This window comes from Acinetobacter sp. YH12231, from assembly GCF_013417755.1.
Taxonomy (GTDB): domain Bacteria; phylum Pseudomonadota; class Gammaproteobacteria; order Pseudomonadales; family Moraxellaceae; genus Acinetobacter; species Acinetobacter amyesii.
Map to the genome: position 1 here is coordinate 57,672 of NZ_VPDJ01000008.1, position 102,654 is coordinate 160,325.

A 102,654-nucleotide genomic window follows, 5' to 3' on the forward strand; every position below is an offset into this window, starting at 1 on the left:
AAGTGTCAAGCTATGACGCGACCCACTATTACTTTAGTCACAAGTTTGGCATCATAGTTTTTAGTAAATAACTGAATAATGATAAATGACTCAAATGCGTTGGCTTGAACTGCTTTCTACAGTTCGTATTGGTAGTAATAAACATAGCTCTGAACAGGCACGTAGCCCCTTCCACAAAGACTACGACCGCATTATTTTTTCTCAAAGCTTTCGACAATTAAACCGCAAGACCCAAGTCCATCCCCTCACCCAACATGATGGCATTCATACTCGCCTGACTCACTCTTTAGAAGTGTCTTGTATTGGACGTTCATTGGGGATGCTCGCGGCTGAAAAAATTAAAGATGAACTCCCGATGTGGATTTCACCTGCCGATGTTGGTGCAATTATTCAAGCTGCGTGCTTGGCACACGATATTGGCAATCCACCTTTTGGACATGCAGGCGAATATGCCATTCGAGAATGGTTTGATGATGCATCGCATACCAACTTTTTACAGGACTTAAGCCCTGAAGAAGAAGCCGATGTGCGTCAGTTCGAAGGCAATGCCCAAGGTTTACGTTTACTGACTAAAATTGATTATCATCCGAATGATGGTGGTATGCGTTTAACCTATGCAACTTTAGGTGCATATTTAAAATACCCGTGGCTTTCAAAAACCATTGCATCGCAAGGCAATAAACCTGCAAGCCAACGGGCTAAATTTGGCTGCTATCAGGCAGAAAAAGAAATCTTGCAGCAAATTGCAGAGCAACTCGGTTTAATTCAACTGGGCGAATATCACTACTGTCGTCATCCGTTGACCTATTTGCTTGAAGCCGCAGATGACATTTGTTATGCCTTAATTGACCTTGAAGATGGCATTATCCTCAACATGTTGAACTATAACGAAGTTGAGCCAATTTTCCTTGATCTGGTCGGTGACTATGGCATACCTGCCGAATTGGCGATGACTGATACCACTTGGCAACAAAAAATAGCTGCATTACGTGGTCGTGTGATGAAACGTCTAGTCGAAGAAGTCACGACAGCCTTCGCCCGCCATCATCATGAAATTTTGTCAGGTCAACTTAAAGGCAGTTTATTGCAATATTGCAGTGAAGATATTGAGCGTGGAATTAACCGAGCAAAAGAATTAGCCCGCGATAAAATTTTTGAACATCCACAAAAAGCAGGCTTAGAGATTATTGCGCATCAAAGTCTACAAAATATTTTAGATGCCTTTATTCCTCTAACTACGCCAAATAAAACTTTGAGTTTTAAAGAACAACGACTGATGTCCATTCTTCACCGTTCGGGGGCACATTTTGGGCCGTTGCATTATGAAAACATCATGCAAGTATTGGATATTATCTCTAAATTTTCAGACCATCAGGCTTATAACCTTGCACAAGAACTTCAAGGCAATAAAGTTGGTTTCTTTTAAACCTGAAAAAATGTGAAGGCTAGTAATTCGCTGGCCTTCACGCTAATCTCGCAACAAATTGAAATTGAGCAAATGGCTCAGACTAAACTGAAATAAAGTGAATAAATGACATGATCGGATGTTTAATTGGCGAAGTGCTGGCATTGGAAGCACCAACAGTATTACTCAATGTAAATGGTGTGGGCTATGAGATTGACACCCCACTTTCTACATTTTGCCAACTACAAAAAGGTCAAAAAATTACCCTGTGGACACATCTGGCTGTTCGTGAAGATGCACAACTGCTGTATGGATTTAGCAATGCTCAAGAAAAACTGATTTTTCGCACACTGTTAAAAGTTAACGGCGTAGGCCCTAAAATGGCACTGGGCATTTTGTCGACCTTAAGTGTTGAAATGCTAATTCATACGGTTGAACATGAAGATGTAAACACTTTAGTCAAAGTTCCAGGTGTAGGCAAAAAGACCGCTGAACGCCTCATGATTGAGTTACGTGATCGCTTTAAAGCCATGGCTTCAGGCACTGCACCAACGAATTCAACTGTTGAACAAATTCAATTTACGGGCAACTCTGCCGTAGCCGAAGCTGAGGCGGCATTGCAATCATTAGGTTACAAACCAATTGAAGCACAAAAATTAGTGAATGCTGCCAAAGGTGACTTTACTGAAGCCAGCGACATTATCCGTGCTGCATTAAAGTCGATGAATAAATAATTTTTAGTTTCTAATGAGCACTGCATCCTTTGCCTTTTAGAGCTATAGACAGTATGTGAATCACGCAGGCGACAAGGATGTCGCCGTTAAACTGTGCTACAAGGACGTAGCATCAGTTTAACAAATGGGTTTTGTCACTTTTGCCCAGTCAAAAGTGAGAATCGCCTATACAATGGCATTTAAAGTTCAATCGCTTTTTGAGGCTGTGATTCTTCCACAACGATATAGAGATTAGTTAAATAATTATGCAAGACCGTCTTATCAGTGGTTCAGAAAAACCCGAAGACCACTTCGACCGCGCCATTCGTCCAACTTCCCTCGATGACTACATCGGGCAGCCTGTCGTCCGTGAACAAATGGAAATCTTTATCGGTGCTGCACGTGGCCGTGAAGAAGCACTCGATCACACCTTAATTTTTGGCCCACCGGGTTTAGGTAAAACCACACTGGCCAATATTATTGCCCGTGAAATGGGTGGTAACTTAAAATCGACATCAGGCCCTGTCCTTGAGCGTGCAGGCGATTTGGCTGCAATGCTAACCAACCTCGAAGAAGGTGATGTTTTATTTATTGATGAGATCCATCGTCTTTCACCGGTCATCGAGGAAATTCTCTATCCAGCGATGGAGGATTACCAACTCGACATCATGATTGGTGAAGGCCCTGCTGCCCGTTCGATCAAACTGGATTTACCACCCTTCACTCTTGTTGCAGCGACGACTCGTGCAGGCCTACTGACCTCTCCTTTACGTGACCGTTTTGGTATCGTACAACGCTTAGAGTTTTATTCTGTCAAAGACTTAACGCATATTGTGACTCGATCTGCAAACTTGATGGATGTACCCATGACTGCCGAAGGCGCACAGGAAGTTGCACGCCGTGCTCGTGGGACACCTCGTATTGCAAACCGTTTATTACGCCGAGTCCGTGATTATGCGCAAGTTAAAGGTACGGGTGAAGTAACCCAAGAGATGGCTCAACGTGCTTTGGACATGCTGAATGTCGATAAAGATGGTTTAGACACACTAGACCGTCGTTATTTATCAATGCTGCTTGAGCGTTTTGATGGTGGCCCTGCAGGTGTAGAAGCTCTAGCTGCTGCTATGGCAGAAGACTCAGGGACGCTTGAAGATGTGATCGAACCCTACCTCATTCAGCAAGGTTATGTCATGCGTACTGCACGTGGACGTATTGCCACCAATATGGCTTATTTACAGTTTGGGATGACGCCACCAGAGCCGAAAGATAAGTGAGTGATAAGGGAGGTTCACTCTCCCTTTACTTTTTTAACTTCATTTAAAAGATATTGATGCAATAGGGCTGATATATCATTACATGCTAATGAAAAATATGTTATTTTTTCTCCAACCCTACTTTCGCCATTTTCAAATTCTTTGCGTACACCCCAAAGTGTACTAAGAAGATATGTTTGTGTCTTCTTAATGTTTTTTTGATATTCATCATTTTCAAAATCCAAAAATAATTCAATCTGTTGGTGATAATTTGCAACTCTAAGATTGTATTTTACAACTTCCTTGATTAACTCTTCACGATCTAATTCTTTAATATTCATAGTAATAGATATATTAAAATCTATTAGACATGATAAATATTCTGCAACTATTTTTCGTAATTTTTCTAGTTCTTTAACTTTATAACTATAGTGAAGCTCGTTACTTTGAAGTATTGACTGTTGCTCAAATAATTTAGCGTTTATATCTAATGCGGATTGTTGAGATGCTTTAATTTCTTCCACTACTGTTTTAAAGGACATGTCCGTTAATTGAAAACTTTTCCGCCCATACCAATAGGCCAACCATGTAGCTAAGCCACCTAGAATCAATGCAACTATCACTGACAAAGCAAAGGATGAAATCGCAGTCTTATCTGTAGAAGCATTTAGTTCCATATGCGTTTTAGCAGGCTGTTGAATAACTAACGTTTGTACATTTTGCTGCTGCGGTACTGTCCAAGGTAGTTGAATCACAATATCCTGCTTAAATTTTTCTTGTTCCACATCAACCCCTAAAATTTCAAATAAATTATAATATTATCTTACATTTTATTATGAATAACGCTTCGTTCTAAAGGAATAGAAAAACTAAATTTCAAATCACGTATCAACTAACTTTAAATCTAATTAAGTAAGTCCAATTTTGAAAAACTCATAAAAGGTGAAATTAAACTACTTTGATTTGAAACCTTGTGCCATTGGACTGATGACTCACGGTGCTAAACTGCCCGTCATTGAAGCACTTGACGAATCATTGAATTATCGCCATTTTTAAATGCTCTAATTCTTTGCTGAAGTGCAGACCAATATTTTTCAGATTTTATAAAGACGGAATACTCTCATGGCGAATAAATTCGAATTCAACATTCGTGTATATATTGAAGATACAGATGCAGGTGGCATTGTTTACCACGCAAATCATATTCGCTTTATGGAACGTACCCGCACAGAATGGCTACGCGCTTCAGGTGTAGACCATTATTGGCATCAAAAAGATTACAACTTTGTCGTTCATAAAATTAATGTGAAATATTCACGTCCTATATTAATGGATGACCTGATTACTGTTACAGCAAGTGTAGTTTCGTGTAAGGCTACGTCATTTGTGTTGCAACAAAATATTTATCGTGGTGATATTATGCTGGCATCAGGTGAGGTAGAATTGGCATGTATCAGTGCAGAGATGAAACCCCGTCGCCTTCCTGATGAAATACGTGAACTGATTCTGAAAGAATTGGAACAAGATTAAAAAAATTATTTGGCACATGTAGTAACTATGGCAACTCAACTAGAATCAACACTCAAAGTTTCAGACCTCATCTTACAAGCAAGTCCTGTCGTACAACTGGTAATGCTCCTGCTGCTCTTAGCTTCGTTATTCAGTTGGTATCTGATTGCCAAGTTACACATGAGTTATAAAAAAGCGCAGGCTGACGATGAACATTTCCAAAAAATATTTTGGTCTGGCGCCGAACTCAATACTTTATACAACAATGCTCAGCTCAACTCGAAACGTGTTGGCCTTGAAGATGTTTTCTATCAAGGTTTAGGCGAGTTTTTCAAACTTAAAAAACGTAATGCCAGCGCAGAACAATCAATTGAAGGTACAGAACGTATTCTTCGTGTGGGTTTAAGCCGTGACCAAGGACATTTAGAAAATGGTTTAGGCGCGCTTGCGAGTATTGGCTCGGTTGCACCCTATGTCGGTTTATTCGGTACCGTTTGGGGCATTATGAACGCCTTTATTGGTTTAGCAGATGTTGACCAAGTCACCCTTGCTACGGTTGCTCCTGGTATTGCAGAGGCATTGATTGCAACGGCCATTGGTCTTTTTGCGGCAATTCCTGCTGTACTAGCATTTAACCATTTTACAGCCAAAGGTGAAGCCGTTTATAACGATCGTGCTCTTTTTGCCGAAGAAATGGTTGCGTTATTACAACGCCAGTCTGTAGGTTCAACTCAGGACAATGACTAATGGCTATTCAACGTTCTGGACGCTTTGAGCGCATCAAAAAACCATTAAAAAGTGACATGAACGTCGTACCATATATTGATGTCATGTTAGTTCTATTGGTGATTTTCATGGTCACTGCACCTATGATCACCACAGGTGTCAAAGTCGACTTACCACAGGCAAATGGCACGCCTATGCAAGCGGAAGATAGTAGAGCGATTGTTACACTGAAAGCAGATGGCACGATCACTCTCGAAGATAAAAATCATCAAAATGATGTACTCACACTCGATGAACTAAAATCTGTTTTAACGGCTTCGCAAAATGAAGCGAACGAACAGAAAAAGCAAATGAGTGTCCTGATTAACGGCAGTGAATCTCGTCCTTATGGTGAAGTCATGAAACTCATGTCTGCCCTTCAAGATGCAGGTTTAACACAAGTAGGTTTACTGACTGAGCCATTAAAATAATTTATGAAAGATTTCAAAAAGCCGCCTTTTAAACAAAAAGCCGTTGCGATTGGTTTCACACTGGGTGTGCATATCGTCGCTGTGGTTGGCTTACTTTATCTTGGCATGAGTAAACCACCTGAGCCTCCTAAAAAAATAACCACAGTTTTGGTAAAACCGGAAGATTTAAAACCTGTAACACGTGAAGTCACTGAGTTTGATGAAACCGCACATGAAAATGTAGCTGAACAAATCACGCAAACAGCAGAACCTAGCGTTGAACCAGCACCCGAGATTCCAACGGCTGCACCACCTAATCCAGCAGAACCACCTAAGGCAGATCCACAGGTTGCTGCTCAACAGGCACTCGCTGCGGCAAAAGCACAGCAGCTTGCTGAACAAAAAGCTGCGGACAATGCAAAGCGTGCTCAAGAACAAGCTAAAGCGGCTGAAGCTGCAAAACTAAAAGCACAACAAGAAGCTAAAGCGGATGCGGCTAAGGCAAAAGCAGATGCTACGGCGAAAGCCAATGCTGAAGCAGCAAAACGTAAAGCAGATGCAGACGCGAAAGCTAAAGCCAATGCGGAAGCTGCAAAACGTAAAGCAGATGCTGATGCCAAAGCCAAGGCCAATGCAGAAGCTGCAAAACGTAAAGCAGATTCTGATGCAAAAGCTAAGGCCAATGCAGAAGCTGCAAAACGTAAAGCAGACGCCGATGCAAAAGCTAAAGCCAATGCGGAAGCTGCAAAACGTAAAGCAGATGCTGATGCCAAAGCTAAGGCCAATGCGGAAGCTGCAAAACGTAAAGCAGATGCTGATGCGAAAGCCAAGGCCAATGCAGAAGCTGCAAAACGTAAAGCAGATGCCGATGCAAAAGCCAAGGCAGATGCAAAGGCTAAAGCCGATGCCGAAGCACGCGAACGTGCAGCCGAAGAAGCCAAAGCTTCATCAGCTAAAAAAGCAGCTGAAGAAGCCGCACAGAAAAAGGCTGAAGCGAAGAAGATTGCATCTACTGCAAAGAAAGATTTTGAAAATAAAATCCGTCGTGCATGGGACACACCTTCTGACTCTGCGGGTAAAACGGCGACTGCTCGCGTTACCCTTACGGAAAGTGGTTCAGTTCGGTCAGTGATTGTGAACTCTAGTGATCCTGATATGAAAGCCAGTATTGAGGCTGCTGTTCGAGCTGCTGCACCATACCCAATGCCGAGTGACCCAGATGCAAAACGTGAAGCTCAAAGTTTTACGTCCACCTTCAAGTCATCACGTTAATTTTTAAATCCCTGCAAACCTTGTGGGGATTTTTCATTTACTTATATACTGAATTATATAACATGAAAACATTATTATTATTTTCGACACTAACACTCCTAGGCTCTCAATCATTCGCCGAAAATCGTTCAATTTACATCCCATCTTCGACCATGCCTGACCATATTCCACCTGAACAATTTAATGCTTTGCTGATGGATCATGCTAAAACAACTCAACCTGAGAAATCAGTACAGGACGTAAAAAAGCCTCTTAAACCCATTTCACATGCTCTAAATGAAGAAGATGCAAAGAAAAAAGCGGAAGCCAAGAAAATCGCTTCAACAGCTAAACGTGATTTTGAACATAAAATCAAACGTGCTTGGGATACACCACCTGGCTCTAGCGGTAAAACGGCCATTGCTCGCGTGATTTTATCTAAAACAGGTGCTGTCCAAGCAGTCATCGTAAGCTCCAGTGATCCTGATATGAAAGCCAGTATTGAGGCTGCAGTTCGTGCTGCTGCACCATATCCGATGCCTAGCGACCCAGATGCTAGACGTGAAGCACAAAGTTTTACCTCTACATTTAGATCTTCAAATTAAGTTTGATAAATCCGTGCATTGCTTGCGGGGATTTTTTTGTGGTTAAGCAATGAATCACCCCATACCCATTTTTTCTTATCTTCAATAGATCAAGTTTCATCGCTGGTATGATGTTTATTTTTAAGCTTCTACATCCATCCCCCCAGTTCCCCCCCTTTCCTAAAATGAATACTCAATCGATTGTACCTGTGTGTTTCAATACTTGAGCTTTTATAAAGCTCTAGCCCCGACTAATTGATCCATTCTTGTCTTCGTTCTATATAACGCCGTGTATGTGGGACTCAGCAACATCAAGTATTACTAAAATTTTCTAAACACTTGATTCAAAAATAGAATGTTATAACTAAAGAATTATCATTTTCATTCCAAAATGTGATGTTGTGTTCATGATTTTTAAGCTAGACTTGACGAAACTCGGATAAAATCTCTGCATTTTTCACAGTGTTATAACAGTTCAGTCATATTTTCATGCTTTTAATATCCCAAAATCATGCCATTATGTGACACAACCAAATACAGACAATAACTCACATTTTTAGAGTAATTAGCGAATGATGGAAATGACGCGTAAACATCTTCTTTGCTTAGCCGTATTGACTGCTTTGAGCCCAGTTTTAGTGACTCAAACGCATGCGCAGCTTCACCTCGAAATCACTAAAGCTCCTGAAGAAGCACCTAAAATTGCGATCGTGCCTTTTAGTAATGACTCAAATATTTATCCAGTGGTTGAAAATGACTTGAACCGCTCAGGTAAATTTACCAGTGCCTCTAAAAACTTACCTGCAACTGCAACAATAAATTCACCTAATGCAGAAGCATGGAAAGCTGCGGGCGTACCCTATGTCGTGACAGGCACATCAAAAACAACGGCTGATGGCTCTTATGAAATTCACTACCAACTGTATGATGTTGAAAAAAAACAATACCTGTTAAATGAACTACTCACTGTACCTGCTTCACGTTATCGTCAAGCAGCGCATATGATCAGTGATGCAATCTATCAAGCTTTAACTGGCATTCCAGGTGACTTCAGCGGCCGTATTGCCTATGTATTGCGTAATGCAGCAACACCAGATCAGCGCTATACCCTACAAATTGCAGATACGGATGGTGAACAACCCCGTACCATTTTGACTTCACGTGATCCAATCTTGTCCCCTGCATGGACGCCTGATGCGAAAAAGCTAGCCTATGTTTCATTTGAAACCAAACGCCCTGCGATTTACATCCAAGATTTAGCAAGTGGTAACCGTGAAAAAGTAGCAAGTTTCCGTGGCCTGAATGGTGCACCAAGCTTCTCACCTGATGGTAAATCAATGTTATTTACCGCATCGATGCATGGCAATCCTGAAATCTATCAAATGGATTTACAGACTCGCCAATTAAAACGCATGACCAATGACACAGCGATTGATACAGAAGCACGTTATGCACCTGACGGTAAATCATTTATTTTTACCTCTGACCGTGGTGGCTCTCCACAAATTTACACCTACAACTTAAGTGCTGAAAGTGTCAAACGCTTGACTTTCCGTGGCGCTTTCAATGCACGTGGTACGTTAAGTGCGGACGGTAAAAAATTAGCTTTGGTACATCGTCCTAGCGGTAGTAACTATAAAGTTGCGGTTCAAGACATTGGTTCTGGTGTAACCAATATTTTAACACCAACAAGTTTAGATGAATCCCCAAGCTTCTCACCAAATGGTCAAATGGTGGTGTATGCAACCCGTGAAGCAAACCGTGGTTTGCTCTCGATCATGTCTTTAGATGGCCGTTTCCGCATGAACTTACCAAGTGAACAAGGTGAAGTTCGTGAGCCAGCTTGGGCACCGAAATAAACACTGCATGATTTATTCAACAATAACTTTTTAATGAAACATCATAAATAACCGTCATGGAGATCAATATGAAAGCAATGAAACTGATTGCACTACCTGTTTTAGCTACAGCATTAGTAATGACTGGTTGTGCCAGCCGTAAACCTGCAGCAGACGTACAAGCAGGACAAAACCCAAATGGCTCAACCACTGTAAACACTTCAGGTTTAAGTGAAGATGCAGCACTCAATGCACAAAACCTTGCGGGTGCATCATCGAAAGGTGTAACTGAAGCGAATAAAGCATTTTTAGCGAAGCGCGTAGTACACTTTGACTACGACAGTACCGAGCTTAGCAATGAAGATTTACAAACCCTTCAAGCTCACGCTCAGTTCCTTGTTGCTAATGCAAACTCACGCGTGGCATTAACAGGTCACACCGATGAACGTGGTACTCGTGAATACAATATGGCGCTTGGTGAGCGTCGTGCAAAAGCTGTTGAAAGCTTCCTGATTACAACAGGTGTAAGCCCTAACCAGCTTGAAGCAGTCAGCTATGGTAAAGAAATGCCAATCAATGCGGGTCATGATGAAAATGCATGGAAAGAAAACCGCCGCGTAGAAATTAACTACGAAGCTGTACCTCCGCTACTTAAATAAGACTTGAAAAAGTCTGAGCTAAAAAAAAGCACTCATTAATGAGTGCTTTTTTGATTTAACCCGTATCATTTAATTTATATCGTTTCATTTTCATCGTTCTGTTGCAGCGTTCTTTGCTTTAACTCAATTTAGCCCTTTAACTCAGGATAAATTCGATTAGCGGCTTTAGAACTTTAAGAAAATATCCAATTAAAAATGCAAATGAACGACTTTTAAAACGAGATCTTTAGCTTTACCAACTAGAAAATTAGCTTAACAATCCAAATCATTACGCTTCTGCTTCTGGATGTTCAGCATTTTCTTTTTCTGTTTGCATCGACTCAATGAGGTCATGTTTATTGAACTTTTTATACTCTGCTTTTGCTTCGTAACTGCTCCATGCAGCTTTTACGGTATCCGCAGAAATATCGTCTAAATTCAATCCCTCAGTTGCAGTCGGAGTCGCATCAAATTTTTGTGTGGTCATTGTTGTGCTCCCTGTCTTTCGATTTATACATTAGATTCAACATAGCATGTTATTCAGGACTTGCAAGGGTAAAATCACGACAAATAGTCTAGTTTAATTTTTCTTTTCCTTCGTTCTCATCTAAAATGTTGCACAATCACATTTTTATCATTTTTGATAAATTAATATTTGGAGTTTTCCGGTTATGTCAAATCTCACCCTTTCCCAATTTCTACAACAACAAAGTGGTAATCTTACTCCTGCATTAGCACAAGTTATTGAAACAATTGGTAATACATGCAAAGACATTGACCTTCTATTACAAAAAGGTGCTTTGGCTGGTGTATTGGGTAGCGCGCAACACGAAAACGTTCAAGGTGAAGAACAAAAGAAACTTGATGTCATTTCAAATGATTACCTCATCGATGCATTGAAAATTCATCCACATGTCGGTGGTTTGGCTTCTGAAGAATTAGATGAATTCACTCCAGCTCAAGAAAATGGCGATTATCTTGTCTTGTTTGACCCATTAGATGGTTCAAGCAACATCGATATCAATATGTGTGTGGGCACAATTTTCTCAATTCTTCCTGCAAAAAATGCGGTAACGCAAGCTGAAGATTTCATGCAAGCGGGTGTTAACCAAGCGGCTGCAGGTTATGTATTGTATGGCCCATCAACAATGATGGCTCTAACTGTCGGTGCTGGCGTAGTCTTTTTTACTTTTGATCCAGAAAGCAAAGAATTCTTATTAACTAAAGATGCGATTGCGGTTGCAGCAGATACTAAAGAATATGCAATTAATGCATCGAACCAGCGTCACTGGGAAGAACCTGTAAAACGTTATATCGACGAACTTCTTGCAGGTAAAACTGGCCCGCGTGAAAAAGACTTCAATATGCGTTGGGTCGCATGCATGGTGGGTGATATTCATCGTATTCTTTGCCGTAGCGGTATCTTCATGTACCCATACGACTTCAAAGATCCGAAAAAAGCAGGTCGTCTACGTTTAATGTACGAAGCAAACCCAATGAGTATGTTGATGGAACAAGCTGGCGGTGCTTCTACAACAGGCCGTGTCCGCATTCTAGACATCCAACCAACAGAACTTCATCAACGTGTTCCTGTGATTATTGGTTCTAAAAACGAAGTTGACCTAGTTACTTCATACCATAATTAATTTCTAATAACGAAAGTCAGTATTTTTGCTGACTTTCGTGGATATCTCCCTCATGGCTCTGATTTATCTCGAATCAAAAGACAACCCGAAAATTAAGCACCTCCGTGGCTTAATCGAACAAAATGCCTACCGTAAAAAACAAGGTCAAACTGTTTTGGAAGGCACACACTTGGTGTTGTCATGGTTAGACTCAAAACGTCCAATCAAATCGATTTTCACCACTGAACAAGCAATTAACCATGCTGATTTCGATCGCATTGCGGAACAATATCAAGGTGCGGTGTTCATTCTAAGTGAATCTTTATACAAAGATATCAGTACACTTGGAACATCTATTGCTTGCTTAGCGATTGTGGATTTACCAAGTTCAAGTGAAGCGCTTAACTTCAGTGAAGACACCTTAATTTTAGACAACATTCAAGACCCTGGTAATGTAGGTACCCTACTCCGTTCTGCTGCCGCAGCGGGTATTGAGCAAGTCGTTTGTACCAAAGGCTCTGCATCACTCTGGTCACCGCGTGTATTACGCGCAGGTATGGGCGCACATTTTTCATTAAATACCTTTGAAAATATGGCCCTTGAAGATATTTTGACGAAATTCAAAATTCCAGTGTATGCAACAAGCTCACATCAGTCTGAAAACCTATATAGCAAAAATTTGCGCAAACAATGTGTGTGGATTTTAGGCAATGAAGGTCAAGGTGTTTCTGAGTATGCATTACAACATGCCGAAGCCGTTGCGATTCCTCAACCGGGTGGTCAAGAATCACTAAACGTAGCCATTGCTGGCTCGATCTGTTTTTTTGAAATGGTACGTCAGCGTCAGTAAAATCGTTATTTTATTGTATTTAGCGCTTAAGCCTGAAAAAAATAGACTACACTAGAAAAAATAATAATTCTTTTTGTCAACCTAACCGTTATTTCCATCGTTATTTGTAAATGAATATGGAAATAATGGTGGGTATCCGATGACAGGATTTTCCATCTCTATGGATTTAGCACCCAAAAAGTCCGAGACGCAAGACAGCAGTGTTTTAAAAAGCACGGCTGAGTCTCGCCTGAAAAACTTCATGAATGAAGTGACGGGGCGTGCTTTAGTAATGATGGAAAGTGCAACGCACGGTCAACATGGCATTGCCATGGACTTGGTGCAAGAAGCCTTTATTTCCTTACATAAAGCTTATGCTGAAAAGTCCACAGAGGAATGGTATCCCCTGTTTTACACCATTTTAAATAACAAGCTGCAAGACTGGCGTCGAAAAGAAGCACGTCGTTCGCAGCCGTTTTCCTTATTTAGAAAAGTCAGCCTAGATGACGACGATGTCGAGATACAGGATGTGGTAGATGAATCTACACCAAACCCCTTCGACTTTCTGGATCAGGCTGTCACTGCAGAGGAAATACAAGATGCTATCGCAGAACTTCCAGTCCGCCAGCAACAAGCATTTATGTTGCGAGCTTGGGAAGGCTTTGATACGCATACAACTGCAGAAATTATGAATTGTTCCGAAGGCAGTGTGAAAACACATTACCACCGTGCCATTCAAGGTTTACGTACCGCTTTGGCACATTTGAATCCACATATGGGAGGATCATCCGAATGAAACAAGATGATTTCTTAAAGCAAGTAACTTCCAAACTTGATGGACTCGCACAGCACCATAAAGACAAAGCAACTGTCATGAATAACGTGCTTGAAGATATTCATCAGCGCGAAACTTCACGTTATGGTTTCTGGAAAATGTCTGGCTTTGCACTTGCAGCAGCAATTGCAGGTTTTGTCATTTTACCGAATGCGACTGTACTGGATGACAAACCACAAAATCAGGTGATTTCAACCCCTAAGCTCTCCCCTCAAATGGTAGAAGATCTTGAAATGTTGATGGTTCTGGGTGAGGACAAAGTTCCACATGGCAGCTAAAAAATTAGCAATTGCATTCTGTGCTTTTAGTTTTTTGCAAACCAGTTTTGCTGGCTTTGATCGCTTTTGGATATTTTCAAAAGATGCAGATACTCAAGTCAATGAAACTTGGGATTCGCTATCTGAAGCAGAACAACAGGCTTTAATTAAAAAGTATCAGGCACTCAAAGAGATTCCTGCAGATCAACGTGTCAGCTTGCAACAGCGCATGGATTGGTTCACTCAACTTCCAGATAGTGAAAAGCAACGTATGCGCGAAACTTGGCAAAAAATGAGTACTTTAGAACGTAAAGAACTCGCGACACGTATGCAAAAAGCTAGTCCTGATGAACGACCTGCTATTCGCGATGAGTATATCAACAAATATTTACAGCCTATCGCTGTCGCTCACTAATCTAAAACAGCAGCATGTTGCGAAAATCAAATCAATTAAATTAGTTAAGCCATGAAAAGCCTCTTATCGAGGCTTTTTTATTGTATTACTTGCTCAACCGACGTTGACGATACATACCTAAACCAATCAGTGTCAACAGCCCAAATAATCCCATCGAACCACCGCCGCTAGAAGAAGAGTTGGTGTTTTTCGCGGTATTCTTAAGAGTCAGAATTGCATTGCTTGATGCAATGCCATCACTATCGACAACGCTATATTCAACAGGATAGTCAAACTGACTAAAGCCATTTTTTACAGAGAAGGTAATCTTGCCACCGTAGCAAGTTTCCTTTAAATAACTTGCTGGGCAACTGCCACTATACTCAGCTTCAAAGTTTAAACCTGCTGGGATTTTCGTAAAACGAATTGGGATAATTTGACCTTCTTCATTTTTATGCCATACCGATTTGCCCGCTGGCATAGATGTAACTGGACCATCACCATCATCATTAGCATTTTCTAATAAATTATTGACGGTAACAGACAAATTATTTGACGGACTAATTGTATATTGAGCAGCTTTGGCCACTGGGGTCATATTTTTAAATGCCACACGGACCACACCAGAGGATTCCGCCTGACTCCCTGTCTTTTGTTTTAGCGTATATTTACAAAAACCGTATTCGGTAGGCGCTGTTGTTGCCCCACTTGTGCGATATATAACGATTTGTTTTATTCCAGCATCCCAATCACAGTGCAGGTCATGTGGTGGATTACCCACAATACTTGCTTCGCCTGTACTAGACACCGTAATTTCACTACCAATGCCGATTGGTGAAGTCGTCACGGTATAGTTGTCAGCATTTAAGGCAATTTGTCGTGTTTCAGCACTTCCGTTCACAGACTCTTCTTGAGGTAATGATGCTGGGAATGGATCAAAATAAACTGCACGATATTTGAGGTTATTTTTTAATGCACTTAATACCGCTTCGTATTTTGTTAAATCATCCTGATTGGCAACTTTGTATTCTGCATAATCTGGATCGTCGATATCCTTTTTCAAAGCATCAATTGTATTTTGATACTTATCTTGCAGAGCTGTTAAAGACTCATTGGTAATATCTGCCATATCTGCTGCGGTTAAATTCATTAACTCAACCGAGCCAATATCACATGTGTTTCTTTGCGTAGGTGATAACTGTAAAGTACCATCTGTGATCCGCAAAATGCCCCGTTGATCCGCATCACTACAGCCGTCTAAGCCCAGATTGATCAAGTCAAAACCACTGCCGATTGCTTTCGGGTAATACAAAGGTAAATACAAATTATAAGCAGATTTTGTTTGTAGGGCGCTTAATAAAGTCCCCATAGCATAGCTACTTACATCATGGTTTTGCAGAAAGCTTTCCGTACTATTCAGTACACTTTCGGGTAAATCACACTGTGCGGCTGCCAGTTCAAATGCATTATTACTTGCCACAAATTTTTGACCATTATCAGGTACTGCATTATTCAGATAACGACAAGATTTTCCACCAGTATTGTAGGCCAATACATTGAAATACCAAGCCTTTGTACCATTGTTATCATAATAATAGGTACTCGCCGCATTGTTCTCGACTATTGTATTACTGGTTAAAACGAAGCTAGAAAAAGCACTTAAACGATCCGTTCCCTGAGAAATGGCACGGATAATACTACCCGTACTTGGATTTGCTTGGTTTTTTGCAATCGTATTTGCTGTCAGTTCAACCTTGGCATTTCCACAGAAGTCCATCACACTATTGCTCGTCGATGAACCATTTTGAATAATACTGCTTTGCTGGAACACAATTTCAGGCTGGGTATCCCCCAAGTTCCCGATACAATCCATAGCGACAACACTACCTTTAGGTGCGATGTTGCCCTGAACTAAACTGCTCACCAATAATGTTTTTTTCGACATATTATGCGCAACGGAGTAGATTGCACCGCCAGCAACTTTGGCTTGAGAGTTTTCAATTGCACCATTATTTAATGTAAATGCTCCCCCTAAATACAAGGCACCACCACGGTCTTCTGCCATCCCGCCAGTAAGGCGTACATTATTGACAACAAAGTTGGCTTCTGAGCGTGAAGTATTAAAAATACGCGATTTGCCTTGGGCATTAATCGTCGTTCTAATATCCTCATAGGCAGGAAATTTCTGCGTCAGTAAATTTTTTGAATCATAGTTAAAGCGACTTTTCCCCTCTATCACGATCTGATTGAGCGGAACTAACTCACCTTTGGTCAGAAGATATTCACCTGCTTCAAGTTGAATATAATCGGTCTGCCCATTATTTGGATTACCGACATTACATCCACCAAAAGATTTGTTTTTACGTGCAGTTTCAATCGCTTCACGTAAAGAACATTGATTGAGATTTTCACCATTTTCATCATCAAAGGTCGTAACTTTGATGATGTTACTTGTCGCTGCCATAGATGACATAGCCGCAAGGACCATGACCGCCAGCAATCCTTTTTTATAATTTTTCATGTGCTGTCCTTAATTCTATCCAGACTATTTTTTAAAGCGACGAAATCCAACTAAGCCAAGCAGCGCAAAAATACTCGCCCAGCCTAGAGCACCACCCGAAGTTTTAACGGTTTTACTTTCCATTTCATTGTTTGGTTCTTGGAAAATACGCACTTCTGCAGCTAAATAATTTTTTGCCGAAGTATTAAAACGGGTTGAAGACGTCACCACACGCAATTCAAAAATATCTGCGCCATGCCAATTTCCATTTGGCGTGTATTCAAAATCACCATTCAAATTCAGTGTAAATTTACCTTTTGATTCGGTGCTTTGTACAACTATTGGACAACCATCTTGCCATGGCTCACCTGTTGGATTTGCCATACCCATCACTTTTGTACATTCTTCTTTTGGAATTAAATCACTGTCACCTAAAGCATCTAAGATATTAAACTTCGCCACTTCACCTGTACGTATGTCTTTACCTAAGCGAGGCATGCTCACAGGAACCACAATTTCGATAGCCCCACGATCACACCAAACATCATCCAAATTACGATTTTTTCCACGCTGATCAGAAGACTCACAATACACATGATGCTCATTGCCATCTGCTGTGGTCTTCCCCTTATTTAATATCGGGCTTGAGAAAATCGTTTCGTAATCTAATAAAATACGAGGACGTAAATAACCAATAAATGCGTTATTTGCTGTGGTAAATGGACAGAAAAGTGCATTACGATCTTCTGTTAAGGTTTTACAGCTACCTTCATCTTCACCCGCAATTAAACTCGTCCCAGACCATACATCATTTAAATTTGCAGCAGGCCCAACAGGACAACTCGCAGCCACTAAGTTGTTATAAAAAACAGATTGGTCTGTTCCTGAGTTCACGACTTTACAATCTTGAGCGGTACCACTGAGCGCATTACCAATCACCACACTATTGGCTAAATAAGCATGCTCAGAGGTACTATTTAGTTCGATACCGCCACTGTTCTTCAGTACTGTAATATTATTGAGTGCTAAACCATCACGTAAGTTGACAGCAAAACCTTTGTTTTTGAAAAAGGTGCTATTGGCAATGATATTTTGAGGGTTACTGAACACCAACTTACTGATGTCTGCGAGCCCATTTTGATTGTAAACAATCGCTCGACCAGAAGTGCTTTCATTATTTTTGAACAAAGATGTATAGATTTCATAAGCCGGTGCTTCTGAGTAAATTGCACCACCATCTACCGCTTTGTTGTTTTGAAAAATTGTGGTTCGCATATACAGACGGCTTGCTACAGCTGCGCCATCTTCTGAGAATCCAACATTGTAGATTGCACCACCAAGTCGTGCATTACCATCTTCAAACTTTACATTTTCAAGTGTGAGTTTTTCATTATTAAAAAGGATGCCGCCTTTATCAGCGCACTGATCTTGCTTACATCCTTTAAATGAAATTTCTTTAAAATTGATCGCAATTAGTTCTTTTTCGCCGTCATTAATATTAAAAATTTGATCCTTACCGGTCATTTCAATGACGGCATTATTAAGACCGAGTACGACATCTTCATTGACGTTACTGTCATACGCCGTTTTCAGATTCAGTTCTGCTTTAATATCAATTTTTTTAGTGAGTTTATAAACTTCATTTTTTTTCAGAGAAATTGAGGCATAGGCGTCTTTCCCCCCGCAACCATTATATCCGGCTTCTGGCATACCATTATTGATATATTCTATGGCTTCACGAAGTGAACATTCCTTGTCATCCTTTACAACATCTTCAGTGGTTGTAACGGTAATTTCTGCGCTAAATGCATGACCTGCCATGAGAAGCATGCCAATGCCTATGCTCTGTTTGAGCATATCCATCTCCTTAAATATTTTTTATCTTTTTATTCTTAAGTTGCACAATCCTTGCAACATTAAAATATTTTTATGTACTTTGTCACAGCTTGAGTAATTACTCAAGAATTTTTATTGCTTACCGATATTCATCAATTAGGGCAAAAATTTGTCTTAAATTGGCATGACTCAATTTGACTTTTTCACCTTTTAACATCTGAATCAGTTGTTCTAAAGAGCGAAGTAAAATAGACGCCTGATGCGGCCCATGTGCCAACAAATAATCTACAATTTGTTGATCCATATGGATGCCACGTCGCGCCAAAACAGAGTTTACGAGTGCTTGTCGGTCTGCGTATAAACTACCATTTGGTACTTTTACACTGACAGCCTGAGTTAATCGAGACTGTAAATCTGGCAGTTCAAGTTTGAGTTCAATGGGCGCCAGCCGAGATGAAAAGACCAATTGACCACCTTCTTCGTTATTATAATTAATCAGGTGAAAAACAGCTTTTTGCCAATGTGGAACTCCGCTAATCGCTTCAATATCGTCTAAAGCCACCAAGTCATAGCGATCGAGCGAAGTAATCGCTTCAGTGGGAGCATCGAGCAATTCAAGCAATGAAACTTGAATTGCTGATTTACCAATTTCTAAATAGGAGTCACATATTGCAGACAGTAAATGGCTTTTTCCTGTGCCAGCTCCACCATAGATATAGAAACGATTCATTAAACCAGCATGTAACTGACGAACACCATCGATTACATGCCCCCAACTCGGCCCAGAAAAATCACTAATTCGAGCATCGAGTTGTGGTTCTATATCTAGCTGCAATTGACGCATATCTATATTTTGGCCTTATCAATCTTTATGTTCTGATCGTTCAATGTTACTCGAAATTTCAGGATCTTGCAGCGAATTTGCAGACTGATTTTTGAGCTCAATATCGACAGCAACTTGATTGGTTTCTACGTTTAAAGTGCCACTTGCAGCATCATTTACGACAAGTACATCATTTCGGTATAAATTACTTTTCTCGTAATTTTCGCGTGCATGACGTAATAAGACCACAATAATCGCTGCAACGGGTAGTGCAATGAGCATTCCGAGGAGTCCTGCCAATTGCGCGCCTGCAAGGACTGCAAATACCACTGCCACAGGAGACAAACCAATTTTGTCGCCTAATAAGAAAGGCTGTAAAATATAACCTTCTATTGCCTGCCCTACCATGAATACCACCAGTACTAAGGCCAAATGCACCCAATCCAAACCGAATTGGAACAGGCAAGCCACAATTGCCGAAATAATACCAACCGCAAAACCCAAATACGGAATAATACTGGCTAGACCCGCAATCATCCCGATGATGATGCCGACCTCAATACCGACTAATTGGAGTCCAACCGCATAAACAACGCCCAATAAGAACATTACCAAGAATTGGCCTTTTACAAATGCACCTAAAACTTCATGACATTCGCCCACGATTGTGAGCGTGCTTTTTTCATATTTACGTGGAATAAGTCGACGCATGTTTTCTAACATTCGTTCCCAATCTAATAAGAAATAGAAAGCTATGATTGGAATTAAGACAATCGTGCCACCAATCTGTATGAAATTCAGACCCGATTGTGCCACTTTTAACAACATGGCTTGGATACTGTCTGCACTATAGTTGGTTTGAATATACTCCATGATCGCTGCTGACATTTGCTCTGTATCAATTTCCATCGGTACAAGATTAAATGTCTCTGATAACCACGGCAGGAATGTATAGTTGACCCAATGAATATTGTTTGGAATATTGTTTTTCGCATACATCAACTGTTCCCATACCAGTGGTACGAGGAACCACATTGCAAGGAATATAGCGACACCAATTCCAATAAAGACCAAACTGATAGATAACCAGCGCGGCAAGCCAATATTATGTAATTTATCGACTAAAGGGCTAAATAAATATGCAATTAGAAATGCGCCGATAAAAGGAACAACTACAGGCTTTAATAAGTATAAAACCCATATGATCAATGCTATCCCAGCAAGAATAAATATTCGGCGCAAGGTGCGATCACCCATATAAAGTCACCTTTTTTCAATGTAATCGTTATAGAAAGGAAAATATTTTAATAAAGATAACATTTTAGTGCGAAATAGCATAAGAGTTTTGCATATTCAGGTTATAATCCCCGCGCGAATGCGGAGACTTCATTATGAGCAACTCAACTTCTACCCCAAACACTGGTTTAAGCTACAAAGATGCAGGTGTCGACATTGAAGCGGGCGACGCGTTAGTCGATCGTATCAAATCTGTCGCGAAACGTACTGCACGTCCTGAAGTAATGGGCGGCCTAGGCGGCTTCGGCGCTCTTTGTAAAATTCCTAAAGGTTATGAAGAACCTGTTCTCGTATCTGGCACAGATGGTGTTGGTACAAAATTACGTTTAGCATTGAATTTGAACCGTCATGACACAATTGGTCAAGACTTGGTTGCAATGTGCGTAAACGATCTTCTTGTATGTGGTGCTGAACCACTGTTCTTCCTTGACTACTATGCAACTGGCCACCTCAACGTTGACGTTGCAGCAAATGTTGTAACTGGTATCGGTGCGGGTTGTGAACTTGCAGGCTGTGCATTGGTTGGCGGTGAAACTGCTGAAATGCCAGGTATGTATGAAGGCGAAGACTATGACCTTGCAGGTTTCTGCGTAGGTGTAGTTGAGCAAAGCAAAATTATTGATGGCTCTAAAGTTAAAGCGGGTGACGTTTTAGTTGGTGTTGCATCTTCTGGCGCACACTCAAACGGTTACTCACTTCTTCGTAAAATTTTAGATGTGAAAAACGTTGACCTTACTCAAATCGTTGATGGTCGTCCACTTGCAGATACAGCAATGGAACCAACACGTATTTATGTAAAACCAATTCTTCAGTTATTGAAAGAAGTGGATGTACACGCTATGGCGCACATCACAGGCGGCGGTTTACCGGGTAACTTACCTCGCGTACTGCCAAATGGTGCTCAAGCGGTAGTCAATGAAGCATCTTGGGAATGGCCAGAATTATTCAAACTACTTCAAAAAGAAGGTGGTGTTGAACAATTTGAAATGTACCGCACATTTAACTGTGGCGTAGGTATGGTTCTCGTGGTTGATGCAGCCGATGCTGACAAAACTGTTGAATTACTCAATAGCCTTGGCGAAAAAGCATTCACAATGGGTCACATTGCAGATAATGCTGAATCTGTTGAAGGCGCTGACGAAAAAATCCGTGTAGTTTTCGCATAAGCAACGTTCATGATTAAAATTGCTGTACTTGTTTCAGGCAGCGGATCTAACCTGCAAGCCCTGATCGATGCCAATCTATCAGGTCAAATCGTTGGGGTGATTTCCAATAGACCTGACGCTTTTGCACTGCAACGTGCAGAAAAAGCAAAGATTGCAACTGCAGTCATTGAACATAAACAATATCCAAGTCGTGAAGCTTTTGATGATGTGATGCATCAACAACTGCTCGACTGGGATGTTGATTTGGTCATTTTAGCAGGCTTTATGCGCATTTTAAGCGCAAAATTTGTCAAAGCATGGGAAGGAAAAATGATTAACATCCACCCTTCTCTGCTGCCAAATTATAAAGGCATGCATACTCATCAACGTGTTTTAAACACCGGTGATGTCTTCCATGGCTGTACAGTTCACTATGTGACTGCAGAGCTGGATGCTGGTCAAGCGCTTGCTCAAGGCGTACTTAAAGTCAATGTGCATGATCATGCTGAAAGTCTGGCAGATCGGGTTCACGTGCTTGAGCATGTGATTTACCCTCAAGTGGCAGAATGGATTTGTAATGGCACCATTCAACACACTGAAAACGGTGTTTTATATCGTGGCGAGCCTTTGCAACAACCTGTTCAATTCTGTAAGTTCTAAGCAACTGTATAATTTAACAATCAACGCATCTTAGGGTGCGTTTTGTTTTTCAGTGCCAAATAAAACTCTATTTATTACTAAAATCTAAAATCTAAAATCTAAAATCTAAAATCTAAAATCTAAAATCTAAAATCTAAAATCCATTTTTGCAGAATGTTCAACTTTATGATCAATATGTAGTTTTTAGTTAAATTAAAGCTTTTAGCATCATTAAAATAATAAGCTTATATTGCAATTAGTAAACCTTATAAATCTAGAAATATTACATCCTTCAAAAAAAGTGGAGAAAATCACATGTTAAAATCCATCACACTGGCGACTTGTGCATGTATAACACTGGGTATGATTGGTTGTGCTACGACATCAAATCCGGCTACTGATCGTAATTTAGATAAATTACAAAACAAAAATTGGGTTGCGAGTGAAATTCAAGGCGTTAAGCTTGAAGCTGACCCTAACAATTCGAACGTACCCACCATCACTTTCGACGATACTCGTGTAAGTGGTTCTGATGGTTGTAATCGATTCATGGGCGGTTACGCTGTGCAAAACACAAAAATCCAATTTTCAAACCTTGCTACAACACAAAGAGCGTGTTTGACTGCGACAAATATTCCTCAACATTTTTCGCAGGCATTGAGCCAAGTTACTCATTATGATGCCTCTAAAGATCATTTGAAATTTTTAGATGCCAACAACAAAGTTGTTTTACAATTTGAAAATGCGAAATAAATCTCAAAAGTAGAATGTTTCATTCATAAAAAAAGCACTCTATAGAGTGCTTTTTTTTGTGTTGTCGTTTTTAAGCTTTAATGATGACGCTTAGGCAATTTAAGTAAATCTTTGATCAATTCAACAGTTTCCACAGGATGTTCCAATGGGAACATATGACTCCCCGCAACAACTTTAAATGGAATCCCAAATTTTTTCTCAACCTTTTGTGGAAAGTGCCGAGCTAAAAATGGCCCCTGCTCTGCAATTAACTGCTGCACAGGCACTTGTGGTTGAGTCTGAGGTAACCACCACAGTGAAGGATTGGTTCGAAAAATATGAACCTCATCATCACGTGAAATCGTCAACTCCACCCCACCACGCAGTTTATCGTCCATCAAGGCATAATCAATATAAGCTTGATAACAGTCTGGATCGAAATCTTTATAAAAACCTTTCGGCCTTAAAAGCTCCGCTGCTTGTTCACGACTGTCCCAATGATCACGACGACGTTTCGACAAGCCTGCGGGCGACATTTTATCGACAACTTTGAGTTTGAGGAGTTTTGCAATGTGCAAAGCAAAAGACTCTTTACCCATGATCATAGGCGGATCAATCATTAACACTTGTTCAAACAATTCTGGGCGTTGTAACGCAGCCTGAAATGTTAAAACCGAACCTAATGAGTGACCTAATCCAATCACCTTACGACCATTGGCCTGACGTACAATACTATCAATGACTTGCTGTGTTAAGCTCTTCCAATGGTTATCGATTGGGTAACGCTTATCTGGCCCAAGTAGCGGCACATAGATCACATCATATTCATCACTCAATAAATCAAACAATTTTTGATAAACCAGTGATGGCACGCCATTGGCGTGCGCAAAATGAATTAACGGTTTCATTGTAACTTCGTGCTGTTTTCAGATTGAACCTGTTGTGACAATGCGCTTGCCAAACCTTGACCAAATGAACTTCCCATACGACCAAGTACAGAATCAAATGGACTATTTTCAATGGTGTAGTTCACAGCTTTTTCAGTTTTCAACTCACGTTTCAGGCTATTTAAACTACCTGTACGGTCAGCAATACCCAGCTTCACAGCCTGATCACCTGTCCAAAATAAACCTGAGAAAATAGCCGGATCATTCGATTTTAATTTCTTACCGCGACCTTCTTTCACGGCATTAATAAAATGCGCATGAACGTTATCGAGTACACCTTGAACATGTGCTTTTTGTGCAGCATCGACAGGTTGAGTCATGGATAAAATCGCTTTGTTCTCACCCGAAGTCATGGTGCGATCTTCTACACCAAACTTTTGCATCAAACCACTAACGCCATAGTTCGGCATGATCACGCCAATTGAACCCACTAAACTTGAAGGATTGACAATAATTTCATCTGCGGCAGAAGCAATATAGTACGCACCTGAAGCGCCTGTATCACCAATAATGGCATACAGTTTTTTATCGGTATGGGCTTTTTTCAAGTACTGAATTTCTTGCCAGATTTCATCAGACTGAACAGGTGAACCACCCGGTGAATTAATATTTAAAACAACCGCTTTGCTTTGTTTATTTTCATAAGCTTTTTTCAAAGCTTTGATGGTATTTGCGCTGTTTACACTTTGCTTGTCCGCTGCAATGGTCCCAATGATATCAACCACGGCAATATGTGAACCCGCTGTTGCTGCAGGATCTGATGATGACATGCTGCAACTTTTCGCCATCGCAATGATAATAAATAGCAAATAAGCAAAGGTTAAAAATTTAAAAAATATACCCCATCTACGTGCTCTACGTTGTTCCTCAACGGAAGAAAGCACGGCTTTTTCTAATATTTTCCATTCATTTCCAGTTGGCTGCTGGATATTGTTTGAAGAACTTTGCTGTTTTTCTTCAGGTTTTGGTGGCCATTCGGACATAAAAAAACCCATTTGATCGTTAATTTGTAGTCATTATATACACGCTAATCGCTATAACTGTCTAATCAATTCATTTTCCCCTATAATTATTTTAAATTTTCTTTCATTTCTTTCAGACTTAAATAAGATGACCGACCAAAATTCACAGGACACCACATATCACCTGTTAAAATTTATCAGCCGTCAACCTATTCAAATTTCTAGATTAATTGCAAAAGGTTTGGCTGGGTTAGTCAATGTTTTAAAAATCTCTAAAACCTACTCTACGATTCAACGCAATCTTAAAATTGCATTGCCTGAATTATCAGAGTCAGCTCGCATTCAACTCACTAAACAAGCGATTCGAAACGAACTTTGTTCTTATTTTGAATTTTTTAACATTTGGGGTGCAAGTACAGAAAAAAATATTCAACGAATTCATCACGTACATGGCGCTGAATATTTACATGAAGCGCTCGCCCTACAAAAAGGCGTTGTACTCGTGGTACCACATTTTGGTACTTGGGAAATCATGAATGCATGGGTTGCGCAGTACACTCAAATGACCATCATGTACAAGCCGGTAAAAAGTGAATCTGCCAACAATTTTGTCCGTGCTGCTCGAAGCCGTGAGCAAGCAATATTGGTTCCTACGGATGAATCAGGTGTACGTCAAATTTTCAAAGCCTTAAAACAAGGTGGGACGACGGTGATTTTGCCAGACCATACCCCCAATGCCGGCGGTGAAATGATTCCATACTTTGGTATTCCACTAAAAACCAGCAACTTAAGTGCAAAACTAATTCAAAAAACCAAAGCACGTGCGCTCTTACTGTACGCCATTCGTAATGATAATCATGGTTTTGATATGCATATCGAACCTATCGATGACAATATTTATCAAGGCAATGCAGATGATGGCTCAATGGTTATTTTTAAAGCAGTGGAAGATTTAATTCATCGTTATCCAGAACATTATCACTGGAGCTATAAACGCTTTAAAGCCAATCCAAAATTGAGAAATCTATACAATATTAGTGATGAGGAAGCCGCTCAACGCATTCGTGATATTCGTGAGGAATATCAAAGACAGCAAAAAATTAAAAATGTGACAGAATGACATTTTCAAGCAATACACTTGAAGCAGTTTTCTATTCAGATTCTTTAGATAGCCTGCGATATAGATCGAGCCATTTATACTTTGTACGCTCTTCAATTAGTTCAATTTGTTGTTTATTTTGCTTGAAATGAATACTTCCACTTTGTGCAGTTTGCAAGAGTGGAATGTCTAATTGTTTGAGACGTGTTTGGGTCATCTTTGCAGGATGTCCATAACGATTAAAGCGACCTGCGGAAGCAATCGCCAACTTGGGCTTAAAATGGTTTAAAAACGCATAGGATGAACTGTGCCGACTACCATGGTGTCCAAGCACCAAGACATCGACTTTTAGGTCTGGATAATCACTTAACATTTGATATTCCGTCTCCCAACCCGCATCCCCCATCAATAGAAAATGTCGTGGGCCATTGACGCCTTTGACCGTGACATATAGAACACAAGAACGTTCATTGGCATTCCATTGAGCATTTGTCAGATCTTCAGGCTTTGGCGAGAGTATTTCAAAATATACTTGCTGATCCCAATTCCACTGCTGACCACGCTGACATAAGCGCTGTGGAGCTTGGTTTATGGTTTGTACCCGCTCATTACTTGAAAGCTGTCCAATATCAAGCTGTTGCTCCAATGAGAAAAAGCCACCACTATGGTCTTGATCTAAATGAGTCAATAACACCCGATCTAGTCGATGGACACCTTGCACACTCAAAAATGGCCGGATGATATTTTGCCCAACACTAAATTTATTTTCATCATAGTTTCCACCGAAGTCCACCATCATATGATGATCTACAGATCGGATGTAGATCGCCTGCCCTTGCCCCACATCTAAAATTGAAAGCTGAAAATTTGCTGAATTTCTCCATGGGATAAACAGAGCAAAAAAGGCAATGACCGCCCAATATTTTGGCAAGATTCCTTCAGGTAAAAATAAGATTACTATAACGAGTATCAACAGTACGATCTGAGTTGACGTCAATGCGACATCTTGCATTTGTGGTGCAAAGAGTCGATCTAAGCCATAGAGAAATACATGCAACACTTCTAAACACAGATCATTGAATAAAAAGACCAAATGCGCCAAAGGTGTAGAAATATAAGAAAGTGCCCCTCCGATGATATCTAAAGGAACCACCACAGCCCCTAACCACGGGATGGCGAATAAATTACTTAATGGGCTAATCCAAGTCACTTGCTTGAAAAAAATCACCATCAATGGAAATAAGGCGACAAAGATTTTCCATTGTGATTCCACCATCAACCACATTGAATGCTTTAACTTTTGCCAAAAACTGACTTCCGCTTGAGCCAGTAAATGCATCCTTAAGGTTTGATATATCCGCAGTAAAATAAAGCATGCGCCATAAGACAACCAAAATGCCGCGGATAAAATACTAAAGGGATCCACGAGCAATAAAATTGCGGCACTAAAAACCAGCAGTTGAAAAGGCTGAATGGTTTGCCGTAACAAAAGCATGCTACTTGCGACAAGGCAGATCGTCAGCGTTCTTAGTGCTGGTATTTCAAAACCGGTAAATGCACAATATAAAAGGACACAGAAGATAAAGGGCACGACCAATACATATTGTTTAGGCCATTTGAGATAAATTTTGGGACAATATTTACGGATACCCAACTGCATCGCCCAACAGAGCATGCTGGCAAAAACCAGTACATGCGGACCAGAGATCGCTAGTAAATGACTCATGCCAAAGCGTTGAAATAATTCACTGGTGCCTTCAGTGAGTAAACTTTTATCACCAGTAAGCAGTGCTAGCAGCAAGCCATGATTTCGTAGTGGTTGTTGATATATAAACGCTCTTAAATATAAACGCTGCTGTTCGACTTTTATTTTGAACTGATGCAACACACCTTGATGTCGTTGATACTGATGACCATAGCCCATTGCAGTCATATGTTGGGGTGGTATCAATTCGACTGACTTCACCTTTAAACTGGCATGTATATTTTGCTGTATGCTCCACCGTTCTTGATCAAATGCACCTTCGGTCACATAACTCTGTGTAGGCCGTAACTCACCATACATGCGATAGTATTGCCCGGGAACTAGCTGGATCGTCTGGTCATTATTTTGCAAAATCGAATTGGGTAAATACGCCATAAAATATTGAATCTGCTGATTCACATTTAGCACTTCGACTTTTTGATGTATCGCTTGGTCTTTGAGTTGGCTAATTTGTGGGATATACACAATAAACTCGCCTTGTCTGCTCTGATGCTCAACCAATGCCAAACGCTGATCAAGTTGAGTATTGGCGAAACTGAAGCCGAGAATTGCACCCATGCATAGATTTGTACTGAGCTGTAAGATTTTCGAAAAAATACTTTTTAGTTTTGATGAAATACCAAGCTGTAAACCTAGCCAAATCAGGACAATAAAAAGCAACTGAGCTGTCGAGAGTTGTGGATTCCAAAACCTGAAACCCATAAAAGAAATGCCTAAAATCCAGCCAATACAAAAGCTTTGCAACATGAGTCATCATTATTTTTATTATGTGCTGGCAATAATAAAGCCCACCGAGGTGAGCTTCAATCAAACAATCTTAATCCACTAATTTTTGCGAAATCAATTTAGCGCTTAGTCATCAACCCATAAACCATCTTGCATATGCAAAATCGCATCAGCAGATTGAGCTAAATATTCATCATGGGTCACGATTAACATGGCCATGTTAAATTCTTTACGCAACTCAGATAGCAACTCAAAAATCTTCACTGCGGTTTTTCGGTCTAAGTTCCCTGTTGGCTCATCAGCCATCATCAACTTAGGTCTTGCTACCAATGCACGGGCCAAAGCCACACGTTGACGTTCACCGCCTGAAAGTTCGCCGGGTTTGTGCGTCATGCGGTGGGAAAGTCCAACACGTTCCAACAGGTATTCAGCTTGCTGCTTGACTTCTTTGAAGTTACTCGACTTCCGTAACATTAATGGCATCGCCACATTTTCAAAGGCGGTAAATTCAGGTAGTAAGTGATGGAATTGATATACAAAACCTAAATGCTCATTACGAATATATCCACGCTCTGCTTCACCTAAAGTGTCAAAGCGTTGACCATTAATCAACACTTGACCCGATGTTGGACGATCTAAGCCACCCAATACATGCAACAACGTACTTTTACCAGAACCACTTGACCCCACAATCGAAACAAACTCACCCGCTTTGACTTGTAATGAAAGTCCACGAATCACATCGACTGTAGACTTCCCATCGGTAAAAGATTTGGTAATGTTTTGGGCATCTAAAACTAAATTACTCATAGCGTAGAGCCTCTGCAGGTTGAACTTTAGCTGCACGTAAAGCCGGATAAATAGTCGCGATAAAGCTAAGACCCAATGATAAGGACACAATCACCACAACATCTTGCCATCTTAAATAAGACGGTAAATAGTTAATGAAGTAAGCATCAAACATATTTAAGCCCAGTGTTGTATTCAACCAACCAACTAAATTACTAATACTAGATGCAGCGATAATCCCTAAAATTGCCCCAGACACCGTACCAATCACCCCAATCACTGTACCTTGCACCATAAAGATCCGCGTGATTGTAGCCGGTGAAGCGCCTAGTGTACGCAAAATGGCAATATCGGATTTTTTATCAGTGACCACCATCACCAATGAAGACACGATATTAAATGCTGCAACCAATACAATCAGGAACAGCAATAAACTTACCATTGCCTTTTCCATTTGAATCGCACTGAACAGGTTGCCGTGTGTATAAGTCCAATCTGAAGCATAGAAGTTTGCTGGTAGATCACGCACAATTTCTTGAGAGACTTGTGGTGCTGCAAAAATATCATCCAACTTCATACGGATGCCTTGTGCACCATCTGGCAGTTTTAATAAAGTCGACGCATCGTTCAGAGCTACATAGCCCATCATCGAATCAACTTCCGCACCAATACTGAAAATACCCACAATTTTAAATCGTTTAAAACGCGGAACGACCCCAGCCGGAGAAGGTGTTGCTTCAGGAAGAACTAAGGTCACACTGTCATTCAAGCCTAAACCTAAGGCATCTGTCATTTGCTTGCCAAGGACAATACCAAACTCACCTTTTTTCAGGTTATCGATACTACCTTCCACCATATGGTCTTGGATAATTGATACCTTTTTTTCATACTGCGGTTCAATCCCACTGACCATAATGCCAGACACTTGACCTTGTGCCGTCAACATTCCCTGTAATTGGGTGAATGGTGCGACACCTTGAACATGCTCATGCTGCTCAATTTTTTTTGCAAGTTCAGGCCAATTTGTTAAAATTTGTGTTGAAGAAACAGTGGCTTGAGGTATCATTCCTAAGACACGAGTTTTCAGCTCACGATCGAAACCATTCATCACAGATAAAACTGTAATAAGGACTGCCACACCAAGCGTGAGGCCGATCATGGATACCAGAGCAATAAAAGAAATAAAGTGGTTACTGCGCCGAGCGCGAGTGTATCTCAACCCTATATACAGCGAGATTGGTTTAAACATAACCATCTAGTCCGAGGTAATATATATTATGGAAAACTTACAGCATCAAAGCGTTCAAACTGAACGCCGTGTAATGTCGCGTATCGATGCTGCTTTGCGCATCAACTATCAGATTATCTCTGATGATGTTGCACTGAATGATCCTTACGATCCTAATTTTGTATTGCCGCGCTATTTTCTACTACTTGCTGAATTAGATCAATTTGATCATGCACTCAACTACGAATTAGAACAATTAGCTGAGAAAGATCAACAAATTGCTCGAATCTTATCCTTATTTAACCAAAAGTTAAACCTTATTACGGGTTCTTTATACGACGCAATTGTACAAAGCATGTTACCAGTGCCTGAGCATGTGAATTTTTCAGAGACTGGTTTGAGCTTTTTTAGCGAACGCGCGATTAAAGAAGGTACTTATATCCATGTGACCTTAAGCCACCCTGAAAATTTCTTCCATATTGCGGCAACTGCGCAAGTGGTTTATAGCCGTGAAGAAGAAAGCAACTTATACCGTACGGGTGCCTATTTTATCACACTGCTCCCTCAAGACCGCGTCAAACTTGCAGAGTGTATCGCACTGACCCAAAACAAAGAGTGATTTTTAATCAATGTTTTAATTTGTGGGCGAGCTCTCTGTTCGCCCGAAAATCTTTATAAAAATAAACAAACAAGCCTGATAATAGAATCACGGCACCAAGTAAAACCATCAATGATAATTTTTCATCATTCAGTAAAGCACCAAAGAGCATAGCAAGCATGGGTGTGAGTACCGTTGTTAAAGACAAAGTTGTCGCCTTGATGTTTTGTACCAGTTTGAAATAACAAAACATTGCAATCAATGAAGCCATAATCACTGCATAAAATAAGCCAATGAGTGCTTTGGTCGAAGGCATCTGTGTAGGTGTATACTGCCAAATAAACGGTAGCATTGCAGCAGAAAATAGTGCTGAGATAAGAATCGAACCCGTGGCTTGAGACATGGGCTGCAATGGCGCATTGACTTTTTTCACCCAAAAAATCGACATACAGTAGACGAATACGCTCATTAACATTAAGACGATGCCAACAGGCTGTACGTGCTGATCACTGCCGCCTAAGCAAATAATGGCTAAACCACAGACGGCAATCAACATCCCAATCCATTGCAAGCGATGCAGATAGGTATGAAAGAAGAAACGACCGATCAGACCCGTCATAATTGGCGCTAAACCAAACATCAGGGCAATAATGCCTGAGCTGAGATAGGCAGTTGCCATATAGGTAAAAATCTGAGAACCAATAAAACTAAACGCCCCCGCCAAATAACTGTGCAGCGAGGTTTTATCCATCGGCAGTTTATGTTTAAAAATAAACAATAATGCGACAGCCAAGGGTAATGCGATAAAAAAGCGTAATGTCAGTGCCCAAAACGCATTGATATCACTGACACTCCAAACGATGGCAAGTGGCGTGGTCGACCAAATAAAGACCAACAACGCATAGGTGGTCGCTAGATTTGTTTTAGATGGCATGGTTTTTACTTCTGCGCCGTTTTTCGTTTTTGCTTTTGAATGGTTTGATCTAAGCTACTGGAAAATTCGCGCTTATCACGTTCAGAAATCGGGGCTGGACCACCAGTTTGTACACCTGCGCCCCGTAAAGTATCCATAAAGTCGCGTAAATGTAGACGAGCCTTGACATTTGCTGTGGTATAAATCTCACCGCGTGGATGTATCGCTATACCGCCCCGTTCAATCACTTCAGCAGCAAGTGGAATATCCTGTGTCATCACGATGTCGTGCTCTTTCATGCGCTGAATAATTTCTTTATCCGCGGCATCCGCCCCGCTCATGACTTGAATCGAGTTAATCCGCACCGAAGGCGTTATCCCAACATTTTGATTGGCGACAAAAGTGACTTCTAACTGGTAACGATCAGAAGCCCGAATAATTACATCACGTAAAATGCGTGGTAACGCATCTGCATCCACCCATAATTTAAATGGCAGCACTGATTTTCCATTCACTTTTAAACATGACTCATAGTAACAAATCTACATGACAATTTGGGGATCTGCATCCGCTGAATGGATCTACATTTCTCTAATCATGAGAATCGAAAAGCTGCAAATTGACTCCAACTTGGGCTTATTTTCCAATGCTTTTACATTTAAATCCTACTGAAAACATTTTTTATGCATGATTTCATGATAAATATGACGTCGGTGACTTGAAAATTTCAAATAACCCTCGATTTATTAATTATGAAACCAACCCAATATCAATTGTGCATATGAAAAAACAAAATAGCCCTGAAATTATCACTATTGAAGATCAAACTTTTGGTAGTCATGTTGAACATTGGAATTTGCTTACAGGCAACCCGACAACGGATGTACCAGTTTGGCTGGGTCAGGCATTGGATGCACCCATTATGCCGATGGGCTTATGCGCACAAGAATCTGATATGGATCAAAGTACCTGGCTGATTCAAGGTCCATCACAAGCGTCGATTCAACTGTGCCAAGTGATTGCGGTAGAAAATAATAAACCTAAAGCCGTTAAAACTGCATTTCCAAGTTTTGATAGCCCATATAAAACCAAAGCCACCATTGAACGTATTATTACCTGTAAATCCAATACGCAAGCTGTGCTTTGCCTCGACTTAGGCGCAAATACCAGTGTGTATGCTTTTGATAGTTTATATAGCGTCAATCACGACCAATATGAAAAAGATGCAAGCTACAGTGTGCAACTCAATGCTTGGGCCTATGAACTTGAAGCTGTCGCTGAACATGAACAGCTCGTCGTTGACGATCCTGCATCGATAAAACATCATCGTGCTTTAAACGATATCTTGACAGCAAATAATGGTGTTGCCCCTGCAGACTTACACGAACAGATTAAAGCGTGGCAACCGAAGTCTGAAGATGACAAAGCACCAGTCACCGTCGATTTTTCTAAAATGGTTGCATACCTATATGGTGAAAATCTTGGCCAAGAAGACGAAGCTTGGTTCCAAGGGCATATTGTTGGCAAAACTGCCATGCAATTTAAAGAGCAAGACTATACGCTGTATGATGTGACCTTAATCCACGAAGAAAACCAAGAAGCGGTGATTGTTCGTGTTGCAACACGAAATCCGGCGCATAAAGATTTCAATGTTGGGCAATATATTCGTGGCAATCTGTGGATACAAGCCAATATTTACGCGAAATCTGCCTAATTGGAATTCAAATCTAAGAAGAAAAAAACCACCAAAATATGGTGGTTTTTTTATTACTTAAATTAGTATTTAACGTCAAACACTAAACTTCTTTCATAAATCAATACTTAATTCACAAAAATATTCCCTCTCCTTTTCAAGGATGAGCATAATTACGCGCAAGAAGGAGAGGATTTATATGAAAAATTTCCCTCATCTTAGAGGAAGAAGGGCTTTCAGTATTAATCTTGCTACGAATTAATGATCATTTTTTTGACTTATGAAAGCTATCTACTAGCGTGGACTAATTTCATCGAGTACACGCATGATTTCAGCTTTGGTTTTAAAGAAGCGACTAAATAAACTCGAAACTGAACCAATCATCGTGATGTGCCCAACACGTGGGATTTGAATCAACTGACTGTGGTTGCCTGAGGCTTTTAATCGACGATCTAAATCTTCACTATTGCTATAGCCAACGATATTGTCTTTATCCGCAGTAAATAGATAATGCTTCACTTGATTGTGCTCAACAAAATAATACGGCATCACTTGTTGATACGGTACATTTTGATCAAAGGCATCTGCACAAATCGGATCACCTTTATAATCAAAATGATATGGCCCTGCCAATCCCACAATTGCACGAATATTCTCTTTCACTTGTAGCTGATAAGGCGTCGGATGATACAGTGCAGACATGACATTAAATGCCCCTGCCGAATGTCCCATTAACACCACATTTTCCACTTCAATCTGCAACTTATGCTGAGACTGCGTCAAATAGTTTAATGCAAGGCTAAGATCATCAATTGAAGCCGGAAAAATATACTCAGGTGCGAGATGGTAATTGATGACAGCAACATCGAAGCCTTCTTTTGCAAAAGCCTCACCAATGAATCCATAGTCCTTTTTGTCACCATGCATCCACGCACCACCATGTACAAAAACGATGAGTGGACGTTGCGGACGAGGTGCTGACGTGCGATACAAATCTAGGCGATGGCGCGCTTTAAGACCATAAGGGATATTGTTTTGAACATGATATCCTTGTTTGGGTGTCAGTCGATTTAAAGCATAACTGCCAAAATCATATAACCGAAAATTTCGGTATAAAGATTTAGCCAAATCCATTTTTTGCTGAAGCCGCAGAGACCATTGATTCATATTTTACAGCATCATTTCCGACATTTTATTGAGCATTTGGATCGACAGCATCCGGATCTATCGCTACAGGCGTTTGTACTTCAGGTTGCACATTGCCTACAGCAGGTGTGGTGTAACTTGAGTTAATTGAACGTGCCTGTGGATTTGGGTTCTGATCAATATTATCGATTAAAGTGACAATTCGCGTTACATTACCCACTTGTTGCAAGATTTGATTTAAGTCTGTGATTTCCGCACTGTTTAAACGGCCCATCACATAAAGAACAGCATCTTCAGTATGAATGTGTACTTTGCTGTCAGATACCACAGGCGCTTTCATAATCAAACCACGGGTATTCGCAGTAACCGCAGTATCTTGCATGATGGTGCTATAGCTGATCTGATTACCCACTGTAATATAGTTATGTACAGTTTTGACATCACTCATTGAACGGACATTTTCTTCTGCCAATTCTTTTAAATGATTATCTGGCACTTGCCCAGTCAATAAGACATTGCCATGAAAACTTTCAATATTGACACGTGACTGTTTAAAACGAGTATCTAATTTATATAAGTTAATTTTTGCTGTTCGAACAATGGAAGAGTCAATAAAAACTTGTCCCAATGAGCGTGCGCCGCTTTCAGTTCCTACAGGTGCTGATCCTGTTCCATTCGAAATAAAACTCGCACAGCCAGATAAACTTGCGACACAAAGCATCGTTATTCCAATACGCTTAACCACTCAGCACGACTCCTCAAATTTCCACACGTATTTTTCTATGCGTTTACACAGTTTGTTTTATCAAAGATTAATCAACTCTTGATCAAAAGTAAAAGCATTTTCAATCCATTGCTGATGATACGGGTATTTAGAAAAGTCTTGCTGTAGTGTTTTTGCAAAGTGCTGATAAAAATCAAAACAAATTGCATCAAAGCGACAATAATAATTTTGAAAATGTGACTGTTCATTTAAAAAATGCAACGCAGTCGTCATCATCTTACGTTGTTTGTGAATAGAAATGCTTTCAACGGCTTGAGCATAACGGGTATTCGAACGGGCTTTAACTTCGATAAACACCAATTCTTGACCACGTGTGACGATCAAATCAATTTCACCATAACGACTATGATAATTCTGTTGCACCTGTACATAGCCTTGCTGCTCAACCAAACGCAGCGCTTGCCGTTCTGCCCACTGCCCCAGATTCATCTGTCCCAAATTCATCTGCTCTAAGTTTAGCTGCATCGTTTCATCCCTAAAGTGAGATCGCCACGATGCCTTTTTTACTTCGCTCATAGCAGTGAGGAACACGCTGAATATTATTTTGACTAATTTTGATTAGCCCTGTTCGCCCCTGAAACTCAATGCTTTTTAATTTCGGTTCTTGCAAATATTGTTTTGCGATATGCCATGTGTCTCCGCCAAAAGCTAAAAGACGTTGATATGGCATATCTACTGGGTTTTCCTCATAAGCTCGGATCAGGTCAGGCCAACGCGCGTCATGCAATGCAGGTGCATCACAAAATTTCAGCCCTACAGGAATGGGCTTTGTGGCTTCAATCGCATTGGCGACGCTATATAGTTTCGTTTTAGGTAGTTTTTTTTGACTGTTTAACCATTCATTATTGCCTAGCAACAGCACCCCTTGATTTTTGTCCAGCTTCGTTGGGAGCTGTTCAACCACTTGAATCGGCACTGAACTTTGGCTGATTAAGGACATGAGCAGTAATTCATGTTCTGCCTCTGTTGCAGGCTGACGTAACACTAACACTTGCGCTAATTTGTCTTTTTCGAAGACTTTTTGGAGTGCTAAGGCATCATCACGTTTCGATAAACTGTACTGCCAGACATTGGGAATTTGGCTGGTCGTTTCATTTAAAGCCAACACGCGGACTTTCGGCTTGGCTTTTACAAGTGCTTCAACATCTTGGCGTGCTAATGGACCAATCACCAATTGAGTTTTTTTATTTACCTGTTGCTTCAATATCGCCGCAATTTGCTTTTGATTTGAATCCACAAACTTAATGGGTACTTTGTAATCTGATGATTGATATGCGCTATTGAAACCTTGCTTAATACTGGATGCGGCTCGCGCCATAGGGCCAGATTCAGGTAGAATGACCAAGACGTCTGCCTGTGCAGCAGTAAACAGACTGCTTAAAAGGCAAAGACCCAAAATTTTGTTCTTATTATCCAACATGGAGAAACCTATGAGTGCTCAGTTATTTGTTGTTGCAACTCCAATCGGGCACTTAGATGATATTAGTTATCGTGCAATTGAGGTATTGAAGTCGGTTAAAATTATTGCCGCCGAGGATACACGAACTTCAGCACAATTACTTAAACATTTTAGTATCAATACGCCTTTAACCGCCTGCCACGACCATAACGAAAGCAACAAAATAGACCAGCTCATTGAACGCCTCGAAAAGGGTGAAAATATGGCGCTGATTAGTGATGCAGGCACGCCATTGATCAGTGACCCCGGCTTTAAACTGGTTCGTGCTGCACAAGAAAAAAATATTCGTGTCATTCCTGTACCGGGTGCCTGTGCTGCCATTGCAGCTCTCAGTGCTGTCGGCCTACCCAGTGACCGTTTTAGTTTTGAAGGCTTTTTACCTTCTAAACAGTCACAACGTCTTTTAGCACTGGAAAAATTGAAAGACGAAACTCAAACCATGATTATTTATGAAGCGCCGCACCGTATTGTGGACTGCCTAAAAGATATGTCGAATGTCTTTGGTGCAGATCGTCCTGTGGGCTTTGCACGTGAAATTACCAAAACATTTGAAACCATTAAAAAAATGTCTTTGGGTGAATTGGTTCATTTTGTCGAATCTGATCACAATCAGCAAAAAGGCGAAATCGTTTTAGTGATTGGTGGTGCGACCGAAGAAAAAGACCTAGAGCAAGAAAAGTTAGACAAATTGCTGACACGTTTACTTCAAGATTTGTCCGTGAAAGCTGCCTCTCAGTTGGCTGCAGATTTAACTGGGATTAAAAAGAAAGTGGCCTATCAACGTGCTTTAGAGTTAACCCAAGCGAACGATTAAGCTTAATTTTTTTTATTTTTAATTTGAACCGCTTATGGGACCTACGGGTTCCATAAGCTATCCCATACAATAATTTAAATAGAATGAAAAAAGTTGCTTATAACATGTCCATAAATCTGTCTGTCAACAAACCGCTGGTGTTCATTCTCTTTAATCTGGTTTGGCTCACGGCCCTTGCACATATTATTTATACTGGCATTCAACCCTATCCGCACTATATTAGTGGCGAGCAAATGACGGCCGATCATAGCGCGATTGCGATGGTCTGTGGATATTGTTCCCTCTATTTTGTAGTCGGTAATGTACTGAAACTGAGCCAATTTTGGGATAGACATCGCTATTGGGCTTATGTCGTTTTGAGTGCAGTATTACTTTTTCAATCTTTTGTCGCTGCTGTGGCGGCCATGCATGCACCACCGTATATTGCTGCATTTATTATCAATTGTATGTTTCTGCTTTTACTGCATTTTGTGTTCTATCCTATTTACGCGATCAGTCGTAAATATATGAAGCCAAAGACGGCTTAAAATAAATTCACAACGTCATAACTAAACATGCTTAGTTTAAAAATGAATGACCTTCAGCCTCGCACAAGCGAATGAAGCAAAAAAAACACCACATGACGTGGTGTTTTTTCATTTTTAATCTTTTGCCGATTCGTCTGGAGGGACTTCGGTAATACGACCACCACGCGCTAAGAACGCAGCAACTTCATCTTCAAGCGCCTGACGTTGTTTTAGTTTTGCAGTCACTGTTAATGTTTCAGCTTCAGAGGTGTCACCATCAGAGGCAGAATCAGCTGCGTCACCTGCACCTTTTTCAGCTGCTTGTGCTTCATCTTCATCAACTACTGAATCTTCTGGATCATCATAATCGTTCATATCAGTCATTGTGTTCTCCCCGCGAATGACTTCTGTTTGCCAGCGAATGGCTGGTTTTAAATTAACAGAAATTTAGCAATCTCTGAGCATTTCGACTAGTACCCACAATCAAAAAATCGTATCTTTTTTAATCAAAATCGTAACCTTGTTTATACGACTGTCTAAAAAATATCTGACTTTGACCTAAGCTGCGTAGATTGTATCTTTTAAAATACTCAGACCATTGGCTTGAGCCATAAATGCATCTTTAAGAACAGTCTGATTTTCCACTTGTTTTAAACCAAAGTTTCGCGCCCACACCACAGGAGAAAAAGTTGTAGTTTCTAACCAACCAATTGCGGACATACTATGCATCATGGCATCGTTTTGCCCTTTACGGCGGTGCTCATAGCGCTTCAAACTTTGTTCATGTGCCCACACACCCCGTTTTTTATCGGTCAAAAGCACATCGCAAAGTACTGCTGCATCTAAACAGCCAATATTCACGCCTTGTCCTGCAAGCGGATGAATCACATGGGCCGCATCTCCAATCAGCGCCAGACCATCATGAACGTATTGCTGTGCAGCTCGTGCCTTCAATGGAAATTTAGCACGTGGCGTTGCTTCTAAGACCTCGCCGAGCATGTGATGGCTTTCTCGAGTGAGCAACGCAGTAAATTCCACATCGGATAAAGCGACATATTCATCGGCATAATCATCTGGTAAGGTCCACACAATGGATTGCCAATAACCGCTTTCTTCTTTTTTCAGACTCGCCATCGGCAAAAATGCCAAAGGCCCAGTTTCTAAGAAAATTTGACGCGCTACATGCTGATGCGGTTGGGCGGTTTTAATTGCACAGCTCACACCCGCCTGTTTATAGTCCAAGACATCTAGATCGATGAAAGCTTGTTCTCGGACAAATGAGTTTGCACCATCTGCTCCAACCACCAGTTTTGTTTTGAGCTGGGTACCATCTGCGAGGTGAATGATCCATACACCAACGCCACGCTCAACTCGACTTACCTTGACTTGGGTTCGGTAGTCTTCGAGTTGTTCTAGCATTTTTTCTTGAATAGCTAAATTCAAAACACTTGGTTCAACCATTGAACCTAAAGCTTGCTCAACTGATGGCGTTTGCTCTGTAGCATGGCCAAAATTGATTTCGCCATAGCCATTTTTATTCCACACCTGCATGCCTGTATAAGGCTGCTGACGAGCAAGCTTTTCCCAAACACCCACGGTCTTGAGTAAATGAATAGTGGCTTGACTGAGCGCCAAAACTCGAGGATTCGCAATACTTTTGGTTTTTTCTGCATCCAATATAGGTGCCGCATCCAATACCGTAGCCTGCACACCGCCCTGCGCCAATAACAATGCCGTTAAACCACCGACCAAGCCACCGCCGACAATCACAGCATCCAGTACATCTGTTTGATTGAAACTCATGCTTTTAGCCCCATTGCATAATTCGCGACCAAAGGCTTGATCCCCGGAATGGTGTCAAAGGCAACTAATCCTGTATTGCGAATGAGTTTTAAAATTGGATTCTGGTTGCTAAAACCACGTACAACTGAATCACAGAATTTAATCACCCGCTGCTGATCGGTCAGGCGCGATTTTTCATAATCCAGCAACATAGCTGCATCACCCAAATCTGCACCTTGGGTACTTTGCTCTGTTAAATAACGGTGCAGTACATAGGCATCACGCATACATAAGTTAAAACCCTGACCCGCCACTGGATGAATGGTATGTGCAGCATTGCCCATCAGCACTACACGGCCGACAGCTTGTTTTTCTGCAAGCACTTGGGATAATGGGAAGCTGAAACGTTTACCCGTTTTTTGGAATTTACCTGCACGGTCGCCATAGGTTTCTTGTAAGGCATCTAAGAAGTGCTGATCATTTTCATCACCCATCCACTCGCCTTCAGTTCCTTTAGGAACAGGCCAAACCACTGAGCGGCGGTATTCACCCGGAAGTGGCAATAGCGCTAACGGGCCAAGTGGACTAAAGCGCTCGAAACCGACATGAGCATGCGGTTTAGAGGTTTGCACCGTAGTGACAATCGCCACTTGGTCATAGTCATGTTCTGATGCGCCAACGCCTAGGGCTTTGCGGCAGAATGAATCACGGCCATCTGCGGCAATCACGATTTTAGATTGTAGTTTGAGCTGTTCTTCAGCACGCTGTGCTTCTATATATGCAAAGTCTGCATCTTGCGTCAGTGAAGTCACTTGTACGCCATCAATTAATTCGATTAATGGTTGTTTTTTGACTTCTGTGAGCAACACACGACCGAGCCATGCATTTTCAATGACTTGTCCAAAGCTTTCGACTTTTTCTTGTTCTGCTTTTAGTCGTGCCTTACCAAAACTGCCTTGCTCTGTAATATTCACCTCTAAAATAGGCGTGGCATGTTCTTGCAAAGCATCCCACAGACCAAGTTCTTGATAAATCTGCACCGTACGGCGTGACAAGGCGCTGTTTCGCGCATCAAAACTAGAGTGATAAGGCGCAAGGTTTGCATCATCATAATTTGGGTATTTAATGGCTTCTAAAAGTTTTACGCCAATTTTGGCTTTGGCCAACATGAGTGCCAGACTTAAACCGACCATACCACCACCGACAATGATGACTTCTTGCTGCATGCTTACTTCCTTTTTTATCAAGTATTCGAATTTAGGAAATTCACTCGAAATACATATAATCTGTAATGGATTTTATCTTACATCAAGGGCATGATTTTTTATAATGAAATACAAATTTGTTGCGGGTATTTGCACTGAATAAATACAAAATAAATCATCTCTCGCCGTAAATATTCATCTCAAAAAATAGCGAATCACTTAAAATCACAATAAAAATGACTGAGCCGATTAAATTTCCGGCTCAACCACAGATCATTTTAATTTCAAGCATCAGCTTCCTCATTCAAATGATTCACATCGCCCTTCATAAAAAGTGCCTTGTTATTCTGCCTAACTGATGTTACGCAGTAACATCAGTAATTTAAATAAGGTGCTTAGGAAGTTAAGCATTAAAATACTGGATTAATTTCTGTAATCGAATTTCTGCATCTTGATTAAAAGCATTCGCCGCTTGGTGATACCAGCGCTTTGCTATCTTTAAGTCTAGATTTACACCATTACCCAGCTCATACATTAAACCAATTTTATAGGGGGCAATTGCACAGCCTTGTTTTGCCGATTGCTTGTACAAGTTCATAGCTAGATTATAATCTTGATCAAGAATTTCGCCCTTTTCATATATTTCAGCAAGGGCCGTTCTTGCGTTTATATTTCCCTTTTCCACTGACTGATTCAGTAGAGCTAAAGCGATATGAACCTCTGTTTTACATGGTTTTTTGAACAACAGCGCTGCTAACTTCAGCATCGCCGCATCATCCCCTTGATCAACCGCTTTTTGATACCATCCTTGTGCTGTTAAATCATTTTTTTCGACGCCGCATCCCATTTCATACATTTCACCCAATTTAATTTGGGCAGCAATATCCCCTCTTGATGCTAAACTTAAATAATCATCATAAGTACGCTGATTGTTATACTTAAACTTTATTTTCTTTACTGGATTATAATCACTATCAAAGATTTCAAAACCGACATAGATTTTAAAGAGTTCAATCAATAACAGCCGAACCAATTGAGTATGATAAATTAAATGATCCTTTTCGCTAAAATAATAATATTGATAATAGCTTTCCAAATCTTCATTGATCTCTTCTTTTAAACTGTTTAAATCAGTCATCCATTTTTTTTGAATTTTGCCATTTTCAACATATTCGTATAAATATCTTGTTGAAAAGTTTAACCATTCTTTTTCAAAATCTTGTATTTGCCCATCCATGTAAAGTTCATCTTCTTCCGCTTGAATGACACATCTAATTTCTGCACCCTCTTTATAAAGCGCATAGCTATAGCTTGAATTTGTGTCTGCAAAATCAAAGAATATCATCCATTTAATCGGTAACCCACTGCTCAGCAAGCTGCTCCATTTTTCAGGTTCAGTAAAAGCAAAATGCGCTAATCCGGCACTATTGATACAAACAACATGATCCGTCAGCCACTCTATATCTAATGCAGATTTTGAGTTTTCTTCAAAATAAACCAGCCAATCATTTACCAGTCTTTCTATATCCTGTTGATTGCCATTAAAGGGAATAACCACCCCAGCTTTTCTAACGCCCATAATTATGATTAAAATAAAAAATTTATACGATTAATTTTAAAAGACTTATATCTAATTTTTGTAAAAACTTAACATCAGAAAATCAACTACATTGCTAATTAACATTGTCTGTATGATTAGTATTTATATGACTGCTTGTAGATAAAAAAAGCCGATCATCTGACCGGCTTTTTTAATTACTATATTAACTTAAGCGGCTTTCGCTTTCGCCATCAGCGCTTCAATCTCTTCTACAGATTTCACCACTGCAGCGGTTAAAACACGTGGACCATTTTGAGTTGCTACAACATCATCTTCAATACGGATGCCAATCCCACGCCATTTTTCATCCACTGTTTCATCATCTGGCGCAATATAAAGACCTGGCTCAACAGTCACAACCATACCTTCTTCATAGGCACGCCATTCACCGTCTTGTTTGTAAGAACCGACGTCATGCACGTCCATACCGAGCCAGTGACCTGTTCCATGCATATAGAACTGGCGGTAACTTTCTTTTGCGATGATTTCGTTAATATCGCCCTGCATGATGCCAAGATCCAGCAAGCCTTGAACTAAAATACGCACTGCAACGTTATGCGGTTCTTTATAAGAGTTGCCGATACGCACAGCATCAATCGCCGCAATTTGCGAATCGAGGACAACATTATAAAGTGCTTTTTGTTCAGGGCTGAATTTACCGTTGACTGGGAAAGTACGGGTAATATCTGAGGCATATAGCTGATATTCACATGCGGCATCAATCAGTACCAAATCACCATCTTTTAATTCTTTATCATTTTCCACATAGTGCAGAATACAGCCATTTTCACCACCACCAACGATGCTGTTATAGGACGGTACACAACCATTTTGACCAAAGACATAATTCAGTTCTGCTTCTAGTGCATATTCCATCATGCCCGGTTTAACCGTTTGCATGGCGCGGGTATGCGCTTCTGCTGAAATATCCGAAGCAATCTGCATCAGTTCGAGTTCATCATCAGACTTATGCAAACGCATTTCATCGATAATGCGATCCAATTGAATGACTTGTGCAGGCGCACTTGCACCCTTACGTGATTCACCGCTTGCAGCTGCAATCCACTGCGCCACACGAGCATCAAAATTTGCTTGCTGCCCGATACGGTAAAATAATTTATCTTTATTTTGTAATTTTTCTAAAATTTCTTCGTCTAATAAATCGATAGCAAAGGCTTCATCCGCGTCATAGTCATCAATCGCGCCATCAATACCCGCACGGTAACCATTCCAAATTTCCATTTCACGGTCACGTTCACGGCAGAACAAACTATAGCTATAACCTTCTTCTTCGCTATCAAAGGTTTCAATCACTGCAACCGCTTCAGGTTCAGCAAAACCTGTTAAATAAAAGAAACTACTATCAGCACGGAATTTATAGTCGGCATCACGGTTTCGCATGGCTTCTTTGCTCGTGGCAATAATTGCGATGCTGCGTAAGCCCATTTCACCTGCAAGGATGTCACGACGTTCCTGAAAATCTGCTTGAGTTAATTTCTTCATGGATATGCTTCTTATACGTTTGGACTATGATTGATTTAATAGGATGATGAACTCCTTAGATAGAGTCCATCATCTATTAATTATTAATGCAAAAAGAATGCCTTAACTTGGACGGTGTGGAGTGAACATTTCAACCACATTGCCCGCTTGAGCCGATGAATTTTTAGCACTCAGTTGTAGCAACGGTGTTTCTGAAACATCTACTTTGGTACGTCCCATAGATAGGCTTACTGGGATTAAACGAACAAATTCGTATAATTCCTGATAGCTTTCTTCACCTTCTTCATCATCATCTGAATCTTCAAATTCTACTGAAGCGACATCTTGTAAATGCTCAATCAATTCTTGTTCATTGGTACGCAGATGTCCTGCCGCCAAACCAAAACCAAGAACCACACCTGCACACCAGTCTGCCAAGGCTTGCACACGCTCACCAAGTAAGTGATCATCATCTGGTAATAAAGGAAGATAGTCGAGTTCATCATCTGAAAGAGAATGAGCTACATCTTCTGCTTCTTCAGTTAACAATGCCAATGCATCTTCATCTAATTCAGCAACATCAAGCGTTGCTAAAATTTGTTGCCACTCTTCACGACTCGGTGGTTGTGACACACAAACTATACCTGTGAGTAAACCATGTAACTCACTTGGGCTTGAAATTTCTTCAATTTTAGAAAAATTGTGGGACCAATCTGACCAACCTGAAATATCGTCTTGCATTCGCTTATCCAATCTCTATACTTCGTATATATTACCTTTGTTTGCAAGACTGTGCGACTACGTTATGTTAGAAGAATTACAGCGTCTCCAAGCGCATATTAGCGTTTTAAAAACGCGACTGGCGCAATTTGAAAGCGAAAATGGTGCCTTACAAGATGAGAAAAACTCATCTAATGAGCAGCATCATGCTCAAATTGTACATAAGAACGGCATTATCACCTCGAAACAAGAAGAAATTGAAACACTGAATGAGCAATTAACTGATTCACGTGCTCAACTTCAACAGCTCAATACTGATGCAACTGCTTTGGCTGACCGATACAGCCGCCTCGAAAAAAGCTGTACTGATCTAAAAAATCGTTTTCAGGAAATTTTGGCAGAGCGTAATGAGTTACGTATCGTCAAAGAAAAAATGCAAAATGAACAACGTCATGCTCAGCAAGAAATTCAAGGTTTAAAGCAAGAACGTGAACGTCTGCTTCAAAAAAATGAACATGCCAAAGCCAAAGTTGAAGCGATTATTCAACGTTTAGCCATTTTAGGTACAGCTCAAGATCAACATGCACAAGAAATTCAACAATTGGCGCATCCGACTGAAAGCAATGAGGAAGTTTGATCATGAGTGAACAAATTGCAGTTGATTTAAAAGTTCTAGGTCATAGTTTCCGTTTAGCAACGACCTCTGACCAACAAGCAGATTTAGAACGTGCAGCGCAGCTGCTGAATGACAAATACGATGAATTTCGTCGTAAAGCGCCACGTATGGAACCAAGCAAGTTGGTCATTATGGTCGCACTTGAGTTAATGCAAGAAGTCCTGTCGATGAATAAGAGTTTGCAAGAATATGCAAACTGCGAACTTTTGTTGCAAAATATTTTGGAACAAGTGGAAGAATTGACTGATTAATCGGTGGTTTAGTGATTATACTTTGCCCGATTGCTTCATTTTAAACACTTTGTCAGCGTTTGGTGATTTGCCAATAACGCTGAATTCGTTATACTGAGTACATCTCTGAGGTGTTCGCCAGCTAGGTCTAATCCCCTGCCGATACTTAAACTTATGGATGTGTTCTGTATATTCTGAGCGTATGCCCTCCTCGTGTGGGAAACCCAGCGAGTGTACGTCGCGTCCACCTTGAACTCATCGGGTTCAGGGTCACGACATTTGCAGCGGCATCTTCGGAGTGTTTATCTTCCAAGTCATTAAATGAATTTTCAGCATTCAACTCAATTCAAAAATATTCTAAAAAATTCACTATTCTATTTCTGCGCTATTCGACTCCTGTTCTTTTCTTAAAAACTGATGTTACGCACATAAAAGTAATTTCGCATTTTTAAAATAATTTTAAGCCTATTCGACGGAGTCTTACATCTAAGGATTAAATAAAGAGATTAGCCTTCGGCTGGAGATACTTTTGTTTCGGCAAAAGTACCCAAAACCATTGTCATCCGCAAAACTCGTTCACTACCGCCAAATTATTCAAAGCATCACAAAAACATTTTTGATTAGAAGTAGTCCTGTCTTAAACACTTGCGGATGACGTTACCGCGTATCGTTGTTTTATTTGAAGCAAATTGCGCTTTGATGTTACTGCGTAACATCAGTTAAAAATTTTTATTCAAGTTTGTTCACCTTCAAAAGCTGATTTAATCCGCCTTATTCAATTTTTGAGTTGTTCCAATTTAGCTTGCTGCCCATCTAAAAATCGATCCATTTCGGGAAGTATTTGGCGTAAATATTGAATAGATGAAATAGCTTCATCCACGTTCACGACGCCTTTTTCAACCAATCTGTATTGCTGCTCGAGTAAAGCGAGTACTTGATTTTGATTCGGCTGCTGTCCCTGACTCATCTGTGTGTTTATTTGCTGAAATTGTTGATATACCTGTTCACGTTGCTGTAATAGCTCAGAGTGCGTTTCTCTGTCGAGTATTGATTGTTTGGAATTAGAACTTGAATGCTGCAATACATTTTCTGTAGTTCGCTCAGAACGTGTTTCAGACACTTTTTGTTGATCTAACGGTAGCTGTTCATGAACCTCCTGCTGCTTTGGTTTTAATAACTGAATCATCAACAATAAAATCAAGCCAACCACTAACCCAATAACAATCCATTTCTTATACATGATTCAATCTCTAAATGTTTTTCAATTAAAAATTCAGAGCCGATTTGACTCTGATTTTTCCATTTTCTTTTGATTTAAACTGTTTTACTGACTGCCCCATCCTGCTGGTGCATAACCTAAACGAACACGCTGTGGGTGATTGCCAACTGGAACTGTGATGACTTTTTCACCTGTTGCAAAATCAATCACGGTTACTGCATCTGTGGCACTTTCAGAAATGACACAACGCTTACCATCTGGACTTTGCGTTGCCCAATACGGTTTGCCTGCAGCAATCAATTTCGCCGCGGTCAAAGTTTTACGATCGACGATGGTGGCATAATCATCCATCGTTCCTGCAACACATAGTTTTTCACCATCTCCACTGATTGAAAGCCCATGATGACGTGAGTCATTTACCCATTTCGTGCGATCAGAGGGAATAGTTGTACTTCCCGGAAGCTGTGCAATGCGCGTGACTTTGTCTTGATTGAGATCATATTCGACCAGACCATTAAAAAATGAGACCTGAGCATAGATTTTGGATTCATCTTTACTAAATACAATCGGTCGAACTGAGTTAGACAGGTCTTTACGGCCAAAGGCATCCAATGCAGGTCGAAAATCAATTTTTTTCAAGACTTTAAAATTATTAGCATCGGCAATGGTGATATAGCGTTTGCCTTTAGTGAAATCCTGCCACGCTGCATCCATTGAGGTTTCCACATTACCTATGGCTGAGTTAAGAATTTTTGTGCCACCATCAAAGTAAATATTTTCATGTGGCTTATCTCCTGTGGCAAAGCGCCCGAGCTCCTTGCCTGTGTTGATATCGAGTATATGTACGACATTTCCTGAAGACGCTGATACTGCAACCTGTTGCCCATCAGGGGATACTGCCATATGGTCTGCTCGAAATCCCTCAACGGGTGTGCGCCAATTAATTTTCCCTGTTGCTATGTTAATCGAGACTACATCTGCAAAACTTGGGCGTGATGCAACTACCGATTTGCCATCTGGTGTGGAATACATGTCATCGACCAATTGATCATTTCCCTCTCCTGCCGTATTACGAATATAGCTATAAGCGATTAATTTTACTGGGTTGAGGTAAATTTCAGTGAGGCGTTGTTTTTTGTCGGGCACCATATTGATGACACCAACTTTCTGATAGTTTTTTGCAGGATTGATCACTGTAACCGTACCATCCCAATTATTGCCGACAAAAAAGACTTGCTGGCTATTGGGTGGAACGGGTGCAGTGGTTGTCGCTGCGAAAATAAGTGGCGACACCGTAACTGTCATACAAAGAAGTGTCCTGATCCAGAGATTTTTTTCCATTTTTATTGTCCATTCATTTGTTTTTATGCATACCTTTTGACCAAAGCCATCAGATAAGTGTCGCTTTTTTAGCGCAAAGAAAGCTTATTAAATATACAAGTGTAGATATAGCGTATTTGTTTTAATTCCGATGAGTTGTTGATTAAAGGCGCACAAACCTGCCACTAAAGGCTTCTTCAATAATGTAATACTCTATCTCTGCTCCATTCCACCACTTTTCTTTGCTTCAAATATTTCATTCAAATCTTTTCAATTTCAAAAGCTTATTTAAGAGTTGTCCCAGTTTGGCTTGCTATCTATCCAAAAAAACAATCCAGAATACATTTGCAAGACTCAAGCAGAACTATGAAAAATCAGTTGCCTTAGCTTACATATTTATTTGGCTGTCATTATGAAATATCAACAGAACCTAAATTCAACACGATTTTAAGGCCATAAAAAAACCCAGCTTTCGCTGGGCTTTTTTTCGAATCAGTTCAATGCTTAGTGAGCAGCGAATTGGTTCATTGTGTTTTTCGCATCGTCACCCGCTTTAAGCGCGTTGTCACCAGCGAAGATTTCTTTGTGGTCGTCACCGATGTCAGAACCAGCCATTGCTTGGTGTTTAACACAAGAAATCGTACCGCGGATTTCTTTACGTTGAACGCCAGCTACATAAGCAAGCATACCTTGGTCGCCGAAGTAACCTTGAGCAAGCTCGTGAGTAGAAAGAGCAGCTGTATGGTAAGTCGGAAGTGTGATCAAGTGATGGAACACGCCCGCTTCACGAGAAGCATCAGCTTGGAACGTACGAACTTTTTCGTCAGCTTCAGCAGCTAATTCAGAGTTATCGTATTCAGCGCTCATTAGTTTAGCACGGTCGTAAGCAGAAACGTCTTTACCTTCAGCAACCCAACGGTCGTAAGCTTGTTGACGGAAGTTTAAAGTCCAGTTGAATGAAGGCGAGTTGTTATAAACAAGTTTCGCATTTGGAACTGTTTCTTTAACACGGTTAACCATGTGAGCGATTTCTTCAACGTTTGGAGTCGCAGTTTCGATCCAAAGAAGGTCAGCACCATTTTGAAGGCTAGATACACAGTCAAGTACAACGCGGTCAATTTGCGTGTCTGGACGGAACTGGTACAAGCCAGAAGCAAGACGTTTTGGACGGTGAAGTTTACCGTTACGCTTGATTAGGATTTCGTCTTCTTGAGCTTCTGAAATGTCAATTTCAGTTGTGTCTAAGTAGCTGATGTATTGAGAAGCGATGTCGCCTGGCTCTTTAACCACTGGGATTTTTTGAGTCAAGTCAGCGCCTTCAGAGTCAGTACGAGCAACGATGATACCGTCATCAAGACCCATTTCTAAGAATGCATAGCGAAGAGCGTGGATTTTCGCGATGAAGTCTTCGTGTGGAACTGTAACTTTACCAGCTTGGTGACCACATTGTTTAGCGTCAGATACTTGGTTTTCGATTTGAAGTGCACAAGCACCCGCTTCGATCATTTTCTTAGCTAGTAAGTAAGTCGCTTCTTCGTTACCGAAACCAGCGTCGATGTCAGCAATAATTGGCACAACGTGAGTTTGGAAACCGTCGATTTGAGCAGTGATTTCAGCAGCTTTAGCAGTATCACCAGCTTCGTTTGCTTTTTTAAGCGCACGGAACAAGTCGTTTAATTCTTTCGCGTCAGCTTGACGTAGGAAAGTGTAGATTTCTTCGATCAATGCAGGTACTGAAGTTTTTTCGTGCATAGATTGGTCAGGAAGTGGACCGAATTCTGAACGAAGAGCTGCAACCATCCAACCTGAAAGGTAGATATAGCGACGTTCAGTTGTACCGAAGTATTTTTTGTTCGCAATCATTTTTTGTTGTGCGATGAAACCGTGCCAGCAACCTAATGATTGAGTGTATTTGCTAGAATCAGCATCATAAGCAGCCATATCACGACGCATAATAGCAGCTGTATATTTCGCAATGTCTAAACCAGTTTTGAAACGGTTTTGCATTTGCATACGTGCAGCATCTTCTGGGCTAATATCGCGCCAAGTGCTTCCGAATTTTGCTTTTAATTCACGGATTGCATCAATCGCTGTTAAGTATGTAGACATGATATGTTCCTGTAATAATATTAGGATTTTTCTGCAACGTAAGGCTAAAATCATACCCTCGAATGATTGTTCAGATTTAGAACATTTCGTTGCGATAGACACAGAGTAGATTGACTAAAAAAATTAATCCAATATTCTGCATTAATTTTCAGTATTTATTTAAAAAATATGTAGATTAAAGTCGTATTATAATAATTAACCAATATTTTTAAGTATTTGTATTTAAATTATTTTATTAATAAATTTGGCTGATTTTTTGTCTATTTTACAAACACTCTGATGAATTATTCTTCATTAGACTTAAGTCGACTGAGCATTCACTTTTAAAAAAAACAGCATTTTTTACGCCTTTTTTGCCCAAACTTACCAAACTAAATGCATGATTATTCCGTCCTCAAATGATCATGTAAATGAGATATTTCATCTTACTTTTGAGTTTTATGAACATCACTTCGCATAATCAAAATTGCTCCGTATTTTTATATATTTATTTAAAAATATCATTCTAAACAGGTAATAAGTGTTTAAGAAATATGTGCTGTCGCTTCAGCAAATTTGTCTTAAAACTGCCGAATTTTAGTACAATAGTACACGTCATTTTTTCATCCATTTTTTACACAAGCCTTAGTAGTTATGGCATAATCAGATAAATTTCATGATTTTATTGTCGGTATTTATTTTATGAATCTGGAGCGGGTCGATCTCAATCTATTAATTTATCTTGATGTACTACTTCGTGAAAAAAATGTGACTCGTGCTGCCGAGCAACTGGGTGTAACTCAGCCTGCGATGAGTAATATTTTACGTCGTTTACGCAACTTATTTAATGATCCACTTCTTATTCGTTCTTCAGAAGGTATGACACCTACAGAACGTGCGCTTGAATTACAGCCACGTATCCGTGATGCTCTCTCTGACCTTTCGATGATTTTGGAACCCCGTACCGAGTTCCGACCTTACACTTCAAATCGTGTCTTCCGCATCATGACGTCAGATTATGCTGAAGCAACACTAGTGCCGCGCCTAGTAAAAGCTTTGCGCTCAGAAGCACCCAATGTGGTTCTGGATTTTTTAACGCCTAGTGATGTGTCTTATCGAGATATGGAACAAGGTAAAGTCGACTTGGCGATTAACCGCTTTAATGAAATTCCGCAAAGTTTCCACCAAGTTTTGGTCTGGCGTGACAGTTTTTCATGCCTTTTAAATGCCAAGCACCCTGCTGCAAATAATTTAAACCTGAAAAGCTATCTAGATGCACAACACATTTGGGTATCTAAAACAGGTATGGGTGTCGGTTTTGGTGTCAATCCTGAAAAACAAGCGGGTCTAGGTTGGATTGATCAAGCCTTAGAACGTATTGGCCAAAAACGTAAAATTTCAGTTTTCACCCGTCATTATCAAATGCCAGGCTTATTGGCCTCGAATGTTGACTTGGTTGCGACTCTGCCAAGCCGTATTGCTCGCCTTCAAGCCAAAAGTCAAAACCTGTTACTTCGCGATCCACCATTCTATATTCCTGAATTTGAATTAAAAATGGCGTGGTGTCCTTTACTTCATCATCACCCTGCTCATCGCTGGTTGCGTCAACTTATTTTGTATGTTGCACGTCAAATGATTGAAGAAGAAAACCGCGAATACTTAATGAATAACTCTCAGTTTTCACAGTATCAGTAATTAGTTCTTTAATTCCTTATTAATTCAAACGTATACTGTCACTATATAGGTAGTAGTTAAGACTACTACCTTGCCCATTTTTGTGTTAGAAATACAGAAAAATAGAATGAATCACAAACAGGTGTATTCGTGAGCCTTTTCCAAAATATTGTCATTATTATTCTCCTGATCGTCGGTGCGGGTTTTCTATCCTTAACAGAAATTGCCCTTGCGGGTGCACGAAAAGTAAAGCTTAAAATTTTGGCTGAATCTGGAGATTCACGTGCACAACGTGTGCTTGACTTACAAGCCAACTCAGCAGACTTTTTCGCCGCATCACAAATTGGCTTAAATGCCGTGGCAATTCTTGGCGGTATTTTGGGTGAAGGTGCATTTCGTCCTTATTTCATAACCTTAGTGACCCGTTTTTATCAGGGCCCGTGGACTGAAACCATAGGATTCACCCTGTCGTTTACTTTAGTCACCTCCTTATTCATTCTATTTGCTGATTTGATGCCAAAACGTTTGGCGATGATCGCACCTGAAAAAATCGCCGTTGCTGTTGTAGACCCGATTCAAATCTTCATTAAAGTGTGTAAACCAATGGCATGGGTGATTAATGCCATTGCCAATTTGTTGTTTCGTTTATTCAAAGTGAATACAACACGTGATGACAATATTACCTTTGACGATATTTCAGCCGTGATGGATGCCGGTGCTCAAGCTGGTGTACTACAAAAGCAAGAACACCACTTTATTGAAAACGTATTTGAACTGGAAGAACGTAATGTCCCTTCAAGTATGACTACACGTGAAAATGTGGTGTACTTTACCCTAAAAGAATCAGAAGCCAGTATTCGTCAAAAACTCGCAGAATTTCCGTATTCGAAGTTTTTGGTCTGTAGTGAAAATATTGATGACGTGATTGGTTATGTAGATGCCAAAGATATTTTGGTTCGTATCTTGAACAATCAGTCACTTTTACAACTCAACGAAAATACCATTCGTAATGTCCTCACGATTCCAGATACTTTAACACTGTCCGAATTACTCGATCGTTTCCGTTCAACCAAAGAAAAATTTGCCGTAGTAATTAACGAATATGCGTTGGTTGTCGGCGTTATTACCCTCTCCGACATTATGATTACCGTGATGGGCGACTGGGTAACACCGATTGAAGCAGAACAACAAATTATTAAACGTGATGCGGATTCTTGGCTTATCGATGGCAGTACACCAATCGAAGATTTAAAGCATGCCCTCGCTTTAGATGAAATGCCCGATGAAGAAAACTATGAAACCCTTGCGGGCTTTATGATGTTTAAACTGCGTAAAATTCCACGTCCAGCGGACTTTGTCACCTATCATGGCTACAAATTTGAAGTTGTGGATGTAGACCACTTTAAAATTGACCAATTATTAGTGACCCGCTTACAACAGGCTGAAACTGAACTAGATACACCAGAAGAATCGGATTAATTCGATTCTTTTTTTTCTAAAACAATAAAATATAAATACGATGGAATACGAAGATGTCTTTTTCACTTAAAGCGATTTTGACTTGCTTTAGTTTTTATACTGGGGCTTATCTGATCTATTATTTTTTTAAAGCTCATCCACAACCTTTATTTCTATTGCTCGGTGTTACACTGATCGCCACTGCGTGGTTTTTAACGCCTTATCCTTATGAACGTGGCAGACAACAATATGACGAAACCATGCGTTTTGGTCTGTTTTTTTATAATCCCTTAATATTTTGGTTCCGATTTTTTAGTTGGCCGATTCGGACGCTACTGTCTATTTTTGCATAAGCGTACTTGTTGTGATCAAACTGTATCTGCACAGCACTTACAGTTCTCTACTGATGTTGAATATATGTAAACAGACCACATTTTTTGAATAAAAATTAAAATAAATCGAAAAATCTCCCTTCCTTAATACCTTCATTATTAATGACTATTTTTCATTAAAATAGTGATGTATTTCACATTTTCTCACCTTTGTTTTGACTGATGAAATTTATCTTTATGCTCTGCCCTTGGATTTAAAAACAGCTTTATATTTCAAAGGAATGAACCATGTTAAACGTACTCGGTTTGGGCATGATCTTGTGCTTTATGTATTTGATCATGTCGAAACGCTTAAGCCCACTTGTTGCACTGACTTTAATTCCCCTACTTTTTGCCTTGATTGCGTGGTTACTTGGTTTTTATTTTGACAGCTTGTCACACATACAAATAAATGAAATTGGCGACATGATGATTGAAGGTGTAAAAAACTTGCACCGACTGGCATCATGCTGCTTTTTGCGATTCTGTATTTTGCCATCATGATTGATACAGGTTTGTTCGACCCTTAGGTGAAATTTATTTTAAAAATGGTCAAAGGTGATCCCTTAAAAGTCGTTCTTGGAACCATTACCCTGACGTTAATTGTCTCTTTGGATGGAGATGGTTCTACAACATATATGATCTGTGTTGCTGCCATGCTGCCACTCTATAAGCGCTTAGGTATGAGCCCATTGATTATGGCATGTTTGATTATGCTCTCTAGCGGCATTATGAACCTTACGCCATGGGGTGGGCCTACAGCCCGCGCCGCCAGCGCACTTCATGTCGACCCAAGTGATGTATTTGTCCCGATGGTTTTACCGATGTTATTTGCCATCGGCTGGTTGTACTTCTTAGGAACGATGTATGGTCGCATGGAAAGAAAGCGTCTAGGAATTGTCCAATTGGATATCAGCCATGGTGAAAACATTCAAATCTCAGATAATCCAGAAGCCAACCGCGCAGATCTACGTTGGTTTAATGCACTGTTAACCGTCGTTCTGATGATTTGTCTGGTTTTTAGTATTTTACCTATGCCTATTTTATTCATGGTGGCTTTATGTATTGCGCTAGTCGTCAACTACAAAAATGTCGACTTGCAGAAAAAGTTAATCGCACATCATGCAGGTAGTGCTTTAAACGTGGTCGGCATCATTTTTGCTGCAGGTATTTTTACCGGAATTTTAGCTGGAACAGGCATGGTAGAAGCCATGTCCAAACAACTTGTGGCAATTATCCCTGAAAGTATGGGTCCCTATTTAGCACCGATTACCGCTGTCATCAGTATGCCGATGACTTTCTTTATGTCGAATGATGCTTTCTATTTTGGGGTTTTGCCAATTCTTTCAGATGCAGCAGCTCATTATGGAATTGCACCTGTAGAAATGGCACGTGCCTCCATCGTAGGGCAACCTGTACACCTACTCTCTCCACTTGTCCCTTCGACCTATTTACTCTGTGGACTTGCGGGTATCGAGTTTGGACAACATCAGAAATTTACCATTATCTGGGCTGTAATCACGTGTTTTGTCATGTTAGCAGCAGGTCTGATCTTTGGAATGTTTCCCTTTTATTCGAGCTTAACTTAAAATTTTAAAGATAAAAAAGCACCATCAGGTGCTTTTTTATGCTTAACAATACTGAACTAGCCAGTGTTTTACACTCACAGGTTCATTTGTAGTGATTAATGCTTTGAAATTAATGCTTCTAGAACTGCTTCATAATGAATACGAATGTCATCTTCTAAAATTTTATAAACATTGTCGAATTGAACCATTGGCCAGCCTTCTTTCCAAAATGGAAAAATGTTATGGAGGTCATGAGTCACCGTTGCGTCTTCACGTACAATCGCTTGTGCAACTTGCGACAATACTTGTGCAGTTTCAGCACCATCAATCGCTAAATAATCGATACCACGAACTTTCAAAATACGGATACGGTCTTTTTTGTAGCGGATTTTTTTACTTTGGCCTTCATTTAAGCCTAAAGCTAAAGTCACAGCTTCAACAAATTTATCTTCAAATGCTTGATTTAATTTTACCAAAGCTTGTTTGTGTGCTTCTTGACGACCAGCTTTTCCCCCACTACGAATCACTTCATTTGCTTCAGTATTTAAAACATCTGATTTCATCGACTGAAGAATGTCTAGAATTTCGATATCGCTTAATGTTTCAGGAGAATGATCAGTCATAAACTGCCTATAAAAACTTAATATTCAATAAATATGTATTTTCGCATAAAAGAAGGATGAAAACTGCGACCTTCACTATAGAAATTGTGATTTCTCTTATAATGTTCAGATATACAACATGATTTAGAAAAAAATTCTGTCAAAAATATCGAAATCAACTATATTACTTTCACGCTTTAATACTAACGTCACAATATGGCTCAAAAGAAACAGGCTGCGCTTTACCTTCAACAACTGAAACAGCAATATCCAGCAGCCTTTAAACATAATTATTTATTTTATAGCCAACTGAAAACTCAAGGCATTTTAGACGAACTCAAAGAACTTATTCCTTGGGTTTTGGCGGCGATGATTTTTATTTCTTTGAGCATGAGTATTGGACATGCAGTGCAACTGTATTTTCCAGAAATGAGTGAGTTTCGCGCTCATGGTATTGCTGTACTAAGTATTATGCTGTTTTTCATGCTGGTTGTGCCCTTAGTCATCAAGCAAATCAAGCACAGTTCAATGTCCCTGTATCAAAGTTTGAAAAATACGCCGTTCAGACTTGCGATCGTGATTTTATTACAATTACTCAATATCGCCTTTTTACAAAGCACCTTTGTTCAATCTGTATTGTTCTTTTTCGCCATGAGTTTCGGCTTTGTGCGTTTTTATAAAGAAAATCTTTTCAAAGGCGGAAGTAACACCCAAGAATACTATTTTCTGCAAGAGACACGTCGTATTGCATATTGGTCGTATAAACAAATGCTTAAAGCAAAATTACGTTTGTCGCTCAGTAATCCGAATCAGGCAAATCATAAACAGTTATCTGAGCGCTTTACCCTGTTCCAAAATTTGCACATACAAATGCTGCATCAGGAAAATCAGCTATGTAAAAAGCTAAAGCACCAAAATGTTGAACATTATCTTGATGAGTTAATGAAATAAGCTGGCATTGATATAGTGCAAAAAACTTTAAATCACTGCTCAAAAAGTCATTCAATACATCGCTATTTTTGAATATTTTCAACTTATATGCATGAATTGATTGATTTTAAAACAAACACCATCAAATACTCTTGCCAAGCTTCATTTCGTCCTCTATTATTGCGCACATGCCCGAGTGGTGAAATCGGTAGACACAGGGGATTTAAAATCCCCCGCCCACAAAGCGTGCCAGTTCGAGTCTGGCCTCGGGCACCATTCTTATACTTCTAAGATTGGTGCAATAAAAGATCCAGCAATTTGCTGGTTTTTTTATGCCTAAAATTTAGAAATCTATTATTATTCGATGCCGACACCTTCAGATTTTAATCTCCCCGCACTACAACTCAAGCATCCCGATGCCTTTTATCAACGGCTGCTGTTTGCACATTTTAAAATTATCAATCTCACACCCACTGCACCTGTTTTAATCTTTAGCTTTTGCCTGATACTTTCTATCCCCCTTAGCAGCGCTGTACTTGGTCATATGCTTTCAACGGCACTTTCAATACACGACCCCAAAATGGCGTTTAATCTTGGTATATTGATTATTCTTCCTTTGATCTATTGCTATGTCTGGTATGCACATTATCAAGCACGTTTTAGCAGCAAGTCCGCAGTTCAACGCCTGCAAATACAACTATATCTCCTTGGCGGATTAACACTTCTCCTTGCTATAAACTTTAAGTATCTACAAACAGATGTATTAAACCTCATCAGTCTCAGTGGACTTTTTTTCAGTCTGTTTTTATGTGTATTTACTGAATTACTTTATAAACCTGAAAGCAGCGCCATTGAACGAGTAAAACTACAAAAGCTTCGCCAACTGGCATTTTGGTCTTATCAACAATCTTTAAAACAAAAAGAACATCAATCGTATTTCTACGCCCTACACTTACAAGCCATGCAAGAAGAACAAAAATTATCAGCATCGATCAAATCATCCTTTAAAGATTTTTTAGACAATGCTCAATGACTTTTTTAAATCCCTAAACACAAAAAAGCCCTGTCACTACAGGGCTTTTTTTAAAGTTCAATTACCATTCTCGATTAGCAACCAACTCTTCCATTTCAATATCCATATGGCCTTCATCTTGCAGCACCATCATCATGGCTTCTGCAATATAATCTGTAGCCGTATCATCCAAAGACGAATCTAAATCTTCAAATTGAGGTTTCATCTTATTGAGCTGTGCAACCGTTTCATTGGCAAAATGGTAGATATCAGTTGAACTTAAATCTGCTTTTGCAATTTTCTTCGCAAATTGAACAACCAATAACTTCACCTCTGCAACCAACACATCTGGGTAATATTCATCATCAAACATGGGTAGCAGTAAATCTGCAAACATACGAAACTCTATCACAAAATATTCAGGGCGCTTATATAACACAAATACTACAATTCACCAAATTTATTGGGATTCAGTATTTTCAAATCAGACTGCATTCTGCATGGCTTGCCAAACACGTATCGCATCTACCGTTGCTTTGACATCATGTGCGCGAACCATACATGCACCTTGTTGAATGCTGAGTAGATGCGCTGCAACCGAGCCTACAGCGCGATTTTGTGCATCTGCACCACCAAGTGCCTCACCGATAAAACGCTTACGAGATAATGCCGACAGGATCGGATAGCCCATGTCATTCAATTGATAGAATTGCTGTAAAAGCTTTAAGTTTTGCTGTGCATTTTTAGCAAAACCAAAACCTGGATCAATCATAATGTTTTCTGCACGCACACCGGCGTCTAATGCATCTTGCACACGTTGCTTTAATTCATCGATGACGTCAGCCACGACATCTTGATACTGATCTAGATTATTCATCGTGGTGGGTTCGCCGCGCATATGCATAATGATCACTGGAATGTCCAGTTTTGCAGCGGTTTCTAAGGCATTCGGCCGAGTTAATGCACGTACATCATTCCAGATATGCGCACCTGCCTGAACCGCTACCTCAATCACCTCAGGTTGTGAGGTATCGATAGAAATCACTACATTGTGTTTAGATAAGGCTTCAACGACGGGTACGACCCGTCGAATTTCTTCTTCAACCTCAACAACAGATGCACCCGGACGTGTTGACTCACCACCGACATCAATCACTGTCGCACCATCCGCAATCATTTGTAAGGCATGTGCTATAGCTTGGTCTTTACCATTGTGTTTGCCACCATCACTAAAAGAGTCCGGTGTGACATTTAAAATTCCCATCACATGTGGCTCTGACAAATCTAATTGCAAATTACCACAGTTTAAAATTTTATTCGGCAAAGACACCAACTTCATATTACACATCCCAGATTTTGCTATGCTTATTTTAACGCTAAGTTTGCTCAGCATTTCGCTCACATGCATTTATTTTCATATAAAAAAACCACCCGAAGGTGGTTTTAAATTTTTATGCTTTTGGCAATGACGGTAATGGTGGTGGAACATCTGGACCATCCGTTGGTGTGACATCAATCACTGGATTTTCAGCGATGTACACTTTTGGTGGTTGTGGTTCACGACCTTCCATAATGTCACGGATTTGATCACGATCAATGGTTTCCCATTCAAGTAATGCTTTCACCATGGCATGCGCAATATCCTTGTTATTTTCAAGAATGTCGCGAGCAACTTTATATTGTTCATCTAAAATACGGCGAACTTCACGGTCAACTTCAAGCTGCGTTGCTTCGGAAATCACACGACTTCCTAAACCACCCATGAATGACTGCTGTGAGTCATCTTCGTAAACCATGACGCCCATTTTATCGGACATACCGTATTTAGTGACCATTGCACGTGCCATTTTCGTTGCACGCTCAAAGTCATTTGAAGCACCAGTCGACATTTGGTTAATGAAGACTTCTTCTGCAATACGACCACCAAACAAAATTGAAAGTTCATTCAACATTTTGTCTTTGTAATGGCTAGTTTGGTCATGTTCAGGCAACTGCCAAGTAACACCCAGTGCCCAACCACGCGGCATGATTGTCACTTTATGTACTGGGTCTGTACCCGGCAAAATTTCAGCAACAATCGCATGACCCGCTTCATGATAAGCCGTCGCACGACGTTCTTCTTCACGAATCACCATCGATTTACGTTCAGGACCCATGTAAAGCTTGTCTTTTGCATCTTCAAAGTCATGCATATCGACCGTGTTCTTGTTACGACGTGCAGCAAACAGTGCTGCTTCGTTTACAAGGTTAGCCAACTGAGCACCTGAGAAGCCCGGTGTACCACGTGCCAAGACTTTAACATCTACACCAGTCACAGAAGGTAATTTTTTCAAATGTACATTCAGGATTTGCTCACGACCTTTAATATCCGGTAGAGATACCATCACTTGACGGTCAAAACGACCTGGACGAAGTAAAGCTTTATCCAATACGTCAGCACGGTTTGTTGCAGCAATAACGATAATACCTTCGTTGCCTTCAAAGCCATCCATTTCAACCAACATTTGGTTTAATGTTTGCTCACGCTCATCATTACCACCACCTGTACCTGAACCACGGTGACGACCAACGGCATCGATCTCATCGATGAAAATGATACATGGCGCATGACGCTTTGCTTGTTCAAACATGTCACGGACACGAGACGCACCCACACCCACGAACATTTCAACAAAGTCAGAACCCGAAATACTAAAGAACGGTACTTTCGCTTCACCCGCAATCGCTTTAGCAAGTAAAGTTTTACCCGTACCCGGAGGACCAACCATGAGCACGCCTTTCGGAATGCTTGCACCAAGTCGCTTGAACTTAGATGGATCTTTTAGGAAGTCAACGATTTCAACAACTTCTTGTTTAGCTTCATCACAGCCCGCAACATCAGTAAATGTCACTTTGATTTGGTCTTCAGACAGCATTTTTGCTTTTGACTTACCAAAACTCATTGGGCCATTCTTACCACCAGCTCCACCACCCATGTTGCGCATAAAGAACATGAATAACAGAATGATTAAAAGAACAGGGAAACTTGCAATCAGAAGTTGCATCAAAATACTTTGACGCTGTGGCGCTGTACCTTCAACAACAACATTGTTCTTGATCAGGTTCGGCATAAGTTCAGGATCTTGAACCGCAGGACGGATACTTTCAAACTCAGAACCGTTTGATTTTTCGCCACGAATTCTTTCGCCATCAATGGTGACTTGTTTAATCTGACCCGCATTTACGGCTGCCACGAACTCAGAATAGTTCATCGCGGTCGGTTGATTGCGGTCACTGACGTTGCTGAAGATTAAAACCAGCACGCCTAGGATAACCAGCCACAACACGGCATTCTTAAAAAGATCGCTCAAAGCTTTATTCCCATTTCTATCTAATTCGTTCAATCCCATTTACATGGGTGACTCTAATACTTACGCTGCAGAGTAGCTTCGCAATAATTTAAAAACGTACAAAATGCACAATTTTTAACGAGTTGGCAAGTAAACTTTACTTGAAAGCTTTCTTACGTCCCTGCCCGATTAAAAACACTTCTTTAGATCGAGCACGTGAAGCCGCCGGTTTTGCTGTTTTCAGCACATCAAATGTGTCTACAACTTGCTTACGGTATTCATCAAATCCAACACCTTGGAACACTTTAACAACAAACTGTCCATTTGGTCCAAGAACCTTTTGAGCAAAGTCGATTGCTAATTCACAAAGATAGATCTGACGCGGTTGATCTACAGCCTTATTACCTGATGTATTGGGGGCCATATCTGAAATTACAACGTCTACAGTACGTCCATCTAAAATTTTTAACAATTCATCGAACACTTCTTGTTCACGAAAGTCACCTTGCAAGAAGGTCACATCGGGTAAAGCATCCATGGGTAAAATATCAGAAGCAATGACCAAACCTTTGTCGCCAACAAGTTTACCGGCAATTTGCGACCAACTACCTGGTGCAGCACCTAAGTCGACAACGGTCATGCCTGGCTTGATCAATTTGTATTTTTCTTGAATTTCAAGCAATTTATAAGCGGCACGCGCACGATATCCTTCCTTTTGTGCTTTTTTCACAAAGGGGTCATCAAGATGCTCACGCATCCAGTCACGACTACTTTTGGATAATTTCTGGTTAGTAATGCGGGTAGCCATAACTCTCTAAATAAAAAAAACTTCTCAGTCTTGATTGTACGTGAAATTCAGCACTTTTGCAGTAGACATGTGTATCTAAAAAGCATCTTAAATCATGTTTTTTTCAATAATCTTCATCGAGAAAATGCCGATTAAATACAGCGCTTCAACTTTGATTTTGCTATACTAGGTCGTTTTTAAAATTAGGTTATATTTATGGCGGCTTTATCTATTCAAGAACGTAAACGCTTACGTCAAATTGGTCACACCCTAAACCCAGTTGTAATGGTTGCGGACAAAGGCTTATCAGAAAGCGTTATTGAAGAATTAAACCGTGCGTTAAACGACCATGAGTTAATTAAAGTGAAAGTTGTGGCAGAAGACCGTGAAGCTCGTGCTGCAATGATTACTGAAATTGCGACTGTTTCAGGTTCTGAAGTTGTTCAAACGATTGGTAAGATTGCTTTGATTTACCGCAAAGCGGCAAAACAAAATGCAAAACTGTCTAACCTTGTTCGCTACGCACACCTGTCTAACTAAGCATTTATGGCAAGTTTCGAACTCAGCGCTTTTGATCGTCGCTTTCAGGCTATATCAGTCGTTGGTGCTATCGAACAACAAAGCCCATATACTTTAAATGTGGGTTATTGGATTCGAGACCCAAACCAACTGATTCAATGGCCAGAATTGGTATCAGCTCACCCACGAATCGATTTTTTGTGGGAACAGACCTGCTTAGAAGTTTTTATTGGTGTACGCAATGAAGACTTTTATCGTGAAATCAACCTCTCCCCTTCACAAGCTTGGCAGGCTTACCAGTTTGAAGAATATCGCTATCCAGAAGATATGCCGCCACAAGCTGCTTACGATATTGAACTGAATCATTTGAAACGGACGCACTATGGCTTAAATGTCAGTCTTGATCTGACAGAATTTATGCTGAAGTACAAACTTAAATGGGAAGATCTCTATATTGGTCTAACTGCAGTACTGAAAACCCCTCAAGGCGAACAGTATTATGCCATGCAGCATAGTAGTCCAAATGCTGACTTTCACAACAAACGTGATTGGCTACATCAGTTCTAAACTATTGATGTTTTGATCTTCGATAAAAAGCAAAAGTACGATCTTTTGCTTTTTTATTGCCTGTCTATTTTTAAATAGGTGCTTTGGACTTAAATGTACCATTCACAATAAGGGAGCCATTAATGACTCCCTTATGCATATATAGCGTTAACTTGAAGTTTAATTCGCTCTCACCCAATCCAGCTCCCTGGAATGACTAGACTTAACTTAAGCGTTTTAAAATTCATGTCATTCACAATTAACTTTTAAGATCTGTGGTTTGATCCGTAACTTCAGCTTTCACTGGTGAAACTTTTTTCCACGCTTCCAAAGTATGTTCCTTAGAACGCTTAAATGTTTCTGTTAGATGATCTTTGTGCTTTCCTGAAATTTGGGTCACATCTTCTTTCAGCTCTTTTCCAAGTTTAGAAAGATCATCAATAACCGTATTAAACTCAGTTTTCACAAACTCTTTGAGTTCACTAAAATCTTTTTGCGATGAACCAAACTGAACTTTTAACTGATCAAGTTTATTCAATACATCTTGCTTCAACTGACGCAATTGATCTTGCACACTGGCATTCAACTGCTTTGCCTCTGCTCCGATCTTTTCTTTGCTTTCAGTGACCGCTTCTGTGGCTTGAACACTCGCCTCTTTTGCAACTTGTTCAAGCTTTTCAGCACCTTCGATAACGACTTCTTTCAGGGAGGATTTAGTCGCTGTTTGTTTTTGTTGTGTTGCCATGACTTTGTACCTATATTTTTTGCTGACCGACCCACATTAGCGCTTTTTGATAAATTTTAATTTATGATTTGTCTGACAATAATTAATTGCTTACATTTTTCTAAGATTTTGCAAAACCAAACTTTATTCTAAAATGCAAGCGCTTTATCTGCTTTATTCCTGATATTTACGATGGACTTTCAGTGGCTTTCTGCGTATAATGCCGTGTTAAGTTCAAGCGAGCAGATGTAAGGAGGGTAGGTTTTTAAGCAGCCTTCCTTTTTTTTCGTCTTCTCGCTTTTTTACAGCCTAAATTTCAGGAGCTTTGGTTTGAGCACCCCAGCAATTTTAGCCCTTGCCGACGGAACTATCTTTAAAGGTACTTCTATTGGCGCATCGGGTAGTACGACTGGTGAAGTCGTTTTTAATACAGCAATGACTGGCTATCAAGAAATTTTGACTGACCCTAGTTATGCACAACAACTTGTGACACTAACTTACCCACATATCGGTAACACAGGTTGTAATGATGAAGACGCTGAGTCAGGTCGAATTCATAAAGTATGGGCTAACGGATTGATCATTCGTGACCTACCTTTATTGCATAGCAACTTCCGTGCTGAGCAATCACTTGGTGATTACCTTGAACAACACAATGTTGTTGCTATTGCAGACATCGATACACGTAAATTAACGCGTATTCTGCGAGCAAAAGGTGCACAAAATGGTTGTATCCTTGCTGGCGAAAACATTACAGAAGAAGAAGCTTTAGCTAAAGCACGCGCTTTTGGTGGTTTAAATGGTTTAGACCTTGCAAAAGAATGCTGTGACCCTGAAGGCTTTGAATGGACTGAAGGTTCTTGGACATTAGGTAAAGGTTTCTCTCAGCCTGAAGCTAAATTCCATGTTGTTGCATACGATTACGGTGTCAAAACCAACATCTTACGTATGCTCGCAGACCGCGGTTGTAAATTGACTGTCGTGCCTGCGCAAACTCCTGCTGCTGACGTACTTGCTCTTAATCCAGATGGCGTGTTCTTGTCGAACGGCCCCGGCGATCCAGCTGCATGTGACTACGCAATTGAAGCTGTAAAAATAATTGTAGAAGACGCACGCAATGTACCTGTATTCGGTATTTGCTTAGGTCACCAAATTCTTGCACTTGCTTCAGGTGCAAAAACTGTGAAAATGCCTCACGGCCACCACGGTGCCAACCACCCTGTTCAAAACATGGAAACTGGTATTGTGATGATTACTTCGCAAAACCATGGCTTCGCAGTAGATGCAGAAACATTACCTGCAAACTTGAAAGCTACGCACAAATCACTGTTCGACCAAACCCTACAAGGGATTCACCGTACAGATAAACCTGCGTTCAGTTTCCAAGGTCACCCCGAAGCAAGCCCTGGTCCACATGACTGCGCACCATTGTTCGATCATTTCATCGAACTTATCGAAGCATCTAAGAAGTAATTAAGGAAGCATCATGGCTAAACGTACAGACATTAAAAGCATCTTAATTATTGGTGCTGGTCCGATTGTCATCGGTCAAGCATGTGAGTTTGACTACTCAGGTGCTCAAGCATGTAAAGCACTTCGTGAAGAAGGCTACCGTGTTATTTTGGTGAACTCTAACCCAGCAACCATTATGACTGACCCTGCTATGGCAGATGCCACTTACATCGAGCCAATCACTTGGCAAACTGTAGCTGCAATCATTGAGAAAGAACGCCCAGACGCAGTTCTTCCTACAATGGGTGGTCAAACAGCATTGAACTGTGCACTTGCACTCGATGCCAACGGTATTCTAGAAAAATACAATGTTGAATTGATTGGCGCGACCAAAGAAGCGATCGAAAAAGCGGAAGACCGTAAACTTTTCGATATCGCAATGCGCAAAATCGGTTTGGAATGCCCTCGCGCTGACGTTGCAGAAAGCATGGAACACGCACTTGAAATTCAAGCGCGTTTCGGCTTCCCTGTCATTATCCGTCCATCATTCACTATGGGTGGTTCAGGCGGCGGTATCGCATACAACCGTGAAGAATTCATTGAAATCTGTGAACGCGGTTTCGATCTTTCTCCAACTAAACAATTATTGATCGATGAATCATTAATTGGTTGGAAAGAGTACGAAATGGAAGTTGTTCGTGACAAAAACGACAACTGTATCATTGTATGTACCATTGAAAACTTTGACCCAATGGGCGTGCACACAGGTGACTCAATCACTGTTGCTCCTGCACAAACATTGACTGACAAAGAATTCCAACTTTTACGTAATGCATCTTTAGCTGTACTTCGTGAAATTGGTGTTGAAACTGGCGGCTCTAACGTTCAGTTCGGTATCAACCCGAAAGACGGCCGTATGGTTGTGATCGAGATGAACCCACGTGTTTCTCGTTCATCTGCACTTGCGTCTAAAGCAACAGGTTTCCCAATTGCGAAAATCGCGGCGAAATTGGCTGTAGGTTATACCCTTGATGAGTTGAAAAACGACATCACTGGCGGTACAACCCCTGCATCTTTCGAACCTGCGATCGACTATGTTGTAACCAAGATTCCTCGTTTCAACTTCGAGAAATTCCCGCAAGCTGACGCAACTTTGACGACTCAGATGAAATCTGTAGGTGAAGTCATGGCCATTGGCCGTAACTTCCAAGAGTCTGTGTCTAAAGCACTTCGTGGTCTTGAAGTGGGCGCATGTGGTTTTGACGAAAAAATCGCTGTGGGCACTGAAGGCGCACGTGAGAAAATTCTTGTTGAATTGAAAGTGCCAGGTCCAGAGCGTATTTGGTATGTAGGCGATGCATTCCGTCACGGTTTCACCCTTGATGAAGTATTTGAAGCAACCAAAATTGACCGTTGGTTCTTGATTCAAATCGAAGACATCATCAAAACTGAAAACCAAATCAAAACTTTAGGTTTTGGTGATTTGAACGCTGACAACATCCGTTCGTTCAAACGCAAAGGTTTATCTGACCTTCGCATTGCGGACTTGATGGGCATTTCACAAAAACAATTCCGTAAACACCGTTGGAACTTGGGTGTAACTCCAGTTTACAAACGTGTAGATACATGTGCTGCAGAGTTTGAATCTGACACAGCTTACATGTACTCAACTTACGATGAAGAGTGTGAAGCAAACCCATCGAACCGTGACAAAATCATGGTCATCGGTGGCGGACCAAACCGTATTGGTCAAGGTATCGAATTCGATTACTGCTGTGTACACGCTGCCCTTGCAATGCGTGATGACGGCTATGAAACCATCATGGTGAACTGTAACCCTGAAACTGTTTCTACGGATTACGACACATCAGATCGTTTGTACTTCGAACCAATCACTTTGGAAGATGTACTTGAAATCGTGCGTATCGAGAAACCTAAAGGCATTATCGTTCAGTACGGCGGTCAAACTCCGCTTAAATTGGCTCGCGCTTTAGAAGAAGCTGGTGCACCAATCATCGGTACATCACCAGACGCAATTGACCGTGCAGAAGACCGTGAACGTTTCCAACAAATGATTCAACGTCTGCAACTTCGTCAACCAAACAACAGCATTGTAAAATCTGCTGAAGAAGGTATGGCTGAAGCAGCAAAAGTTGGCTACCCACTTGTAGTACGTCCTTCGTATGTCCTTGGTGGCCGTGCGATGGAAATCGTGTACAACGACGACGAATTGAAACGCTACTTACGTGATGCGGTTCAAGCATCTAACGAAGCGCCAGTACTTCTTGACCACTTCCTAGACGATGCGATTGAAGTTGACGTGGACTGCGTATCTGACGGTAAAGACGTTGTGATCGGCGGTATCATGCAGCACATCGAACAAGCGGGTATTCACTCAGGTGACTCAGCATGTTCTATTCCTCCTTACTCTTTATCTAAAGAAGTTCAGGACGAAATGCGCCGTCAAACCATCGCTATGGCAAAAGAGCTTGGCGTAATCGGTTTGATGAACGTACAGTTTGCGGTTAAAGGTACTGACGTATACATCTTAGAAGTGAACCCACGTGCATCACGTACTGTTCCATTCGTATCTAAGTGTATCGGCGAATCTTTAGCAAAAGTTGCTGCACGTTGTATGGCAGGTCAATCTCTAGAATCTCAAGGATTCACTACAGAGATTATTCCTGAACACTTCTCTGTAAAAGAAGCGGTGTTCCCATTCAACAAATTCCCTGGTGTTGACCCAATTCTTGGCCCTGAGATGAAATCTACAGGCGAAGTGATGGGTGTAGGTAAAACATTTGGTGAAGCGTTCTATAAAGCTGTGTTAGGCTCTAATGACCGTTTACCAGGCCTACCAACGGAAGGCGAAGTAAAACATGCATTCTTATCTGTTCGTCACTCTGACAAGCCTCGTGCTGTTGGTATTGCGAAACAGTTGACAGATCTTGGCTTCAAAGTGATCGCTACTGGCGGTACTTATGATGTGATTAAAGATGCTGGTATTGAATGTGAACGTGTGAACAAAGTGACTGAAGGCCGTCCTAATATCGTAGACCGCTTGAAAAATGGCGAAGTTCACCTCATTATCAATACAACTGAAGGCAAACAGGCTCAAGAAGATTCATTCTCGATCCGCCGCTCTGCATTACAAGGTAAAGTGTATTACACAACTACCCTTAACGGTGCTGATGCAGTATGCCAAGCTTTAGCAATCAAATTGCCAATGGATGTATACCGCTTACAAGACCTTACTAAAGGTTAATTAAGTTACCGAGAAGTCCCGCCACCTCTCGGTGGCGGGCTTTTTTTCATTTCTAGGTCAGTAAAAATTTTACTGATTTTTTCTTTTTACAAACATGAGGGACAACAATGCAACGTTATCCTATGACTCCCGAAGGCAAAATTGCCCTAGAGAAAGAATTACAGCAACTTAAAAGTGTTGATCGTCCACGTATTACTGCAGCAATTGCTGAAGCGCGTGAACATGGGGATTTGAAAGAAAACGCTGAATACCACGCTGCTCGCGAGCAACAAGGTTTCTGTGAAGGCCGTATCCAAGATATCGAAGGTAAATTGGGTGCTTGCCAAGTGATTGATGTTAAATCACTTGAGCAAAATGGCCGTGTGGTTTTCGGTGTGACTGTGACCATTGAGAACTTAGATACTGAAGAACAAAAGACTTATAAAATCGTTGGTGATGACGAAGCAGATTTTAAAATCAACAAAATCTCTGTGAACTCTCCAATTGCTCGTGGTCTTTTGGGTAAAAATGAAGGCGACGATGTAAAAATCAACACACCACAAGGTGAAGTTGAGTACGAAGTTTCTAAAGTTGAATATCTTTAATTCATTAAGATAGCAATTTTAAGCCCCTCTTTTGAGGGGTTTTTTATAATCAGACAAATAATTATTATACCCCTGCTCTATCCTTCTTTTAATAATCCTGATGCAAAAAGTTGAAAGGCATGTAATGCTTCTGACAACACCTGCTCAGGATTCTTGCTAGAAGCCACCCAAAGCGCCGCATTCATGGCTGCTCCATTTAAAAATATGGCTGCCGCTTCAGAATTCACTGCTTTAATTCGGTCTGCTGCCAATAACTGTTCTACGCATTCACGTGTAGACTTCAAGCATTTGTTTTGACTCGGCCAATGCGCAGGATCACCCAATACCGCAGGTCCGTCGCGTAATACAATTCGCTGAAACTCAGGATTCAAGGCATTTTCAATATAGGTTTTCCCCTCAAGCATCAACCCCTCCCAAAGATCTTCGGGTTGCTCCAGATACTTCTGGGCAGATAAAGCCATTTCTGAATCAATTTGATTAACCACAGCAGCAAATAAGCCCTTTTTATCGCCAAAATGATGGTACAGCGCACCACGGGTCAGCCCTGCTTCTGCCGTGAGTTTATCCATTGAGGTGTCTGCATAGCCATACTCAGCAAACGTACGGCGTGCCACTTCAATCAGTTTCTTGCGGGTTGCCGCCATTTTTTTTTCACGAACAGACATTGCTTTGATTACCTCATCATCACAAAAATTTTAATTGACATACCAGGCGTATGTCAATTATGTTGACATACGATACGTATGTCAAAAATAAAGCTGCTTTCCCCCCACTTTTAAAACCAGATATTGAATGAGAATAAACATGACTAGAATTGCAATATTTCCCCAAGATCGCCATGCCTTGTATGAACAGCATGGTTACTCTGCTGCTATTAAATCGGAAAATTTACTCTTTGTATCAGGCCAGGTCGGTAGCCGTGAAGATGGCAGTCCTGAACCTGATTTTGAGAAACAGGTAAAACTAGCATTCCAGAATCTTAGCCATACTCTCGCTGCGGCAGGCTGTACTTTCGATGAAATTGTCGATGTCACCACCTTCCATACAAACCCTGAACAGCAATTTGAAGTCATCATGAAAGTTAAAAATGAGGTGTTTACACAAAAGCCTTATCCAAACTGGACAGCAATAGGTGTTAATTGGCTTGCAGGTTTTGATTTTGAAATTAAAGTCATTGCTCGGATCCCAAACCTCCCTACAAACACTTCGGTCTAGCGATTGATTTTTAATAGGAATGAACGACGCATGACATCAGTTCAATTGGTTATAATGGTTTACCCTTTTTAAGTTGTACTGTTTATGTCTGAAAAATTGATTAATTCACCTGTAAATCATTGGTGTGAATTTGAGTTCATCTCTAAAACAGTGAAGAACCCTAATATTCACATCAAAGGTAATTATTCATATTATTCTGCATATTGGGATCAAGGTTTTGAGCGCTGTGTGGTGCGTTATTTGCACGATAAACCTGCAACAGCTGAAAAGCCGATAGACCAGTTACATATCGGTAATTTTGTCTGTTTTGGCGCAGAATGCGTGATTATGATGGGCGGTAACCAACTCCACCGCACAGACTGGATTTCGGCATTTCCGTTTGATACACGGAGTTTTGTCCCTGCGGGTGACACAATCATTGGTGATGGCTGCTGGATCGGCTCACGTGCGATGATTATGCAAGGTGTTACACTCGGTGAAGGTGCTGTAGTAGCTACTGGTGCGGTGGTGACTAAAGATGTGCCACCTTATGCTGTTGTCGGCGGAGTCCCTGCTAAAGTAATTAAATATCGCTTTCCTGAAGAAGATATCAAAAAACTACTTTCCCTTAAGCTCTATGACTTAGATGAAAAGCAGTTTTTAAATATGCGGGAACAGTTGCAGACTGATGATGTAGAACTATTGATAAATTATTTTAAGATTGATTAATCCTCTAGCCATACACTGTTTTCGATATAGTTAAAGTATTGCTGCTGGAATAAATGATATTGCATTTCTTCTGACGGCTTAAATGCATATTTATTTAAAAACTTAGTATATTCTATTTCATAAGTATTATGCTGATAGCGGGTACGTAAGTCTTCCATCGCACTTACGTGTTCAAGATAATCATTAATTATCAATAACTCAACATTAAACTCTTTCTCAACTATTTCTTTAAAGTTTTCTATATTAAAATGAGCCATATTTAGACCAGAAACATTTTCATTACCTTGCTTCATTTTCATTATTAACACAGCAATGCGTTCCATATCATGCAATAAATCCCTTGCCCCTTTAATTACTCCCAAAGCGATAAAAATATTATTTTCTAATTTTTCTTTTTTTAATAAAGCATAAAGATTAATTTTCCTCTTAAGTTCCCGTGTGGATATATCTTTACTAATACTAAGTAGCACGACTAAAGCAATATCTACGGACTCTTCTCCCACCAATTTTAATAATTTTGAAATTACTTCTAAATTAGATTTATTTTTATCCAGAATATTTACTTGATTTCTCAAGGGAATCTCAAAGTCGATAAATTTTTCTAAATATATTTTCGAACTCTCATTGTCATATCCATAAATATGCTGAATACCATTTATAAGTTGGTTTTTATTCATTACCAATACAAAAACTATTTTTCTAATATCAAAAAAGTGTTTGATCCTCTCAATTAAACGTATTGCAAAATCAGGGCGGCATCGATCCAATTCATCAATAATAAAGACTAAAGGCTTATCTAAATTTTCTGCTAACTGTGCCAATGTTGCTTTAAAAGCAATTATGGAGTTTTTCTCTTCTTCATAACTATCAATCTTAGCTTGAATTGCCTCAGTAACTTTTTCTCCAATATTTTCTGTTACTTTATCAATTGCATCATCAAGTTTATCTGTAATTTTCTCGCTATCAATTTTAATCAGTGGAATTAGCCCACCAGTTAAAGCACAGCTAATCATTGAAGCAATGAGTGTTGGAGCTAAGGTTAAAAGTCCTTGTTGCATAACTGCTGCTGCTTTCTTAAATTTATGCACTAAGGGCTTATTTTCGGCTGTTTTATCTAACTTTGAAGCAATTTCAGATGCAATAACCAAAAAAGGATCTTCCAAATAATCATTTGCAAACGCATCCAAATAAATCACGTTATGCTGAGTATCATCTAAATGTTTCGCCCAGTTACGAACAAACCACGTTTTACCCTCACCCCATCGTGCATCCAAAGCAAGAACAGCACCGCAGTTTAAGCGATCAACATAACTTGTAAGCTGCTCTCCTAAACGACGGCGATGCCAAAGATCACCTTCCCATGCAGTTTCAATATTCTCAAAATTATCTTTAGGCCAGTTTAATTGGTTATCCATCATTTCTATTTATATTCATCAAGTTAACTATGTATTGAGTATAGCAGTAGCGCTATAAATTAACATTTAACCCATGAGCATCTCGTAACTTGTCATAGCCTTTTCCTCAAATTCAGACTATAAAGAACTCATAAAATAAAAAGACCCACTTTTCAGGATGAATGATGACGAGAACCACTCAATTCTCAGGCATATTTATACTTGCCCTGCTGGCAGCAGTCGTCGCAACTTTTTGCGATGCGATTCATGTCTATACAAAAACACTTAGTTATCCCAACCCATTATTTTTCCATCAGGCTTGGTGGGTATTCCCCGGCTTTTTTATTGCCTTTGCTTTCATGGCATTTAGCTATATTCAACTTACACAACTACTTAAACACTATGTGATGACTCAGCTCAGTTGTCATCATGACGGCACTGCGCCCCTCGTCGAGAGCCTAATACTATTTGCCATCGTCTACATACTCAGCGGATTTGGTAATTTTCATCCCGAAGCACTTTGTTGGATTTTTTACCTGAGCTTTTTTATTCGCTGGCTATTTAGCTATGAGCGTACATGGCTACTGATATTGGCCATCATGCTTGCCATTGGTGGCATGTTCTTTGAAGGACTATTGGCTGAGTTTACTTTAGTTAAATATCGCCATGAAGATATTTACAATGTGCCGTATTGGCTCGGTGGCGTATATATGCATGGCGCATTTGCCTTACGTGCAGGTATGCGTCGTTTTGTCTATCGATGATATTTAAGATCTGATGTTACGCCTTTAAAATAATGACGTATTTTTTTAAAAAATGATTTTTAAGCCTATTCGACGGAGTCTTACATCTAGGGTTTAAATAAAGGGATTAGCCTTCAGCTGGAGGTACTCTTACGAAACGTTGTTTCTCATTCGGCAAAATGAGAAGCGTGCTTCGCAAGGAAACCATATTGCGGTGCAATGCACCTCACCGACAAAACTCGTTCACTAGCGTCAAATTATTCAAAGTATCGCAAAAAATATTTTTGAATAGATATAGTCTTGTCTCAAACACTTGCGGATGACCTTACCGCGTATCGTTCTTTTATTTGAATCAAATAGCGCTTCTGATATTACTGCTTAACATCAGTTATGATGATAAAACTTTCGATTTTAAAACGTCGAAACAAAAAAAGACCACTCAATCGGAGTGGTCTTTTTTTGAATATGGTGGCTATGACGAGACTTGAACTTGTGACCCCCGCATTATGAGTGCGGTGCTCTAACCAACTGAGCTACATAGCCTTAAACTGTGCGCGCATTATGGAGGGATATTTAAATATCGTCAAGCCCATAATGCGCGTATTTGATCAAAATTTGTTGAAGTGAACCGATAAGCCGGGTTCTGTCGAGGACGATCATTCCTCTAGGCGTACAATCACTCATACGCTCAAGCGACCTACCCGGATCCAGCATGGGCCATGCCTAAAGGATCCCTATTTGGTCTTGCTTCCGGTGGGGTTTACCATGCCGTGAACTGTTACCAGACACGCGGTGCGCTCTTACCGCACCCTTTCACCCTTACCTCCGATTTCGATTACTCGAAACCATAATGAAGGCGGTCTACTCTCTGCTGCACTTTCCGTCGGCTCACACCGCCCAGGCGTTACCTGGCACCTTGCCCTATGAAGCCCGGACTTTCCTCCCCTGCTTTAGTCACGGAGACCTATACACAGCAGCGATCGTCTGGTTCACTTCGGGGCGCATTCTAACAAATCTGACAACTAATTGCTTGATGTTTTTTGAGCAGTTAGTTTTTCGTACTTTTGTTGAAGCTGTTCCTGAGTTTCAGGATGTGCCGGATCCAATGGAATACAATCCACTGGACAGAACAACTGACACTGCGGTTTATCGTGATGCCCAACGCATTCCGTACACAAATCAGGGTTAATCTCATAAATGAGCTCCCCCATGAAAATCGCCTCATTGGGGCATACAGGTTCACAGACATCGCAGTTGATGCATTCATCAGTGATATATAAAGACACTCTACCAACCTTGCTGTTGTTTACGCTTAAAGGCTTCCACAACAGCTTGTGGTACAAACTGAGTGACATCACCATTTAAACGTGCAATTTCACGCACGAGCGTAGATGAAATAAACGAATATTGCTCTGATGGGGTTAAGAACACGGCTTCAAATTTACTATCCAAACGGCGATTCATATTTGCCAATTGAAATTCATATTCAAAATCTGAAACTGCACGTAAACCACGTAACACGGCTGTTGCTTTTTGCTCGTTAAAGAAGTTGACCAACAGCCCATCAAAACCTACAAACTCAACATTTGACAAATGACTTAAAGACTCTTGCGCTAGTGCAACACGTTCTTCCAGACTAAACACAGGGTTTTTGTGATGTCCAATTGCAATTGCCACGACAACTTCGTCAAACATGCGTGATGCACGTGTCACTAAGTCGATATGACCATTAGTAATTGGATCGAATGTGCCCGGATAAATTACACGAGTTTTAGACATCCAGTTGTACTCTGTTATTTTGTAGATGGGTATTTTAACAAAATCTTGATTTATAGGTGAAGTCAGCTTGTAAATTTAAAAACTTCATCTTATTCAAAGTTCGGGTACAATAGTGCTAAGTTTGGAAGTTTTTGATTATGACGAAAGCAGTAGTTAAAAAAAATAGTAGCAGTACGATTGCCCTAAATAAGCGTGCGCGTCACGATTATTTCATTGAAGAAAAATTTGAAGCGGGTCTTTCATTACAAGGCTGGGAAGTCAAATCAATGCGTGCGGGTCGTATGACTATCGTAGAGAGCTATATTACGTTTAAAAATGGTGAAGCATTTTTATTCGGCGCTCAAGTGCAACCTTTACTGAGTGCTTCGACACATGTGGTGCCTGAAGCAACACGTACTCGTAAATTATTGCTGAACCGCCGTGAAATTGAAAAACTACAAGGTGCGATTAACCAAAAAGGTTATTCATGTGTGCCTTTGGCATGTTACTGGAAAGGTCCTCATGCCAAACTTGAAATCGCCCTAGTAAAAGGTAAACAGCTTCACGACAAGCGTGCAACGGAAAAAGACCGTGATTGGCAACGCGATAAAGCCCGTATTTTTCATAAATAAGTTCATTAAAAAAAACCTCCTTTTTTGGAGGTTTTTTATACTAAACGTCCTCAAATAGCCATCGTTCTCGAAGCGTGCCTATTTTTGCAGATGGGTGAATGATACTTTTATCTGGATTAATTAGTTTTACTGAACCCTGTGGTAAACCATAGTATAATTCGATACTTCGCTGAATCTTTCTTACTCGCGCATCACTTCTTGCAGCACGCTGACGCATAGCACCTTGACGTTCAATATTTTTTTTCTTAGTAATATTTATTCGTGTTTCATTATCACTCAAATCAATGATTTCATTATTCGATTCTGTATTAATTAAGTTTGAAATCTCTTGTTCATTGAATTCTAATAAAGCTTCAAAATTTTCAATTTCACCATTTTCTTCCCAATTACCTGTAAAGTACTCCCAAGAGTCATCTTCAAATGCACCTGTCAACTTATAAGTAAACTCTTCCTCTAAACCATCCTGATAACGGTATTGAATTAAGCCCGAAGCAACCTGTTCCTCTAATGAAAGGCGCAGCTCAATCTTTCCTGAGAAGTAACGCCCATATTCAACCGATTTACCTTCAAATAATAAAAATATTCTGTCATCTTTATTTGTTAATTTTACTGAACTTGAAGGATAATTTTCCCAAAAAATTTCATTCATAATCTACACACCCCCAATTGCTTCATTGTTAAATTTATTTTTCGCAGATGTTACAATTGCGTCGAAATACGGATGTGCTTGCTGTAATTTTTTTAATGCGATTTCAAAAGGATCTAAAGCATCTTCAATTGTTTCACTTTCATAATTTTCAATCAGTTTTTCAGAATCAATTCCATCAATAATTAAGTACCAACTTCCTTGCTTTGCATTATATTTAAAGCCAAATTCTTCTATTTGTTGATATATTTGATTACTTTCACTCGCAAAATCCTTCCAGTCTTTTGCTGTACACTTTATAAAATTTTCTCTCCAAGGATAAAAATTGAAAACCAATTTATCTTTATCATTTTTGAGTAAAGCCATTAAAAACCATTCCACCGAATCACCACCAGTTTCATCACTTTCATAGCCTAAAAAGTATCTCGCATAAAACTGTTGGTGTTTAAAACTATCTCCATTTGTTGCTCGCCATTTTTCAGGTGAGAACTGGATATAACAGTTATCATAAAAATTAAATACGCCCTCCCATTTATCTTCAAAATCGTCGATAAGATTATGTATTTTACTGTCTAAAGCCGCACATATTTTTTCAGAAATTTCACCTTCTAATAGTCTTTTTGCATCCTCCAAATATTCAATATTCTTGATGATGAGTTCCACTGCTTGCATATTGCTCATTTGATTCTCCTAATTTCAATTTTTTTAAAACGTTTTTGTATGATCAGCAAACTGGCTTAATAGCCATAGGCTTCGATTATTTAAGTTCTGACTATTGACATATTTTTTAAATGCTTTAGCCATTCTTCCCCATGAAAGCCCACGTAACCCCTCAGCATTATCTAAATAATCTGTTGGTAGATTTCCATCTTTTGTTAAATAAACGACTAACCAAGGTCTTCCTGCAGCTTTTTTCTTTGCAATTCCTCTATAACGCTCTAATTGCTGGAAACTCTCATTTGCATGAATTTTTATTTCAATAAAGAGTAAAAATTCTGGTGCATCTATTTCTATATCCACTCTACTTTCTAAATTACCTAACGGACAACATTCTTCGATAGTAGAATAAAATTCTGATTGAAAATCACAAAAAGGAGCTTCTAACAGTTTCAAAAATTGTAATAGTATCTTATTACCTTGACCATGATCACCACTACAATCTAGAAACCATTTCAAAACCTTTGAATTACGAACTTCATCACTGCCTAAACCTGAATTTTTCCAGACATTTAGTAATAAGCCTGCTTCTCTAGCTTCTAGAACAAGAAATAAGGCTTTCTTATAGGCATCAAAAAACCTGCTTAAATTCAAATGATCAACACTGATGACTTTTTCAGGTGTTGGTATATCAAGACTTATCTTTTGCCAAGCTTTAAAAAAAGCTTCTAACTGTTTCGAACAATTCTGTTCTTTAGCAGAAACTATTTCAGTTTCCATTAAACATACACTATGTGTTAAAAAATTCTCAGAGGAATTTTTCGCTATATCCTGAAATTCCAATTATACCCCCAACATTCTAAATCGTTTTTAAATTAATAATTTTGCCTTCTTTTCAATTAAATCAAATATATCTAAAGCCTGATATATTTTTTTAAAGGCATCTTTAACAGGATCCAGTGAACCTATAAATTCTTTATTCTCAAAATCCGTAGCGACTTGAACTGGATCAAGAGTTTCAATAATTAAATACCAATAACCTTCACTTTCATTTAATTTAAAACCAAATGTTGTGAGCTCACCGTATTGCTGAATAAGTTCATTCCTCTTTTTTTTCCAACTCCTTGCTTTTGAAATGCATGTTTGTTGATCATTCTTGTATATCATGTTTTTATTTAAATGAAATTGAATACAAACAAAACCATTTGTATGATTAAAAAAATTTACCGTTGGTAAACGATTTCCGTTATTTGCAAAATAATCATCCAAATAAACTTCTTTTTTATCATGATTCTGAATCGTTAACTTAAAAAATGCATAGCACTCATCTATATTTAAATGTTGGTGATTTGTTTGAATATTACTCCCCAAAATCGGAGAAAACCAAATTTCTTTATACTCAAAGTTTGCGCAGACATCCCATCTAACCGTATGCCAGCGCACATCAGGGTATCGTTTATTTTGATCATTACGGATCAACTGTTCTATTGCTAAATATAAATTTTCACTAAGCACTTCTTCTATCAAATAACATGAGTTTACTAATTCAGATAAATGAAGAAGTTGGTTAATCATAGATATTTTTGAAGACATTACTCATAATCTCCAAAATTTAATTGGTTAAAAACTTCATGCTTTTCAGCTGCTCTCATTATCCGATCCGCAACTTCCTCCTTTAATTCATCGGGTCCTATAATTTGTATATACTCAGCATTTTGAATTAACCAATCCATACGGCTCATTGTAAAAATACAACTTGTATTTAATTCATAATAACCTTCATCTATTTTTACTATAGATTGACAATCACCCAAAGGATTACGCGTCAGCTCATCCAATAATATTTCTTGAAACACAAAAAAAATGTCAATTTCTTCACGGTTAAAATAGGCATCTTCAAACTCGCGTTTTTCAATTAAATCATCTAAATCATATGCATCTATATCAATTGCTATTTTCTCAGGAACTATTTCTAAAAATTCAAAATTTAAAATATTAAATGTTCTTAATACGCTTTTTTTAGAATCTATTTTACTTGCCATCAAGTATGGTTTTTGCCCATATTGAACAATTCCTTGAGGCTTTAACATATAGCTTCCAATTTGCTGCGTACCTTCTTTTCGGTATTTTGCTTTAAGCCAAACATCACCCTGTAATAATGCTTTATAAATCAACTGTTGCATTTCAACATAATGTTGCGCCTTCTCTGTCTCCCCGTATCCATCAGGAATAAATCGCACACGTCTATTCCAATCATCCAATTTTGTATTCTGCTGAAGTTGCAATTCAGCAGATTGAAAAAAACCCTCAACTTTTTCATAAATTTCATCAGGTAGACTATGATGTAAATATTCATTTGCCATAACCAAAATAAGTGCTAACTCTTTAGACATTGGTTCTATGCACGCATCTCGGCTGAGCTGATAAGTTGCAGGTTGATTTCCTTTGCCAGCTTTTACAATCAACTCTCCAGAAATTAAAAATTCTGGTAATAAATCAAGATCTCTACGTATTGCTTTAATGATAGATGCCTCATCGATGCAATCTGAATAATTCTTCCGAACCTTATTTTTTAAGGACACAATTGAAATAAATTCTTGAGGATATCGAGGTAAAACCTTATATAAGGTTAATAATCTTTTTAATAATTTTGATTGTGCTTTTTTCATTTTGATCTTTCATACATTTGACGTTATGAAAAAGCATATCAACTTTGTAGGACAAATGATGTCCCACAAAATAAATTTAGCAAAAATTCAACCCACACAAACAGTTGGCACGGACTTCCTGATTGTCTAGTAGCTGATTTTTTTAGGGTGAAGAGTAAGTCAAATTTAAAATAAAAAAACCTTAATTTTTTAATACATTGCGATCAAAAAAATCAATCAATACACTTATAAATTAATGACTGATGTTACGCATATAAAAGTAATTACGCATTTTTAAAATGCTTTTTAAGTCTATTCGACGGAGTCTTACATCTAGGGTTTAAATAAAGGGATTAGCCTTCGGCTGGAGATACTCTTACGAAACGATGTTTCTCATTCGGCAAAATGAGAAGCGAAGCTTCGCAAGAAAACCATCTTGCGGAGCAATGCTCCTCACCGCAAAACTCGTTCACTAGCGTCTACTTATTCAAAGTATCGCAAAAACATTTTTAAATAGATGTAGTCCTGTCTCAAACACTTGCGGATGACGTTGCCGCGTATCGCTTTATTTGAATCAAATGACGCTTCTGATGTTACTGCGTAACATTAGTTAATGAATTTTATTGAGCAACAATCCAATATATTCACCAAACCAAATAGCGGTTTCTAAATCACCCGCAGGTGGCGTGACTTCAACAGGCGCATTATCCGATTGTGTCATTAAACCTAAAAAGCTCGACATCCGATTTAAATCTGTTGTGCTTCGTCCAGTTGGCATCAATGGAAGACCGCTCCACAACATGCCGTGCTGCATGGCGAATAAATTGATTTGCTGCAATACTGCCAATTTATCTCCACTTAAGCCGCCACCATTGGTAAAACCAGCGGCTAACTTGCCTTGCCATGTCCGTGCTAACCAGCGTTTAGATGATTGCTCCATGAATAATTTCATTGCCGCACTCATACTGCCCATATAGGTTGGGCATCCAAAAACGATGGCATCTGCACTGTCCAATTCATCCCAATCCACATGCTCTACATTCATGAGATGGACTTTTACACCGGCTTTTTCTGCACCTTGTACAATGAAATTCGCCACTTTGGCAGTGTGCCCATAGGGACTGTGGTAAACAACAGCAAGAGATTTAGCAGTCAAAGACATAACATTTAAAAGTCGATAGATTCAGTCAAGTTTAGCATTTTCAAAGCATAAAGACGAATGTTGCCATACGTCCTGTTTTCGCTTCGCGGCGATAAGAAAAATATTCTTCAGCTTGCAAAAAGGTACATTGGTCGCCACCTGTTACGGCTTTAACCCCATGTAATGCAAGAATATAACGCGCTATCGCATAAAGATCAGCATAATATTTGCCTTCCCTTACACCAGCTTTAAATGCACTTTCAAGTTCTGGGTATTTTGAACAAAAGGCAGCTTTGACTTCTGCGCCAATTTCAAAACTCTCTTGACAAATGGCTGCCCCCAACCACGCCCATGTTGGCTGAGTATGCATAGCTGCAATGGTATTTTCCACAATACCATTAGCCAGGCCCTTCCAACCTGCATGCAGATTGGCAACTTCAGTCCCATCAGCATTACCCAAAACCACGGGTAAGCAGTCTGCGGTCATCATCATCAGGGCATGATGTTTAGACTGCGTGACCATACCATCGCCTTCGGGTGCAACAAAGTTGATCTGTTCATCAATGCGATGGCATAGCGTACTGTGCGTTTGGTTCATCCAGCTGATTTTATTCACGCCATATTTAGCAAAGTCTTTGAGCAATTGCATCCGGTGCTTTTGCACACGCGCTGCATCATCTCCCACATGCAATGCCAGATTAAATCCTGCCAGTTCAGGTTGTTCAGCGGGTTGCGTCTGATCATGATGAACTCGAGTTTGTCCCACAAAAACACCCTGTGGAAGTCCCTGAACAAATTGCATGTTGCCGTCCTTTTCTATCTATGGCGTGTAAATCAGTTTAAAACTTAATAAGCTTTGTTTTCGCTACGTAAAACTTCAACCAATTGGTTAAAGTCTTCAGGCCATGGTGCTTCAAACATCATGTCTTCACCTGTACGTGGATGAACGAGACCCAATTTAACTGCATGTAACGCTTGACGTTTAAAGCCACGTAAAGTGTCATCTAATAACATCGACGCGCCTGCAGGCATACGTACACGTGGTACATACACTTGATCGCCAACGAGACCATGACCGATATAAGTAAAATGCACACGAATTTGATGGGTACGACCCGTTTCTAGACGTGCTTGAACACGGGTAAAGTTTTGGAAACGTTCTTTCACATTATAGTGAGTTACCGCATCTTTACCGCCCGGCAAGACAGCCATTTTAATGCGATCAACAGGATGACGTTTAATTGGTTCATCCACTGTACCGCCTGCAATAATGTTGCCATATACGATCAAATCGTAAATACGGTAAACCGATTTCTTCGCCAATTGCTTACTTAAAGAAAATTGGGATTCGAGGTTTTTCGCAACAACCAACAGACCTGAGGTGTCTTTATCAATACGATGCACCAAACCTGCACGGGTCAACTCTGAAGATTTTGGGTAATGGTGCAAAATTGCATTCACTAACGTTCCGCTACTATTACCTGCACCCGGATGTACTACCATACCCACAGGTTTGTTAATCACCATAATATCGTCATCTTCATAGACAATATTTAATGGAATGTCTTCAGGTAAGCTGCGTGTCTGTGCTTCAAGCTCAACTTCGAGTGTTAAAAGCTCATTGCCTTCACATTTGTACTTTGGCTTGACAGTGTTACCATTGACCAACAAATGGCCCTCTTTGAGCCATTGTTTGAGTTTTTCACGAGAAAAATCAGTCCAAACCAGCGCAGAAACTTGGTCGATACGTTGTCCTAAATAGCTTTCATCCAATTGAAATTGCAACGATAAACGTGTTGCAGTTGAGTCTGAAGTATGGTTATCTGCATCCTCAGAATCTTCAAGTAAATTGAAATCAGTTTCAGGGAAATTAGAATTGGAAGATTGTGCTTGACTCATTTGCTCATTCAGACAAAAGTGGTTTAATAGTTCAATTGTAGCTCATTGCCCGTATTAACAGAGGAATTTTTATGTCGCTACCAAAATATAAAATGACAATGCTTGCTCTAACTATAGGCATTGCATCGGCAATGGTAGGCTGTAGCAGTAATCCAAAGAAAGAAGTGGTCGACACAGGTCCACAATCAAGCGAACAGGTTTATATCGAAAAAGCAAAAAAAGCGCTTGAACGTAACCAATATACAGATGCGGCAAAACACCTTGAAGCACTTGAAACCTATTACCCTACGGGTAACTATGCACAGCAAGCGCAACTTGAACTATTGTATGTAAAATTTCAGCAAAAAGACTATGAAGGTGCAATCGCACTTGCAGACCGTTTTATTCGTATGAATCCACAGCATCCACAAGTTGACTACGCTTACTATGTGCGTGGTGTGTCAAACATGGAGCAAAACTATAACGGTTTACTTCGCTATACGTCATTAAAACAGTCACACCGTGATGTCAGCTATTTAAAAGTGGCATACCAGAACTTTGTCGACTTTATTCGTCGTTATCCTTCAAGCGAATATGCTGTTGATGCCGCACAGCGCATGAAGTTTATTAGCCAAGAATTGGCTGAAAGCGAAATGAATGCTGCACGTTTCAACGTAAAGCGTAAAGCATGGTTAGCTGCGGTTGAGCGCTCACTTTGGGTGATTGAACACTACCCGCAAGCACCGCAAGTACCCGAAGCTTTAGCAACTGTCGCTTATGGCTATGACAAACTCGGTGATAAAACAACATCTCAACAATATATTGAAGTGCTGAAGCTCAACTACCCTAAATTGGTTAAGTCCGACGGTACCGTGAATATGCGTGCCGCACGTAGTGAAGGTAGTTTTATTAACCGTGCGACCTTAGGTATTTTTGGTAAAGAAGCCCAAACTTTAACGGAACAAAACCCGTCTGAAGTTGAGGCCGATGAAGAAAAACGTAGTTTGACTAATCGTTTAAGCTTTGGCTTACTCGATCGTCCAAAAGATGAAAAAACACAATCGACCGAAGCAGCTGAATAATATAGTCGCAACGAAGGTCGATTTTTCACAAAGGGCAAGTTAGAATACTTGCCCTTTTATCTTTTCAGGATCTACAGATTCGGTTAGATTAAAAGGTATACAATAGTTCGATGGACGATGCTGTACTGCATCTCCACCTGAACTTACAGCATTGCTGATTTCAACATATTTCACGAACTGCCCAAATTCAATAGATAGACAGATAAAACAGCATGGCCATTCCTCAACATACAATTGATCAAATTTTAGATCGCACCGATATTGTCGATGTGATTGGTCAATTTGTGAAATTGAAAAAGACTGGACGCACCTACTCAGGATGCTGCCCATTCCATCAGGAAAAATCGCCATCTTTCCATGTCTATCGTGATAAACAATATTTTCACTGCTTTGGTTGTCAGGCCAATGGTAATGCCATCCGTTTTTTAATGGATATTGGTAGCCGTAACTTCATCGAAGTAATGAAGGATTTATCTAGCCAAACGGGTATTGAACTACCGAAAGACAATAACGATTCCAATAAACTCAAATATAAACGCGAATCTAAACCCAAACCTGTACAAAAACCTCCAATCCAAGCAAAAGCTCTGCCACCCAAAACAGGCGAAACCGACACAAATCCTGCTGCAGTAAATTTCGAACACGACCCATTTGCTGAGTTTCAAAATAACGAAGATGCCTTTTATGGGAACGATCCGTTTGCTCACTTTGACCAAGTTACCAATGGATTTGAAGATGTGCCGCAAGACGGAAACTTATATGACTTGCTGGAAAATGTCGCACAGTTTTATGAGCAACAACTTCCGCTCAGTCCAATTGGGCAAGCTTATTTTAAACAACGGGGTCTCAGTGCAGACACCATCGCCTATTGGCGCTTAGGCTATGCCCCTGAAGATTGGCAACATCTGGAAAAAGCCTTTCCACAGGATATCGAAGGACTCAAACTTCTCGGTTTGATTCGAACTAGTGATAGTGGTCGTGACTTTGACCTACTGCGTGAGCGGGTGATTTTCCCGATTCGAGATGCGAAAGGTCGTGTGGTCGGTTTTGGTGGTCGTGCCCTAAATGATGAAATCAAACCGAAGTACATCAATTCCCCAGACTCTGAAGTTTTCCATAAAAACCAGTTACTTTATGGTTTATATGAAGGCCGTAAACAAAAAGCCCAAGATTGGTTAATGGTCGAAGGTTATATGGATGTGATTGCCCTACAGCAATATGGCATTCATGGCGCTGTAGCGACTTTAGGGACTGCCAGTAATACTGAACATTTAAACATTTTATTTAAGCAAAATAGCCGTATTACCATTGCATTTGATGGAGATTCCGCAGGTCAAAAAGCAGCTCGACGTACGCTCGAAATTGCCCTTCCATTACTGAATGATGGACGTGAACTTAAATTCTTTGTTTTGCCGAATGACCATGACCCAGATTCATTGATCCGTCGTGAAGGTATTGAAAATTTTCGACGGTTACTGCACACCTCACCGCTTCTTTCTGAATTTGTTTTTGCACATTTAACGCAAAATCATGATGTCAGTTCACCTGAAGGTAAAAGTCAGGTGATGGGTGAACTCAGACAGCTCACTGAACTGTTGCCGAAAGGTGGTTCATATCGTTATTTGCTACAACAATATTTCCGTGAAAAATTAGGGTTTAGCCGAAAGTGGCAGCCTCAAGTCAATAATGATGCATCATTGAGCTTTAGTACAAAAATTGATGCCGAAGAATATGTGATTGCGATTTTAATCAATCATCCTTATCTCTACATTCATTTTGAGCCTTTACGCGCCTTAGTTTCACAAGATCTCTTGCTTTATCACGTTTTAAATATTTTCAATGTGATTTTTGATGAATTGCCTGATGACCCAGAGTTATCGACCTATTATGTACTCGGTGCATGTGCAGCGCATCATCATGAATTACAACATATTTTAGAGCATGCCAATATCAGTGACTATACGTCATCACCTGAACAGGCAGATAAACTTGCAGCAGATTTATCGACAAAATTGCAATATCAATTCTTACAACTCAAGATCAAGTCGAATAAGTTTTCTAGCCTTGCTGAAATGCGTAATTTAAAACAACGTATTTATGATATTGATAAAAAAAGATCGCTCACCCTCCTTGAAGATTAAGTTTTAACTTCAAGTTCAAGCTGTGAACGACATGCTATTCAATGAATCAGCTTATTTATTTTTTTGGTTTACGGCGATTTTCAGCCACATTAACTAAATTTTGTTCTAACATTTCAAAATAAGCAGGGTCTTCCGCCATTGCTGCATTTCGCAGCACGATAGAAGTTGGATGCAGCAACTTTTGGGTTAAACGATGTGACATTTCTTGCATAATCTTCGCAGCATCTTCGCCCTTTTGTAGACGATTCAGCGCCAAAGCCAGTTCTTCTTGACGCAATGACTCACCATGTTCACGGTATGCATGAATCGTCGAGCCAGCCAAATTCACTTTTTGCTGCGTGATTAAATCTGTCGCAAGCTGATTGACCATGACTTCGGCTTCAACTGCCGCCTGACGACGCTGAGCCAAATTTTCTTCAATGACAGTTTGCAGGTCATCGACACCATATAAATAAACGCCATCTAGACTTTCAACTTTGGCTTCAATATCTCGTGGTACAGCCAAATCAACCAATAGCATTTGTTTATAACGACGTTTTTTCAGTGCTGCTTTGACATCCGCAAAATAAATCACTTGATGCAAGCTTCCGGTACAACTTGAAATTACATCTGCACGATGTAAATTGTCTGCCAAATCTGCAAAATCAATAATTTCAACTTCTACACGATGAGCAATCTCTTGCGATAAAGCTTCGGCACGGGCACGTGTACGGTTACAGATAATAATTCTGCCCACACCCATTTCGGCCAAATGCTTTGCAACCAAGCTATTCATTTCACCAGCAGCAACAATCATCACCGTCAATTTTTCAGGCTGACTAAAGACCTGTAAAGCGAGCTGAGCAACAGCATAGCCCATCGACACCGCATGACTTCCAACGGCTGTTTCAGAACGCACACGTTTTGCCGCATAAAAGGCATATTCAAAAATACGGTTTAAATTTGGGGAAACGGTTTCGGCATCTTTGGCTAAGGACAAAGCCGTTTTGACTTGACCTAAAATTTGAGGCTCACCAAGCATGAGCGAATCCAAGCCGCTAGCCACACGCATGAGGTGTGTCACCGCTTGTGCATTTTCATAACGATACACATGATTTGACAATTGCTTTACATCGATACCATTTGATTGGGCGAGCCAATTCAATACCACGTCTGCATTTTCAGACATCGCATAGACTTCGGTACGATTACATGTAGACACCACCACCATGTCATTGAGTTCAGGTGCATGGCTTTGCTGTTCAAGCAGCGCTGTTAACTTTTCAGGGTTAAATGCAATCTGTTCGCGCAGTTCTACAGAGGCGGTTTGATGGTTGACACCCAATGCAAAGAAAGACATATCAGATCATCATTTCGCTAAATTTATGCTATTGTGCATTATCGGCGTCATAAAAAGCATTACTTGGATCAAGAAAAATTGCGTCTAACAAATAGCCGACTGAACGGCCAGACAATAAAGCAGTATTCTACCACATTCTTACTTGTTGGTAGCATGGCTTCTACTGCCCCAATTCGGGCCGTGGGAGAAGTTTACCATGCAAATTCAGGATATGATGCAATTAAACAAAGTATGATTGCAGAATTTGCCTTAGCTTATAACGACATCCCAACCGCGCTTCATAATTACACCGTGCTTGCAATCAAAAGTAAATCCACCATGGTCAAACAACGTGCTTTAAACGTTGCAATTGAGCAAAATGATCTACAAGCAGCTTTAGACATTGCCACACATTGGGTCGTCCAAGAACCTGAAGATGTCCCGGCATTATTTTATTTATCACATATTGCCCTGAAAGCCCATGAATATGAGCTTGCCGCAGAAACACTTGATAAAATTTTAACCATTGACCCGAATGCAGATTTAGAACAAATTTTGGCGGGTATTTCCCCTGAGTCAGAGGAAGATCGTGCTTATCTGATCCAAGCACTGACCGCCAGCAAAGAAAAAACCAATCCCTCTATTTTGGTCTTAGTCGCAGGTTTACAAGCTCAAAATGGTGCCTTTGCTGATGCCTTAGACACAATTAATTTAGCACTAAAAAAACGCCCGAAAGTGACTGGCTATATCTTAATGAAAGCCAATTTACTTATGTCGTTAGGTGATGAAGAAGAAACCTTAAAATGGTTCGAAAAATCCAGCCGTAAACACCGCAACAATATGGAAGTTCGCTTAGCAGAAGCAAAATATTTAATTAAAATCAATCAGTCAGAATTAGGTCTAGAAAAACTCGAAGATATACTAAAGAAGTGGCCATCTGCTGAAGAACCGCTATTTATGGCAGGTCTGACCAGTATTGACTTAGAGCTTTATGAAAAAGCCGAAAAGTATTTGGTGGAGTTACGTTATTCGAGCAAATACCAAAATGAAGCGTATTACTATCTCGCAGTAAATGCTGAACGCAAACAGCATTATGAAACGGCAAAAGCCTATTATCGCCTTGTTGATGGCAGTCTTTATACAGTTTCACGGCGCAATATGATCAGCATTTTTAGCCAGCAAAATAAGCTGCATGATGCACTGCGCTTTTTAACCCAAGAGCGGGTTAATTATCCTCAACATGCCAGTTTCTTATATCTTGCTCAGGCAGATATTTTAAAACGCATGAACAATAAAAAAGCAGCAGTTCGTTTACTTGATGAAGCGGTAAAAAACTTACCTGAAGATCCAGAGCTCATTTATGCCGAAGTTCTACTGCTCGACGCCCATCAAGATAAAGATAGACTCGACCAATTACTAAAACAATTACTTGAAATTGAACCCAATAGCCCGACCTATTTAAATGCATATGCCTATACTTTGGCGGTACAAAATAGACGCTTAGATGAAGCCCGAAAATATGTCGAACATGCCTTGGAATATGCTCCTGAGCAAGCCTCAATTTTAGATACATTCGGTTATATTTGTTATTTGCAAAATGATTTTAGTACATCTGCATCTGTTTTGGCCAAAGCGTATGAACTGAGTAATAGTTTAAAAATTGGCATTCGCTACGCACGATCAGTCTTCATGCAAGGTGATATGAATAAATTTGACGCGTTGTTACAACAACTCCAACAAAAACATCCGAATGATCCGCAATTAGAGCAACTACATTCGTTATTGTTACCCCAACCCATGAAAAAGAGTTAGAAAGAGTTTATGCAAGTATCTTCAAAATTTGGGGTATCTGCCCTGACCTGCTGCGCTTTATTTTTTACCGGTTGTCAGCAATATGTTAAAACACCCGCTCAACCTAGCCCTGAAGAAGTCGCTGCAAATCAATTCAACTTACAAGGTAAGATTGGTGTGCGCACGCCACAACAGTCAGGAAGTGCTTTTTTTACTTGGGTTCAAGACCGCAATGAATATGATATCGAACTGAGTGGCATATTAGGTGTTGGAAAAACTCAAATCAGCGGTAAACCCGGTCAAGTTCAGTTAAACAGTGCAAAAACCGGTTTAATTGAAGCAGAAACACCTGAAGAATTACTGGAACGTGCTACTGGTTGGCAAGCTCCCATTACCCACCTCGTCGACTGGGTACAGGCGCGCCCTGCAACCACACAAGCAAAAATTCAACGCGATACTGCACAGCGCCCACAACAGATTATTGAAGATGGTTGGACGGTTGACCTAAGCTATAACGAGACTGCGACGGTACCGAACAAGTTAATTTTAAAACAAGCACTTGAATCCGGTCAGGAAAACCGTATTACAATGGTGATTCAAAATCGTTAATTTGCCTAAAAGCTGAGCTATGACTTCCATGATTCGTGTACCTTCTCCTGCAAAACTCAATTTGTTTTTGCACATTACTGGCCGACGTCCTAATGGATATCACGAATTGCAGACGATTTTTCAGCTCATCGATTTATCTGATTGGATGGAATTTCACCCACTTGCAAATTCTGCTGATGAAAATTTTATTCAAATTGAGGGCTTAAACAGCGTCAATCTAGAGCAAAATTTAATTTATCGTGCTGCTCAAATACTCAAACCGTTTGCTAAAGCACTGACTGCACAAAAAATCCACATCGAAAAAAATATTCCGATGGGTGCAGGGCTCGGTGGTGGTTCATCCAATGCAGCAACAACCCTTATTGTGCTCAATCAACTGTGGAAATGTGGTCTAAATACCGAACAACTTGCAGAACTCGGCTTACAACTTGGGGCAGATGTTCCCGTGTTTGTACATGGTCTAAATGCATGGGCAGAAGGTATCGGTGAACACTTAACATTCATAGATTTAGCTCAAAAACAGTACATTGTATTAAAACCTGACTGTTTTATCAGCACTCAACTGCTTTTTTCACAAAAAACGTTGACAAGAGACTCAAAGCCCACTAAATTTTGCGGCTATCAGGAAACGCCATCTGATTTTGGAAATAACTTTGAGCCTGTGGCACGAAGCTTATATCCCGAAGTCGATGAAGCAATGCGGTACTTAGATCAGTTCGGTACAGCAAAGCTTACAGGTACAGGTGCTTGTGTATTTACTGAAGTGACTGAAAATATGAATATTGATGACATATTGAAAAATGCACCATGTAAATCTTACTTGGTTCGCAGTTTGCAAGAATCACCATTACGTCATTTTGAAGTTTGATATAGGGGCGTCGCCAAGTGGTAAGGCACCGGGTTTTGATCTCGGCATCCGTTGGTTCGAATCCAGCCGCCCCTGCCATCATTTTTCACCTGTAGATGTAATTGCTGTAAAGTATTAGGGGCGTCGCCAAGTGGTAAGGCACCGGGTTTTGATCTCGGCATCCGTTGGTTCGAATCCAGCCGCCCCTGCCATTTACTTTATTCGCTATTTCATCAATTTAGGGGCGTCGCCAAGTGGTAAGGCACCGGGTTTTGATCTCGGCATCCGTTGGTTCGAATCCAGCCGCCCCTGCCATTTACTTCAAAAAAGACAGAGCATAATTTGCAGTATCTTTGTTGTTTCAACTTGACAAAATACCGTAAAAATATTAAAGTTCTGCCGCATTAGGGGCGTCGCCAAGTGGTAAGGCACCGGGTTTTGATCTCGGCATCCGTTGGTTCGAATCCAGCCGCCCCTGCCATCTAATTCTCCAATTTGCCAACCGCCAAGGGTGCTTCATGCCCAATCTTGTCGTTTTTAGTGGATCTGCACATCCACAATTCGCCCAAAAAGTCGTTAGCCACCTTCACATCCCTCTAGGTGCTGCATCTGTAGGTCAATTTTCTGACGGTGAAATCGCTGTCGAAATTACTGAAAATGTTCGTGGTAAAGACGTATTCATCGTACAACCAACTTGTGCTCCAACTAACGATAACCTTATGGAAATCTTAGTTATGGCTGATGCTTTGCGTCGAGCAAGTGCTGGTCGTATCACTGCTGTCATTCCTTATTTTGGTTATGCTCGTCAAGACCGTCGTCCACGTTCAAGCCGCGTGCCAATTACAGCAAAAGTTGTTGCAGATATGCTCACAACTGTTGGTATTGACCGCGTTGTCATGATCGACCTTCATGCTGACCAAATCCAAGGTTTCTTCGATATTCCTGTAGACAACATCTACGGTACTCCTGCACTTTTAGCAGATCTTCGTCAACAGTCACACGACAACTTAATGGTTGTTTCTCCTGACGTTGGTGGTGTAGTACGTGCGCGTGCTGTAGCTAAGCAAATGGGTGATATCGATCTTGCGATCATCGACAAACGCCGTCAAAAAGCGAATGAATCTCAAGTAATGCACTTGATCGGTGACGTTAAAGGCCGTGACTGTGTCATCGTTGATGATATGGTGGATACAGCAGGTACATTGTGTAAAGCTGCTGACGCACTAAAAACTTTTGGTGCTCGCAAAGTTGTTGCTTACGCAACTCACCCTGTACTTTCTGGTAAAGCTTTAGAAAACTTGAAAAACTCTGTGATTGACGAATTGGTTGTAACAGACACCATTCCGCTTTCAGAAGAAGCTCAAGCTCTTGGTAAGATTCGCCAAGTTTCAGTTGCAAGTATGGTTGCTGAAACAATTCGTCGTATTAACAACGAAGAATCTATTAGCGCAATGTTCGATTCTTATCTATAATATAGCGCTAAATTTAAAAGCCCTGCCTTTTGGTGGGGCTTTCTATCACTAGACTGGTCGAAGGTCTAGTCAATTAAACTTAAATAGGAATGTCTATCATGGCAAACTTCGTATTAAATGCAGTAGCACGTGAAGAAGCAGTACAAGGGAAAGGTTCGAGCCGCCGCCTTCGTCTTCAAAATAAAGTACCAGCAATCATCTACGGTGGTGCAGCTGAACCTGTAGCAGTTACTTTGGAACTTCGCGAACTTGTTAAAGCTTTAGAAAACAACGCATTCTTTGAAGAAGTTGTTGAAATCAACATTGACGGTAAAACTGAAAGCGTTAAAATCCAAGCTTTACAACGTCACCCAGCTAAAAACACTCCTATGCACGCTGACTTCAAACGCGCATAAGTGTTAAATGGTGTAAATGAGTGAGTAAACTTTCACTGATTGTTGGTTTGGGTAACCCAGGTTCTGAGTATGCCCAAACCCGCCATAATGCAGGCTTCTGGTTTGTAGAACGCCTTGCAGAACAATATGGCATCCAACTCAAAGCTGATCCTAAATATAAAGGCATCAGTGGTCGTGGTAATATCGAAGGTCAAGACGTTCGTCTGCTGTTACCTACAACCTTTATGAATCTCTCTGGTCAAAGTGTTGTTCCCTTCGCTAAATTCTATCAAATTGCTCCTGAAGCAATGCTTATCGCACACGATGAACTCGATATGAACCCGGGTGTCATTCGCCTGAAAACGGGCGGTGGTCATGGTGGTCATAATGGTTTACGCGATATCGTCCCGCATATTGGTCCAAATTTCCATCGTTTACGTATTGGTATTGGTCATCCTGGTTCTAAAGAACGTGTCTCAGGCCATGTCTTAGGTAAAGCACCAAGTAGTGAACAAGGCTTAATGGATGATGCTATTGCACATGCCTTATCACGTACTAAATTGTTGGTAAGTGGTGAGATTCAGCAAGCCATGAACCAGATCAACGCTTACAAATAGAACTGACAATTCCACAAATTGTTGAACAATACTTATTGCCATCTGAATGATTTCAGAGCAAAATGCGCTTGCATTTGACTGCTCACCCAGCATTCAAGAGATTGTTCCACCATAAGATACGATCTTAGGTCTACCAAGGAGACGCTAGCCATGCTATCTCGTTTATTAAAAGCTAAAATCCACCGTTGCGTCGTTACACAAGCAGAATTACATTATGAAGGTTCTTGTGCAATTGACGGTATTCTTCTAGATTTAGCCGGTATCCGTGAATATGAAGAAATTCATATGTGGAACGTGACTAATGGTAAGCGTTTTACCACTTATGCCATTCGTGGTGAAGAAGGTTCTGGCATTATCTCTGTAAATGGCGGTGCTGCTCACCAAGCAGATATTGGCGACTTGTTGATTATCGCAACTTTTGGTGATTTCACAGAAGCTGAAGCAAATGCACATAAGCCACGCTTAGTCTATGCGAACCCAAACAACACGGTGAACCACACAGCGAACTGTATTCCGGTTCAAGTCGCTTAATTCAAGCATTTAAAGATTCTAAAAAGCCCGCAAAATTTGCGGGCTTTTTTATGGCTGAACTATGCATTATTGACTGCAAAAATTCAGTATTAGACGCATATCACTACATACAACTCAACAGCTCAACTTATCTCCCCTGCTCTCGGGCCCTTCCACCATGCTTGGTTTTGTTTACAATCAAAGGGCTGTAAATGCTCTCCGACCAAACCCACCAACAAAGGCTGACCATTTTCTTGTACCTTTAGCTCTGCATATTGCGCATCGCGATAGCACGACTCCAAGCCTTCAGCAAATAAAAAGCTGCTCGCAGCGGGATATAAACCCTCAAATCTATTGTCAGGATTTTTGAGCACCAGTTTTGTGGATGAGCTTGGATACTGCGCTAACAACTCTGGGTTGAAACTGGTTCGAATCACCCTACGCTGTGCATCAAGCTGCACATAACTCACAATACTTTTTTGATCTACAAAATAGTCACGGTGTACATTTTCTTCTTTGTTCGCTTTGGCAGCCTGCCCATTAGCAGATTGCTCTTCAGAAGGCTGACCACCAAAATAGAGCTGATAATTCAAGGCCATATAATCTCCTTGAATCAAAGAGCGAGGATCGACCGGTTGCAGCTTTACATAAATACTCTGACTGTTTGCCAGATGCCATTCATGCCGTGCAATCATCAGTACAAATAAAAGAATACTGAGTACAGCCAAACCAATAGGAAGCATTTTTTTATTGAGTATGTTCATCATGCTCCTTCCCCTTGTTTATGCTGTATCGCAGTTAACATTTTGGTGATGCCAAGCAGCAAAAGACCAGAGATCAAAATCGTTAAACTTTTCAGTAAAAAGCTCAACCCTAAATTGTAATACAGCATCCATAAGCTAAAAATGATCAACACGATGCAAAGGGCTTTAACCAAAGATTGCTGATAGACCTGCGCCCATGCCAATAAAACCAATAACAAGAAAATTTCAAAATAGCCCATCGCAATCAGCACAAGACCCAATAGCAGTAACAGCCATTTTTCGCGCCCCGTCTGTTTTTGCTGATTTGCGATGTAAAGGCCAAGCCAAACCACAGGCAGTAGATAAACGATAAACAGGTCAAGAACACCATGTTGGGTCTGTTCAAAATGTAGAACGTTATTTGACAAGGTCTGCAACACCACACCCGCCAATACGATGCATAACATCCACAACACAACACTTTTTCGATACATCGAGTGCAACCAAGCTGTTGCACTCCCGAGCAAGAAAATCAGTAGAATATAATTCAATCCAATCACAGCTAAGATGACATGTTCATCGCTCATAAAAAGATCGGCATCAAATAGTGTGGCCACTACAAGGCCATATCCTGCAATGAGTTGAATAAAAACAATAAACCAATGCATTCGACTAAACAAACAGAGCAAGATAACGCCAATTTGTAATACTAAAATAAACCCAATGCTATCGGTCAAGCTCTCTGTATGTATGAAGACCGCAGATTGGCCACATACCCATAAGCAGTAAGCAAATTGGCGACTAAAGATACTTTTAGCTCGTCGAATCAACCACCAAGCCACAGCCACAAAAACTAAGCCCATGACGATTGAAAACGCCTTCCAATAGGTCAGCAATAAGCTCGATAAAATAATGCCTGCGAACCATGCCCCAATCGCTAAAGGAATAACCGCAAATTTAGTCTGTGGCAGAAATTTCATCAGTGCCCAACTGATCACCGCAAACCAAGCAAATATCAGCAAGGCAAAAACCAACAATCCTGCACTCGAGTCAGATAAAATATGTTCTGCCCATTGGAAAATCAAAATACTGAAACTCGCGGCGAGACCTGCAGCTTGTAAACTGGTTTCTAATGCACGATGTTGTCGATAAAAATAGATAATCAGATAAATTGGAAGCAACAAGGCAAAAATTAAATATTGCCATTGATACTGCTCTGCCCCATTTCCGCAGTATAAAAACATGCAATACATCGACATTAGTGTAATAAATGCAACAAATACAAAGCGCAGTGCAGCATAATATTTCAAACACAAGGTCACACAAATTGCCGTCAATACATTCATGCAGAGTAAATACCACCATGAATGATCAACGATTAAATAGCTTTGTTTAAAATATAAAAATAATGCCAATTGACTGATCAAACACAGTAACGCAAAGACTCCAATATTCGGTCGAGATAACCAAGGTAAAAGCAGCAAAGCCCAGACCAAAAATAACAGATAACTGTCTGCACCTGTTTGATAGACCTGCCCAATCACAGCCAAACTCAATCCAAGCAACAAAGCACTTAAAGTATCTAAACTTTGCTGAATCCAAACACGACTTGCAACATATACACTCGTCACAGCACTCAGTAGCAACAGCAACATTGGAATTGCCAATTGAATGAATTTTGGCAACATCAACCAGTTTGCCGCGATCAAATACACGAAACTGGCAGCTATCAGTGCAACACCGATTACTTGCAGATACCGAATAACCTGTACAGCTTGGAACAAATCTGTTGAAAACTCTTGATCTAACTGTGAACGATGCAGCTTTATATTCTGCTGCTGAGAATGCTGAGGAAGCGTCATTTTTTATCATTATGCAATCATGGTTGATTTATCGGCACGATAGCATGCTTTGGCACACTTTATAAAAATGCTTACAAATCCAATCTTATAACATTACTTATCTAAAATTTTGCAAAGGATTCTAAGCAATAATCCCCCATCAGCACTCAAACAGGTCTATACTCAAGACACATCGCTTCAGGGCGGGGTGAAATTCCCCACCGGTGGTAAATTTGCTGGGTTGAAAGCCCTGCAAAAAGCCCACGAGCCAATCGTTTAAACGCGATTCGCAGATCAGGTGCAATACCTGAGCCGACGGTATAGTCCGGATGAAAGAAGACGACGTCACATCTCTATATCATTGATCATTTTCAATATATATCGTAACGCCACTATTTCACATGTCCTGAAATGTTCAACCGTATCTAAAATTTACGCGAGCGTTTCAATGTCTAGTTTAATTCAACCCGAAATTTTCTTTTCTGCCCTTCCACCTGCAGAACAGCGCATGCTGCAAGCCTTAGAAGACATTCGTCAAGGCAAGCCTGTTTTAGTCATGGACGATTTTGACCGTGAAAATGAATCCGACCTGATTGTTGCAGCAGAAACACTGACTGTAGAAACCATGGCACGTATGATTCGTGACGGTTCAGGGATTGTCTGCCTGTGTTTAACCGATGCTCAGGCTAATCATTTAGAACTTCCACCCATGGTGTCTGATAACTCTAGCCATTTTAAAACTGCCTTTACCGTCACCATTGAAGCTGCGGAAGGTGTTACTACTGGAGTTTCAGCAAAAGACCGAACAACTACAGTCAAAGCCGCAATTAAAGATGGTGCTGTTGCTAGTGACTTAAACCGTCCGGGTCATGTTTTTCCTTTACGTGCGCGTGAAGGCGGCGTATTGACCCGTCGTGGACATACTGAAGGGACTATTGATTTGGCACGTCTGGCCGGTTTAAAACCTGCAGGTGTTTTGTGTGAATTAACCAACCCAGACGGCACAATGGCCAATGGCGTACAAGTTTTAGCGTATGCACAAACCCATCATTTGACTGTACTCACCATTGAAGAAATTGTGCAATATCGTTTACAGCACAATCTCTAGTGCGAATTAATTAAAGCTCTACACATTCATAAAAAGGCTGATTGAATCAGCCTTTTTTATTTTTTACTGCACATTTCAAGTTAAGAATTAAACCGTGAATATGCTATAGATCCCGTAGATGGCAACTACCACTAAAATCAGCCCACACAGTGCCAACAATTTTTTATACCAGCGTGATTTCGACAATCGATGAAAAGACAAATACACCAAAGACAAGGTCGCAAAATCTAAAACGATCCAACTGAGGGTCAACACAATTAAACTCAGATTAAGATGAGGAGTAATTCCTACAAACTGCGGAAAAAATGAAGCAAAGAAAATAATATCCTTAGGATTTGAAATCCCCACGATCAGTCCTTGCTTAAAGCCCCCTTGAGCTGCTTTTAACTGCAGAGATTGCTCAGTGGGCTGTGTCATCACTTCTTTTAAAATATCAAACCCAATATAAGCAATATATATACAACCCAGTATTTTAATGCCATCGAGCCAGTGCGCATTCACATTTAAAATGCCTTTTAAAATACACACCGACAGTACGATCAAAATCAGTGAAGCAAAATTCGTCCCGACAATGGTTTGAAATGCCTTTTTATAGCCACCTTGTAAGCCTGCACTTGCGACCAACAGCATGACAGGTCCAGGCGTTGCAATCATTACGATGACTGCCACACAATATAAAAAGTACTCCGAATAATTCACGCTGAGATTCCTTCACTTATTATTTAGATCACGATAAATTTCATACATAAAAAAAGAGGACTTAGTCCTCTTCATCCATGTTTTGCAATAAATGCAAGCGAATGGCATCTGCTCTTAAGAATGCCAAATCATAGCTGGCTGTGGCGAGTGCCAAAACGCGACGCTCAAATTCATCCCACAACGGTCGTACCTGTTTGTAATGTATCCCGAGTCCACTGTCATCTGTGAAATGACGGTTTTTTTCGCAGAGCTTGAGTGCGTGATACAGTTTGCGGCCTTTGCTTGCATCTGGACGTAAGCGAACTCGCTTAGACAAAACAAAGCCTTCGACATGGACGATATCTGCTTGCGGCAACATCGGTATTAAAATTTGATCTAACTGTGCATCTAAACGACACCAAATGGCCGTGTGTTGCTCTGCCGTATAAGTATTCCATTTTATGACTTCATGATTAAAGCGGCGGCAACCACGACAGACTGAATCACCAAATACCGTAGAACAACGCCCTGCACATGGGGTTAACGAGGCAATTCGACGATCAGTACTCAAAACCGGCTCCATTCAATCAATATTTATGGGATAAAAACAACTCGGCATGACTATACACGCTAAAACTACTGAAATGAAGCTATGATCAAATGTGTGGTTAAAAGCCACCACATTACTCGCTTATTCATCCAAATCACGGTAGAATGTGCGCCTTAATTTTTATCCTGTTTATTCACTTGGAGTACTCCATGAACGCTACTGTAGAACAGCTTGCACCTGTAGAACAGCAAGCGACCTCTGGTTGGGTTGTTGCCGCACTTTATCAATTCAAAGAAGTTCAAGATCCTGCCGATCTTCAACAACGTCTTTTAGACTTGGTAAAAACCATCAACCTTTGCGGTACTCTAATTGTGGCAGGTGAAGGTATTAACGGTACGGTTGCCGGTGACCGTAAATCTGTAGATATCATCCATCAATTCCTTCTCAATGAAGGCTTCAATGCGATGGAATACAAAGAATCGCATAGCGCGGATAAACCATTCCGTAAAATGAAGATCAAACTGAAAAAAGAAATCGTGACTTTAGGTGTGGAAGTGAAACCACGTGATTTAGTCGGTCACTATCTTGATCCTAAAGAATGGAATGAACTAATTGCACGTGATGACGTAATCCTAATTGATACACGTAACGACTATGAATACAAAGCAGGTACATTTAAGGGTGCGATTGACCCGAAAACTGAGACTTTCCGTGAATTCCCTGAATACGTGAAAAAAGAGCTTGAGCAGCATAAAGATAAGAAAATTGCCATGTTCTGTACAGGCGGTATTCGCTGTGAAAAATCAACCTCACTTTTACTTCAAGAAGGCTTTAATGAGGTTTATCACCTTAAAGGCGGTATTTTAAAATATTTAGAAGAAACCCCTGTTGAAGAAAGCATGTGGGAAGGTGAATGTTTCGTATTTGACGGTCGTACTGCTGTCACTCACGGTATGGAAGAAGGCGAAAATATCAAATGTCACGCATGCGGTTGGCCACTGGCTCCTGCTGAAGTTGAACTTCCGAGCTACGAACACGGCGTATCATGCAAATACTGTATCGACAAAACCACTGAACAGCAAAAAGCAGGCTTCCGTATGCGTCAATCACAAATTGTGGCAGCAAAACGTAAGCGTCTCTAAGCAAAATTTGTTGTAACGATATATAAATAAAAGCCCTATTTTTAGGGCTTTTTTTACGCATTCTCAACAGTGACTTAATTTTTTTGACAAAATAACTATATCTGGTTATTTACGAGAATCAGTTCGCGCATTTATGCTTATTCTGATCAATTGATCCGAGAAAATCCTTATAGATAATTGAAAAGGAAAGCATTATGCCAAAATTAATCAACTCTCCTATTGCAACCTCAAGGCGCCTTGCTTTACCCGCTCCACGTGTAAAAGAAAGTGTTGCAGAATTAAAACACCTCCTTAACCAACAGTCGCATATTTTGATAGTCAGTATTGCCACATGCATTGGTGCAATTTTTGCCTTATTTATTGCTTATACTTTGCACTTACAACCCACTCTGCTCAACATTCTTGGACTTTGTGCGATTCCATTTGCTTTATCTCTGAGCTTACGCCAAGTCTATATTCACACCCTGTTAAATATGGAACATGATGATTAATTTGCGCACCTTGCAAAGCTACTTATTGCAACTTTGTCCTACGCTGTTCAGTATATAAAACGATTTTTAAGGCTGCTAAAGCGCCAAAATCAAAAATAAAATCCAAACTGAACAGCGTACACTCAATACTATAAAAACTATGATCCAAGCCTTTCAATTATTCAACCTTATATCATTCAGCATTGCTTAATGCCATCACGTATTCATACTTTTCCTTCTAATTCAGCCTACGTGCTACTTAAAGACAAGATGAACTCAATATTTGTTGTTTTACTTAGGTGGTTTCAGGAATATTTAAAACGGAACTTTACCCACTGCACTTTTCAACATAGGATAAATACACCTTTTCTCTGCCTTAGCTACCATGACTTTAACTGAATGGATCATTTCAATCATGGAACAATTGGGTTATCTCGGTATTGCCCTACTCATGTTCCTTGACAATGTCTTCCCCCCAATCCCCTCAGAAATCATCATGCCCTCGGCTGGCTATTCTGCCTCCCAAGGTCAACTACTGCTCATTGGTGTCATTATTTCAGGTTGTGTCGGCTCTTTACTGGCGGCTGCATTGCTATATTGGATTGGTTATAAATTTAAGCATGAATCCATCTTTCACTTCGTCGATCGCTATGGAAAGTATTTATTTATCAAATCGGCAGATGTAAAAAAATCTCTAGCATGGTTTGAGCAATACGGTCACCGCATTGTATTTTTCGGACGAATGATTCCAGCTGTGCGTTCTCTCATTAGTATTCCTGCTGGAATGAGCCGCATGCCATTTTGGAAGTTCATGTTTTATAGTGGTTTAGGCACGATTATTTGGACCACTTTTTTAGCTTGTATGGGTTTTTATTTAGGTGAAAATCAGCAGTTAATGCAGCAAATATTTAGTAAAGTTGGCCATGTGATTATTCTGATCACAGTCATCATTATTAGTTGGATTTTGTACCGTCGACATAAACGTCGACCTCGTTAATTTTTTGTTTTGGGGCTTAAATGAAACACTATCTCCTACACTTTGCTGCTGTTTATAGCATCGCCTTGGTGCTTTTGATTACCGTATTAATTTTTGGATTAAATCTTGGTGGTATTACATTAATTCCTACATTGGTGGCATGTGCATTAATCAGCGTTGGGCATTTTGTAAAGAAAGAACAACGTGTGCCTAGCAACCATGAAAAGATCCAACTGGTTTGGGGCTCCAGTGCCGTTGCAATCATCATTGGTAGCTTTTTTGTGCTGTTCTTGGTGCTGATGAATCCCAATGCCGAAAGCATTATGAAGTCTGTGGATAATGCAGGCATTGGGCTAACTGCTGTAGTTATGCTCTGCATGGTCGCCATTCATGGCACGATATTTCATATTGCCTACGGTTGGTATGCAGACTACTGCGCTAAAAAATTATAAATTTTTTCAATGTATTGCGTTAAAATTTAAATCATCACCACTTCAATGAAAGTTAAAATTCAGTGAAGAAACTTCGGGCAAGCTATACTCGCTCTTTATAAAACGAAAACATGAACATTAAATAATGAAAAAATACATCATCACATTTAGCATTGCTTATGCCCTCGCCATGGTTGCTGTCGCAGCCATCGAATCTTTCTTTGATTTACCCGGTGGTTCATCTATTACCTGTCTCATCGTGGGCGGTTTTGCTGCGGCATCCAGCTTTGTTAAAGACCATCAGCGAGTGCCAGATAAGTTAGAAAAGCGAACTTTGATTTGGAGCTGTATTTTAGCGTCGGTTCTCATCAGTGTCGTTGCTACAGTCATTTGTCTCTTGATCTTCCCAGAAACCCAAGCCTTTATTCAAATGGTGCTAACGCAATTACCCGCTTGGGTCTGGCTGCTTGCTATCAGCTTTACGCTACTTATCCATTATCTCGTGTTGGCTTTATCTTTTGGATGGATGGCGAAAAGCTTTTTAAAAGCCAAACGTAGTTAACCCGAATCGCGGATAAGAAATTGACTTGAAAAATATGAGGACTAGAGCCATCAGTTGAGTTACCACACAAAACTCACAACTCTATCCTCATGTTTAATAGTACCGAATTATTTTGCGTAATTG

General features: G+C 40.3%; 102 protein-coding genes, 6 tRNA genes, 2 other RNA genes, 3 pseudogenes and 1 riboswitch. Of the genes and pseudogenes, 62 read left to right on the forward strand and 51 right to left on the reverse strand.

Annotated features, from left to right (window positions below; translation table 11 throughout):
- Positions 1 to 85 precede the first annotated feature (85 nt).
- From FTV11_RS05870 to ruvB, 3 genes are all read left to right on the forward strand, one after another.
- Entirely contained in the window at positions 86 to 1,426 is a 1,341-nt protein-coding gene (locus tag FTV11_RS05870; RefSeq protein ID WP_180009963.1) for a deoxyguanosinetriphosphate triphosphohydrolase, read from the forward strand.
- 110 nt (positions 1,427 to 1,536) lie between these two features.
- Positions 1,537 to 2,139, forward strand: coding sequence for a Holliday junction branch migration protein RuvA (gene ruvA / locus FTV11_RS05875; RefSeq protein ID WP_168378057.1), 603 nt, complete (start codon positions 1,537 to 1,539; stop codon positions 2,137 to 2,139).
- Positions 2,140 to 2,384: 245 nt separating this feature from the next.
- Complete coding sequence (ruvB, locus tag FTV11_RS05880; protein WP_168378058.1) at positions 2,385 to 3,392, forward strand: Holliday junction branch migration DNA helicase RuvB; 1,008 nt, start codon at positions 2,385 to 2,387, stop codon at positions 3,390 to 3,392.
- Positions 3,393 to 3,406: 14 nt separating this feature from the next.
- Here ruvB and FTV11_RS05885 read toward each other — a convergent pair whose 3' ends face one another.
- Complete coding sequence (locus FTV11_RS05885) at positions 3,407 to 4,156, reverse strand: hypothetical protein (protein WP_180073582.1); 750 nt, start codon at positions 4,154 to 4,156, stop codon at positions 3,407 to 3,409.
- Positions 4,157 to 4,493: 337 nt separating this feature from the next.
- Between FTV11_RS05885 and ybgC the strand changes: the two genes are divergently transcribed.
- The 7 genes and pseudogenes from ybgC to pal all read left to right on the forward strand — a co-directional run bounded on the left by ybgC (position 4,494) and on the right by pal (position 10,387).
- Positions 4,494 to 4,901 carry a tol-pal system-associated acyl-CoA thioesterase gene (gene ybgC, locus FTV11_RS05890; RefSeq protein ID WP_078190367.1) on the forward strand — a complete coding sequence of 136 codons (408 nt, stop codon included), beginning with the start codon at positions 4,494 to 4,496 and terminating at the stop codon, positions 4,899 to 4,901.
- A gap of 27 nt (positions 4,902 to 4,928) precedes the next feature.
- A complete protein-coding gene (tolQ, locus tag FTV11_RS05895) occupies positions 4,929 to 5,627 on the forward strand; it encodes a protein TolQ (protein WP_078192037.1) in 699 nt (232 codons plus the stop codon).
- Positions 5,627 to 6,076 carry a protein TolR gene (tolR, locus tag FTV11_RS05900; protein WP_168378060.1) on the forward strand — a complete coding sequence of 150 codons (450 nt, stop codon included), beginning with the start codon at positions 5,627 to 5,629 and terminating at the stop codon, positions 6,074 to 6,076. The genes tolQ and tolR overlap by 1 nt, the downstream gene beginning before the upstream one ends.
- 3 nt (positions 6,077 to 6,079) lie before the next feature.
- Positions 6,080 to 7,327, forward strand: coding sequence for a cell envelope integrity protein TolA (tolA, locus tag FTV11_RS05905; protein ID WP_180073583.1), 1,248 nt, complete (start codon positions 6,080 to 6,082; stop codon positions 7,325 to 7,327).
- 278 nt (positions 7,328 to 7,605) lie between these two features.
- Positions 7,606 to 7,911, forward strand: a pseudogene (locus FTV11_RS05910) (cell envelope integrity protein TolA); the annotation flags it as partial.
- Between the two features lie 554 nt (positions 7,912 to 8,465).
- Positions 8,466 to 9,749: a Tol-Pal system beta propeller repeat protein TolB gene (gene tolB, locus FTV11_RS05915; RefSeq protein ID WP_180073603.1), complete on the forward strand. Its 1,284-nt coding sequence runs from the start codon at positions 8,466 to 8,468 to the stop codon at positions 9,747 to 9,749.
- A gap of 68 nt (positions 9,750 to 9,817) precedes the next feature.
- Positions 9,818 to 10,387 (forward strand): peptidoglycan-associated lipoprotein Pal, encoded by a 570-nt coding sequence (gene pal / locus FTV11_RS05920; protein ID WP_168378062.1) that lies wholly within the window; start codon positions 9,818 to 9,820, stop codon positions 10,385 to 10,387.
- Between the two features lie 268 nt (positions 10,388 to 10,655).
- Here pal and FTV11_RS05925 read toward each other — a convergent pair whose 3' ends face one another.
- Positions 10,656 to 10,853 carry an NF038105 family protein gene (locus tag FTV11_RS05925; protein WP_078190373.1) on the reverse strand — a complete coding sequence of 66 codons (198 nt, stop codon included), beginning with the start codon at positions 10,851 to 10,853 and terminating at the stop codon, positions 10,656 to 10,658.
- Between the two features lie 184 nt (positions 10,854 to 11,037).
- On the opposite strand from FTV11_RS05925, the gene FTV11_RS05930 reads away from it, so the two are divergent.
- The 5 genes from FTV11_RS05930 to FTV11_RS05950 all read left to right on the forward strand — a co-directional run bounded on the left by FTV11_RS05930 (position 11,038) and on the right by FTV11_RS05950 (position 14,327).
- Positions 11,038 to 12,012 carry a class 1 fructose-bisphosphatase gene (locus FTV11_RS05930; RefSeq protein ID WP_180073584.1) on the forward strand — a complete coding sequence of 325 codons (975 nt, stop codon included), beginning with the start codon at positions 11,038 to 11,040 and terminating at the stop codon, positions 12,010 to 12,012.
- A gap of 52 nt (positions 12,013 to 12,064) precedes the next feature.
- On the forward strand, positions 12,065 to 12,841 hold the full coding sequence (locus FTV11_RS05935; protein WP_180073585.1) for an RNA methyltransferase: 777 nt from the start codon (positions 12,065 to 12,067) through the stop codon (positions 12,839 to 12,841).
- 160 nt (positions 12,842 to 13,001) lie between these two features.
- Positions 13,002 to 13,616 (forward strand): RNA polymerase sigma factor, encoded by a 615-nt coding sequence (locus FTV11_RS05940; RefSeq protein ID WP_111883945.1) that lies wholly within the window; start codon positions 13,002 to 13,004, stop codon positions 13,614 to 13,616.
- The gene (locus tag FTV11_RS05945; RefSeq protein WP_078190377.1) at positions 13,613 to 13,933 is read left to right on the forward strand and encodes a hypothetical protein; all 321 of its coding nucleotides are present in this window, start codon (positions 13,613 to 13,615) and stop codon (positions 13,931 to 13,933) included. Before FTV11_RS05940 ends, FTV11_RS05945 begins: the two co-directional genes overlap by 4 nt.
- Positions 13,923 to 14,327, forward strand: coding sequence for a DUF3106 domain-containing protein (locus tag FTV11_RS05950; protein ID WP_078192044.1), 405 nt, complete (start codon positions 13,923 to 13,925; stop codon positions 14,325 to 14,327). Before FTV11_RS05945 ends, FTV11_RS05950 begins: the two co-directional genes overlap by 11 nt.
- Positions 14,328 to 14,412: 85 nt before the next feature.
- Here FTV11_RS05950 and FTV11_RS05955 read toward each other — a convergent pair whose 3' ends face one another.
- From FTV11_RS05955 to cxpE, 4 genes are all read right to left on the reverse strand, one after another.
- Positions 14,413 to 16,827, reverse strand: coding sequence for a CSLREA domain-containing protein (locus FTV11_RS05955; RefSeq protein WP_180073586.1), 2,415 nt, complete (start codon positions 16,825 to 16,827; stop codon positions 14,413 to 14,415).
- A gap of 24 nt (positions 16,828 to 16,851) precedes the next feature.
- Positions 16,852 to 18,663 carry a rhombotarget A gene (gene rbtA, locus FTV11_RS05960; protein WP_180073587.1) on the reverse strand — a complete coding sequence of 604 codons (1,812 nt, stop codon included), beginning with the start codon at positions 18,661 to 18,663 and terminating at the stop codon, positions 16,852 to 16,854.
- Positions 18,664 to 18,781: 118 nt separating this feature from the next.
- Positions 18,782 to 19,486, reverse strand: coding sequence for a DnaA regulatory inactivator Hda (gene hda, locus FTV11_RS05965; RefSeq protein ID WP_078190380.1), 705 nt, complete (start codon positions 19,484 to 19,486; stop codon positions 18,782 to 18,784).
- 18 nt (positions 19,487 to 19,504) lie between these two features.
- Positions 19,505 to 20,722, reverse strand: a complete 1,218-nt coding sequence (gene cxpE / locus FTV11_RS05970) for a chloramphenicol efflux transporter CxpE (RefSeq protein ID WP_111883943.1) — start codon at positions 20,720 to 20,722, stop codon at positions 19,505 to 19,507.
- 134 nt (positions 20,723 to 20,856) lie between these two features.
- Here cxpE and purM point away from each other — a divergent pair, with 134 nt between their 5' ends.
- From purM to FTV11_RS05985, 3 genes are all read left to right on the forward strand, one after another.
- Positions 20,857 to 21,927, forward strand: coding sequence for a phosphoribosylformylglycinamidine cyclo-ligase (gene purM / locus FTV11_RS05975; RefSeq protein WP_078190382.1), 1,071 nt, complete (start codon positions 20,857 to 20,859; stop codon positions 21,925 to 21,927).
- Positions 21,928 to 21,936: 9 nt separating this feature from the next.
- Positions 21,937 to 22,566, forward strand: a complete 630-nt coding sequence (purN, locus tag FTV11_RS05980; protein ID WP_180008955.1) for a phosphoribosylglycinamide formyltransferase — start codon at positions 21,937 to 21,939, stop codon at positions 22,564 to 22,566.
- A 294-nt stretch (positions 22,567 to 22,860) separates the two neighbouring features.
- On the forward strand, positions 22,861 to 23,298 hold the full coding sequence (locus tag FTV11_RS05985; protein ID WP_078192049.1) for an META domain-containing protein: 438 nt from the start codon (positions 22,861 to 22,863) through the stop codon (positions 23,296 to 23,298).
- A gap of 77 nt (positions 23,299 to 23,375) precedes the next feature.
- Here FTV11_RS05985 and FTV11_RS05990 read toward each other — a convergent pair whose 3' ends face one another.
- A complete protein-coding gene (locus tag FTV11_RS05990) occupies positions 23,376 to 24,185 on the reverse strand; it encodes an alpha/beta fold hydrolase (RefSeq protein ID WP_180008952.1) in 810 nt (269 codons plus the stop codon).
- Complete coding sequence (gene sppA, locus FTV11_RS05995; RefSeq protein WP_078190385.1) at positions 24,182 to 25,207, reverse strand: signal peptide peptidase SppA; 1,026 nt, start codon at positions 25,205 to 25,207, stop codon at positions 24,182 to 24,184. The genes FTV11_RS05990 and sppA overlap by 4 nt, the downstream gene beginning before the upstream one ends.
- Before the next feature lie 127 nt (positions 25,208 to 25,334).
- Here sppA and FTV11_RS06000 point away from each other — a divergent pair, with 127 nt between their 5' ends.
- Positions 25,335 to 26,306: a lysophospholipid acyltransferase family protein gene (locus FTV11_RS06000; protein ID WP_180008950.1), complete on the forward strand. Its 972-nt coding sequence runs from the start codon at positions 25,335 to 25,337 to the stop codon at positions 26,304 to 26,306.
- 31 nt (positions 26,307 to 26,337) lie between these two features.
- On the opposite strand, the gene FTV11_RS06005 is transcribed toward FTV11_RS06000, so the two are convergent.
- The 3 genes from FTV11_RS06005 to FTV11_RS06015 all read right to left on the reverse strand — a co-directional run bounded on the left by FTV11_RS06005 (position 26,338) and on the right by FTV11_RS06015 (position 30,814).
- The gene (locus tag FTV11_RS06005; RefSeq protein ID WP_180008948.1) at positions 26,338 to 28,797 is read right to left on the reverse strand and encodes a DNA internalization-related competence protein ComEC/Rec2; all 2,460 of its coding nucleotides are present in this window, start codon (positions 28,795 to 28,797) and stop codon (positions 26,338 to 26,340) included.
- A gap of 105 nt (positions 28,798 to 28,902) precedes the next feature.
- Positions 28,903 to 29,586: a lipoprotein-releasing ABC transporter ATP-binding protein LolD gene (lolD, locus tag FTV11_RS06010; RefSeq protein WP_078192053.1), complete on the reverse strand. Its 684-nt coding sequence runs from the start codon at positions 29,584 to 29,586 to the stop codon at positions 28,903 to 28,905.
- Positions 29,579 to 30,814 (reverse strand): lipoprotein-releasing ABC transporter permease subunit, encoded by a 1,236-nt coding sequence (locus FTV11_RS06015; RefSeq protein WP_180026964.1) that lies wholly within the window; start codon positions 30,812 to 30,814, stop codon positions 29,579 to 29,581. Before FTV11_RS06015 ends, lolD begins: the two co-directional genes overlap by 8 nt.
- Before the next feature lie 28 nt (positions 30,815 to 30,842).
- On the opposite strand from FTV11_RS06015, the gene FTV11_RS06020 reads away from it, so the two are divergent.
- The gene (locus tag FTV11_RS06020) at positions 30,843 to 31,412 is read left to right on the forward strand and encodes a PilZ domain-containing protein (RefSeq protein ID WP_078192054.1); all 570 of its coding nucleotides are present in this window, start codon (positions 30,843 to 30,845) and stop codon (positions 31,410 to 31,412) included.
- A 7-nt stretch (positions 31,413 to 31,419) separates the two neighbouring features.
- On the opposite strand, the gene FTV11_RS06025 is transcribed toward FTV11_RS06020, so the two are convergent.
- Positions 31,420 to 32,325: a DMT family transporter gene (locus tag FTV11_RS06025; protein ID WP_180026965.1), complete on the reverse strand. Its 906-nt coding sequence runs from the start codon at positions 32,323 to 32,325 to the stop codon at positions 31,420 to 31,422.
- 5 nt (positions 32,326 to 32,330) lie between these two features.
- Positions 32,331 to 32,819 (reverse strand): YaiI/YqxD family protein, encoded by a 489-nt coding sequence (locus tag FTV11_RS06030; RefSeq protein WP_372491130.1) that lies wholly within the window; start codon positions 32,817 to 32,819, stop codon positions 32,331 to 32,333.
- Positions 32,820 to 33,085: 266 nt separating this feature from the next.
- Between FTV11_RS06030 and FTV11_RS06035 the strand changes: the two genes are divergently transcribed.
- The gene (locus FTV11_RS06035; RefSeq protein WP_168378073.1) at positions 33,086 to 34,018 is read left to right on the forward strand and encodes a hypothetical protein; all 933 of its coding nucleotides are present in this window, start codon (positions 33,086 to 33,088) and stop codon (positions 34,016 to 34,018) included.
- A gap of 273 nt (positions 34,019 to 34,291) precedes the next feature.
- Here the strand turns inward: FTV11_RS06035 and FTV11_RS06040 are convergent, their stop codons facing one another.
- Genes FTV11_RS06040 through FTV11_RS06055 form a run of 4 tightly spaced genes read right to left on the reverse strand, consistent with a single transcriptional unit; the run spans position 34,292 to position 37,347 of the window.
- Positions 34,292 to 35,164, reverse strand: a complete 873-nt coding sequence (locus tag FTV11_RS06040; RefSeq protein WP_180026966.1) for an alpha/beta hydrolase — start codon at positions 35,162 to 35,164, stop codon at positions 34,292 to 34,294.
- Between the two features lie 25 nt (positions 35,165 to 35,189).
- Entirely contained in the window at positions 35,190 to 35,888 is a 699-nt protein-coding gene (locus FTV11_RS06045; RefSeq protein ID WP_180026967.1) for a BON domain-containing protein, read from the reverse strand.
- Positions 35,889 to 35,948: 60 nt separating this feature from the next.
- Positions 35,949 to 36,356 carry a YraN family protein gene (locus tag FTV11_RS06050; RefSeq protein WP_180026975.1) on the reverse strand — a complete coding sequence of 136 codons (408 nt, stop codon included), beginning with the start codon at positions 36,354 to 36,356 and terminating at the stop codon, positions 35,949 to 35,951.
- A gap of 46 nt (positions 36,357 to 36,402) precedes the next feature.
- Positions 36,403 to 37,347 (reverse strand): penicillin-binding protein activator, encoded by a 945-nt coding sequence (locus tag FTV11_RS06055; RefSeq protein ID WP_180066966.1) that lies wholly within the window; start codon positions 37,345 to 37,347, stop codon positions 36,403 to 36,405.
- Between the two features lie 10 nt (positions 37,348 to 37,357).
- On the opposite strand from FTV11_RS06055, the gene rsmI reads away from it, so the two are divergent.
- Together rsmI and FTV11_RS06065 are read left to right on the forward strand one after the other, a co-directional pair.
- Positions 37,358 to 38,200, forward strand: a complete 843-nt coding sequence (gene rsmI, locus FTV11_RS06060; protein ID WP_078189168.1) for a 16S rRNA (cytidine(1402)-2'-O)-methyltransferase — start codon at positions 37,358 to 37,360, stop codon at positions 38,198 to 38,200.
- Between the two features lie 104 nt (positions 38,201 to 38,304).
- Positions 38,305 to 38,727: a hypothetical protein gene (locus FTV11_RS06065; protein WP_180073588.1), complete on the forward strand. Its 423-nt coding sequence runs from the start codon at positions 38,305 to 38,307 to the stop codon at positions 38,725 to 38,727.
- A 114-nt stretch (positions 38,728 to 38,841) separates the two neighbouring features.
- Here the strand turns inward: FTV11_RS06065 and FTV11_RS06070 are convergent, their stop codons facing one another.
- The 6 genes from FTV11_RS06070 to FTV11_RS06095 all read right to left on the reverse strand — a co-directional run bounded on the left by FTV11_RS06070 (position 38,842) and on the right by FTV11_RS06095 (position 45,516).
- Positions 38,842 to 39,090: a hypothetical protein gene (locus FTV11_RS06070; protein WP_078189169.1), complete on the reverse strand. Its 249-nt coding sequence runs from the start codon at positions 39,088 to 39,090 to the stop codon at positions 38,842 to 38,844.
- A gap of 174 nt (positions 39,091 to 39,264) precedes the next feature.
- Positions 39,265 to 40,509, reverse strand: a complete 1,245-nt coding sequence (locus FTV11_RS06075; protein ID WP_180008938.1) for an FAD-dependent monooxygenase — start codon at positions 40,507 to 40,509, stop codon at positions 39,265 to 39,267.
- Complete coding sequence (gene ubiH, locus FTV11_RS06080) at positions 40,506 to 41,714, reverse strand: 2-octaprenyl-6-methoxyphenyl hydroxylase (protein ID WP_180008936.1); 1,209 nt, start codon at positions 41,712 to 41,714, stop codon at positions 40,506 to 40,508. The genes FTV11_RS06075 and ubiH overlap by 4 nt, the downstream gene beginning before the upstream one ends.
- A gap of 382 nt (positions 41,715 to 42,096) precedes the next feature.
- Positions 42,097 to 43,272: a tetratricopeptide repeat protein gene (locus FTV11_RS06085; RefSeq protein ID WP_180026968.1), complete on the reverse strand. Its 1,176-nt coding sequence runs from the start codon at positions 43,270 to 43,272 to the stop codon at positions 42,097 to 42,099.
- A 189-nt stretch (positions 43,273 to 43,461) separates the two neighbouring features.
- Complete coding sequence (pepP, locus tag FTV11_RS06090; protein ID WP_180073589.1) at positions 43,462 to 44,796, reverse strand: Xaa-Pro aminopeptidase; 1,335 nt, start codon at positions 44,794 to 44,796, stop codon at positions 43,462 to 43,464.
- A gap of 102 nt (positions 44,797 to 44,898) precedes the next feature.
- A complete protein-coding gene (locus tag FTV11_RS06095) occupies positions 44,899 to 45,516 on the reverse strand; it encodes a UPF0149 family protein (RefSeq protein ID WP_168378081.1) in 618 nt (205 codons plus the stop codon).
- A 64-nt stretch (positions 45,517 to 45,580) separates the two neighbouring features.
- On the opposite strand from FTV11_RS06095, the gene FTV11_RS06100 reads away from it, so the two are divergent.
- The 3 genes from FTV11_RS06100 to ssrS all read left to right on the forward strand — a co-directional run bounded on the left by FTV11_RS06100 (position 45,581) and on the right by ssrS (position 46,704).
- A complete protein-coding gene (locus FTV11_RS06100) occupies positions 45,581 to 46,132 on the forward strand; it encodes a hypothetical protein (RefSeq protein WP_078189180.1) in 552 nt (183 codons plus the stop codon).
- A 2-nt stretch (positions 46,133 to 46,134) separates the two neighbouring features.
- A complete protein-coding gene (locus tag FTV11_RS06105; RefSeq protein WP_180073590.1) occupies positions 46,135 to 46,422 on the forward strand; it encodes a cell division protein ZapA in 288 nt (95 codons plus the stop codon).
- A 99-nt stretch (positions 46,423 to 46,521) separates the two neighbouring features.
- Positions 46,522 to 46,704, forward strand: a non-coding RNA gene (gene ssrS, locus FTV11_RS06110) — 6S RNA.
- Between the two features lie 472 nt (positions 46,705 to 47,176).
- Here ssrS and FTV11_RS06115 read toward each other — a convergent pair.
- Together FTV11_RS06115 and FTV11_RS06120 are read right to left on the reverse strand one after the other, a co-directional pair.
- Positions 47,177 to 47,641, reverse strand: coding sequence for a hypothetical protein (locus tag FTV11_RS06115; protein ID WP_180048739.1), 465 nt, complete (start codon positions 47,639 to 47,641; stop codon positions 47,177 to 47,179).
- Positions 47,642 to 47,725: 84 nt separating this feature from the next.
- The gene (locus FTV11_RS06120; RefSeq protein ID WP_257223193.1) at positions 47,726 to 48,925 is read right to left on the reverse strand and encodes a YncE family protein; all 1,200 of its coding nucleotides are present in this window, start codon (positions 48,923 to 48,925) and stop codon (positions 47,726 to 47,728) included.
- Positions 48,926 to 49,254: 329 nt separating this feature from the next.
- Here FTV11_RS06120 and FTV11_RS17305 point away from each other — a divergent pair.
- Positions 49,255 to 49,356, forward strand: a pseudogene (locus FTV11_RS17305) (IS5/IS1182 family transposase); the annotation flags it as partial.
- A gap of 88 nt (positions 49,357 to 49,444) precedes the next feature.
- Here FTV11_RS17305 and FTV11_RS06125 read toward each other — a convergent pair.
- Positions 49,445 to 51,049, reverse strand: a complete 1,605-nt coding sequence (locus FTV11_RS06125) for an isocitrate lyase (protein ID WP_168378085.1) — start codon at positions 51,047 to 51,049, stop codon at positions 49,445 to 49,447.
- A 681-nt stretch (positions 51,050 to 51,730) separates the two neighbouring features.
- Here FTV11_RS06125 and FTV11_RS06130 point away from each other — a divergent pair.
- The 4 genes and pseudogenes from FTV11_RS06130 (at position 51,731) to FTV11_RS06145 (ending at position 56,120) form a co-directional block, all read left to right on the forward strand.
- Positions 51,731 to 52,723, forward strand: coding sequence for a LysR family transcriptional regulator (locus FTV11_RS06130; protein ID WP_078191331.1), 993 nt, complete (start codon positions 51,731 to 51,733; stop codon positions 52,721 to 52,723).
- Between the two features lie 129 nt (positions 52,724 to 52,852).
- Positions 52,853 to 54,181 (forward strand): hemolysin family protein, encoded by a 1,329-nt coding sequence (locus FTV11_RS06135; RefSeq protein ID WP_078191332.1) that lies wholly within the window; start codon positions 52,853 to 52,855, stop codon positions 54,179 to 54,181.
- A gap of 53 nt (positions 54,182 to 54,234) precedes the next feature.
- Entirely contained in the window at positions 54,235 to 54,513 is a 279-nt protein-coding gene (locus FTV11_RS06140) for a hypothetical protein (protein WP_180026970.1), read from the forward strand.
- 267 nt (positions 54,514 to 54,780) lie between these two features.
- Positions 54,781 to 56,120: pseudogene (locus FTV11_RS06145) on the forward strand (CitMHS family transporter).
- A gap of 95 nt (positions 56,121 to 56,215) precedes the next feature.
- Here the strand turns inward: FTV11_RS06145 and FTV11_RS06150 are convergent.
- Positions 56,216 to 56,722 carry a hypothetical protein gene (locus tag FTV11_RS06150; protein ID WP_078191335.1) on the reverse strand — a complete coding sequence of 169 codons (507 nt, stop codon included), beginning with the start codon at positions 56,720 to 56,722 and terminating at the stop codon, positions 56,216 to 56,218.
- Positions 56,723 to 56,917: 195 nt separating this feature from the next.
- On the opposite strand from FTV11_RS06150, the gene FTV11_RS06155 reads away from it, so the two are divergent.
- The 3 genes from FTV11_RS06155 (at position 56,918) to FTV11_RS06165 (ending at position 58,664) form a co-directional block, all read left to right on the forward strand.
- On the forward strand, positions 56,918 to 57,652 hold the full coding sequence (locus FTV11_RS06155; RefSeq protein ID WP_180005427.1) for a hypothetical protein: 735 nt from the start codon (positions 56,918 to 56,920) through the stop codon (positions 57,650 to 57,652).
- 169 nt (positions 57,653 to 57,821) lie between these two features.
- Positions 57,822 to 57,907 (forward strand) — tRNA-Leu (locus FTV11_RS06160).
- Between the two features lie 304 nt (positions 57,908 to 58,211).
- Positions 58,212 to 58,664 (forward strand): hypothetical protein, encoded by a 453-nt coding sequence (locus tag FTV11_RS06165; RefSeq protein ID WP_180073591.1) that lies wholly within the window; start codon positions 58,212 to 58,214, stop codon positions 58,662 to 58,664.
- Positions 58,665 to 58,725: 61 nt separating this feature from the next.
- Here the strand turns inward: FTV11_RS06165 and FTV11_RS06170 are convergent, their stop codons facing one another.
- The 4 genes from FTV11_RS06170 to rlmE all read right to left on the reverse strand — a co-directional run bounded on the left by FTV11_RS06170 (position 58,726) and on the right by rlmE (position 62,780).
- The gene (locus FTV11_RS06170; RefSeq protein ID WP_180073592.1) at positions 58,726 to 59,040 is read right to left on the reverse strand and encodes a DUF5713 family protein; all 315 of its coding nucleotides are present in this window, start codon (positions 59,038 to 59,040) and stop codon (positions 58,726 to 58,728) included.
- A gap of 87 nt (positions 59,041 to 59,127) precedes the next feature.
- Positions 59,128 to 59,982, reverse strand: a complete 855-nt coding sequence (gene folP / locus FTV11_RS06175; protein ID WP_218949917.1) for a dihydropteroate synthase — start codon at positions 59,980 to 59,982, stop codon at positions 59,128 to 59,130.
- 112 nt (positions 59,983 to 60,094) lie between these two features.
- Positions 60,095 to 61,993 (reverse strand): ATP-dependent zinc metalloprotease FtsH, encoded by a 1,899-nt coding sequence (ftsH, locus tag FTV11_RS06180; protein ID WP_078191443.1) that lies wholly within the window; start codon positions 61,991 to 61,993, stop codon positions 60,095 to 60,097.
- 136 nt (positions 61,994 to 62,129) lie between these two features.
- Entirely contained in the window at positions 62,130 to 62,780 is a 651-nt protein-coding gene (rlmE, locus tag FTV11_RS06185) for a 23S rRNA (uridine(2552)-2'-O)-methyltransferase RlmE (protein WP_078192159.1), read from the reverse strand.
- Positions 62,781 to 62,975: 195 nt separating this feature from the next.
- Here rlmE and FTV11_RS06190 point away from each other — a divergent pair, with 195 nt between their 5' ends.
- Positions 62,976 to 63,299: a YhbY family RNA-binding protein gene (locus FTV11_RS06190; protein ID WP_168378090.1), complete on the forward strand. Its 324-nt coding sequence runs from the start codon at positions 62,976 to 62,978 to the stop codon at positions 63,297 to 63,299.
- Between the two features lie 6 nt (positions 63,300 to 63,305).
- Positions 63,306 to 63,845, forward strand: coding sequence for a DOMON-like domain-containing protein (locus FTV11_RS06195; protein ID WP_180073593.1), 540 nt, complete (start codon positions 63,306 to 63,308; stop codon positions 63,843 to 63,845).
- A gap of 238 nt (positions 63,846 to 64,083) precedes the next feature.
- On the opposite strand, the gene FTV11_RS06200 is transcribed toward FTV11_RS06195, so the two are convergent.
- A complete protein-coding gene (locus FTV11_RS06200; protein WP_180073594.1) occupies positions 64,084 to 64,569 on the reverse strand; it encodes a hypothetical protein in 486 nt (161 codons plus the stop codon).
- Positions 64,570 to 64,878: 309 nt separating this feature from the next.
- Between FTV11_RS06200 and carA the strand changes: the two genes are divergently transcribed.
- From carA to greA, 3 genes are all read left to right on the forward strand, one after another.
- A complete protein-coding gene (carA, locus tag FTV11_RS06205) occupies positions 64,879 to 66,021 on the forward strand; it encodes a glutamine-hydrolyzing carbamoyl-phosphate synthase small subunit (RefSeq protein ID WP_180073595.1) in 1,143 nt (380 codons plus the stop codon).
- Between the two features lie 13 nt (positions 66,022 to 66,034).
- Positions 66,035 to 69,265 carry a carbamoyl-phosphate synthase large subunit gene (carB, locus tag FTV11_RS06210; RefSeq protein WP_168378094.1) on the forward strand — a complete coding sequence of 1,077 codons (3,231 nt, stop codon included), beginning with the start codon at positions 66,035 to 66,037 and terminating at the stop codon, positions 69,263 to 69,265.
- Positions 69,266 to 69,372: 107 nt separating this feature from the next.
- Positions 69,373 to 69,849: a transcription elongation factor GreA gene (greA, locus tag FTV11_RS06215; protein WP_078191345.1), complete on the forward strand. Its 477-nt coding sequence runs from the start codon at positions 69,373 to 69,375 to the stop codon at positions 69,847 to 69,849.
- A 77-nt stretch (positions 69,850 to 69,926) separates the two neighbouring features.
- Here greA and FTV11_RS06220 read toward each other — a convergent pair whose 3' ends face one another.
- Complete coding sequence (locus FTV11_RS06220) at positions 69,927 to 70,514, reverse strand: TetR/AcrR family transcriptional regulator (RefSeq protein ID WP_180021942.1); 588 nt, start codon at positions 70,512 to 70,514, stop codon at positions 69,927 to 69,929.
- Positions 70,515 to 70,653: 139 nt separating this feature from the next.
- Here FTV11_RS06220 and FTV11_RS06225 point away from each other — a divergent pair, with 139 nt between their 5' ends.
- Together FTV11_RS06225 and FTV11_RS06230 are read left to right on the forward strand one after the other, a co-directional pair.
- Complete coding sequence (locus FTV11_RS06225; RefSeq protein WP_180005422.1) at positions 70,654 to 71,064, forward strand: RidA family protein; 411 nt, start codon at positions 70,654 to 70,656, stop codon at positions 71,062 to 71,064.
- Positions 71,065 to 71,148: 84 nt separating this feature from the next.
- On the forward strand, positions 71,149 to 71,772 hold the full coding sequence (locus FTV11_RS06230) for a CatB-related O-acetyltransferase (protein WP_180009716.1): 624 nt from the start codon (positions 71,149 to 71,151) through the stop codon (positions 71,770 to 71,772).
- Here the strand turns inward: FTV11_RS06230 and FTV11_RS06235 are convergent.
- Entirely contained in the window at positions 71,769 to 73,190 is a 1,422-nt protein-coding gene (locus FTV11_RS06235; protein WP_180048746.1) for a P-loop NTPase fold protein, read from the reverse strand. The genes FTV11_RS06230 and FTV11_RS06235 overlap by 4 nt on opposite strands.
- Positions 73,191 to 73,351: 161 nt before the next feature.
- Here FTV11_RS06235 and FTV11_RS06240 point away from each other — a divergent pair, with 161 nt between their 5' ends.
- On the forward strand, positions 73,352 to 73,930 hold the full coding sequence (locus tag FTV11_RS06240) for a hypothetical protein (protein ID WP_180011572.1): 579 nt from the start codon (positions 73,352 to 73,354) through the stop codon (positions 73,928 to 73,930).
- A 445-nt stretch (positions 73,931 to 74,375) separates the two neighbouring features.
- On the opposite strand, the gene FTV11_RS06245 is transcribed toward FTV11_RS06240, so the two are convergent.
- From FTV11_RS06245 to coaD, 4 genes are all read right to left on the reverse strand, one after another.
- Positions 74,376 to 74,452 (reverse strand) — tRNA-Met (locus FTV11_RS06245).
- Positions 74,453 to 74,525: 73 nt separating this feature from the next.
- An RNA gene (gene rnpB, locus FTV11_RS06250) (RNase P RNA component class A) lies at positions 74,526 to 74,905 on the reverse strand.
- A 26-nt stretch (positions 74,906 to 74,931) separates the two neighbouring features.
- Positions 74,932 to 75,195 carry a YfhL family 4Fe-4S dicluster ferredoxin gene (locus tag FTV11_RS06255; RefSeq protein WP_078191349.1) on the reverse strand — a complete coding sequence of 88 codons (264 nt, stop codon included), beginning with the start codon at positions 75,193 to 75,195 and terminating at the stop codon, positions 74,932 to 74,934.
- A gap of 1 nt (position 75,196) precedes the next feature.
- Positions 75,197 to 75,688, reverse strand: a complete 492-nt coding sequence (gene coaD, locus FTV11_RS06260; protein ID WP_078191350.1) for a pantetheine-phosphate adenylyltransferase — start codon at positions 75,686 to 75,688, stop codon at positions 75,197 to 75,199.
- A gap of 137 nt (positions 75,689 to 75,825) precedes the next feature.
- Between coaD and smpB the strand changes: the two genes are divergently transcribed.
- Entirely contained in the window at positions 75,826 to 76,299 is a 474-nt protein-coding gene (smpB, locus tag FTV11_RS06265) for an SsrA-binding protein SmpB (RefSeq protein WP_078191351.1), read from the forward strand.
- Positions 76,300 to 76,339: 40 nt separating this feature from the next.
- Here smpB and FTV11_RS06270 read toward each other — a convergent pair whose 3' ends face one another.
- From FTV11_RS06270 to rluD, 8 genes are all read right to left on the reverse strand, one after another.
- On the reverse strand, positions 76,340 to 76,948 hold the full coding sequence (locus FTV11_RS06270) for a hypothetical protein (RefSeq protein ID WP_218950471.1): 609 nt from the start codon (positions 76,946 to 76,948) through the stop codon (positions 76,340 to 76,342).
- Between the two features lie 3 nt (positions 76,949 to 76,951).
- On the reverse strand, positions 76,952 to 77,626 hold the full coding sequence (locus tag FTV11_RS06275; RefSeq protein ID WP_180005654.1) for a hypothetical protein: 675 nt from the start codon (positions 77,624 to 77,626) through the stop codon (positions 76,952 to 76,954).
- 24 nt (positions 77,627 to 77,650) lie between these two features.
- The gene (locus FTV11_RS06280; RefSeq protein ID WP_180073596.1) at positions 77,651 to 78,445 is read right to left on the reverse strand and encodes a PD-(D/E)XK nuclease family protein; all 795 of its coding nucleotides are present in this window, start codon (positions 78,443 to 78,445) and stop codon (positions 77,651 to 77,653) included.
- Positions 78,446 to 78,472: 27 nt separating this feature from the next.
- Positions 78,473 to 79,195, reverse strand: coding sequence for a hypothetical protein (locus FTV11_RS06285; protein WP_180007597.1), 723 nt, complete (start codon positions 79,193 to 79,195; stop codon positions 78,473 to 78,475).
- Positions 79,195 to 80,271 carry a YafY family protein gene (locus FTV11_RS06290; protein ID WP_180073597.1) on the reverse strand — a complete coding sequence of 359 codons (1,077 nt, stop codon included), beginning with the start codon at positions 80,269 to 80,271 and terminating at the stop codon, positions 79,195 to 79,197. The genes FTV11_RS06285 and FTV11_RS06290 overlap by 1 nt, the downstream gene beginning before the upstream one ends.
- Before the next feature lie 589 nt (positions 80,272 to 80,860).
- Positions 80,861 to 81,412: a flavodoxin family protein gene (locus tag FTV11_RS06295; protein ID WP_180007595.1), complete on the reverse strand. Its 552-nt coding sequence runs from the start codon at positions 81,410 to 81,412 to the stop codon at positions 80,861 to 80,863.
- Between the two features lie 40 nt (positions 81,413 to 81,452).
- Positions 81,453 to 82,193: a peptidoglycan editing factor PgeF gene (pgeF, locus tag FTV11_RS06300; protein WP_180007594.1), complete on the reverse strand. Its 741-nt coding sequence runs from the start codon at positions 82,191 to 82,193 to the stop codon at positions 81,453 to 81,455.
- 44 nt (positions 82,194 to 82,237) lie between these two features.
- The gene (gene rluD / locus FTV11_RS06305) at positions 82,238 to 83,290 is read right to left on the reverse strand and encodes a 23S rRNA pseudouridine(1911/1915/1917) synthase RluD (RefSeq protein ID WP_180073598.1); all 1,053 of its coding nucleotides are present in this window, start codon (positions 83,288 to 83,290) and stop codon (positions 82,238 to 82,240) included.
- A gap of 71 nt (positions 83,291 to 83,361) precedes the next feature.
- Here rluD and FTV11_RS06310 point away from each other — a divergent pair, with 71 nt between their 5' ends.
- Positions 83,362 to 84,351, forward strand: a complete 990-nt coding sequence (locus FTV11_RS06310; protein ID WP_067764275.1) for an outer membrane protein assembly factor BamD — start codon at positions 83,362 to 83,364, stop codon at positions 84,349 to 84,351.
- A gap of 212 nt (positions 84,352 to 84,563) precedes the next feature.
- Complete coding sequence (locus FTV11_RS06315; RefSeq protein WP_180007593.1) at positions 84,564 to 86,492, forward strand: DNA primase; 1,929 nt, start codon at positions 84,564 to 84,566, stop codon at positions 86,490 to 86,492.
- Positions 86,493 to 86,547: 55 nt separating this feature from the next.
- Here FTV11_RS06315 and hemA read toward each other — a convergent pair whose 3' ends face one another.
- A complete protein-coding gene (hemA, locus tag FTV11_RS06320) occupies positions 86,548 to 87,831 on the reverse strand; it encodes a glutamyl-tRNA reductase (protein ID WP_180073599.1) in 1,284 nt (427 codons plus the stop codon).
- A 78-nt stretch (positions 87,832 to 87,909) separates the two neighbouring features.
- Between hemA and FTV11_RS06325 the strand changes: the two genes are divergently transcribed.
- The 11 genes from FTV11_RS06325 (at position 87,910) to panD (ending at position 94,051) form a co-directional block, all read left to right on the forward strand.
- Positions 87,910 to 89,622: a hypothetical protein gene (locus tag FTV11_RS06325; RefSeq protein WP_180005451.1), complete on the forward strand. Its 1,713-nt coding sequence runs from the start codon at positions 87,910 to 87,912 to the stop codon at positions 89,620 to 89,622.
- Between the two features lie 9 nt (positions 89,623 to 89,631).
- Positions 89,632 to 90,210, forward strand: a complete 579-nt coding sequence (gene lolB / locus FTV11_RS06330; protein WP_078191359.1) for a lipoprotein insertase outer membrane protein LolB — start codon at positions 89,632 to 89,634, stop codon at positions 90,208 to 90,210.
- A 28-nt stretch (positions 90,211 to 90,238) separates the two neighbouring features.
- Positions 90,239 to 91,078, forward strand: a complete 840-nt coding sequence (gene ispE / locus FTV11_RS06335) for a 4-(cytidine 5'-diphospho)-2-C-methyl-D-erythritol kinase (RefSeq protein ID WP_180007606.1) — start codon at positions 90,239 to 90,241, stop codon at positions 91,076 to 91,078.
- A gap of 3 nt (positions 91,079 to 91,081) precedes the next feature.
- Positions 91,082 to 91,156, forward strand: a tRNA-Gln gene (locus FTV11_RS06340).
- Between the two features lie 38 nt (positions 91,157 to 91,194).
- A tRNA-Gln gene (locus FTV11_RS06345) sits at positions 91,195 to 91,269 on the forward strand.
- 28 nt (positions 91,270 to 91,297) lie between these two features.
- Positions 91,298 to 91,372, forward strand: a tRNA-Gln gene (locus FTV11_RS06350).
- 91 nt (positions 91,373 to 91,463) lie between these two features.
- Positions 91,464 to 91,538, forward strand: a tRNA-Gln gene (locus FTV11_RS06355).
- A gap of 37 nt (positions 91,539 to 91,575) precedes the next feature.
- Positions 91,576 to 92,529: a ribose-phosphate pyrophosphokinase gene (locus FTV11_RS06360; protein WP_078191360.1), complete on the forward strand. Its 954-nt coding sequence runs from the start codon at positions 91,576 to 91,578 to the stop codon at positions 92,527 to 92,529.
- 98 nt (positions 92,530 to 92,627) lie between these two features.
- The gene (gene rplY / locus FTV11_RS06365) at positions 92,628 to 92,924 is read left to right on the forward strand and encodes a 50S ribosomal protein L25 (RefSeq protein ID WP_180007589.1); all 297 of its coding nucleotides are present in this window, start codon (positions 92,628 to 92,630) and stop codon (positions 92,922 to 92,924) included.
- A gap of 20 nt (positions 92,925 to 92,944) precedes the next feature.
- Entirely contained in the window at positions 92,945 to 93,520 is a 576-nt protein-coding gene (gene pth / locus FTV11_RS06370) for an aminoacyl-tRNA hydrolase (RefSeq protein WP_168378106.1), read from the forward strand.
- 150 nt (positions 93,521 to 93,670) lie between these two features.
- Positions 93,671 to 94,051 carry an aspartate 1-decarboxylase gene (gene panD, locus FTV11_RS06375; RefSeq protein ID WP_078191363.1) on the forward strand — a complete coding sequence of 127 codons (381 nt, stop codon included), beginning with the start codon at positions 93,671 to 93,673 and terminating at the stop codon, positions 94,049 to 94,051.
- Between the two features lie 122 nt (positions 94,052 to 94,173).
- Here panD and FTV11_RS06380 read toward each other — a convergent pair whose 3' ends face one another.
- Positions 94,174 to 94,797 (reverse strand): GDYXXLXY domain-containing protein, encoded by a 624-nt coding sequence (locus FTV11_RS06380; RefSeq protein WP_257223195.1) that lies wholly within the window; start codon positions 94,795 to 94,797, stop codon positions 94,174 to 94,176.
- A complete protein-coding gene (locus FTV11_RS06385; RefSeq protein WP_180073600.1) occupies positions 94,794 to 96,635 on the reverse strand; it encodes a DUF2157 domain-containing protein in 1,842 nt (613 codons plus the stop codon). The genes FTV11_RS06380 and FTV11_RS06385 overlap by 4 nt, the downstream gene beginning before the upstream one ends.
- Before the next feature lie 170 nt (positions 96,636 to 96,805).
- Positions 96,806 to 96,959: riboswitch (FMN riboswitch) on the forward strand.
- A gap of 103 nt (positions 96,960 to 97,062) precedes the next feature.
- Between FTV11_RS06385 and ribB the strand changes: the two genes are divergently transcribed.
- Entirely contained in the window at positions 97,063 to 97,722 is a 660-nt protein-coding gene (gene ribB / locus FTV11_RS06390; RefSeq protein WP_180073601.1) for a 3,4-dihydroxy-2-butanone-4-phosphate synthase, read from the forward strand.
- A gap of 87 nt (positions 97,723 to 97,809) precedes the next feature.
- Here the strand turns inward: ribB and FTV11_RS06395 are convergent, their stop codons facing one another.
- Both FTV11_RS06395 and FTV11_RS06400 read right to left on the reverse strand, forming a co-directional pair.
- Complete coding sequence (locus FTV11_RS06395) at positions 97,810 to 98,421, reverse strand: LysE family translocator (protein ID WP_180025800.1); 612 nt, start codon at positions 98,419 to 98,421, stop codon at positions 97,810 to 97,812.
- A gap of 61 nt (positions 98,422 to 98,482) precedes the next feature.
- Entirely contained in the window at positions 98,483 to 98,971 is a 489-nt protein-coding gene (locus FTV11_RS06400) for a DUF1289 domain-containing protein (RefSeq protein WP_078191447.1), read from the reverse strand.
- Positions 98,972 to 99,159: 188 nt separating this feature from the next.
- Here FTV11_RS06400 and FTV11_RS06405 point away from each other — a divergent pair, with 188 nt between their 5' ends.
- From FTV11_RS06405 to FTV11_RS06425, 5 genes are all read left to right on the forward strand, one after another.
- On the forward strand, positions 99,160 to 100,092 hold the full coding sequence (locus FTV11_RS06405) for a rhodanese-related sulfurtransferase (protein ID WP_180011542.1): 933 nt from the start codon (positions 99,160 to 99,162) through the stop codon (positions 100,090 to 100,092).
- A gap of 194 nt (positions 100,093 to 100,286) precedes the next feature.
- Positions 100,287 to 100,583 carry a hypothetical protein gene (locus FTV11_RS06410; RefSeq protein WP_180011540.1) on the forward strand — a complete coding sequence of 99 codons (297 nt, stop codon included), beginning with the start codon at positions 100,287 to 100,289 and terminating at the stop codon, positions 100,581 to 100,583.
- A gap of 364 nt (positions 100,584 to 100,947) precedes the next feature.
- Positions 100,948 to 101,559, forward strand: coding sequence for a DedA family protein (locus tag FTV11_RS06415; RefSeq protein ID WP_168378111.1), 612 nt, complete (start codon positions 100,948 to 100,950; stop codon positions 101,557 to 101,559).
- A gap of 20 nt (positions 101,560 to 101,579) precedes the next feature.
- The gene (locus FTV11_RS06420; protein ID WP_078192189.1) at positions 101,580 to 101,990 is read left to right on the forward strand and encodes an ABZJ_00895 family protein; all 411 of its coding nucleotides are present in this window, start codon (positions 101,580 to 101,582) and stop codon (positions 101,988 to 101,990) included.
- Between the two features lie 124 nt (positions 101,991 to 102,114).
- Positions 102,115 to 102,531, forward strand: a complete 417-nt coding sequence (locus tag FTV11_RS06425) for an ABZJ_00895 family protein (protein ID WP_180007584.1) — start codon at positions 102,115 to 102,117, stop codon at positions 102,529 to 102,531.
- Positions 102,532 to 102,654 lie beyond the last annotated feature (123 nt).

Coding starts and splice junctions, on each gene's coding strand:
- FTV11_RS05870 (WP_180009963.1), top strand. CDS start 86: ATGACTCAAATGCGTTGGCTTGAACTGCTTTCTACAGTTCGTATTGGT.
- ruvA (WP_168378057.1), top strand. CDS start 1,537: ATGATCGGATGTTTAATTGGCGAAGTGCTGGCATTGGAAGCACCAACA.
- ruvB (WP_168378058.1), top strand. CDS start 2,385: ATGCAAGACCGTCTTATCAGTGGTTCAGAAAAACCCGAAGACCACTTC.
- ybgC (WP_078190367.1), top strand. CDS start 4,494: ATGGCGAATAAATTCGAATTCAACATTCGTGTATATATTGAAGATACA.
- tolQ (WP_078192037.1), top strand. CDS start 4,929: ATGGCAACTCAACTAGAATCAACACTCAAAGTTTCAGACCTCATCTTA.
- tolR (WP_168378060.1), top strand. CDS start 5,627: ATGGCTATTCAACGTTCTGGACGCTTTGAGCGCATCAAAAAACCATTA.
- tolA (WP_180073583.1), top strand. CDS start 6,080: ATGAAAGATTTCAAAAAGCCGCCTTTTAAACAAAAAGCCGTTGCGATT.
- tolB (WP_180073603.1), top strand. CDS start 8,466: ATGGAAATGACGCGTAAACATCTTCTTTGCTTAGCCGTATTGACTGCT.
- pal (WP_168378062.1), top strand. CDS start 9,818: ATGAAAGCAATGAAACTGATTGCACTACCTGTTTTAGCTACAGCATTA.
- FTV11_RS05925 (WP_078190373.1), bottom strand. CDS start 10,853: ATGACCACACAAAAATTTGATGCGACTCCGACTGCAACTGAGGGATTG.
- FTV11_RS05930 (WP_180073584.1), top strand. CDS start 11,038: ATGTCAAATCTCACCCTTTCCCAATTTCTACAACAACAAAGTGGTAAT.
- FTV11_RS05935 (WP_180073585.1), top strand. CDS start 12,065: ATGGCTCTGATTTATCTCGAATCAAAAGACAACCCGAAAATTAAGCAC.
- FTV11_RS05940 (WP_111883945.1), top strand. CDS start 13,002: ATGGATTTAGCACCCAAAAAGTCCGAGACGCAAGACAGCAGTGTTTTA.
- FTV11_RS05945 (WP_078190377.1), top strand. CDS start 13,613: ATGAAACAAGATGATTTCTTAAAGCAAGTAACTTCCAAACTTGATGGA.
- FTV11_RS05950 (WP_078192044.1), top strand. CDS start 13,923: ATGGCAGCTAAAAAATTAGCAATTGCATTCTGTGCTTTTAGTTTTTTG.
- FTV11_RS05955 (WP_180073586.1), bottom strand. CDS start 16,827: ATGAAAAATTATAAAAAAGGATTGCTGGCGGTCATGGTCCTTGCGGCT.
- rbtA (WP_180073587.1), bottom strand. CDS start 18,663: ATGCTCAAACAGAGCATAGGCATTGGCATGCTTCTCATGGCAGGTCAT.
- hda (WP_078190380.1), bottom strand. CDS start 19,486: ATGCGTCAATTGCAGCTAGATATAGAACCACAACTCGATGCTCGAATT.
- cxpE (WP_111883943.1), bottom strand. CDS start 20,722: ATGGGTGATCGCACCTTGCGCCGAATATTTATTCTTGCTGGGATAGCA.
- purM (WP_078190382.1), top strand. CDS start 20,857: ATGAGCAACTCAACTTCTACCCCAAACACTGGTTTAAGCTACAAAGAT.
- purN (WP_180008955.1), top strand. CDS start 21,937: ATGATTAAAATTGCTGTACTTGTTTCAGGCAGCGGATCTAACCTGCAA.
- FTV11_RS05985 (WP_078192049.1), top strand. CDS start 22,861: ATGTTAAAATCCATCACACTGGCGACTTGTGCATGTATAACACTGGGT.
- FTV11_RS05990 (WP_180008952.1), bottom strand. CDS start 24,185: ATGAAACCGTTAATTCATTTTGCGCACGCCAATGGCGTGCCATCACTG.
- sppA (WP_078190385.1), bottom strand. CDS start 25,207: ATGTCCGAATGGCCACCAAAACCTGAAGAAAAACAGCAAAGTTCTTCA.
- FTV11_RS06000 (WP_180008950.1), top strand. CDS start 25,335: ATGACCGACCAAAATTCACAGGACACCACATATCACCTGTTAAAATTT.
- FTV11_RS06005 (WP_180008948.1), bottom strand. CDS start 28,797: ATGTTGCAAAGCTTTTGTATTGGCTGGATTTTAGGCATTTCTTTTATG.
- lolD (WP_078192053.1), bottom strand. CDS start 29,586: ATGAGTAATTTAGTTTTAGATGCCCAAAACATTACCAAATCTTTTACC.
- FTV11_RS06015 (WP_180026964.1), bottom strand. CDS start 30,814: ATGTTTAAACCAATCTCGCTGTATATAGGGTTGAGATACACTCGCGCT.
- FTV11_RS06020 (WP_078192054.1), top strand. CDS start 30,843: ATGGAAAACTTACAGCATCAAAGCGTTCAAACTGAACGCCGTGTAATG.
- FTV11_RS06025 (WP_180026965.1), bottom strand. CDS start 32,325: ATGCCATCTAAAACAAATCTAGCGACCACCTATGCGTTGTTGGTCTTT.
- FTV11_RS06035 (WP_168378073.1), top strand. CDS start 33,086: ATGAAAAAACAAAATAGCCCTGAAATTATCACTATTGAAGATCAAACT.
- FTV11_RS06040 (WP_180026966.1), bottom strand. CDS start 35,164: ATGAATCAATGGTCTCTGCGGCTTCAGCAAAAAATGGATTTGGCTAAA.
- FTV11_RS06050 (WP_180026975.1), bottom strand. CDS start 36,356: ATGAATCTGGGGCAGTGGGCAGAACGGCAAGCGCTGCGTTTGGTTGAG.
- FTV11_RS06055 (WP_180066966.1), bottom strand. CDS start 37,347: ATGTTGGATAATAAGAACAAAATTTTGGGTCTTTGCCTTTTAAGCAGT.
- rsmI (WP_078189168.1), top strand. CDS start 37,358: ATGAGTGCTCAGTTATTTGTTGTTGCAACTCCAATCGGGCACTTAGAT.
- FTV11_RS06065 (WP_180073588.1), top strand. CDS start 38,305: ATGTCCATAAATCTGTCTGTCAACAAACCGCTGGTGTTCATTCTCTTT.
- FTV11_RS06070 (WP_078189169.1), bottom strand. CDS start 39,090: ATGACTGATATGAACGATTATGATGATCCAGAAGATTCAGTAGTTGAT.
- FTV11_RS06075 (WP_180008938.1), bottom strand. CDS start 40,509: ATGAGTTTCAATCAAACAGATGTACTGGATGCTGTGATTGTCGGCGGT.
- ubiH (WP_180008936.1), bottom strand. CDS start 41,714: ATGCAGCAAGAAGTCATCATTGTCGGTGGTGGTATGGTCGGTTTAAGT.
- FTV11_RS06085 (WP_180026968.1), bottom strand. CDS start 43,272: ATGGGCGTTAGAAAAGCTGGGGTGGTTATTCCCTTTAATGGCAATCAA.
- pepP (WP_180073589.1), bottom strand. CDS start 44,796: ATGAAGAAATTAACTCAAGCAGATTTTCAGGAACGTCGTGACATCCTT.
- FTV11_RS06095 (WP_168378081.1), bottom strand. CDS start 45,516: ATGCAAGACGATATTTCAGGTTGGTCAGATTGGTCCCACAATTTTTCT.
- FTV11_RS06100 (WP_078189180.1), top strand. CDS start 45,581: ATGTTAGAAGAATTACAGCGTCTCCAAGCGCATATTAGCGTTTTAAAA.
- FTV11_RS06105 (WP_180073590.1), top strand. CDS start 46,135: ATGAGTGAACAAATTGCAGTTGATTTAAAAGTTCTAGGTCATAGTTTC.
- FTV11_RS06115 (WP_180048739.1), bottom strand. CDS start 47,641: ATGTATAAGAAATGGATTGTTATTGGGTTAGTGGTTGGCTTGATTTTA.
- FTV11_RS06120 (WP_257223193.1), bottom strand. CDS start 48,925: ATGACAGTTACGGTGTCGCCACTTATTTTCGCAGCGACAACCACTGCA.
- FTV11_RS06125 (WP_168378085.1), bottom strand. CDS start 51,049: ATGTCTACATACTTAACAGCGATTGATGCAATCCGTGAATTAAAAGCA.
- FTV11_RS06130 (WP_078191331.1), top strand. CDS start 51,731: ATGAATCTGGAGCGGGTCGATCTCAATCTATTAATTTATCTTGATGTA.
- FTV11_RS06140 (WP_180026970.1), top strand. CDS start 54,235: ATGTCTTTTTCACTTAAAGCGATTTTGACTTGCTTTAGTTTTTATACT.
- FTV11_RS06150 (WP_078191335.1), bottom strand. CDS start 56,722: ATGACTGATCATTCTCCTGAAACATTAAGCGATATCGAAATTCTAGAC.
- FTV11_RS06155 (WP_180005427.1), top strand. CDS start 56,918: ATGGCTCAAAAGAAACAGGCTGCGCTTTACCTTCAACAACTGAAACAG.
- FTV11_RS06165 (WP_180073591.1), top strand. CDS start 58,212: ATGGCGTTTAATCTTGGTATATTGATTATTCTTCCTTTGATCTATTGC.
- FTV11_RS06170 (WP_180073592.1), bottom strand. CDS start 59,040: ATGTTTGCAGATTTACTGCTACCCATGTTTGATGATGAATATTACCCA.
- folP (WP_218949917.1), bottom strand. CDS start 59,982: ATGAAGTTGGTGTCTTTGCCGAATAAAATTTTAAACTGTGGTAATTTG.
- rlmE (WP_078192159.1), bottom strand. CDS start 62,780: ATGGCTACCCGCATTACTAACCAGAAATTATCCAAAAGTAGTCGTGAC.
- FTV11_RS06190 (WP_168378090.1), top strand. CDS start 62,976: ATGGCGGCTTTATCTATTCAAGAACGTAAACGCTTACGTCAAATTGGT.
- FTV11_RS06195 (WP_180073593.1), top strand. CDS start 63,306: ATGGCAAGTTTCGAACTCAGCGCTTTTGATCGTCGCTTTCAGGCTATA.
- FTV11_RS06200 (WP_180073594.1), bottom strand. CDS start 64,569: ATGGCAACACAACAAAAACAAACAGCGACTAAATCCTCCCTGAAAGAA.
- carB (WP_168378094.1), top strand. CDS start 66,035: ATGGCTAAACGTACAGACATTAAAAGCATCTTAATTATTGGTGCTGGT.
- greA (WP_078191345.1), top strand. CDS start 69,373: ATGCAACGTTATCCTATGACTCCCGAAGGCAAAATTGCCCTAGAGAAA.
- FTV11_RS06220 (WP_180021942.1), bottom strand. CDS start 70,514: ATGTCTGTTCGTGAAAAAAAAATGGCGGCAACCCGCAAGAAACTGATT.
- FTV11_RS06225 (WP_180005422.1), top strand. CDS start 70,654: ATGACTAGAATTGCAATATTTCCCCAAGATCGCCATGCCTTGTATGAA.
- FTV11_RS06230 (WP_180009716.1), top strand. CDS start 71,149: ATGTCTGAAAAATTGATTAATTCACCTGTAAATCATTGGTGTGAATTT.
- FTV11_RS06235 (WP_180048746.1), bottom strand. CDS start 73,190: ATGATGGATAACCAATTAAACTGGCCTAAAGATAATTTTGAGAATATT.
- FTV11_RS06240 (WP_180011572.1), top strand. CDS start 73,352: ATGACGAGAACCACTCAATTCTCAGGCATATTTATACTTGCCCTGCTG.
- coaD (WP_078191350.1), bottom strand. CDS start 75,688: ATGTCTAAAACTCGTGTAATTTATCCGGGCACATTCGATCCAATTACT.
- smpB (WP_078191351.1), top strand. CDS start 75,826: ATGACGAAAGCAGTAGTTAAAAAAAATAGTAGCAGTACGATTGCCCTA.
- FTV11_RS06270 (WP_218950471.1), bottom strand. CDS start 76,948: ATGAATGAAATTTTTTGGGAAAATTATCCTTCAAGTTCAGTAAAATTA.
- FTV11_RS06275 (WP_180005654.1), bottom strand. CDS start 77,626: ATGAGCAATATGCAAGCAGTGGAACTCATCATCAAGAATATTGAATAT.
- FTV11_RS06285 (WP_180007597.1), bottom strand. CDS start 79,195: ATGTCTTCAAAAATATCTATGATTAACCAACTTCTTCATTTATCTGAA.
- FTV11_RS06290 (WP_180073597.1), bottom strand. CDS start 80,271: ATGAAAAAAGCACAATCAAAATTATTAAAAAGATTATTAACCTTATAT.
- FTV11_RS06295 (WP_180007595.1), bottom strand. CDS start 81,412: ATGTCTTTGACTGCTAAATCTCTTGCTGTTGTTTACCACAGTCCCTAT.
- pgeF (WP_180007594.1), bottom strand. CDS start 82,193: ATGCAATTTGTTCAGGGACTTCCACAGGGTGTTTTTGTGGGACAAACT.
- rluD (WP_180073598.1), bottom strand. CDS start 83,290: ATGAGTCAAGCACAATCTTCCAATTCTAATTTCCCTGAAACTGATTTC.
- FTV11_RS06310 (WP_067764275.1), top strand. CDS start 83,362: ATGTCGCTACCAAAATATAAAATGACAATGCTTGCTCTAACTATAGGC.
- FTV11_RS06315 (WP_180007593.1), top strand. CDS start 84,564: ATGGCCATTCCTCAACATACAATTGATCAAATTTTAGATCGCACCGAT.
- hemA (WP_180073599.1), bottom strand. CDS start 87,831: ATGTCTTTCTTTGCATTGGGTGTCAACCATCAAACCGCCTCTGTAGAA.
- lolB (WP_078191359.1), top strand. CDS start 89,632: ATGCAAGTATCTTCAAAATTTGGGGTATCTGCCCTGACCTGCTGCGCT.
- ispE (WP_180007606.1), top strand. CDS start 90,239: ATGATTCGTGTACCTTCTCCTGCAAAACTCAATTTGTTTTTGCACATT.
- FTV11_RS06360 (WP_078191360.1), top strand. CDS start 91,576: ATGCCCAATCTTGTCGTTTTTAGTGGATCTGCACATCCACAATTCGCC.
- rplY (WP_180007589.1), top strand. CDS start 92,628: ATGGCAAACTTCGTATTAAATGCAGTAGCACGTGAAGAAGCAGTACAA.
- panD (WP_078191363.1), top strand. CDS start 93,671: ATGCTATCTCGTTTATTAAAAGCTAAAATCCACCGTTGCGTCGTTACA.
- FTV11_RS06380 (WP_257223195.1), bottom strand. CDS start 94,797: ATGATGAACATACTCAATAAAAAAATGCTTCCTATTGGTTTGGCTGTA.
- FTV11_RS06385 (WP_180073600.1), bottom strand. CDS start 96,635: ATGACGCTTCCTCAGCATTCTCAGCAGCAGAATATAAAGCTGCATCGT.
- ribB (WP_180073601.1), top strand. CDS start 97,063: ATGTCTAGTTTAATTCAACCCGAAATTTTCTTTTCTGCCCTTCCACCT.
- FTV11_RS06405 (WP_180011542.1), top strand. CDS start 99,160: ATGAACGCTACTGTAGAACAGCTTGCACCTGTAGAACAGCAAGCGACC.
- FTV11_RS06410 (WP_180011540.1), top strand. CDS start 100,287: ATGCCAAAATTAATCAACTCTCCTATTGCAACCTCAAGGCGCCTTGCT.
- FTV11_RS06415 (WP_168378111.1), top strand. CDS start 100,948: ATGACTTTAACTGAATGGATCATTTCAATCATGGAACAATTGGGTTAT.
- FTV11_RS06420 (WP_078192189.1), top strand. CDS start 101,580: ATGAAACACTATCTCCTACACTTTGCTGCTGTTTATAGCATCGCCTTG.
- FTV11_RS06425 (WP_180007584.1), top strand. CDS start 102,115: ATGAAAAAATACATCATCACATTTAGCATTGCTTATGCCCTCGCCATG.